This window comes from Streptomyces sp. NPDC059679, assembly GCF_042734105.1.
Taxonomy (GTDB): Bacteria; Actinomycetota; Actinomycetes; order Streptomycetales; family Streptomycetaceae; genus Streptomyces.
Genome location: NZ_JBHWES010000023.1, coordinates 1 through 113,239, shown reverse-complemented (window position 1 = coordinate 113,239; position 113,239 = coordinate 1). Strand labels below are relative to the sequence as shown.

The window sequence follows — 113,239 nt, the reverse complement described above, 5'->3', positions numbered from 1 at the left end:
ACCGACTTCCCGACCGCCGAGCTGGTGAAGACCGCGGCGAACTCCTTCCTGGCCACCAAGATCTCGTTCATCAACGCCATGGCCGAGGTCTGCGAGGCGTCGGACGGCGATGTGGTCAAGCTGGCCGAGGCCATCGGCCATGACGAGCGGATCGGAAAGAAGTTCCTGCGGGCGGGGATCGGCTTCGGCGGCGGCTGTCTGCCCAAGGACATCCGGGCCTTCATGGCGCGCGCCGGCGAGCTCGGCGCCGACCAGGCGCTGACCTTTCTGCGCGAGGTCGACTCGATCAACATGCGGCGGCGCGGCCACATGGTCGAGCTGGCCCGCGAGGCCGTCGGCGGCAGCTTCCTCGGCAAGCGCGTCGCGGTGCTGGGGGCGACCTTCAAGCCGGACTCGGACGACGTACGGGACTCCCCCGCGCTCAATGTCGCGGGCCAGATCCACCTCCAGGGCGCCCAGGTCACGGTCTTCGACCCCAAGGGCATGGACAACGCGCGCGCCCTCTTCCCGACCCTCGCCTACGCGCCCAGCGCGCTGGAGGCCGCGCAGGGCGCGCACGCGGTGCTGCATCTGACCGAGTGGGCCGAGTTCCGCGAGCTGGACCCGGCGGCGCTGGGCGGTGCGGTCGCGGAGCGCCGGGTCCTGGACGGGCGCAACGCGCTCGACCCGGAGCGGTGGCGCGAGGCCGGTTGGACCTACCGGGCGCTGGGCCGCCCCACCGTATAGCCGTCCCCGCCGCGTCAGGCGCCCGCCGCGTCCAGCTCCTCGATCGTCGCGAGGGAAGGCGCCCGGTGGGTGCCGAGGTCGCGCGCCACAGCCTCCGCGTCGCGCACCACCCTTACCGCGTTCCGCCAGGTCAGCTTGGCCAGGTCGGCCTCGGACCAGCGGCGCTCCAGCAGTTCGGCGATCAGGTTCGGATAGCCCGCGACATCGGCGAGGTCCACGGGGACGAAGGGCGTGCCGTCGTAGTCGCCGCCGATGCCGAGGTGGTCGATGCCCGCCACCTCCCGCATATGGTCGAGGTGGTCGGCGACGGTGGCGGCCGTGGCCACCGGGCGGGGGTTGGCCTCCTCGTACGCCTGGTGGACCTTGATCGCCTCGGGAGTGGTGGCCAGCGGGTCCAGGCCGTGGGCGCGCAGGTTCTCCTCCGCCGCCCGCGTCCACGCCACGGCCTGCGGCAGGACGAACTTCGGGACGAACGTGACCATCGCCACACCGCCGTTGGCGGGCAGCTGGGCCAGCACGTCGTCGGGGATGTTGCGCGGGTGGTCGCATACGGCGCGCGCCGAGGAGTGCGAGAAGACGACGGGGGCGTCGGACACCCGCAGCGCGTCCCGCATGGTGTCCGCCGCGACATGCGAGAGGTCGACGAGCATGCCGAGCCGGTTCATCTCCCGGACGACCTCCTCGCCGAAGCGGGTGAGGCCGCCCGCGCGCGGCTCGTCGGTCGCCGAGTCCGCCCAGGGGGTGTTGTCGTTGTGCGTGAGCGTCATATAGCGCACGCCGAGTTCGTACAGTGCGCGCAGGGTGGCGAGCGAGCAGTTGATGCTGTGGCCGCCCTCGGCGCCCATGAGGGAGGCGATCCGGCCCTCGGCCCGCGCCGCCTCCATGTCGTCGGCGGTGCGGGCGAGCCGCAGATCGGAGCCGTAGCGGTCGGCCAGCTGCCGCACCACGTCGATCTGTTCGAGGGTGGCGCTGACGGCGGCGTCGCCGCTCAGGCGCGAGGGGACGTAGACGGACCAGAACTGCGCGCCCACGCCGCCCGCCCGCAGCCGCGGGATGTCGGTGTGGAGGTGGGCGCGCTGGTCGAGGGCGATATCGCGCTGGTTCAGGTCGTAGCGGACCTGCTCGCGCAGGGCCCACGGGAGGTCGTTGTGGCCGTCGACGACGGGGTGGGCGGCCAGCAGGGCACGGGCTTGCGCGAGTCGGTCGGTCATTGCCCCATCCTCTTACGAGGCCCGCGCCAAGTCACGGGGCCACGGGCAGCCGCGCCCCGCATGCCCCTCCCGTTACTCCCCGAAGTCCGTTTACGTCCCGAAGTCCGCTACTTCCCGAAGCCGAACGACCCCGCGCTCTCCACCTTGGCCCGCAGCCGCTTGCCCTTCTGCGTGGCCTGCTCGTTCAGCTCCTCCTGGAAGTCGCGCATCCGGGCGAGCAGTTCGGGGTCGTGGGCGGCCAGCATGCGGGCGGCCAGCAGCCCGGCGTTACGGGCGCCGCCGACGGAGACGGTGGCCACGGGCACGCCCGCGGGCATCTGGACGATCGAGAGCAGCGAGTCCATCCCGTCCAGGTACTTGAGCGGAACCGGCACGCCGATCACCGGCAGCGGGGTGACGGAGGCCAGCATGCCCGGGAGGTGGGCGGCGCCGCCGGCGCCCGCGATGATCGCCTTGAGGCCGCGGGGCGCCGCGTTCTCGCCGTACGCGACCATCTCGCGCGGCATCCGGTGGGCGGAGACGACATCCACCTCGTACGGGATCTCGAACTCGTCGAGGGCCTTCGCCGCCTCCTCCATCACGGGCCAGTCGGAGTCGGAGCCCATGACGATGCCGACGACGGGGGCGCTGGGGCTGCTCATTCGGTGATGGTCCCTCGGAGGTAGTCGGCGGCATGGCGGCCGCGCTCACGCACGTCGGCCAGGTCGTCGCCGTAGGTGTTGACGTGGCCGACCTTGCGGCCGGGCTTCACGTCCTTGCCGTACATATGGATCTTCAGGGCCGGGTCACGGGCCATGCAGTGCAGATAGGCGGTGTACATATCGGGGAAGTCGCCGCCGAGCACATTGGTCATCACGGTCCAGGTGGCGCGCGGGCGCGGGTCGCCGAGCGGCAGGTCGAGCACGGCGCGCACATGGTTGGCGAACTGGGAGGTGACGGCACCGTCCTGGGTCCAGTGGCCGGAATTGTGCGGTCGCATCGCCAGCTCGTTGACCAGCAGCCGCCCGTCCCGGGTCTCGAAGAGCTCGACCGCGAGATGGCCGACGACCCCGAGCTCCGCCGCGATCTTGAGCGCCATCTCCTGGGCCTGGCCGGACAGCTCCTCGCTGAGCCCGGGGGCCGGGGCGATGACCGTGTCGCAGACCCCGTTCACCTGGATCGACTCGACGACCGGGTAGGCGACGGCCTGGCCGTGCGGGGACCGTACGACATTGGCGGCGAGCTCGCGGGCGAAGTCGACCTTCTCCTCGGCGAGCACCGGCACCCCGGCGCGGAAGGGCTCGGCCGCCTCCTCGGCGTCGCCGACGACCCACACCCCCTTGCCGTCGTAGCCGCCGCGGACCGTCTTCAGAACGACCGGAAAACCTGTGTTTTCTCCCGCCGCCCCGCCCAGCCCTTCCGCGGCGAACCGCTCCACGTCCGCGGGGTCCGCCACGATGCGGTGGCGGGGGCAGGGCACCCCGGCCGCACGCAGCCGCTCCCGCATCACGCCCTTGTCCTGGGCGTGCAGCAGCGCCTCGACGCCGGGGCGGATGACGACGCCGTCCGCCTCCAGGGCGCGCAGATGCTCGGCCGGGACATGTTCGTGATCGAAGGTGACCACATCACAGCCTTGTGCGAAAGCACGAAGGGTCTCCAGGTCGCGGTAGTCGCCCACCACGACGTCGCTGACCACCTGGGCCGCCGAGTCCTGGCGGGTGTCACTGAGCAGTTTGAATCTGATGCCGAGCGGGATACCCGCTTCGTGGGTCATACGGGCGAGCTGGCCGCCGCCGACCATGCCGACTACCGGGAATGTCACGCCCCCAAGGGTAGCTTCCCGGCCAGACGGGCCCCGGGGCACGTATCCGGGGCCCGTCTCGGTGGATCCAGGGCCCACCCCGGCGGATCCAGGGGCCCGCCTCGGCGGATCTATTGGATCTTCCTCCACGACGTTATGATTTCCGTGCATTCGACATGGACCTGCCGAGCACGGTTGACGTGGACCTGCCGCGCGTCCTACGGGGGGAAGCCGAATGACGACGGGCAGGCTGAGAGAGAAGTTCACCGACAACCAGGACGGGCTGAACAAGCTGCACAAGCGCGTCCAGGCGATCCGGGTGGACCCCGATTCATTCGACGATCAGATGAGGGTCCGCACCGACCTGGCCGGCGCGATCGCCGAGGCGCGGGAGTTCTCCGCGCCGCACGGCAGCCCGGACCACATCGACGGCGTCGCGGCGGGCTACGGAAAAGCGGCCGCGATCGTGGACAGGGCCCAGGGCGATCTGCGGAAGGTCGCCAAGGACGGGCTGCCCGCCGTGTGGGTGGGCACCGCCGGGGCGAAAGCGAGCGAGGTCATCAACGCCGCCTCGTACTCCGCCGATCAGATGGCCCAGAAGCTCCAGGAGGCCGTACCCGTACTGAAGGCCCTCTCCATGGGCATCGGCAAGGCCCAGGCGAGGCACGACTACGGGCTCACCGCGCTCGACGTCGCGGCGTCGATCCTGAACAACGGCGACTTCATCATGCCGCCCGACGAGCTGCGCGAGGCCAGGACCGCCATCCTCGACGGCGTCTCCTTCATGAGCGAGGCCGCCGGCCAGGCCAAGTCGGCCGGCATCGCTGCCCAGAAGGCGCTCACCAAGCTGGCGTCCGAGGCCCGGGCCCGGAAGGTCACCGCCGACGGGCTCACCGACGCCGACCAACTCGTTCTCGCCGACGCCGCCGCCCCCGGCGGCCCCGCCGAACTCAACGAGATCCTCACCGCCAACGAGCTCAAGCGGTCCTCCGAGTTCATGGACAAGATGAACGCGCACGACAGGGCGGAGTTCAACCGGCTGCTGTCCTCCGCCAAGTCCCCGCAGGAGCGGGCGTATCTGATGAAGGCCCTGGCCGCGGGACACGATCTGAGGGAGGTCGACCGCTTCGCCCAGCAGATCCACGGCCGGCCCCCGCAGTGGCTGAGCGACCGCCTCACCCCGGTCGTCATCCAGAGCACCGAATCCGGCACCAACTATGTGAACTACCAGGGCGCCAAGTGGGACCAGGGTCCGGACGGAACATGTGTCGCCTCGTCGACCGTCAACGCCCGGGCGATGGTCGACCCCCTGTACGCCCTCCAGCTCACGACCGGCGGCCGCCCCGACGACCCCGCGTACGACAACCCCATCGCGTTCGCCGACCGCCTCAAGCAGGAGCAGAACCGCGTCCACGCGGAGGGCGGCGGCGATCCCCTTCCCGACGGCGGGATGAACCCCTACGGCCAGCAGCACGTCAACGACGTCGAGGTGGGCGGCCACACCGGCGCCAACTACGCCGAACGGAAGCTGGACAACAACGCGGAGCGCCAAGCGTCGCTGGCCGAGATCGAGCGGCACATCGACAACGGCGTGCCCGTCCCGGTCGACGTCGAGGGCGCCGGCGCCACCCGCGCCCACGCGATGATGATCATCGGGCACGAGGGTGACAGACTCCAGGTCTACAACCCGAACGGCACCACCACCTGGATCACCGAGGACGACTTCGTCCACAACAGGATGGGCTACACGAACAACGGCTACTACCCGACCGCCTACTCCGTCTACCTGCCGAAGTGATCATGAGCACCATCACCCGTCGCACCTCCGCCCTGCTCCTGACCGGCCTCGCGCTGGGCGCCGCGGGCTGCCAGTCCGACGACGGCTCCCCCGCCAAGTCCACGGGCCCCCCGTCATCCTCGACCTCGGCCCCGCCCTCGTCCTCCCCCTCCCCGTCCTCCGACCCGATGCCCACCGGCCTCGGCACGGTCCACCAGGACCGGGCCGACTCCAAGGACCTGGACCGCACCGAGGGCCCGATCACCGTCAAACGCGGCGAGCGGTTCTCGATCGCCATGCGGCAGAACATCTCCGCGCGCGCCGACTGGAGCGTGGCCAAGCCCGGCCCGTCGGCGGCGGTGCTGCGCAAGATCGGCGAGAGCTCGTACCAGACCGCCCGGGAGAAGGAACTCATCGGCGGGGGCCACACCAAGTACTTCACCTTCGAGGCGCTGAAGGCCGGAGAGACCCGGATCGTCCTCGCCAACTCCTTCGGCACGGACAAGTCCGCCGGAGGCTACTCCCCCGACCTTCCCCGCACCGTCACCTACCGGGTGACCGTGCGCTGATCCGGCGTTTCGGGACGACGCCCATGGCCCGCCAGTCCGGCCCGCCCGTCCCGGTCTCAGTCACGATGGTTAGGATTCGGCCGTATTTGACGCGGACGCGGGCCCACCGCGTCCACTTCCTCGGGGGAGTCATTCATGGGACAGGACAAGGACCTCGGCATCCAGCACGGCGGCGCGCTCAGCCAAGGGGAGCGCCTGGGGCTCGCCGCCGACGACATCAAGGCGGCCAAGGGGCTGCTGGAGAAGGGCGACGAGGGCGGCGGGTTCCCCGGATTCGGCGGACTCCTCGAACTGCCCTCCTCCCTGATGCACTTCGGTGAGTACGGGGCCGCGCCCGCCTTCAACGATTTCTCCGACGCCTGGATCGCCGAGTGCAAGACCCTTGAGGGCGCGGTGCGCGAGCTGCAGAAGAAGATCGGGGTCAGTTCGAAGGCGTATCGCGGAACCGACCACGCCAGAGAGAGCGACTTCAGCGCTATCCACCGCTACTCGCAGAACTCCTGAGGGGCAAGGCGCACATGGCCGGGCACGACAAGACGCAGCAGAAGCCACAGGATCAGACCAAGCGGCAGAAGCTGGACGCGCTGCACAAGCACGTACAGTCCCTGAAGGTCGAGGACGAGGGCTTCGCGGCGATCGGGTTCTGCTCGGAGCTGTCCGACGCGATCGGCAAGGCACGGGACACTCCGAAGCCCGCCGGCGACTCGGACCACATCGACGGCGTCGCGGCCAGCTACACAAAGGCCGCGGAGCTCTTGGAGTCCGCGCAGGGCGACCTGGGCAAGGTGGCGAAGGCCGGACTGCCCGCGGTGTGGGTGGGCACGGCCGGGGAGAAGGCGAGCGAGGTCGTGGGCGCCGCCTCGCGGACCACCGACGAGACGGCCGAAAAGCTCCGGGAGGCCGTACCGGTGCTGAAGCAGCTCGCCATCGACATCGGGGCGGCGCAGGCGACGGACGAATACGCGCGCGTCGCGCTGGACTACGGGAAGTCGCTGTGCGGCATGTTCAGCGATCGCGAACAGCTCCGGGAAGCCAAGAAGGCCACCCTCGACGGCATCACGTTCCTGATCGAGGCGGACGACCGGGCCAAGGAGGGCGGGAAGAAGGCGGCGGACAAGCTCAACAAGCTGGCCGCACAGGCCCGGACCCGGAGGGTCACCGCGGACGGCCTCACCGACGCGGACCGGCTGGTCATCGCCGACGCGGCCGATCCGGGCGGCCCCGCGAACCTCAACGAGATCCTCAGCTCCAACGAACTCAAGCGCTCCGCGCAGTTCAGGGACAAGATGAGCGCGCAGGACCAGGCCGAGTTCGACCGGCTGATCTCCCGCGCCAAGTCCCCGCAGGAGAGCGCGTATCTGATGAAGGCCCTGGCCGCCGGGTACGACATCAAGACGCTGCGGTCCTTCGGCGAGGACATCCACGGCCGGGACACGACCTGGCTGCGCGAACACCTCGCGCCGTTCCACACCAGCGGGGACACCAGGGTCGGCCTCGAGTTGGCGTCCGAGTTCGACGTCCCCGGCGCCAAGGGGGCGCAGTGGACGCAGGGGGACAACGGGACCTGCGTGTCCTCGTCCACCGTCGCCGCCCGCGCCCTGGTCGACCCCGTCTACACGCTGCGGCTGACGACCGGCGGACACCCCGGCGACCCGGCGTACGACAGCCCCGCCGCGTTCAAGAAGCGGCTGCTCAACGAGCAGATCCGGGTCCACGAGGAGGGCGACGGCCGTCCCCTCCCGGACGGCGGCATGGACCTGACCGGCAAGGACGAGGTCATCAACGACGAGATCGCACCGCACACCGGCTCCGCCTATGAACAGCGCGAAGTACGCACCCCGGACTCCCGGCGCGAGGCCCTGCCGCTGATCGAGGAGGCGGTGGACGAGGGCAAACCCGTCCCGATCGGCGTTGAGGGGTTCGACACCGTCGACGGAGAGCGGGTCCGGGTGGGGCACGCGATGATGATCGTGGGCCACGAGGGCGACAAACTGGAGGTCTACAACCCCTGGGGGTTCACCACCTGGGTCAGCGAGGACGACTTCATCAACAACCACATGGACAAGGCCTCGGACAAGCGCCTGCCGGGGGCCTACCAATACAACCTGCCGAAGTGACCAGCACCACCCTGAGCGAGACCTCATGACACACCAGAACATGACCGACGAGGAGCTGCTCGCCCTCGACGTCGCCCTCATGATCCGCTACGGGATGATGTTCGGCGGCGCACACCGCGCCGCGCTCTTCGGGGACGGGGCGATCGCCGCGGCGCTCGGGGCCGAGCGGCTGGAGGTGCAGCCGCGGTCGGTGGCGTACCTCGCGGAGGTGGTACGGCGCGGCGGCACCCGGATGGCCTCGGAGCTGCCGGAACCGCTGCCCGGGACCGAGGCGGGCGCGCTGGCGCGCGACTGGCTGGGGACGGCCGCACCCATGGTGAAGGGCGTGGCGGAGGACGAGATCGTGGCGCGGTGGCTGGAGGCGGTGGCCGCGGTGCTGGAGCTGCGGCTGCGCGCCCGTGGCGGTCTGTGACAGTGCACCGCCTGTGACGGTGCGCGGCCTGTGACAGTTCGGTGATAAAAGGCCGGTTCTGCAACACCGACGGGCGGGCGCTCCGGCCGCTGGTTAGCATGGGTCGGTGTTGTTGATGCCGATCGGACGGGGCTGAGTAGTTGCCATGAGTGAACAGCGCACGATCGGCAGGCTGCGCGCACGAGTGGATCAACTCGCCCATGAGATCCTCAAGTTCGGCGCCGTCGGCGGTGCCGGTGTCCTGGTCAACCTGGGCGTTTTCAACCTGATCAGCCATTTCACCGAGCTGCCCACGGTGCGGGCCAGTATCGCGGCGACCATCGTCGCCATCGCCTTCAACTACGTGGGGTTCCGATATTTCACCTACCGGGACCGCGACAAGCAGGGGCGTACGAAGGAGCTCACCCTCTTTCTGCTGTTCAGCGCGGTCGGCCTGATCATCGAGAACGGCGTGCTCTACACGGCGACGTACGGTTTCGGCTGGGACAGCCAGCTGCAGAACAACGTGTTCAAGTTCGTCGGCATCGGCATCGCCACGCTCTTCCGGTTCTGGTCCTACCGCACCTGGGTGTTCCGTGCGCTGCCCGCCCGCGAGGCGGTGGAGACCGCCGAGTCCTTCCTGTCCGAGGCGCACGACCAGACGACGGCCCGGAAGTAGCCCCGGCCCGGAAGCAGCCCCGTCCGAAAAGCTCAGGCGGTGTCGGACCCGGCTCCCGGGTCGGTCTCGCGGCCCCGACCGGCCTCGCGACCCGGGTCGCCCTCCCGGCTCAGGAAGAGCGCGAAGACCGGCGGATGCTGCTGCAGCAGCTCCAGACGGCCACCGTCCGCCTCCGCCAGATCGCGGGCGACGGCGAGCCCGAGACCGGTGGAGTTGCGCCCGCTGACCGTGCGCTCGAAGACCCGCGCGCCCAGGTCGGGCGGCACCCCGGGCCCCTCGTCGGACACCTCGACCACCGCCTGGTTGCCGGTGACGCGGGTGCGCAGCGCGACCGTGCCGTCACCGTGCATCAGCGAGTTCTCGATCAACGTGGCGAGCACCTGGGCGACGGCCCCCGGGGTGCCGACCGCCCGCAGTCCCTTCTTCCCCGACCGCACGATGGCGCGGCCCTCGCTGCGCGAGGCCGGGCGCCACTCCTCGATCTGCTGCTTGACCACCTCGTCCAGGTCGAAGGCCACGGCGGAGCCGGTCCGCGGGTCCCGCGAGTTGGTCAGCAGCCGCTGGACCACATCGGTCAGCCGCTCCACCTGCGCCAGCGCGATCGTGGCCTCTTCCTTGACCGTCTCCGGGTCGTCGGTGAGCGTGATCTCCTCCAGCCGCATGGACAGCGCGGTCAGCGGCGTACGGAGCTGATGGGAGGCGTCGGCCGCCAGCCGGCGCTCCGCGGTGAGCATCCGGGCGATCCGCTCCGCGCTCGAGTCGAGCACATCGGCGACCCGGTCCAGCTCCGGCACCCCGTAGCGCCGGTGGCGGGGGCGCGGATCCCCTGAGCCCAGCCGCTCGGCGGTCTCGGCGAGGTCGGTGAGCGGGGCGGAGAGCCGGTGTGCCTGCCGTACGGCGAGGAAGACGGCCGCGAGCACGGCGAGCAGCGCCACCGCCAGGATGATCAGCATGGTGCGGCCGATCTCCCGGCTGACCGTCGAGCGCGACGCCTCGACCCGTACCGTCTCGCCCTGCTCGCCCCGCTCCTGCGAGGAGATCACGCTGCCGTTCGGGCGCTTGCCGATCTCCAGAACATCCCGGTTCGGGATCTTGATCACGGCGTAGCGACCGGGCTCGATCTGCTCGCGCAGCACCGCGGGGGTCACCCCCTCGCCGCCCAGCAGCCTGCTGTCGACGATGCTGACCAGGCGCACCGCGTCCGAGTCGACGCTCTCCTGGGCGCTGTCCTCGATGGTCCGGGTCTCCACGATGACCAGTGAGAGGCCGAAGACGGCGATGACGACGAGCACCACGGCGAGCGTGGAATTGATCAAGCGACGGCGCATGGTCCTACCGTGTCACGCTGAGATGTCTCTCGACTTCTCTCAGCTTCTCTCAGCTTTTCTCGAACCGGAACCCGACCCCGCGCACGGTGGCGATGTACCGGGGGTTGGCCGCATCGTCGCCGAGCTTCTTGCGGAGCCAGGAGATGTGCATATCGAGCGTCTTGGTCGACGACCACCATGTGGTGTCCCACACCTCGCGCATCAGCTGGTCACGGGTGACGACCCGCCCCGCGTCCCGGACCAGGACCCGCAGCAGATCGAATTCCTTGGCGGTCAGCTGAAGCTCCTCGTCGCCCATCCAGGCGCGGTGCGACTCGACGTCGATACGCACCCCGTGGGTGGCCGGCTGCTGCGCCTGGGTCTCGACGGCGCCGCGCCGCAGCAGGGCCCGCACCCGGGCCAGCAGCTCGGCGAGGCGGAACGGCTTGGTGACGTAGTCGTCGGCGCCGGCGTCCAGGCCGACCACCGTGTCCACCTCGTCCGCCCGCGCGGTGAGCACCAGCACGGGGAAGCCATGGCCCTCCGTACGCAGCCGGCGGCAGACCTCCAGGCCGTCCATGCCCGGCAGGCCCAGGTCGAGGACGAGCAGATCGACGCCCCCCTGCAGACCGGCGTCGAGCGCGGTCGGTCCGTCTTCCCGCACCTCCACCTCGTACCCCTCGCGGCGCAGGGCGCGGGCGAGCGGCTCCGAGATGGATGCGTCATCCTCGGCGAGCAGTACTCGGGTCATGGGGTGATGGTAGTCCGACCAGGTTCGCGCACGGGGCGCGCACAGGACTACGGACGGAGCGCAAAAGGTTGCACACGCCATGCGTGAGCTATCTCTCAATCCGGTCATTGCCGAGCATGGCGTGTCGTATGGTGACAACGAGTCCGTAGCAACTTTCCGGGACCTTTGGCCGCAAATCAGCGCCGAAGGTCCTCGTCGTGTAACCCCCCGCAAGGAATCACCATGGCGTCCAGCCTGACGAAGGACGCGGCCGGACAGGAGAACCCTGTGAACGGCGGCAAGACCTTCTTCGGCCACCCCCGCGGCCTGGCCACCCTCTTCATGACCGAGATGTGGGAGCGCTTCAGCTTCTACGGCATGCGCGCCCTGCTCGTGCTGTATCTGATCGCCGGGGGCCCGGACGCCAAGCACGGCAGTCAGGGCGGCGGCCTCGGGCTGTCCGAGGGCAACGCGGTGGCCATCTACTCGGTGTACCTGGCCATGGTCTATCTGCTCGCCATGCCGGGCGGCTGGTTCGGCGACCGCGTCTGGGGCCCGCGCAAGACGGTCGCCATCGCGGCCGGCATCATCATGGCCGGCCACCTGGCGCTCGCCGTACCCGGCCAGGCGACGTTCTTCGCCGGTCTGGCGCTGGTCGCCCTGGGCTCGGGCCTGCTGAAGGCCAATATCTCCACGATGGTCGGCCACCTCTACGACGGCCCCTCCGACCCGCGCCGGGACGGCGGCTTCACGATCTTCTACATGGGCATCAACCTCGGTGCCTTCGCCGCGCCCCTGGTCATCGGCACCATCGGCCAGAGCTACAGCTGGCACCTGGGCTTCGCGCTCGCCGCGCTCGGCATGGCGCTTGGCCTGGCCCAGTTTCTGATCGGCACCCGCCACCTGAGCCCGCGCAGCAGCGTGGTGCCGACCCCGCTGGCGGTCGCGGAGCGCACCGCCTGGCTGCGCAAGGGCCTGATCTGGCTGGTCGTCGCCGCGGTCTTCTACTCCGTGGTGGTGGCCACCGGCCACTGGACGCTCAACTGGGCGCTGGTGCCGATCACCATCCTCGGCCTGATCATCCCGACCGGTGTGCTGGTCCGCATCAAGCGCGACAAGGAGCTCACCCCGGTCGAGCAGACCAAGGTCAGCGGCTACATCTGGTTCTTCGTCGCCGCGGCCGTCTTCTGGATGATCTACGACCAGGGCGGCTCGACGATGTCCGCCTTCGGCGAGACCAAGACCGCCGACACCATCTTCGGCCTGCACTTCCCGTCCTCCTGGTTCCAGTCCGTGAACCCGCTGATGGTGATGGCGCTGGCGCCGGTCTTCGCCTGGGCCTGGCTGGCCCTGGCCCGGCGCAGCCGGGAGCCGGGCACGATGGCGAAGTTCTCCCTGGCCCTGATGCTGATCGGCGCGTCGTTCTTCGTCTTCGTGGTCCCGATGGGGATGGCCTCGGACGGTACGACGGTCAGCCCGATGTGGCTGGTGTCGATCTATCTGATCCAGACCATGGGCGAGCTGTGCCTGTCGCCGGTGGGGCTCTCGGTGACCACCAAGATGGCGCCCGCGAAGTACGCGAGCCAGATGATGGGCGTGTGGTTCCTGGCCGTCACCGCGGGTGACTGCACCACGGGTCTGCTGTCCATCGCGGGGGTCGATCTGAGCGGTGTGGGGATCATCGCGCTGGAGGCGGCCGTGGCCGCGGTGGCCGGTGTCGCGATCTATCTCCAGCGCAAGAAGGTCGTACGGCTGATGGCCGACGTCCACTGAGGCGTATACGCACATGAGGGGCCCGGCGCGGTGATCGCGCCGGGCCCCTCGCGTACGCGCCGTGTGTACGCGCCTCGCTTACGCGCCGTACGTCAGCGTGTGCCGCGCAGTTTGCGCCAGGGGGTCAGGGTGAAGACGGCGGCGCCGAGCAGGATGGCCGTACCGGCCACCAGCCCGAGGGCCTTGAGGCCGCCGTGGTCACTGGCGCCGGTCTCGGCCAGCCCGCCGCTGGTGGAGGCGCCACTGGACGTGGTGCCGCCACCGCTGGAACCGCTGCCGCTGGAACCGTTGCCGCCGCTGCTGTTGCCGCCCGAGGTGCCGTTGGACTGGGCCGTGGTGTCCAGCTCAAGCGAGACCTGGGTGTCCTTGGCGGGGGTGCAGGTGGTCGTCGTACCGAGCGCCTTGACCGTGAGCACCCCGGGGGTGAGCGTCGACTTGCCACTCGCGCCGGGCTTGTAGGTGCCGGTGAGGTCGGGGATCTCGATCGGGTCGCCGGACTTGATCGGCCCCTTGTTGGTCGGGCCCGTCACCGCGACCGTGCCCTTGTCCGCCCCGCCGACCTTGACGTCCATCGACGGTTTGACCGAGTCCGCGGGGATGTCGGCCGGGCTGTCCATGACGGACTTGCCGAACTTGACGGTCAGATCGAAGCTCCCGCCGTTCTTGACGGCGTTGATCTGGACCGGGGAGGTGGCGTTCTTGTCGCCGATGGGGGTCTTGCAGGCGTACGCGACCTGGACCTCCTTGCCGGTGTACGAGTCGCCGCCGCCACCGCCGCCGGTGGTGTTCCCTCCGGTCGTGTTACCGCCCGTGGTGTTGCCCCCGGTGGTGTTCCCGCCCGTCGTGTTACCGCCGGTGGTGTTGCCACCCGTGGTGTTACCGCCGGTCGTCGAGCCGCCCGTCGTGGTGCCGCCGCTGCCCGTCACCTTGATGGTGGCCGCGGCCTTGACCGCCTCCTTCGCCGAACACTTGGTGTCCGTGGACAGCGGCTTGCTGACGTTGATGTTGTACGCACCCGGGGTCAGCGTCACCTCCCCCGCCTGTGTCAGCTTGAGCTTGCCCTTCATATCGGACAGCTTCATCGGGCTGTCCTTGGGGATCGCGGGGTTCTCCCGCGGCCCCTCCATGGCCAGTTCGCCCGTCTGCGCTCCACCCACCGTGATGGTGCCGGTCGGCTTGACGGTGTTCTCCTCGAGGTCGAGGATCGGCGGGTTCTTGGAGGCGGCCTGCACGGTCTTCCAGACCACTTCGACCTCGTCGCCGACCTTCGCCGTCGCCGGGGCCTGTACGTCCACCGTGGTGGTGCCCTCCACCGGAGGCAGGCCGGAGATCGGCGGCGGCAGACACTCGGTCGCGTACGAGACCTCGGCCGCCCGTGCGGTGCCCGCGCCCATCAGCACGCCCGCACCGCCGAGCAGCAGCGCGGCCGCTGCCGCGCCCACTCTTCGTTGCGTACTCACGTCGATCCTTTCGGGGTCGGTCGGTTCTCCTGGGACGGTGCGGAAAGGTGTTGCGTCTGTGTGCCCTGTACGCTCTGCGCGCTCTGCGTCAGCGTCTGTGTCTGCGGCAGCGCGCCGTCCGGCAGGGTGTCCGGGGTGAACCAGGGCAGCGCGCCGCCGCCGTCCTCGCCGCCGCCGCGCGCCGCGACCACCGCCGTACGTGGCCGCACCTTGTCCACGACGGCCATGCCGATGCGGAAGACCGCCGCCGGGACCACCACGCACAGCAGAATCCAGAAGAGGGTGACGCCCCACGGCCGCCCCACCGTCCACGGCTGTTCGACCAGCACCTTCTTGCCGTACCTGAGCGACACCTGATAGTCGCCGTGCGCGCCGGCGGACAGTTCGACGGGGAGCTTGACCTGCGCCTTCTTCCCGGCCGCTATGGTCCCCCGCCACTGCTGCTCCTCCCAGGAGGGGGCGAACACGCCGTGGGAGGTGCCGACTTGGAAGACCGGGTCGCGGGTCGGGGTGGAGCCGAGGTTGGCGATGGTGACCACCAGGCTGCGCTGCGGGGGCGCGCCGAACCAGGTGAGCAGCCCGCTCGACCCGTCGAGCCGCGCCGACAGCGCCCGCAGCCGCTCGCCCCCGGTCCCCTCCTGTTTGGGCAGCGGCGCGACCGGATGTCCGGCGACCCGGAACGGCACATCGTCGTAGGCGGCTTCGCCGGTGACGGTCGCCACATGGATGACACACGGGCAGGGCTTGGGCGGCTCGGTGACCGGGAGCTTCTTGTGGAACGCCCCCTTCGCGTCGGTGGTGACCGCTCTGCCGTCGGAGTTGGCGCAGGAGTTGGTGCCGCCGATCATGTTCTGTCCGCAGATGAGCATCATGAGCAGGGCGCGGGGCCGCCATCCCTGGCCGCTCACGGTGACCGTGCCGCCCGCGCCCGCCTCTTCCTTGGACACCGTCGCGGTCGGGCCGTCGGCCGCGGCGGCCTCCGGGACCTGCGGCGGTGCGCCCAGCGCGAGCACGACGAGCGTGAACACGGCCAACAGCGCGGCGAACGGACGGCGTGGTTTCGCCACTGATGTGGATGTGGGTGCCGAGCGCGGGGTCGGCTGGCTGTCCGTACGGCCTGTCACTTCGTTGCTCCTGACCCCGTGCCTGCTGGTTCCCGTGCCTCCCGCGCCGGTTCCGCGGGCGCGTCGCCGTCCCCGTCTCCCGCGCGGTGGCGGCCGCGCCGCCACCGCAGCAGCCAGGCGCCGCCGCCCGCGACCGCGCCCAGCGCCAGGGCCGCCGCCCCGGCCAGAACGCCCCAGGGCGCGGCGGTGTAACCGGCGGAGCCGGCCGCGTGGGCGCCGCCCGCCGCGGTGACGGTGAGGGTGACGTCCACCGAGTCGAGGGCGGGCGCGTCCGGCCACTTCTCGGTGAGCCGCATCCGGCGGCCCGGCGCCAGTTCGACGGGCAGGGTGCGGGCGTCCCGGCGCAGCACCTCGCCGAAGAGCCCGTCGGCGCGTACCGCCAGCCGGGGCGTCAGCACGGTGTTGCCGCGGTTGACGAGCGCGTAGTGAATGGCGGCCCCGCCACCGGCCTTGACCACCTTCACGTCCTCGACGGAGATCGCCGCCAGCGCCCACCCGCTGACCCGCAGATGCACCGGTACCCGGACCTCCCGGCCGCCGCCGGTCACGACGATGGCGCCGGGGTGGTCGCCGGGCGGCGTCTCGGACGGGACGGTGAGGGTGAAGGGGACGTCGGCACGGGTGCGGGCCGGGACCGTGACCCGCTTGGCTGCGAGCGAGATCCACGCGCCGCTGCTCCGGGCCCCCGATGGAGCGCCAGGGGCGGTGTCCGCAGGCCGGAGCTGGACGGTACGGGGCCGCTTGCCGCGGTTGACGATCGAGAGCCGGTCCTGGAGCGCGCTGCCCGGCCCGCCCTCCAGATAGAAGTACGTCCGGTCGCCCGCGCCCGGCCCGGCCGTACCACCGGCCGCGGGCCTCGCGGACCAGTCAGGACCGGCGGCCGTGGCGGGCGCGGTGAGCAGCGCGGCGGCGATGGCGGGCACGGCGGCGACCGGCAAAGCCGCGCGGACGAATACGCGGATACGAGACGGCATCGGCGGCTCCTTGGGTGCTGGTGCTCGTGCTCGTGCGTGGCCGCGGGGCGGCGAAGGACCGGCCCGCCGCCCGAGGCGGACCGAGCGTCCTTCGCTTCCGGGCGCCCGTGCGCTGGTGTGATGCGCCCGTGCGTCCGTACGTACGTATGCGTCCGACGGCCCCGCGGCCCGCCGGCCTAGGCGCGGTGCGGGCGCCTGCGGCGGGTCAGCCAGAGCGTTCCGGCCGCACCGGCGAGGACCACGGTGGCGCCGAGCGTGCCGAGGGCGACCGCGGAGTCGGCCGGTCCGGTCTGCGGGAGGCTGCCGCCTGAGGAGGTCTGCGCGCCGCTGGTGCCGGATCCGCTCGTACCGCTCCCGCCCGTACTGTCGGAGCCGCCCGTACTGTCCGAGCCGCCCGAACCGCCGCTGCCGCCGGAGCCGCCCGCGCCCGTGACGTCCAGGGTCAGCGAGGGCCCCGGGTTGTTGCCCGGGGTGCAGGTCGTGGTGGTGCCCAGCGCCTTGATGGTGAGGGTCGAGGCGGTGAAGGTGACCTTGCCGGTCTTCTTCGGGGTGTACGTGCCCGTCAGATCGGTGATCTTGATGGGAGTGTTGGCGGGGATGGCCTCGGCGTTGGGGGGCCCGGAGACCTGGAGCGTGCCGGTCTCCGCGCCGCCGAGCTTGATGAGCGCGCTCGGATGCATCGCGCCCTTGCCCAGTTCGACGGGGCTGGAGGAGACGCCCTTCTGGAAGGACATGGTGAGCTTGTACGCGCTGCCGCTCTTCACGGATTTGATGTCGATGGGCGACACGGCGCTCTTGTCACCGATCGGCGTCTTGCATTTGTAGTCGACGTCCACGGTGGTGGCCTGCGCGGCCGGGGCGGTGAGGAGTACCGCCGAACCGGCCATGGCGGCGGCGAGCGCGAGGGCTGCGCCACGGCCGACCGCGTGGCGTTCTGTGTGGGACACCTCGAGATCCCCTCTCGTCAAGTGCCGCAGCCGAATGTTACTGACGACACATCAGATCGGGCGCTGACAGTACGCCGGGGACCTTGTCGAGGGAAGACAAAGTGCGCGCCGGTTCGGCGCGAAGCGGGTGAAGATACGGAAACCGGGTCTCTCCGCGGGCCCGTGTCCGCCGGATTGTCAGGTGTGGACGAGGGGTGAACGAGGGATGGCGCCCTCAAACGTCAGGAGGGAGCGGCCAGTTCGGCCCAGACCGTCTTGCCGGTGCCGTCGGTGTTCCGTACGACCCCCCAGTCGAGGCACAGCCGCTGCACGATAAACATGCCGTGGCCCCCGGGGCGGCCCGCGCGGTGCGGGGTGCGGGGGGCGGGGGTGCCCGAGCCGAGGTCCACCACTTCGAGCCGGAGCACCTTCGCCGAGCAGCTGACGCGCAGCTCTTCGGGCCCGTCGGCGTGCAGGCAGGCGTTGGTCACGAGCTCGGAGACGACGAGCAGGACATCCTCGGCGGCGGCCCGCTGATCGGCCGTCACGGCCGGCAGCCAGCCCCAGTCACGCAGCGCCTCGCGGGTGAAGTCGCGGGCGCGCGGCACGGCGCCGCTGGCCCCGATCAGGTGGAGCCTGCGGAGCTGACGGATATGCCCGACGGGTGGGGTCACCGCTGGGGTGGCCGAAGCGGCGGGGCCGTCCGGCTCCGGGCCACGGTCGCCCGGCGGGTACGGCCGGGTGGTGCTCATCAGCGGCTTCACCTCACCGATTCACCGATTCAGGGACAAGGAATACCTGATCTTTTCAACAGTTTCAGCCTGTCTCCTGCCCGGCGAAAGCGTGAGAACACCCACTTCCCCCGAACGTCTCGTGTGACGAGGACTACGCACCGCTGACGCGCCGAAGAGGCACCCGGAAAACACCGGGAGCAGAAGGGCCGGCGCTACTCGACGAGCGCCGTATCCAGAGAGTCATGGACCGTGAAGACAGCCTCCGCGCCTGTGATCTCGAACACGCGCGCCACGACCGGCTGCATCGCGACCAGATGGACCGCGCCGCCCTCGGCCTCGGCTTTCAGACGGGCGCCGAGGAGGACGTTGAGCCCGGTGGAATCGCAGAACTCCAGCCTGGAACAGTCCACGACCAGCCGCGCATGCCCCTCCTCCACGCAGGCCTCAAGCGGTTCGCGCAACGCCTCGGCGGTGTGGTGATCCAGCTCACCCGCCGGTGTCACGACCGCGCTCGCCCCATGGTGCCGAACCTCGACCCGCAGTCGGCCCTTGCTTGCGCTGCCGACCATCTGGCGGTCCATGTGAGCACCTCTTCTGGCGTCTCGTTGCTTTCGATTGCGCGCATCGAACATTACGCCTTCTCCACGCCCTCCGGTAGCTGAACATTCCACATAACTCGCCAAATATGGACAACATGGACTTGCCACTTGCGGGTGGTTGCGGGTAGGCGTAGAGAGACACATCCATCACGGCCGGCTTGGAGGCGCCGCAAACCGCAGCAGCACGTAATGGCATCGGCAGCCATATGCCGAGAATGAGGGAGGAGACTTATGTCACCCCGGCTCGACGAATCGCGCCCCGATTCCTCTGTGAACACATCGGCCACTCAGGACACTCGGACCAACGCATCGTCGACAATGACGTCGCCGTCACAGCAGTTCACATCCGGTCCGGATGGCCCCACGGCCACCGGCCATTCATTCGAGGACCTGCCCGAACTGGCGGACCTACCGGAGATTCCGCCGTACGAGACGGTGGGCCCGGTGGACGCGCGGGCGCTGTCCAAGACGCTCTTCGAGCGGCTCGAAATCCTCGAAGAAGGCACACACGAGTACGCGTATGTGCGCAACACCCTGGTCGAGCTCAACTTGGCCCTGGTCAAGTTCGCCGCCTCCCGCTTTCGCTCCCGCAGCGAGCCCATGGAGGACATCGTCCAGGTCGGGACCATCGGCCTGATCAAGGCCATCGACCGCTTCCAGCTCAGCCGGGGCGTCGAATTCCCCACCTTCGCCATGCCGACCATCGTCGGCGAGATCAAGCGCTTCTTCCGGGACACCAGTTGGTCGGTGCGGGTGCCGAGGCGGCTCCAGGAGCTCCGGCTCGACCTGGCCAAGGCCGGTGACGAACTGGCCCAGCGGCTGGACCGCGCCCCGACCGCCACCGAGTTGGCCGAGCGGCTGGGCCTCACCACCGCCGAGGTCATCGAGGGCATGGCCGCGAGCAACGCGTACACCGCGAGCTCGCTGGACGCCCAGCCGGAGGAGGACGACACCGAGGGCGCGCTGGCGGACCGCATCGGCTATGAGGACCACGGACTTGAGGGCATCGAATATGTCGAATCCCTCAAACCCCTCATCGCGGATCTCGCGCCGCGCGATCGGAAGATTCTCGCGCTGCGTTTTGTGGCGAATATGACGCAATCGGAGATCGGTGATGAGCTGGGCATTTCCCAGATGCATGTCTCCCGGCTGCTGTCGCGCACCCTCGTCCGGCTCCGCAGAGGGCTGATGGTCGAGGAATAAGCGCTCTCCGCAGACGGATAAGGGCCCGCCCCCGCTTGGGACGGGCCCTTATCCGTGCCCATTCAGGACCGCGCCCGTTCAGCTCCGCGCCCGTTCAGGGCTTTGCGTACAGCTGCGTGCGGACCTTCTCCGCCGCCTTCGCCGCCGCGGCGAGCGCAGCGTCGCGGTCCTTCCAGTCACCGGACGTCACGATCACACCGCCCAGGCGGACATAGACCTGGTACGACGGGCCTTTGTCGGCCACGTTCTCCTGCTCGGCGTCGGCGTCCTTCGACTGCGACGTCTCGACGAAGGCGTCGTCGCCCAGCTCCACGTCCTCCGCGGTGTAGCGGTAGGTGTGCGGCGGGCCCGCCTCGGCGTCGACCGCCGTCCGGGGGCAGCTTTTGTAGAGCGCGCGCCGGAGGTCGAGGTAGCGGTCGGCGCGCTCCCGTGTCATCGAGAGCAGCACTTCGGGCCTGATGCCGCCGCCGCCCGCGGCCGCCTTCCTGTCGTCGGGGATCAGATGCCGTACGACGCTCGGCGCGCGGAAGGCCCACAGCTCCGCGATATCGCCCGTGACCGCCGCCGGGCAGTCCGCCCACAGGCCGCCGCCGTCTGGCACCCGGGCCACCTGGTTGAAGGTGCCCCGCGCGCTCCACACCTCCCGCCCTCCGCCGGGGAGTTCGTCGCCGTCCAGCAGCGCCTTCGCCAGCTGAGTCTCGGTGAACAGACGGTTCGGGTCGGCGGATGCGTCGACCCCGGGGACGCGTGGGGCGCTCGTGGCGGGCTTTGCCTCCGCGCCCGGCCGGCCCCTGCCACTCTCGCTGGCCTCGCCGGCGGTGCCGCCCCGCTCGTCCTCGGTGCCGGAGCCGCAGCCCGCGGCCGGCAGCCCGGCCGCGACCAGCGCGGCGCACGCCGCGACTCCCCGCCGTATCCGCATCACTTCTGCCCCCCGCTCATTCCGCCGTGCCGGTCCCGGCTCCGGTCGCTGTTCCTGTTCCGGTCCCCGTCCCGGTCCCGGTCCCGGTCCCGCTGGAGACCAGCTTCGCGACGTCCGGGATCGCGTCCAGCGCCGCCCGTGTCCGCGCCCGCAATTCGTCGCGCCCGGGGGCGCCCGGCGTCGACACCCACTCTTTGAGCGCGCAGCGCCACGCCGCCAGCATCAGTTCCAGCAGCAGCCGCGTCCGCAGCTCGTCGGTCGAGGAGTCGGGCCGGCGGTCCGTGACCGAGCGCACGAGGGTGTCGGTGACCTCCGCGCAGTGTCCGAGGCTGTGCGCGGTCAGCACCGGGTAGCGGTCGGCGAGGGCGCGGCTGGTGCGGAAGCGGCGCTCCCAGCCGTCCGCCATGTCCGATACGGCGGCGAAGAGCGTGTCCTGGAGCACCGTCAGCAGCGGGCCGTTCAGCGGATGCGCCTCGATACGCGCGGAGTACGCGGCCCACAGCTCCTTCTCAGGCGCGAGCGCGACGTCCTCTTTGGAGGCGAACGTACGGAAGAACGTCCGCTTGGACACCTCCACCGCGCCCACCAGCTCGTCGAGCGTGACCTCGCAGAACCCCTTGTCCGAGAAGAGCTCCAGGGCGGTCTCGACCAGGGCCTCGCGGGTGCGCAGCTTCTTGCGCTCGCGCAGCGGCAGTTCGTTCACCACGCCCGGCAGCCTACCTCCCGGCGCACCGATGGAGCTTTTGCCACTTGTAGGCTTATGCCACTGAGTGGCACTATGGCGATTCCTTGATCACCACCCGTGAACAGCGGAGGCGACGTTGCGCGCACTGACGATCGACCATGCGGCCCCCGGCCATCTGTCCCTGGCAGAGGTCCCGGACCCCGAACCCGCGCCCCACCAGGCGCTGGTGCGGGTCGAGGCGTTCTCGCTCAACTATGGCGAGGTCTTCCACGTCGTGCCCGGCGGCGCCGACGGGGACGTGCCCGGCTGGGACGCGGCGGGCGTGGTGGTCCGGGCGGCGGCGGACGGCTCGGGGCCGGCCGTCGGCACGCCCGTGGTCTCCATCGGCGCCGACGGAGCCTGGGCCCAGCTGCGCGCGGTGGACACCGCCATGCTCGCCGCCGTCCCGCCCGGCAGCGACCTCGGCGCGGTCAGCACCCTTCCGGTGGCCGCGGGCTCCGCGCTGCGCGGGCTGCGCCGCCTCGGGCCGATCCTGGGCCGGCGGGTGCTGGTGACGGGCGCGGGCGGCGGGGTCGGGCGCTTCGCCGTACAGCTCGCGGCCCGGGGCGGCGCGCACGTCGTCGCGGCCACGTCGGACCCGTCGAAGGAGGACGAGCTGCGGGCGCTGGGGGCGCACGAGGTCCTGGTGGGTGCCGGAGCGTCGGCGCCGGTGAAGCCGTCCGAGCCGGTGCACGGCGTGATCGAGCTGCTCGGCGGCGCGGCGCTGGTCGCCGCGTACGAGGCACTGGCCCCGCACGGCACGTTGATCGCCATGGGACACAGCGGCGGCGACGGCGAGAGCTTCGAGTTCGGGGCCTTCTTCGGCAACACAGGGCACAACCGGTCCATCACCACGTACTTCCTGCTGGACGACGCGGACGGGCTGGCCGCGGACCTGTCGTGGCTGGCCGGGCTCCTGGCGCGCGGCGAGCTCGACCCGCAGATCGCCTGGCGCGGCGACTGGTCGCGGGCCGCCGAGGCGGCCGAGGCGCTGCTCGGCCGCCGGGTGCGCGGAAAGGCGGTCCTGGAGGTGCCGGCGTAGCCCGGGTCGGACCGGGTCGGACCTGGGCGGCCGTACCCGGGGGCCCTGATCCGACCAGGGCGCACGCCAGACCAGGGCGCCGGTCAGGCTGCCGGTCAGACCAGGATGCCGGTCAGACCAGCGTGCCGCCGTGCCAGACCGCCGCGGCGAGGGGGACGCCGGGGCGGTAGGCGAGGTGGACGTGCGAGGGGGCGTCCAGCAGGGTCAGATCGGCGCGGGCGCCGGGGGCGACCCGGCCGACGTCGGTACGGCGCAGGGCCCGCGCCCCGCCCGCCGTGGCCGCCCAGACGGCCTCGTCCGGGGTCATCCCCATCTCGCGGACGGCCAGCGCCACGCAGAAGGGCATGGAGCTGGTGAAGGACGAGCCCGGGTTGCAGTCGGGCGAGAGCGCCACGGTCACGCCCGCGTCCAGCAGGCGCCGCGCGTCGGGGTACCGCGAGCGGGTGGAGAACTCCGCGCCCGGCAGCAGGGTGGCGACCGTGTCGCCCTGGACCAGGGCGTCGACGTCGGCGTCGGAGAGATGCGTGCAGTGGTCGGCGGAGGCGGCGCCGAGCTCGACGGCCAGCTGGACGCCGGGGCCCTGGGTCAGCTGGTTGGCGTGCACCCGCGGGGTCAGACCGCGCTGCGCTCCGGCGGTGAGGATCGTACGGGCCTGGTCGCCGTCGAAGGCGCCCTGCTCGCAGAAGACGTCGATCCAACGGGCGTGCGGGGCGCACAGGTCCAGCATCGGGCCGGTGACCAGGTCCACATACGCGGCGGGGTCGTCGGCGAACTCGGGCGCCACGACATGCGCGCCCAGGTAGGTGACCTCGTCGGTGAACGCGGAGGCGACTTCCAGCGAGCGGGCCTCGTCCTGGGAGGTGAGGCCGTAGCCGGACTTGATCTCCAGCGTCGTGGTGCCCTGGCGGCGCGCCTCGCGGACGTAGCGCGCCGCGTTCTCCTCCAGGTCCTGGTCGGAGGCGGCGCGGGTGGCGGCGACGGTGGTGCGGATGCCGCCCGCGCTGTAGGGGCGGCCGGACATCCGGGCGTTGAACTCCGCCGTCCGATCGCCCGCGAAGACCAGGTGGGAATGGGAGTCGACGAAGCCGGGGAGGAGCGCCCGGCCGCCCGCGTCGACCTGATTGTCAGTGGCGGGTGCTTTGCTTGACTCACCGACCCAGACGATGCGGTCGCCGTCGATGACGACGGCCGCGTTCTGGAGCAGACCGAGGGGGCCTTCGCCGAGGGAGGGGTCGTTGGTGACGAGGGTGGAGATGTCGATGATGGCTGTCGCGGTCGTCATCGCGGGGGCGTTCTCCTTGATAGGGCCTTGCGTGGGGCGGTCGCGCTCTGGGCCGTGCGCAAGGCCGTTCGGACCGTGCGGACCGTACGTGGGGCTCCGGCTCAGTCCCGCAGGGCTGCGATGGACTCGGCCAGGGCCTCGGGGACGCGCGGGACGAGCTGATGAGCCCCGTCCCGTACGACATGGCGCCCGCCGACGACGGTGTGCCGGACATCCGCGTTGGTCGCCGCGAATACGGCCGTCTCGGCCCCGAGGCCGGGCGGGGGTCCCGCGGTGCGGACGGAATCCAGCGCGATCGTGGTGAGGTCGGCGAGCGCGCCGGGCTCGATCCGGCCCGCGTCGTCCCCCCAGCCGAGGGCGGCGTGGCCGTCGACCGTGGCGGCGCGCAGCAGCCGGGCCGCGCTCCAGTGACCCCGGGTGCGGGTGTGCAGCCGCTCGTCCATCTCCATGGCGCGCGCCTCTTCCAGGATGTCGATCACAGCGTGGCTGTCGCTGCCCAGCGAGAGCGGTGAGCCCGCCTGCTGGAGCTGGGCGGCCGGGCCGATGCCGTCGGCGAGATCGCGCTCGGTGGTCGGGCACATGCACACACCCGTGGCCGAGTGGCCCAGCAGCCGGATGTCGCCGGGGGTGAGGTGGGTGGCGTGCACGGCCGTGGTGCGCGGGCCCAGCACGCCGTGGTCGGCGAGCAGCCGGGTCGGGGTGAAGCCGTGTGCCTCGACACAGGCGTCGTTCTCGGCGGTCTGCTCGGAGAGGTGGACATGCAGCGGCGCCGCATGGTGGTCGGCCCAGCCGGAGACGGTCCCGATCTGGTCCACGGGCACCGCCCGCACCGAGTGGATGGCCGCGCCGATCCGGGTGTTGCCATCGCCCTTGAGCGCGGACACCCGCTCCGCCCAGACCTCCGCCGAGCCGTCGGAGAAGCGCAGCTGGTGGGTGTTGGGGTCGGCGCCGAAGCCCGAGGAGAGATAGCAGGTGTCGAGGAGGGTGATCCTGATCCCGGCGTCGGCGGCGGCCGCGATCAGGGCCTCCCCCATCGCGTTGGGGTTGTCGTAGCGGGTGCCGCCGGGCGCGTGGTGGAGGTAGTGGAACTCACCGACGCAGGTGATGCCCGCCATGGTCATCTCGGCGTAGACGGCGCGGGCGAGCTCGAAGTAACGCTCGGGGGTGAGCTTGTCCGCGACGCCGTACATCACCTCGCGCCAGGTCCAGAACGTGCCGCTGCCGGCCTGGACGACGCCGCGCAGGGCGCGGTGAAAGGCGTGGCTGTGCGCGTTGGCCAGGCCCGGGAGGGTCAGACCGCGCAGCCAGACGGCCCCGGCCGGCGGCACGGGCGTATTCGCCCGCACCGCCTTTATCCGGCCGTCGACCGCCGTCACGATGAGCACGTTCGGCTGCACGCTCTCGCCCAGCCAGGCATGCTCCGCCCAGTAGGTCTGCGCCGTCAGCGACACGCCAGGCCCTCCAGTACGTCGGCGAGTGCCGTCACCCCGGCGAGGCAGTCATCCTCGGCCGCCGTCTCGGCGGGTGAGTGCGAGACGCCTGTGGGGTTCCTTACAAACAGCATGGCGGTCGGCACGGACGCGGACAAAATGCCCGCGTCGTGTCCCGCGCCCGTGGGCAGCACCGGGGCGCCGCCGAGCAGCCGTACCAGCTCGTCACGGAGGCCATGGGCGAACTCCACCACCGGCGTGAACGACTCCCGCGTGACCTTGACGTCCACACCGTCCCGCTGCCCGCGCTCGACGGCCGCTCGCTCGATCTCGCCGACGACCGCCGCGAGCGTCTCCTCGTCGGGGGCGCGCGAGTCCAGCCAGCCCCGCACCAGCGAGGCGATGGCATTGACCCCGTTCGGCTCCACGCCGACCTTGCCGAAGGTCGCCAGCGCCCCGGCGAGCCGGGCCTTCTTGCGGGCGGCCAGGACCGTGTTCGCGTAGGTCAGCATCGGGTCGCGGCGGTCGTCCAGCCGGGTCGTCCCGGCGTGGTTGGCCTCGCCGTGGAAATCGAACCGCCAGCGGCCGTGCGGCCAGATCGCGGAGGCGACGCCAACCGGGTGCGTGCCCGCGGCGGAGCCGCTGTCAGACAGAGCCGCGAGGGCGCGGCCCTGCTCGACGTGCAGCTCCACGAACGCGCCGATGCGGGCCAGCCGCTCCGGGTCGGGGCCGATCGCCTCCGGGTCGTACCCGGCCCGCTCCATGGCCTGCGCCAGGCTCACCCCGTCGCCGTCGCGCAGCGCATGCGCCTGCTCGACGCCCAGCTGCCCGGCGGTCAGCCGCGAGCCGACGCAGGCCAGGCCGAAGCGGGCACCCTCTTCGTCGCCGAAGTTGACGATGGCGAGCGGCTTGGCGGGGCGCGCCCCGCGCGAGCGGAGCTCGTCCAGCGCGGCGAAGGACGAGACGACGCCGAGGGGGCCGTCGAAGGCGCCGCCGTCCGGTACGGAATCCAGGTGCGAGCCCGTTACGACGGCGTCCCCGGCGGCCGGGTCGCCGAGCCAGGCCCACTGGTTGCCGTTGCGGTCCTCCTCGTACGCGAGGCCGCGGGTTTCCGCCTGGGCGCGGAACCAGGTGCGGCAGTCGGCGTCGGCGGGGGTCCAGGCGTAGCGGCGGTAGCCGTTGGTCGACTGGTTGCGGCCGATGGGGAGGAGGTCGCGCCACATTTCGTGGAATGTGGCGCCGGGTGCGCTTGGCGCCGCCGCTGGTTCCGTTTCGTGCGCGGGTGCGGGCCGGTGGGTGGGGTGTGCCCACCCGTCCCGCCCAGCGGGACGATTGCCCATACTCATACCGTGTCGTCCTCGCGCATGGGGATGCGGACGCCTCGTTCCGCCGCCACCTCGTCCGCGCGGTCGTAGCCCGCGTCGACGTGGCGGATCACGCCCATGCCCGGGTCGTTCGTCAGCACACGGCGGATCTTCTCGCCCGCCAGCGGGGTGCCGTCCGCGACGGTGACCTGGCCGGCGTGGATGGAGCGGCCCATGCCGACGCCACCGCCGTGGTGGATGGAGACCCAGGACGCGCCCGAGGCGACGTTGACCATGGCGTTGAGCAGCGGCCAGTCCGCGATCGCGTCCGAGCCGTCGAGCATCGCCTCGGTCTCGCGGTACGGGGAGGCCACCGAGCCGCAGTCCAGGTGGTCGCGGCCGATCGCGAGCGGCGCGGCGAGCGTGCCGTCGGCCACCATCTCGTTGAAGCGCTCGCCCGCCTTGTCGCGCTCGCCGTAGCCGAGCCAGCAGATCCGGGCGGGCAGGCCCTGGAAGTGGACCCGCTCCCCCGCCAGCTTGATCCAGCGGGCCAGCGACTCGTTCTCCGGGAAGAGGTCGAGGATGGCCTTGTCGGTGGCCGCGATGTCCTTGGGGTCGCCGGACAGGGCCGCCCAGCGGAAGGGGCCCTTGCCCTCGGCGAAGAGCGGGCGGATATAGGCGGGTACGAAGCCGGGGAAGGCGAAGGCGCGGTCGTAGCCGGCCAGCTGGGCCTCGCCGCGGATCGAGTTGCCGTAGTCGAAGACCTCGGCGCCCGCGTCCATGAAGCCGACCATGGCCTCGACGTGCTTCGCCATGGCCTCGCGGGCCCGCTGGGTGAAGTCGGCGGGCTTCTCGGCGGCGTACGAGGCCATCTCGTCGAAGTCCACGCCCAGCGGCAGATACGACAGCGGGTCGTGGGCGCTGGTCTGGTCGGTGACGATGTCGATGGGGGCGTTCATCGCGAGCAGCTGGGGGACCAGCTCGGCCGCGTTGCCCAGGACGCCGATGGACAGCGGCCGCCTGGCGTCGCGCGCCTCGACCGCCAGCTGGAGGGCGTGGTCCAGGCTGTCGGCCCGTACGTCCAGGTAGCGGTGTTCGATACGGCGCTCGATGGCGCGCGGGTCGCAGTCGATGCAGATGGCGACGCCGTCGTTCATGGTGACCGCGAGCGGCTGGGCGCCGCCCATGCCGCCGAGCCCGGCGGTGAGGGTGATGGTCCCGGCCAGGGTGCCATTGAACTTCTTCGCGGCGACCGCGGCGAAGGTCTCGTACGTCCCCTGGAGGATGCCCTGGGTGCCGATGTAGATCCACGAGCCCGCGGTCATCTGGCCGTACATGGTCAGGCCCAGCGCCTCCAGGCGGCGGAACTCCTCCCAGTTGGCCCAGTCGCCGACCAGGTTGGAGTTGGCGATCAGCACGCGCGGCGCCCATTCGTGGGTCTGCATCACGCCGACCGGCCGGCCCGACTGGACCAGCATCGTCTCGTCCTGCTTGAGCGTGGTCAGCGTGCGGACCATGGCGTCGAACGAGCGCCAGTCGCGGGCCGCCTTGCCCGTGCCGCCGTAGACCACGAGCTTGTCCGGGTGCTCGGCGACCTCCGGGTCGAGGTTGTTCTGCAGCATCCGGAGGGCGGCCTCCTGCTGCCATCCCCGGGCGCTGAGCTCGGTGCCGCGCGGTGCGCGTACGGGTCGCGGTCCTGACATGGGCCGTGCCTCCCTGCCGTCGACTGGATCGAGATATTCACATCTTCACCTCCGTGAATAGAGCTAGTCAATACCGCCTCGCGGAGTGTTCCGGCTGACGGGCTTGCGGTTGACGTATACGTCAGGTCTTACCGTCTCGGCGTTCCGCTCCACCGCCACCGCCATTCCCACCACCTCCCACCACACCGAGGAGCGCTCCATGCCGCTGCCCGAGCCCACCCCTGCCGCCGTGCCCGCCACCCACCGTCAGGTGCTGCTGGCCGCCCGGCCCGAGGACACGCTCACCACCGACCACTTCGAGGTCACCACCGCCCCCGTGCCCGAGCCCGGCCCCGGACAGGTGCTCGTACGCAACCGGCTCATGAATGTCGCCGCCGTGATGCGCCCCCTGACCATCGCCGACTCCGACAGCTTCGCCCTGGCCCAGCTGCTGCAGCGGCCCGGCGACCCGATGCACGGCCCCGCCATCGGCGAAGTGGTCGCGGCCGGGCCCGGCACCGACCTCGCCCCCGGCGAACTGGTCCGGCACCGGCTGGGCTGGCGCGAGTACGCGGTCGTGGACGCCGCCGCGGCGGAGCGGCTGAGCCCGGGGGCGCTGCCCGACCCCGCCGCGTATCTGTCGCAGGGCTTCGCCGCCTGGCTGGGGGTGGTGCGCGGGGCGGAGGTGCGGGACGGGGACACCGTGTTCGTCAGCGGCGCGGCGGGCGGGGTCGGCACACTGGCCGGGCAGTTCGCCCGGCTGCACGGCGCCGCCCGGGTCATCGGCTCCACCGGCTCCCCGCGCAAGGCCGAATACCTGGTCAAGGAGCTCGGCTATGACGCGGCCGTGGTCCGGGGCGCCGGACCGATCGAGGACCAGCTGCGCGAGGCGGCCCCGGACGGCATCGACGCGCTCTTCGACAACGTCGGCGGCGAACAGCTGCTGGCCGCACTGGCCGTGGCCCGCCGGGGCGCCCGCTTCGCCCTCGTCGGCGCGCTGTCCGCACAGCTCACCGGCGACGCCATGGCCACCGTCCAGATCAGCACCTTCGACCTCATCGCACGGGGGATCACGCTGCGCGGCACCGCGGCCTTCGACCACATGGACGCGTATCCGCAGTACGAGCGCGAATTCGGCCGCGCGCTGAGCGAGGGCACGATGACCTACCCGCACACCCGGCTGCGGGGCGTCGAGCAGGCGCCGCGCGCGCTGTGCGAACTGGTCGAGGGCCGCCATGTCGGGGCGGTGCTGGTGGAGTTGTAGGCGGCTCGGCGCGACAATGGCGCCAGGCGGAAAGACGGAAAGGCACAGAGGGAACGGGGGACCCATGCGGATCGGGGACGCGGCCGCTGCCGCCGGGCTGACACCGCGGGCGCTGCGCTACTACGAGCAGCGCGGACTGCTCACCGCGCGCCGCACATCCTCCGGCCACCGCGACTACACGGCCGAGGACGTACGGCATCTGCGCGCCGTGCGCGAGCTGCTGACCGCGGGCCTGACCATCGAGGACGTACGGGCCCTCGTGGCGGCCATCGAAGCGCTCCCCGCGAACCGCCAAGACCGCCCCGCGCCAGGAGAGCCCCGGACCGACCGGTCCCGGGCCGACGGGGAGCCGGGCCTGTGCACCCTCCCCAACATGATCGTCCGGCGTCGGCTGGCGTATCTCGACGAGCGCATCGAGCGGCTGACCGAGCTGCGCGACGGGCTCGCGCAGCGGGTCGGCGGCCCGCTGCGCGACCTCGGCCGCGACCTGAACTCCACGCGCACCCAGGCGGCGGGCTAGTTCTGGACGGTGTCCGGCGCCACGCGGCGGAGCCGCATATCGGCAAGGGTCGGGAAGCCCCGACCGGCCCGAATCGGCCCATCAGGTAGACCGGTGCGATGCCCCCGGGACCTGCGGTGACGCGGCACGGGTCACCGGGGGCGGGTCTCCACGAGCACGTAGTGCGAACCGGTCGAGGGGCGCCATGTCGGGGCGGTGCCGGTGGAGCTGTGAACCCGGTCGTGACGGCGTGAGTAGGGTGTGGGGCGCAGCGAACACGGGGGGCGGGAAGCATTGCCACAGCCACTACAGGCGGACGACCCTGCGGTCATCGGTCCCTACCGGCTGACCGGCCGCCTCGGCGCGGGCGGGATGGGCCAGGTCTTCCTGGGCGAGTCCGGTTCCGGGCGGCGGGTCGCGGTCAAACTCGTACGGCCCGAGATCGCCGACGATCCCGGGTTCAGACAGCGCTTCCGGCGGGAGATAGAGCTGGCAATGAAGGCGGGCGGCTTCTGGACCGCGCCGGTGGTCGACGCCGACCCGGACGGCCCGACGCCCTGGGTCGCCAGCCAGTACGTGCCGGGCCCCTCGCTGGCGGAACACCTGGCGAGCCAGGGGCCGTTCGACGAGCCGTCACTGCGGCGGCTGGGCGCGGGACTCGCCGAGGCCCTGACCGCGTTCCACCGCATGGGGCTGGTGCACCGCGACCTGAAGCCCTCGAACGTGCTGCTGCTCGACGACGGCCCGCGCGTGATCGACTTCGGCATCTCCAAGGCGCTCGAGGGCGGCGGAGGCACGGCCCTCACGGCGACCGGAACCGTGATGGGCACGCCCGGCTTCATGTCGCCCGAGCAGGCGATCGGGCGGGAAGCCGGGCCGCCGACGGATGTCTTCTCCCTCGGCAGCGTGCTGAACTTCGCCGCCACCGGCCGCGGCCCGTTCGGCGAGGGCCCGACGCACGCGCTGCTGTTCCGCGTCGTCCACGAGCCGCCGGACCTGGGCGAACTGCCGCCGAGCCTGCGGACGCTGGTCGAGGCGTGCCTGGCGAAGTCACCCGAGTCCCGGCCGCGGGCGGCGGAGGTGGCGGCGGCGCTGACGGGCGGGGTACCGACGGTGCTCGACCCCGCCGCGGCCCGCACCCCCACGGCCCTCGACCCGCGGACGCCCACCCCGCCGCACGCCCAGCCGACCCACCCCGCACCGGCCGCACCGGGCGCACCGGGCGCACCGGCCGCACCGCCCGGCCTGCAGTCCCCATCCCACCAGCCGCCCGGCCGGCCCGACCAGCCTCGCCCCGGCACCGGTCCCGTACCGGCCACGGACGCGTTCGCCGTCGAGGACGGCGGCCGCGCCGCCTTCAGGCGCCGCATGCGCAGGCCGATGCTGCTGGCGGCGCTCGCCCTGGGGGTGGTGGTGGCCCTGGCCGGTTCCTCGGGCGGGCTGCCGATCGGGCTGGCCGTCGGCGGCGTCCTCGCGGCCGCCTGCCTGCTGACCGGCCTGTTCCACGCGCTGACGTACCTGCACCGCAGCGCCATTCGGGTGAGCCGCGACCGGCTGACGCTGCAACTGGGCCAGGCCGTCTGGGACGTCCCGTGGCAGGACCTGGCGTATGTGACCTACGCGCCCACCCGGACCGGCTGCACCCTCACCGTGCGGGCCCTTCTCAAGCCCCACGTACCGGGGCCCGTGCCCCCTCCGCTGCGGCCCTCCGGCTCGCGGGACCCGCGCGAGGTCGAGTACCACCTCATCTCGGAGAACAAAACCGTGCGCGACGCTCGCGCGCTCCGGCTGCACATCGCCCTGGAATCCTGCGCGGGCGGCGTGTACCGGCCGACACCCGGCACGTTCTGACGTCTCTCACCGCGGGACCGTGAGCCGGACGGGGTGGGCGGCCGGGCGGCGTGGTGGTTGGCTGAGGGCATGACGTCGAATCCGGTCGTGGCGGGGGCAGGGGCAGGGGCAGCGGCGCAGGCGGCCGTCCGGCGGGAGCGGGCGGTGCGGGCCGCCGTGGAGCAGGGGCTGATCGGGCCCGATCAGCCCGTCGTCGGGCTGCTGGACGTGGCCGGCATCCGGGCCGCCGCGGCCGAGCTGTGGGCCGCCTTCAACGAGGTCGTCGCGCCGGGCACACCCGTGCTGCACGCCTTCGCCGTCAAGGCCGCCTCGCTGGTCCCCGTACTGCGGCTGCTGGCCGACGAGGGGATCGGCTGTGAGGTGGCCAGCCCCGGCGAGCTGGCGCTGGCCCGGGCCGCGGGGGTCAGGCCCGAGCACATCGTGCTCGACGCGCCCGCCAAGACCACCGCCGAGCTGCGCGAGGCCATCGAACTCGGCATCGCGGTCAACGCCGACAACCCGCAAGAACTGGCGCGCCTCGACGCGCTCGTACGGCCACGGACGGGCCCCGGGCCCGCGCTGCCGCCCGGCCCGCTCGGGCTGCGGGTCAATCCGCAGGTGGGCGGCGGCAGCATCGGGGCGCTCAGCACCGCCACCGCGACCTCGAAGTTCGGGGTGGCGCTGCTGGACCCGGGGGCGCGCGAGTGGGTTGTGAACGCGTTCACCAAACGGCCGTGGCTGACCCGGCTGCACGCACACGTGGGCTCGCAGGGCTGCCCGCTGGAGCTGATGGCGGCGGGCGTACGGGCGGCGTACGAGCTGGCCGAGGAGATCAACCGGGCCGTCGGCCGACAGCAGATCGACACGCTCGACATCGGCGGCGGGCTGCCCGTCAACTTCGCCTCCGACGAGATCACCCCCGACTACCTCGACTACGCCCTGCTGCTGCGCGACACCGTCCCCGGGCTGTTCGACGGCCGGTACGGGCTGGTCACCGAGTTCGGGCGGTCGCTGATCGCCAAGTCCGGCACGGTGCTGGCGCGTGTGGAGTACGCCAAGTCGGCCGGCGGCCGGCCGATCGCCATCACCCACGCGGGCGCCCAACTGGCCACCCGCACCGTGTTCGCCCCGGAGTCATGGCCACTGCGGGTGATGGCCTACGACGGGGAGGGCGTGCCCAAGCCGACCGGACCGGACGGCCCGGTCGGCCAGGACGTCGCCGGGCCGTGCTGCTTCGCGGGCGACCTGGTCGCCGTGAACCGGCCGCTGCCCGAGCTCAAGCCGGACGACCTGGTCGCGCTGCTCGACACGGGCGCGTACTACGTCTCCAACCACTTCGCCTACAACAGCCTGCCCCGCCCCGGGATCTACGGCTTCTCGGTCGCCGACGGCGGCAAGAACGGCCGTGTGCGCTTCGCCCCCGTACGCTCGCCGCAGTCCCTCGACGAGATCGTCGCCGAGAGCGGCGGCGAGCACATGGGCGCGCTGTCGGGCCTGTGACCCACGCGCGTGCGGGACGCCCGGGGCGCGGGCGGCGCGGCGAGCGCGACGCCCGGCCCATCGTGGCCCGGCCCCCGTGTCCCGTACGGCGCGAGCGCGTCAGCGCGGCGCGGAAGGCGGGCGGGACGCCCGGTCCATCGCGCCCCGGTCCCCGTGGCCCGTACGTCGCGTCAGCGCGGCCGTCAGCAGCGCCGCGCGCATCGGGCTGAATCGCAAGGCGCCGACGGACGCGGAAAGCCAGCGGCACCCGCCCCTCCGACACCCCACAGCAGGGCGGCCGTCAACGGCGCTGCGCACCGTGGGGCCTACCCCTCGGGCACGGGCGGCGCGGAACGCGCCTCACCAAGCCGTGGCGGCGCCCCGCCCGTAGTGCCGCGCACCGGACGGGCGGCAGTGGCCACCGGCGCGGCATCGGCGCCACACGCGCACCGCCGACGCGACGCGTAAAGCGCGGCCGCGTCACGCGACCGCGCCACCGCGTCAGCGCGTCACCGCGGCATACGCCGCCTCAGCGCGCCGCCCCGGCCGTCGCGCGGCCCCGCCGGGCGCCGCCCGGCCCCGCGTCGCCGGCCACCATCCCCGTCGTCTGGTAGGCGCCAATGCCCTTGCCCGCCGGCTTGCCGCGGGCCACCCACTCCGTGCGCACCCACAGCAGCACGTCGTTGGCCTGCTCCCAGCGGCCCAGCCACAGCGCCTTGGCCCACAGACCGGCGCCGACCCCGGCCAGCAGCATCCCGGCGGCCGCGGGTACGGCGAACGACGACCCCACCGCGGCCAGGAACGCCAGCAGCAGCCACCAGCGCAGTGCCCGCCGCCGGGCCCGTACGGTCACCGCGCGGTCCTGGAGGAACACCGACTTGCCCGCCCGGGAGGCGGCGCGCGCCAGTTCCAGATAGCGTCCCCGGCGCACCAGGAAGGCCACGGCCGCCGCGATCAGGAACAGCGCCGCTCCGGCCAGCACTCCGATCCGGCGGCCGGTCAGCCCCGGCACCAACACCCCGACGCCTGCGGCCAGTACGCCCGGCCACCACAGCCACCCCGCCGGCGCCCGTACGACCACGGCCACCCGGGCCAGCGCATATGCCCCGCGCCCCACGACAGACCTCCTCCTGGTCAACGAATTCGGCTCATGCTCAAGCCGTACATACATCCGTTCGGGGACGGACTCTAGTCACCAGGTGTGAGAATTCCGTGAGACGCGCCTACTCCACGCCTACTCCACGAACAGCCCCCGCTCCGCGGCTTTCGCGTCGAACTCCTCCAGCCGCGCCTGTGCCTCCGGCAGCGCGTCGCACATCGCCTCCAGCAGCACCCGCCCCAGCAGCATCGGCGCGCAGGCCGTGTCGAAGGCGAGGCCGGTGCCGACCGCCGCGGGGAGCAGCAGATCGCTGTGGCGGGCGACCGGGGCGAAGGCGCTGTCGGCGACGGTCACCACGGTCAGCCCGGCGGACCGGGCGTACTCCAGGCCCTCGACGACCTCGCGCGGATGGCGCGGCAGGGCGAAGCACAGCAGGGCGGTCGCGCCCGCGCGTACGGCGGCGTCGACGCGGTCGGTGAGCATGGTGCCGCCCTCGTCCAGCAGGCGTACGTCCGGGTGGACCTTGCGCGCGAAGTACGCGAAGCCGCCCGCCTGGGCGGAGGCCGCGCGCAGCCCGAGGACCGGCAGCGGCCGGGACTCGGCGAGCAGCCGCCCGGCCCGGGCGACCGGGGCCGGGTCAGCGAGGAGGGACGCCAGATGGCGCAGGTTGTCGATCTCCGACTGCACCGCCTGCTGGTACTCGTTGTACGCGTCCTCGCCCGCAACCCGCTCGGCGACGGCGGCGGGGGCGACCTCCCGCAGATGTCTGCGCAGTGCCGGGTAGCCGTCGAAGCCGAGGGCGACCGCGAAGCGGGTCACCGACGGCTGGCTGACGCCGGCCAGTTCGGCGAGTTCGACGCTCGACAGGAACGGCGCGTCGGCCGCCCGCCGCACCATGCAGTGGGCGATGCGCCGCTGGGTGGGCGTCAGGCGGTGGCCCTCGAAGAGCTGCTGCAGCCGCGCGGCGCCACTGCCCGCCCCGGCCGCCCCAGCCGCCCCGGCCGCCCCAGCCGCCTCGTCCGCGCCGACCGCCCCGATCGCGTCGCCCGCCCCGGCCGCACCGGCCGCACCGATCAGCCGGGCCTCCGCCGACGCCCCCGTATCCGTACTCATCGTTCTCTCCTGCCCCTCTCGGCCCTCCCGGGCCGACTCCCCGATGCTCAACTTTCCGCGCTCATGTCGCTCATGTCCGCCAGCCCGTCCAACAGGCCCGCGGCCACCGCCACATCCTGCGTCAGCGGACGGTCCTCCATCCTCGGATCGAGCGCCTTCTCGGCCAATGCGTAGGCCGCACCGACCGGCAGCTCGGGGTCCGGTTCCAGCCCGCGCTGGCGCAGCGCCCGTACGGCCGCGACCAGTTCGCAGCCCAGCACCTGCCGGTAGTTGTCGACCACGCGAAGAGTCTGCCGGGCGGCGAGCGAGGCGAAGCTGGCCTGTTCCTCGACGCCGCGCGAGAGCACGGCGTGACCGAGGGAGGCCGGGTGGGAGACGGCCCGCATCTCGCCGAGGGCCGCCCCCGCCGCGTACTCCAGGATCATCACCCCCGAACTGGCGGGCGCTATATCACCGAGGAAGGGGCGCAGCCGAGTGAATTCCGGTTCGGAGAGCGCGGCGAGCCGGGCGGTGGACAGCCGGGCGGTCTGCAGGGCGGCGAGCCGGAAGTGGTCGAGGGCGAGGGCGGTGTGCGCGGCGTAGAAGTTGCCGTGGTGGTAGGCGGCCTCGTCGTCGGGGCAGATCAGCGGGTTCTCGGCGGCGGCGTTGAACTCGACGGTCAGCACCCGCTCCAGCGCGTCGGCCGCGTCCGCCGCCGGGCCGTGGATCTGTGGCAGACAGCGGAAGCCGTACGGGTCCTGGATCCGGCCGAGCGGCGGCGTCGGGCGGGCCGGGGCGCCGAGCAGGGCCCGCATCCGGGCGGCCGCCTCGACGGAGCCGGGGTGCGGGCGGGCCTCGTGCACGGGCTGGGCGTAGGCCTCCAGTGAGCCGCCGACCGCGATCAGCGAGAGCGCGGCGACGGTGAGCGAGGCGGCCAGCAGCCGGCGCAGCTCGGCCAGGGCGAGCGCCGACTGGCCGAGGGTGAGGGCGTTGCTGCTGATCAGGGCCAGGGCGTCGTTGCTGTCGAGCTCGATGGGCGCGGGGGCGCCGCCGCCCGGTGCGGCGTCGGTGAGGTCCCAGGGGTGTTCGCCGACGAGCGCGAGGCCGGTCTGGGCGAGTGCGGCGAGGTCGCCGGTGCCGACCGCGCCGTGTTCGTTGACGACCGGGTGGGCGCCGCGCGCCAGGGCCTCGACGAGGGCGGTGACGACGGCGGGGCGCAGCCCGGCGCCGCCCGCGAGCAGTTGGTTGGCGCGTACGACGAGCATGGCGCGGACCTCGCGGGCGGGCAGCGGCGCGCCGATGGCCCCGGCGTGGCTGCGCAGCAGGCGCAGGCCGTGGTCCTGATCGGCGGCCCCGACGTCCTCGGTGCGGTTGGCGCCGACGCCGGTGCTGCGGCCGTAGACGCGCCCGCCGGCGGCCAGCCGGCTCGCGGTCTCCCAGGCGCGCTCGGCGCTGGCGAGGGCGGCCGGATCGGGGGCCGCGGGGCGGCGCGTTCGGTCGGCGAGCCGTACGACATCGGCCACGCGCAGGGTCCGCCCGTCCAGCACGATGCGCGGCGCGGCGTCACCCGCCGTGCCCGCCGAGTCCAGAATCTGAGACAACATCCAGGGGAGCCCCTTCCATCCGCACCCTTATCGGACGGAGACATGCATTCCGTCCCGCATTGTGAGCAGAAGTAACCGTTGATTAACGCCAAACTCTTGACTTCTATTCACTCGCCTATGACTGTGCATGACTATATGCAGACAGGGCAAGGGGAAGCGGATGATCAGCTTCAAGCACGTCAGCAAGCACTATCCGAACGGCACCACTGCCGTCGACAATCTCGATCTCGAACTCCCCGAGGGCGACATCACCGTCCTCGTGGGCTCCTCCGGCTGCGGTAAGACCACCACCCTCCGGATGGTCAACCGGATGGTCGATCCGAGCAGCGGCACGATCAGCGTCGGTGGCCGCGACATACGCAAGGCCGACGCCGCCGAACTGCGGCGCGGCATCGGCTACGTCATCCAGCAGGCCGGGCTGTTCCCGCACCGCACGGTGCTGGACAACATCGCCACGGTCCCGCTGCTGCTCGGCTGGGGCCGCCGCAAGGCGCGGGCGCGCGCCGCCGAGCTGCTGGAGCTGGTGGGCCTGACCGCCGATGCCGGCAAGCGGTACCCGCATCAGCTCTCCGGAGGACAGCAGCAGCGCGTGGGCGTCGCCCGCGCGCTGGCCGCCGACCCGCCGGTGCTGCTGATGGACGAGCCGTTCGGCGCGGTCGACCCGGTCGTACGGACGCAGCTCCAGAACGAGCTGCTGCGGCTGCAGAGCGAGCTGCGCAAGACCGTGGTCTTCGTCACCCACGACATCGACGAGGCGGTACGGCTCGGCGACCGGATCGCGATCTTCCGCACCGGCGGCCACCTCGTGCAGTGCGCACCGCCCGCCGAGCTGCTGGCGGACCCCGCCGACGACTTCGTCGCGGGCTTCCTCGGCGCCGAGCGCGGCCTCAAGCTGCTCTCGCTGTCCACGCTCGCCGACGTACCGCAGCGCCCCGCGCCGACCGCCGAGGCGGGCTCAACGGGGGACGGCGGGCGCTGGCTGCTGGTGACCTCCGAGCGCGGCGAGCCGCTGGGCTGGCGGGACACCGAGGGCCCGCAGGGCGACCGGGCCCCGCTGCTGCCGGTGCGTGCACTGCGCGACGGCGACTCCTTGCTGTCCGCCCTCGACGAGTCGATAGCCTCCCCGACCGGGCTGGTCGCCCGGGTGGACGCGGACGGCGTTCTGACCGGTGTGACCGACCGCGAGCTGATCCATGAGCACGCGGGGCGGCGCCACGCCGTGGCCGCGCGGGCCGCCACGACGCAGGACTCCGGCTCTCAGGATTCCGAAGACCCCCAGGACCCCGACGCCCAGGACGCCGCCGCGAGCGTGACGGCATGACCATCGACTGGGACTGGTTTCCCGACCACCGCGACGACCTCGTCCGGCTCACCGTCGACCATCTGTCCACCGCCATCCCCTCCGTACTCTTCGGGCTGCTGATCGCGCTGCCGCTGGCCGTGGTCGCGCACCGGGTACGGCCGCTGCGGGGGCTGCTGCTGGGGCTGTCCAACATCCTGTTCACCATCCCGTCCATCGCGATCTTCGTGCTGCTGCTCCCGGTCACCGGCCTCACCCGCACCACCGCGATCACCGGCCTGACCATCTACACGCTGGTCGTGCTGCTCCGGAACACCGTCGAGGGCCTGGACAGCGTCCCCACCAAGGTCCGCGAGGCGTCCAAGGCCATGGGCACCCGCCCGCTGCGCACCCTGCTCACCGTCGAGCTGCCGCTCGCCTTCCCGGTGATCATGGCGGGCGTCCGGGTCGCCACCGTCATGGCGATCTCGCTGGTCAGCGTGGCCAGCTACATCGGATACGGCGGCCTCGGCCAGCTCTTCACCGACGGCTTCCAGCGCAACTACCCCACCCCGGTCGTCGCCGGAGTCGCCCTGTCCCTGCTGCTCGCGCTGGTCGCCGACGCCGTACTGGTGACCGTCCAGTGGCTGTGCACCCCGTGGCTGAGGAGGCGTGCCTGACATGATCGAGCTGCTGAAGAACCTCGTCCACTGGCTCACGAGCGGATCCCAGTGGTCCGGGCCCGAGGGCATCGCCACCCGCCTGCTGGAGCACACCCAGTACTCGCTCCTGGCCACCCTCGTCGCCACCCTCATCGCCCTCCCCGTCGGCCTGCTCATCGGCCACACCGGCCGCGGCGCCTTCCTCGCCATCAACCTCGCCGGCTTCGGGCGCGCGCTGCCGACAGTCGGCCTCGTCACGCTGGTCTTCCTGGCCAGCGGGCTGAGCATGTGGCCGGTGTACATCTCGCTGGTCGCCCTCGCGGTGCCGGTCATCGTCACCAACACCTATGCGGGCATGGCCGCCGTCGACCCCGAGGTCAAGGACGCCGCGCGCGGCCAGGGCATGCGGGCCCACCAGGTCCTGTTCCAGATCGAGCTCCCCCTCGCGCTCCCCCTGATCATGACCGGGCTGCGGCTGGCCGCCGTGCAGGTGGTGGCGACCGCCACCATCGCCGCGTACGTCAGCTTCGGCGGGCTCGGCCGGTACGTCTTCGACGGGCTCGCCCAGCGCGATCTGGTGCAGGTGCTGGGCGGGGCGGTGCTGGTCGCCGTACTGGCCATCGCCCTGGACCTGGCGCTGGCCGGAGTGCAGCGCCTGCTGTTCCGCAACCGCCCCGCGCCCTCGCACGCCCACTCGCACTGAGGAGTAGTCCCGCATGACCCCCATGAACCCCCGGGTCTCCCAGGGCCCCCGGACCTCCCAGGACCCCCGGACCTCCCGGACTCCCCGCCCCACCCGCAGGGCCCTGCTCGGCGGCCTCCTCGGCGCCGCCGCCCTCCCCACCCTCGCCGCCTGCGGCGGCGTCACCTCGCTCGACGGAGGCTCCGGCGGTGGCGGCTCCGGCGGCGGCAGCAGCTCGGGCGGCCTGGTCGTCGGCACCGCCAACTTCACCGAGAACCAGATCCTCGGCTACCTCTACGCCGAGGCGCTGCGCGGCGCCGGCGTCAAGGCGAGCGTCCGCCCCAACCTCGGCTCCCGCGAGATCGTCATCCCCGCCCTCCAGCAGGGCGATATCGACCTGCTCCCCGAATATCAGGGCAACCTGCTGCTGCACTTCGACGACACCGCGAAGCAGACGGAGGCCGGCGATCTGCAGAACGCCCTGGCCGTCGCCCTCCCCGCCGCCCTGGAAGCCCTCCCCTACGCCGCCGCCGAGGACAAGGACGTCTTCGCCGTCACCAAGGAGACGGCCGACAAGCACGGGCTGCGCAGCCTCGCCGACCTCCACAAGCTCGACGGCAAGCTGGTCTTCGGCGGCCCGGCGGAGGACAAGAAGCGGGTCGTCGGCCTGGTCGGCCTGAAGGACGTGTACGGCACCACCTTCAAGGAGTTCAAGTCGCTGGACGCCTCCGGCCCGCTGGTCAAGGGCGCCCTGAAGAAGGGCGACGTCGACGTCGCCAACCTCTTCAGCACCGACCCCGACATCCAGGCCAACGGCTGGATCATGCTCGCCGACCCCAAGCAGCTCATCCCCGCCCAGCACATCGTCCCCGTCATCCGCAGCGCCAAGGCCGACGCCAAGGTCCGCAGGGCCCTGGCCCGTCTGGGCGGCGCGCTCACCACGCAGGAGCTGGCCAAGCTGAACAAGCTGGTCGACGTGGAGAAGAAGGACCCGGACGACGTGGCGGCGGACTGGGCGAAGCGGAACGGCCTCACCAAGGGATAGCGCCGCGCCGGAGGGCAACGCGGCCCGGGCGGGGCCGCGCTGCCCATCCCTATTCCTCAAGCGGGGATCACGCGGGGATCAGGCCGGGATCAGGCCGGGGGCAGCAGCTTCTTCTGGGGCTTCCCCATGGCGTTGCGCGGCAGCGCCTCCAGGAAGCGGACCTTGCGGGGGCGCTTGTGGACGGAGAGCTGCCCGGCCACGAAGTCGATGAGCTCCGCCTCGCTCACCCCGTCGGCGACCACGTACGCCACGATCTGCTGGCCCAGGTCCTCGTGCGGGGCGCCGACGACCGCCGCCTCGCGCACCGCCGGGTGGTCGAGCAGCGCGTTCTCGACCTCGCCCGCGCCGATCCGGTAGCCGCCGGACTTGATCAGATCGGTGGAGGCCCGGCCGACGATGCGGTGGAAGCCGTCCGGCTCGATGGCGGCGATGTCGCCGGTGCGGAACCAGCCGTCCTCGGTGTACGAACCCGCGGTCGCCTCGGGGCGGTTGAGGTACCCGTCGAACAGGGTCGGACCGGTGAGCTGCAACTCGCCGATCTCCGCGCCCTCCTCGGCGGCCACGCGGGTACGGATGCCCGACAGCGGGGTGCCGACGTAGCCGGGGCGGCGCTCGCCGTCCGCGCGGGTGCTGATGGTGATCAGCGTCTCGGTCATGCCGTAGCGCTCGACGGGCAGGTGCCCGGTCAGCTGCTCCAGATCGCGGAAGACGGGCGCGGGCAGCGGGGCGCTGCCGGACACCAACAGGCGGGCGCCGGACAGGGCGCGGGCCGCGTCGGGGTCCTGGACGACCCGGTGCCAGACCGTCGGCACGCCGAAGTACAGGCTGCCGCCCGCCGCCGCGTACGCCGCGGGGGTCGGCCGGCCGGTGTGCACCAGACGGCTGCCCACCCGCAGAGCGCCCAGCACGCCGAGCACCAGCCCGTGCACATGGAACAGCGGCAGGCCGTGGACCAGCGTGTCCTCCGCCGTCCAGGCCCAGGCCCCGGCCAGCGCGTCCAGGTCGGCGGCGACCGCGCCCCGGGAGATCAGGGCGCCCTTGGGCGCGCCGGTGGTGCCGGAGGTGTAGAGGACGAACGCCGTCGACTCCGGGTCCGGCTCCGGCCCGCTCCACGCCGCGCGCTCGGCCAGGTCCACCGGGACGGTCTCGACGGGGGCGGCGGGCCCGGTGTCCTCCTCCGTCGGCGAACCCGTCGGTGAACCCGTCAGCAGCAGCGCGGCCTTGGAGTCCCGGAGGATGTGGTCCCGTTCCGCGGGCCCGGAATCCGGCGGTACGGGCACCACGGGCACCCCGGCGAGCAGCGCGCCCACCACGGCCGTCACCGTCTCCGCCGTCGGGCTCGCCCGTACGGCGACGACCGGCGCCCCGGCGATCCGGGCCGCGACCGCGCCCGCGGCGCCGAGCAGTTCCTCGCGGGAGCAGGCACGGCCGCCCACGGTGAGCGCGTCGGGGCGGTCGCCTCCCGATTCGCCTCCCGGCTCGGCGAGGGACGTAAGCAGAGGTGCGGACACGGACTGGCTCCTTCCACAGCGGGCCGGGAGGTACGGGTACCTGTCCCCCCACGCGTTTCGGGGGGCTAGCCCCACCGACAACACGTCCCTGAGACCGTACCGTCGGAGCATGGACAGCCGGGACGCCGATCTCAAGCGCGAACTCGACGCGACCCTCCAGACCCGCAAGGAGCTGGGGGCCGAGTACGAGACGGAGCTGGTCGACTCCTTCATGGAGAAGGTCGAGCAGCGGTTCAACGACACCGCGGACCGCCATGTGCGGCGGCAGCTGGCCGAGCAGCAGATGGCCGCCGCCCGCGGCACCCGCCCCCATGGGCCGGGCCGGCCCGGCCAGGGGCCCGGTGTCGGGATCGGGTTCGGCGAGCGCTTCGCCTTCGTCGCGACCTCGCTCGTACTGGCCATCCCGCTCTCCGCGATCGCCGCGGTCAACACGGGACTGTCCGGGCTGGTGGTGACCTGGGCCGGCATCGTCGCGGTCAACGCGGTGCACGCGTCCGGAGGCTTCGCCTGGCTGCGCCGCCTGCGCCGCGAGAAGTCGCACAGCGAGTGGGACGAGTAGGCGAGTAGACGACGGGATAAAAATATGTCGCGGGAACCGCCGCACCCCGGTGTGAGCACCGAGGGCGGGACGACGGCGGTCCCCGCGAGGGACGCGGGCCGGGCCAGGGCCTGGCTGCCACGTCCGGGGCGACCATGGAGGTCCGGGAGCCGCTCCGGAGGTCCTTGTCGCCGCTTTCGGGTGTCGGTGTCGTCCTTTCCGACACCCACTAATCTGCCGGAGCTGTGTTAAGCCCGTGCTGCGAGCGCGTGACACCCACGTACCACTTACCGGAAGGGCGTACGACCTTTTCCACAGCGGGAGTTGCGCCCCGAAGCGGCGGCTAGCGCTGCCCCTTCGCCAGGTACGCCAGCAGGTCCTGCCGGCTCACCACCCCGGTCGGCTTCCCCTCCACCAGCACGATGGCAGCGTCCGCCCCGCCCAGCACCGCCATCAGGTCCTCGACCGGCTCGCCCGAGCCGACGTGCGGCAGCGGCGCGCTCATGTGCTTCTCCAGCGGGTCGGTCAGCGCGGCGCGCTGCGCGAACAGCGCGTCCAGCAGCTCGCGTTCCACCACGGAGCCGATGACCTCGGCGGCCATCACATCCGGGTGCCCCGCGCCCGGCTTGACGATGGGCATCTGCGAGACGCCGTACTCCCGCAGCACCTCGATCGCCTGACCGACCGTCTCGTCCGGGTGCATATGGACCAGCGAGGGCAGCCCGCCCTCCTTGCCCTGGAGGACATCGCCGACGCGCACCGCCGGGCCCTCCTCCTCCAGGAAGCCGTAGTCCGCCATCCACTCGTCGTTGAAAATCTTGGAAAGGTAGCCGCGGCCGCTGTCGGGGAGCAGCACGACCACCACATCGTCGGGGCCGAGCTCCTCGGCCACCCGCAGCGCCGCGACCACGGCCATCCCGCACGAGCCGCCGACCAGCAGCCCCTCCTCGCGGGCGAGCCGCCGGGTCATCTGGAAGGCGTCCTTGTCGGAGACCGCGACGATCCGGTTGGCGACGGTCCGGTCGTAGGCCGTCGGCCAGAAGTCCTCGCCGACGCCCTCGATCAGATACGGACGGCCGCTGCCGCCGGAGTACACCGAGCCCTCGGGGTCGGCGCCGACGACCTGGACCCGGTCGTCGCTGACCTCCTTGAGGTAGCGGCCGGTGCCGCTGATCGTGCCGCCGGTGCCGACGCCCGCGACGAAGTGGGTGATCTTCCCCTCCGTCTGCTCCCACAGCTCGGGGCCGGTCGTCTCGTAGTGCGAGCGCGGGTTGTCGGGGTTGCTGTACTGGTCGGGCTTCCAGGCGCCCGGGGTCTCGCGCACCAGGCGGTCCGAGACGTTGTAGTACGAGTCGGGGTGCTCGGGGTCCACGGCCGTCGGGCAGACCACGACCTCGGCACCGTACGCCCGCAGCACATTGATCTTGTCGGTGGACACCTTGTCGGGGCAGACGAAGATGCACTTGTAGCCCTTGCGCTGGGCGACCATGGCCAGGCCGACGCCGGTGTTGCCGGAGGTCGGCTCGACGATCGTGCCGCCCGGCCGCAGCGCGCCGGAGCGCTCGGCGGCCTCGATCATCCGTACGGCGATGCGGTCCTTCACCGAGCCGCCCGGGTTGAAGTACTCGACCTTGGCCAGAACGGTCGCCCGGATGCCCTCGGTGACGCTGTTGAGCTTTACCAGCGGGGTGTTGCCGACCAGCTCAATCATCGAATCGTAGTACTGCACACCTGCTCCAGGTCCGATATCAGCGGGATCTCCGCGGTCAGGGCGGCCGCTGTCGCGGGCCCGTGCTGCCCAGCTTATTGCGCACCGTGACCGCTTGACCGGCGCATCGCGCCCGGGCGCGAACGCGGCAACAAGCCGGGCGGCAAGTGGTTAGCAAGTCGTACAAAAAAGGGTACAAAGGAGCAAGGCGCGTGGACGGAGGTGGGCCGGAGCCATGTCTATGTCGAGAGCCAGGGTCGCGCGGCGGATCGCCGCCGCGGCGGCATACGGAGGCGGCGGCATCGGGCTGCTGGGCGGCGTGGCCGCCGTTCTGCTGCTCACCGAGGTCTCCCACGCGAAGCGGGTGGTCGGCGGGTCCGAGGACCCGCCCCCGCGCGCCGATGGCCGATACGGTTTCGACTTCGTCCTGCGCACCGGCCGGCCGCCGCTGCGGCTGGCCTTCCTCGGCGATTCCACCGCCGCCGGGCAGGGCGTGCACCGGCCCAGCCAGACCCCGGGCGCGCTGCTCGCCTCCGGGCTCGCGGCGGTCGCCGAGCGCCCCGTCGACCTGCACAATGTGGCCCAGCCCGGCGCCCAGTCCAATGACCTGGAGCGCCAGGTCACGCTGGTGCTCCAGGATCCGGCGGCCCGCCCCGACATCTGCGTGATCATGATCGGCGCCAATGACGTCACCCACCGCATGCCGCCCGCCCAGTCCGTACGGCTGCTGTCGGAGGCGGTGCGCAGGCTGCGCGACGGCGGCTGTGAGGTGGTGGTGGGCACCTGCCCTGATCTCGGCACCATCGAGCCCGTCTACCAGCCGCTCCGCTGGGTCGCCCGCCGCCTGAGCCGCCAGCTGGCCGCCGCGCAGACCATCGGGGTGGTCGAGCAGGGCGGCCGTACGGTCTCGCTGGGCGATCTGCTCGGGCCCGAATTCGCGGCCAACCCGCGGGAGCTGTTCGGTCCTGACAACTACCACCCCTCGGCGGAGGGGTACGCCACGGCCGCGATGGCCGTGCTGCCGACGCTGTGCGGGGCGCTCGGCCTGTGGCCCGAGGAGCCCGAGGAAACCCGCGACGTGGGCATCCTGCCGGTGGCCAAGGCCGCGGCCGCGGCGGCGGCCGAGGGCGGCACGGAGGTCACCGCGGCCCGCGGCCCCTGGGCCCGGCTGCTGCGCCGCGACGGCCGCACCTCGGGGGAGCGGGCGCCCGGGGCCCCGAGCGCAGCCGAGGCCCCGTCCTCCACCGGCCCGCCCCCGGCGGCGCGGTAGGACGCACGGGGCGCTGAGCATACGCTTGGAAAAAAGAGGCCCGCATCACAGCCCCGATGCCGTGACCCTCGTGATACGTGCGGGTAACTTCCCTCAGAGTCCCGCCAGCCCTCGCGCCCCCTGGAGCCGTGATGCCCGAAGCCGTGATCGTCTCTGCAGCCCGCTCCCCCATCGGCCGGGCCTTCAAGGGCTCCCTCAAGGACCTGCGGCCGGACGACCTGACCGCCGAGATCGTCCAGGCGGCGCTCGCCAAGGTCCCCGAACTCGACCCGCGCGACATCGACGACCTCATGCTCGGCTGCGGTCTGCCGGGCGGCGAGCAGGGGCACAACCTGGGCCGGATCGTGGCCGTGCAGATGGGCATGGACCACCTCCCCGGCTGCACCATCACCCGCTACTGCTCCTCCTCCCTCCAGACCTCCCGGATGGCACTGCACGCGATCAAGGCGGGCGAGGGCGACGTCTTCATCTCGGCGGGCGTCGAGATGGTCTCCCGCTCGGTGAAGGGCACCTCGGACGGGCTGCCGGACACTCACAACCCGCTCTTCGCGGACGCCGAGGCCCGCACCGCCGCGCGCGCCGAACAGGAGGGCACGGACTGGCACGACCCGCGCGAGACTGTGTCTGATAGCGGCTCCGCCGCGGGCCTGGTCCCAGACGTGTACATCGCGATGGGCCAGACCGCCGAGAACCTGGCCCGGCTCAAGGGGATCACCCGCGAGGAGATGGACGAGTTCGGCGTACGGTCGCAGAACCTCGCCGAGGAGGCCATCAAGAACGGCTTCTGGGAGCGCGAGATCACCCCTGTGACCACCCCGGACGGCACCGTCGTCAGCAAGGACGACGGACCGCGCGCGGGCACCACGCTGGAGGGTGTACGCGGCCTCAAGCCGGTCTTCCGCCCCGACGGTCTTGTCACCGCGGGCAACTGCTGCCCGCTCAACGACGGTGCCGCGGCGCTGGTGATCATGTCGGACACCAAGGCGCGCGAGCTGGGTGTGACTCCGCTGGCGCGGATCGTGTCCACCGGTGTCTCGGGGCTCTCGCCGGAGATCATGGGCTACGGGCCGGTGGAGGCGTCCAAGCAGGCGCTCGCCCGCGCCGGGATGTCGATCGGCGACATCGACCTGGTCGAGATCAACGAGGCGTTCGCCGCGCAGGTCATCCCGTCCTACCGGGACCTGGGCATCGACCTGGACCGGCTCAATGTGAACGGCGGCGCGATCGCCGTGGGCCACCCCTTCGGGATGACGGGCGCCCGGATCACCGGCACCCTGATCAATTCGCTTCAGTTCCACGACAAGCAGTTCGGTCTTGAGACCATGTGCGTGGGCGGCGGCCAGGGCATGGCCATGGTGCTGGAGCGGCTGAGCTGAGCTGAGCGGAGGGTAGGGGGCGCCCGAGGAACGAGGGCGGCACCTGCCCGCAGCGGAAGCAAAGCGAAGCGCGACCACGAGCACGAGCGGCTGAGCTGAGCTTGAATTGAGCTGAGCGGAGCGGCTGCGTCCAGCAGATGAGTCGTGACCGAATCTCCCCCAGGATGTGACCAACGTCCTGGGGGAGTGGTGTAAGCCCAGCTCAGCGGCGGTATCCCGGGCGTCATCCGCACCTGCCGAGCCCGATTTCCGTCCACTTGGTGATGTTATGCACTGACACGGGTCGGCACCGCAGGCCAAGCTGAGGTAGGAATTCGGGGGATCTACCGGAACCGGGAGTGAAGTCAGTGAGCCCCATGACTCTTGCCGCCCTCCTGGCCGCGGCCACCGCCACGGCCGTGGGCACCTCCGCCCTGCTCACCGCCCGCGGCGTACGGCGACAGATCGCCGAGCTGCGCGCCGAGCTCGCGGCGAACACTCCCACCGCCGGCCGGGACGGCGGGCCGGACCGGGCGGGCGAGCCGGACGCCGTCGTGGTCCCCGCGCCCCGCGCCGCCTCCCCCGCCGCCGAGATACGCGCCGCCGTCGCCGACGCGCTCGCCGAGGAGCGGGAGCGCGAGCTGGCCGAGGCGCGGGCGTTCTGGGCCGCGCAGGAGGCCCGGGACACCACGGCGGCCACCGACGCGCATCCGCTGCTCGGCAGGCTGGCAGGGCTCGGCGAGGAGCCCCAGACGGACCTCATCCCGTACGTACCCCGGCAGGCCGACCCGGGCGGTGTGGAGCCGCTGCTGGACTTGGACGCGCTCGGCCCCGACACCCTGGACCCCGCCGGAGAGCCGGACCGGCAGCCCGAGGCCGTGACGGAGGTCGGTACGGAGGTCGGTACGGAGACCGAGGTGGACCTGGACCTCGACCTGGGCACGGAGCGCCTGGGTACGGAGCGGCTGGGCACGGAGCCCGCAGCCGAGGCCGTGGAGTCGGCCGAGCTGGCGGCCGCGCGCCGGCGCCATCCCTCGCACCCCGACTTCTCGCCGCACCCCGGCGTCGCCGACCACGACCGGACCGTCGCCCGGCTCACCGCGCTGGCCGACGCCCATATCCCGCTCGCCGACGTACGCCCCGGCCCGCTGGGCACCCTCGATGTGTACGTCTTCGCCGACGGCACCACGGTCTGCATGACCCCCGGCCACCGCGAGACGGCGGAGCGGCTGGCCGACGCGCTGCTCGAAGGCCCCACCCCGGTACTGCTGGGCAGCTCCGGCGTGCTCGGCGCCTACGCGCTGACCTTCGGCTGCGGGGACGAGCAGGTGTACGTCCTCGCCGACCGCGTCATCGCCTCGCTGTAGCCGCACCGGCCCGGCCCCCGAGGCCGCCCTCAGGCCCCGAACCCGACCCCGGGGCCCCGACGGGTCCAACGATCCCCGCGATGGCCCACAAACCCCTCACAAAGCCCTCACAGGCGGCTTCAGACCCGTTCTCGGGCCCCCAGAGAGCCACCGAGAGACGCCAAGAACCGCCGAGAGAGCGCGGCAGCGACCGCTCAGAGGCCGCAGCGCCCGGCCGTGTCCTCCACCAGCGCCACCGCGGAGGCCAGCGCCTCCCCGCCACCCCCGGCGCCGCCTCGTCCGCCGCCCTCCGGCGCGCGTTCCAGCGCATGCGCCAAATCATGACCGGCCACCGCCACCTGGTCCGCTACCGCGAACACCCCCGCGTCCGGCATGATCCTCGAGCCGCTCCCGGGCTCCTCGATCCGCTGGGCCCGCACCGACAATTCCCTTGCCAGCGCCAGACCTTCGGCCGCCACGCCCCGGCCCAGACGGGACTGCGGAAGGGCGCGCAGGCGGTCCGCGAGCCGGTCGACGGCGGTCAGCAGAGGGGTCACATCATTCACATCGCGAGCCTATGCGCCACCCACGGACTGTTGCCAACGGCCGAACAGTCAGGCACGGTGAGCTGAAGGACCGCACCCGGGCCACGAAGAACGGCCTGGAAAACGGACGCGTCGGAGGCGCCGATGTCCCAATCCTTCTCCGAAGAGACCCACCGGAACCTGCTCTCCCGAATCCCCCAATGCACCGGCCGTGAAGTCGCCGACTGGTTGCGCACCGTAGACGAAGGACCTGCCCTCTTCCGCTTCGAGGAAAAGGTCAGCTGGCTGCGCGGTGAACACCAGCTCGCGTACGGCCACGCCAAGGCGATCATTCATGAGCACGATCTGAGGCGGGCCGCGCGCAAGCTGCTCTGACCTCCCCCATCCCCTCCCCCGACACAACGGAACATGGCGAAGGGCCCGCGGGGCGACTTGCCCCGCGGGCCCTTCGTGATCACCTGGAGAACCTGGAAGACCAGGCCCCGAAGATCTAGTCCCGGAAGATGGAGATCAGCCGCAGCAGCTCCAGGTAGATCCACACCAGCGACAGCGTCAGACCGAACGCGGCCAGCCAGGACTCCTCGCGCGGAGCGCCGTAGCGGACGCCGTCCTCGACCTGCTTGAAGTCCAGCGCCAGGAACGCGGCGCCGAGCAGCACGCCGATGATGCCGAACAGGATGCCCATGCCACCGCTGCGGAAGCCGAGGCCGTCACCGCCGCCGAAGGCCGCGAACAGCAGGTTGACCGACATCAGCAACAGGAAGCCGATGGCAGCGCCCAGCACAAAGCGCTGGAATCGCGCGTTCACCCGGATGAGCCGGGTCTTGTACGCGGCGAGCACGCCGACGAAGACGGCCATCGTGCCGAGCACGGCCTGCATCGGGATGCCGGACCAGCGCTCGTTGTACACCTGGCTGATGACGCCAAGGAAAACGCCCTCGAAGAGGGCGTAGCTCATGATCAGCGCGGGCGATGCCTTGCGCTTGAACGACTGGACGAGGCCGAGCACCATCGCCACGAGCGCGGCACCGAAGCCGACGGCGACGGGCAGCTCCATGATCCAGGCGGCCGCGGCGGCGAGGATGACGGTGCCCAGCGTCATGCCGGTGCGCATGACGACGTCGTCCATCGTCATACGGCCGGTCTGCAGCGGGCCCGCCGGCGGCGCGCCGTACATCTGCTGCAGCTGCTCGGGCGTCAGATTCTGCTGGTTACCGGCCGCGTAAGGGTTGGTCGGTGCTTGCGTCTGCGCGTACGGGTTGCCCTGGACTGCGGCGGGGCCCCCGGCCTGCGGTGCCGCGCCGAAGCCCGCGTAGCCGCCGTCGCGGCTGAACCCCCGTCGCGAGAAGACCGGGTTGCTGCTCCTCATCTCACTCCTCCATGGCCGCCCTGCGCGACCTTGACTACAGAGTAATAGGTAAGCAAAGAAAGCACCCTAGTGCCCAGGGAGGATATTTCCACGCACGCGCGAACGGCGCGAGGCCCATGCGGGCCCGCGCAACAGACCTCGGGCGACCCGGCCCCGGCCGTCTGCCACGGGGAGCAGACGAGCCAGGGCTCACAGCCCAGGGGCTCAGGGTCGGCGAAACACCTCGGTAGGCCGAAACGGTCGCTCCGGGGCGGGCGGCAGGGCGCCGAAGCGAGGGAGGGGAACGCGCTCCGCCGCATCGTGCGGGCCGGTCTCCTGCACTGCTGCGGCGTGGTCGTCGGCTACACCGCTCGGGGTCCACTGGTGGCCGTCCCACTCCAGCATCCCGCGAGGGGCGTCCGGGCCGACGTGCCGGGCGCGCTCGGGGCTGTCGCTGAGGGGGACGGCCTTGCGGTCGCCGGGCGTGGGCCGGTGGGCGTCCCGGCGTGCGGCCCACTCCTCCAACGGCTCGTCATCCACGGGCTTTCCCCTCCCTGAATAGTCTGGCGCTGCCAGTCTGCCCGGGCTCGTGCCGTCGACGGAACCCCGGCCGGTCAGAGGGTGACGGTCCAGCCGCCGCGGGCCAGTGTGGTCGCGCCGTCCGGCGTGATGGTCACCCGGGCCCCGTACACGGGCAGTTCGCCGTGTTCGAGCCACCGCCACCGGATGGCTTCCAGCAGGTCATACAGGCGGCGGGGGCCACCTGGTGGACGGTCGCGGTGCGGCTGATGGGTTTGGTGTGGGCGCGGGCCCAAGAGCCGTCGGGGTGCAGCATCCATGCCATCCGGCCGCCGTCGTCCTCGGTGCCGGTGCGGTGTTCGATGCCGGGAGCAGTGAGGGACAGCATCGACCACACCTCCCACGCCTGCATGACGTCGAGCACCGGGAACGGAGAATCGGTGACTTCGTCGCCGTCCCTGTCGCGGACCTGCTCGAACAGCTCGTTGAGCTGGGGCGGGTAGTCGTCGCTCGTGCGGGTCGCCATGAACGCGGCCCGGTCCCACTCGATCCGGCCGGCGGCCCCGCCGTCCTCGCTCTTGTCGGCGGTCAGGATCAGCCCAGTTCCCGCGAGGGTGGTGACCAGGCGCCCGCCCGGCCGGAGCACCCGCAGCCACGACGCGGGAACGCGGGGCACGGACACCATGGACACGATCCGGTCGTACTCGCCGGGAAGAGGCCCGGCGGCGTCCCGAGTGAGCACCTTCGGGTGGTGGCCCATGACGTCGAGCCGTTCCGCGGCGGCCTCGGTCAGGTACGAGTCGACGTCCACGGTGGTCACGTAGTCGTCCCCAAGCCGCGCGCACGCCAGGGCCGCGCTGTAGCCGGAGCCCGTGGCGACGTCCAACAGCTCCCGGCACTCGCTCAGCCGCCCGTGCGCGAGCATATTGACCACCAGACTCGGCAGGGTGCTGGACGAGGTGGGCCGCCCGGTCACCGCCTCGCCATCGGTGGCGTGGTCGGCGTGCACCGGGCCGACCCTGGTCACAAGGGTCTGGTCCGCGTATGCGGCGCGCGCCCACGCCGCCGCATCTGCGGAGCTGTCGACGGGCGTCCAGCCCTCGGGCCCGACCGTGTACCAGCGGGGCACGCACAGGTGCCCGGGGCGTAGCCAGGACCGGCCCATACAACGGGGATGTGGGGTGCACCGCCTTGCGGGCGAGCTCGGCGGCGTGCTGCTTCCAGTCCATCAGGTGACTCCTTGCAGTTCGTCAGCGATCGCCGCGGCGATCGGCTGCCCGGTGGCGCCCTGTATCCAGTCCCATTGCCCGCACGGATTCACCTCAAGGAACTACCACGCCCCGGAGGGGCCAACGACGAAGTCTGCGGCCCCGTAGGTGAGATGGAGCCGACCCATCAGGCAGCGCATACCGACCTCCACGTCGGCGGGCACGCTGGTGGTGTAGGTGAGAGACCCGTAATCGGATCGCCAATCCTCGTGTGCGGCCTCGCTGCCGGCGTGGACCTCAGCGGCGAACATGCGCGAGCCGACGACCGTCAAGCGGACCTCGTGGCTCTTGTCGAGCCAGGCTTGGAACAGGTGGGCGGTGGTCTCAATGCCGCGCAGGTCGGCCAGATCCTCCGGGGTGAGACGGCGGGTGTAGACGGTCTTGAGCTGGCCGTCCTCGATCAGCACCGGGGACGACACGGGCTTGCAGATCAGCGGGCCGGGGATCGCAGCGGCGAACTCTCGCACCGCATCTGGCCGGTTCGTGATCAGCGTGGGCGGGATGCGCAGCCCGCAGGCACGGGCGGCGTCGAGCTGGACCGGCTTGTACTCGGCACGGGCCATGAACGTCGGATGGTTGACCCATCGGCAGTCCAGCGCGGACAGGACGCCTCCGAGCCCGGCGCGGGCTTGGGCCGCGGCGAACCGCTTCTCCGGACCGGTCATGCCGTCGGGGAACTGGAACGCCCCGGGGGCGCGGTAGTACACCGCGCCGACCCGGGACAACTCCACCGTTCGGTGAACGGTGGCCAGTTCACCCGCCCATCCGTGCCCCCGGTCGATCCGGCCCGTCAGCGACAGCTGCTGGGGGAAGTCCGCGGTGTCCATGCGGAACACCTCGACCCCTCGGTCGATCAGCTCGGTCACGACGCGATCAGTCGGCCAGTCGTCGTTGGCCGCGATCACCAGGACAGGCAGGGACATGGGCTAGTCCTTCGCGCCCTCGTCCAGCGGCGGCGGGTTCGTCGTCGAGCCGTCCGGCACGGTCGGGGTGTGGGTGTTGGCCATGCACGTCAACAGGCCCCCGTCGTACGACAGATTGACCTGACGGTCCCTGTCGTAGAAGGAGAGCGGGATGGTGACGGCTCCGGTCGAGTCCGGGGTGCGGGCGAACCGCAGGGCCCAGGGCCGCGTGTCCGGCCCGGACGGCGTCTCTGTGCTGAGCGGAAGCCTGTCGGCGGCGAGTGGGAACGCTTCCCGCGCCCGGTCCAGGGTGGTGGTCACGCAAGTCTCCTTCGGCCGGTTCCTTCGGAAAGACCCTGCCGGGGCTCAGCATTGCGTCAACGAGCTCGGCCCGGGCAGGGGGCATGGGGGGCGCGGCGGGCCATCTGTACCCGCCCGCTTCGAAAGTCGGCGGGGCGGGGGTGTGACGTCCGGCCCGACCCCGCCGGGGTCTACAGGGGATTGCCGACTGTTCGCCGACGAGCGTGCGGCCCGCCCTGGCTGATCGGCCGGGGCGGGGGCAGTTGTGTCCACCCGACTCCGCGAGGCGGTGCGGAGGCGGGCGGACGCCGGGGGGGTGGGCCGCTGGCGCAGGGTCGTCCGGGACGGGGGAAACCGGACCGCCAGCGGCCCACCGGTCTATGTGGTGTCTGCCTGCGGGGCCTTGTGGCAGCCGCAGTCACAGCGGACGGTGAAGATGAGCTCGCCGCGGGTCGCGGGCGGTACCGGCTTCAGCCGGACCTCGCCCGGCCCCTTGCAGAACGCGTGGATCTCGGCGGGCGTGGTGCCGGGCTCGTCGTTGTACATCCGGCAGTACGGGGACAGGCGCCGGGCGCCGGGCAGGGCGGTCACGATGCCCTCCCCATACGGGCCGACCGCAGCGCCAACGCCTGGGCAACGCCACCCGGGATGAGCACCGGGTCCGGCGGCAGGGCCGCGCACACCTCGCACGCGTACCGGATCCATCCCGGCCCGGACGGTGCGGGCAGACACTGCCGCCGCAGTGCCGGGCCCGTCTTCCGGCAGCAGTAACAGGCCGGAGCGTGCTCAGTCGGGGCGCTCATACCCGACCCCGCTGACGGGCACGGCGGAGGGCGGCAAGCTCGGTGAGCGGGTCCCGCTGCTTCGGGAAGCTCGGCGCGCAGCTGGGGCACGCGTATGCAGTGCGGCCGCCGCAGCTTGCGGAGTGCACATGCCCCACGATGACCGGCCTGCTGGTGGGCTTGTCGCAGCGAGCGCAGATCTGGGAGGTCACCGCGGAAACTCCTCGCGAGGGCCGAGCGCTTCGCGGGTCGCGGTCCGCAGCGCGGCGAGGAGGACCGCGGGGGCGGTGAGGTACCGGTCGTACCGGACCGGTACGCGCCAGCGCACCCCAGGCCCCTTCCGGCAGTCGACGGGGGGGCACCTCGATGTAGGCGGTCGCTCCCCAGACCTCGACGCCGGGCAGCCAGCTCATGTCCCATTCGGCGGCCGAGCCAGGCGTGATCAACCAGTACAGGACCTTGTCGAAGGGGTTCTCGATGACCGCGCCAGTGGCCTCGCCCAGCATGTCGAGGGCGCGTTCACCGACGCCGATGGAGAGAGGAACGCGCGCGGCATCCCACGATTTGCCCGCAGGCTGCAGCTGCGCGTTACGGCCGCTGGGCGGCGTCCACGGTTCGGCTCTGGTCGTCATGGTCGGCTCCATGTACAGGTGGTGTGCTGACCGTCACATGGTGGCCACATGCAAGCACCTGTGCGTTGCGCAACTGGCAACGCTCAGGTGCTTGACCAACTACAGAACGTACGCTGGACGCCGCACCACTCCGCAAATTCCCTCAGCCGCTCGTCCGCACGCTGCCGCGCCCGCAACAGCGTCGCCACTGTCTCGTGCACCGAGTGGTGATAGCGCGTCAACTGCGGCGACGCATCACGCGCAGCGCGCAGCGAATCCAGCGCAGGGCCCTGCCGCGCCGTCCACGCCTCGGCTCGGGCCCGATCGATCCGGTAATGCGCCGCCCGCGTCGGCGGATAGTCGTCCGGCAAGCTCACCTGAAGGGCGTGGTCAAGCGCCTCCGCGTGCTCGTCCCGATCACCAGCCGCCGCGATCTGGTGCAGACGAACATTCAGCGGGCCGAACGCCAAGGCATAGTCCTGCGTCTCCCCTACCTCGCCCGCCAGTTCGGCGGCCTCCCCTATCCAGTCGCCAGCTGCGGCATCGTCACCGTCGCGTGCGGAAAGCACAGCGGCTCGGAGCTGAAGCGTGCCCCGGACCGCTCGGGTAGCACGACCCCCGTCGTCGTCCAGGTCTCGCAACGCGTGCCGCACCAACGAGACGCCCCGCTGCAAACGGGAGTTGTCCGCCGCCATCTGCGCCCGCTCATATCGCTCGATCGCGACCTGCCGCGGGTCACCGGACTGCGGCGCGGCGACCGCCATGCGGGACAACGCCAGTCGGGCCAGATCCATGTAGCCGAGGCGGTACGCGACGATCGCTGCGGTGCGTGAGATTTCCGCCTGCAGATCATGAGCCCGCTCCCGCTGCCGACCTGGTGGTGAGTGCAGTTGGGTGGTGATCGCGACTTCGCTGATCAAGCCGGGCAGGCGTTCGGCGATCTGCAGGAACTCGGCCTTCACCCGGAGCTGCACGAGCTGTTCCCTCTCGGCCTCCAACGTGTCGAGCGAGCGAGGAGGCGGGGCATCGTCCGGCGGGATATCCCAATCGTCGAACGAGGTACTGATAGGAGTGAGCAGGGCGTCTAGTTGATCTCTCTGGAGGGCTTGGATGTTGGATGTACGGCTGGCCTCGCAAGACGGAGACGCCGACGCCGAGGGCGCGGGCGACGGACGCGATGATGGGTTCGCTGGGATATCGCCCGCCGTTCTCAACGCGGGAGAGCTGGCTCGTGGAGACGTGAGCGCGACGACCAAGTTCAGAGAGGGAGTGGTCGCGGATGAGGCGGAACTCCCGGATGCGTGCGCCAATACCTTCTGTAGACGTGTCGGTGTTGCCGGGCATAATGACTCCCGTTCTGTGCTGACACTCGGACCGGCACCCCCGGTCGGCTCCGTGGGTACGCGATCGGCCCCCGGCCACCCTTGGCGGGGGCCATTGCGTTGTCCGGGCATGATGAAAGCCCCCAGGCCGACGCAACCGCTACGGGGCAGGCGGCGGCCAGTCGTCCGGCCCGCCGCCCCGCCACTCGATCAGCGGTGACTCCCTCACGTCGATTCCCTCGACGTCGAGCCCGGCCCGGCGCAGGAGCTCCAGAAGGTCGGCCATCCCGTAGGCGGTACCGAGGACCAAGCCGTCCACGCGCACCCGCCGACCGCCCGAACGTGAGGGCGGCTGGACGACGACGCGCGGCACCCCGGCCATACCGCCAGCTTGCGTCAGCGCACGGGCGCGCGCATCCGAGAATCGTCCACTCGGCGGACGCGCGTGCGCGCCGGCCGAGTGGCCGTACCGGGGTGTTTACGCGAGAGCGCCGCGTGTTCCCACGGTGTTCCCACACCGCGAAAGCAACAGCGGCGCCTCCCCGCCGTGTTCGCTGGTCAACGCACGGTAGCGGAGAGGTGCCCGGAACCGGACTTGAACCGGTACGCCCGCGAGGGGCAGCGAGGTTTAAGCTCGCCGTGTCTGCATTCCACCATCCGGGCAGCGGCTCCCTGGGCCGTACGAGCGCGTACGGCCCTCCCCATAGGAGAGCAACCACGAGCCTATCCGGGGGCACGCCCCCGAACAGCGGATCGACGAACCGAGGTTGTCTTATTTTATTGGCAACTGAGGGTGCATCAGCATCGGGTCGGGGCAACCGCACACACCCGCGTCCATCGGACCTGCCCATATGCCGCACCACCCACATGGCAGGGATTGACGCAATCTCGACGCCCCCGGACGGGGGGTTGTGAGCAGTTGGCGTTGGATGGCGGTTGAGTGTGTTCTGGTGCGTTTGAGTGAGCCTTGAGGAAGGGGCGGGATCGCGTGCCGGGGCGGGGAACGGGAGTTCTCGCATCGAATGCGTGACCTTCACCGGTGGTGGTCGTTGGGTGTGGTAACGGATTTCTGCGGCACCGGGGTGGGGGTGACGGGGTGGGCGGGTTGCGGGAGATTGCGGCGCCGTTCGTGGTGCCCGGCCCCTCCGGGGTCGCCATCCGCACCCGCCTCAAGCACCTGACCACTGCGGACGAGACGGTGCTACGCCTGGTCGGTGACCTGCTCAGTTCGTTGGCCTCGCGTGATCTGAAGGCCCGGTGTGCGGTCGGGCTGGAGCACGACAGTGAGCGGTGGGCCGAGCGCAAGCGTGTCCTGACGCGGGAGTCGTCCTCCCGCTGGGCCGGGTCGATCACGAAGGCCACCCACGATCAGTGGGCACTGGCCCGGCGCGGCCAGCTCGCCCACATCCAGAACCTTCAAGCCGGGATCGACACCATCACCCACCGCCTGTCCCAGCCCGTGGGCGCCAAGGGCACCAGGCAGGCGCCGGGCGGCTACCGCAGTACGCGGGAGTGGCATGCCAAGAAGCGCCGCCTGGGCGTGCTCGAAGACCGGCTCCAGCAGGTGCGGGCCGACCGTGACGCCGGCCTCGTGCACGTGACGCGCGGCGGGAAACAACTGCTGAACACCCGCCGCCACCTCCAGCAAGCACAGCTCACCCAGGAGCGGTGGCGCGCACGGTGGCAGGCCGGGCGCCGGTTCCTAGCCGCGGACGGCGAGTCCGGCAAGCCGTTCGGCAACGAGACCATCCGCATCACCCCCGACGGCGAGATCTCGATCAAGCTGCCCACCCCTTTGGCGCATCTGGCGAACGCCCCGCACGGACGGTACGTCCTCACCGGCCGCGTGGCGTTCGCGCACCGGGGTGAGCAGTGGGCCGACCGCGTGGCAGCCAACCGGGCCGTCGCCTACCGCATCCACGAAGACGTGGACCGGGGCCGCTGGTATGTGACCGCCTCCTGGACCAACCCCCCGGTGAAGACCGTCCCCCTGGAAGCGGCCCGAGCGGGCGGTCTGATCGGGGTGGACACCAACGCCGACCACCTCGCCGCCTGGCGGCTGGACACACACGGCAACCCCGTGGGTGAACCACTCCGGCTCGACTACGACCTGTCCGGCACCGCCGCCCACCGCGACGCCCAGGTCCGCCACGCCCTGATCCGCCTGCTCCACTTCGCCAAGCGCCACCACCTCGCCATCGCGGTCGAGGACCTCGACTTCCAGACGGAGACCACCCGCGAGAAGCACGGCCGGAAGAAGCGGTTCCGCAACCTCATCTCCGGCATGCCCGTCAGCAAGCTACGGGCCCGGCTGCTGTCCATGGCGGCCGAACTCGGCATCCCTGTCATCGCCGTCGACCCCGCCTACACCAGCCGCTGGGGCGCCCAGCACTGGCAGAAGCCCCTCACCACCACAACCAGGAAGACCACCCGCCACGACGCTGCCGCCGTGGCGATCGCACGACGCGCCCTGGGGCACCCGATCCGACGTCGGACGGCACCGCCCCCGCACGACCAGAGTGATCGTGCGGGGCATCGGACCGTCCAGGCCAGACCGGTGGCACCAGGGCGTGAGGGACACCGCCCCCGCATCCCCGGACCACGGACACGATCCGTCGGCGCTGGACGCGGCGTGAAAGCGGCCGACCAGAACGTCCAACACCGTTCGGGACGTTCGGCTGAGCACGAGCCCTGGAAGCAGGACTCACTCCCGCTCAGTCTTTAAGAACGGTTTTCTCCTCCCCAAGGAGGACGCGGGGTCCGGGGCATACGTCCCGAGTCCCGTACGGAAACCGGAGCGCGGACTGATACCGGCCCCCTCTATGTCGAGGACCATGGGAGGAACGCCTTAAAGCCTTGAAGTCCCCGACCGCACGACAGGAGCCCCCACCGTGACCACGACCCCCTCCGGCGTCCAGGCCGCCGCCGCCCGCGCCACCGCCGCGGCGCGGGCCACGGACCTCACCAAGGTCTACGGGCAGGGCGAGACCCAGGTCGTCGCCCTCGACGGTGTCTCCGTCGAGTTCCAGCAGGCCGAGTTCACCGCCATCATGGGCCCGTCGGGTTCGGGCAAGTCGACTCTCATGCACTGCATGGCGGGCCTGGACACGGTCTCCGGCGGCTCGGCCCGGATCGGCGACGTCGAGCTGACCTCGCTCAAGGACAAGAAGCTCACCCAACTGCGGCGCGACAAGATCGGGTTCATCTTCCAGGCGTTCAACCTGCTGCCCACGCTCAACGCGCTGGAGAACATCACGCTCCCGATGGACATCGCCGGCCGTAAGCCCGACAAGGCGTGGCTGGACCAGGTGGTGCAGACCGTGGGCCTGGCCGAACGGCTCAAGCACCGTCCCGCCCAGCTCTCCGGCGGTCAGCAGCAGCGTGTCGCGGTGGCCCGCGCGCTGGCCGGCAAGCCCGAAATCATCTTCGCCGACGAGCCGACCGGAAACCTGGACTCGCGCGCCGGCGCCGAGGTCCTCGGCTTCCTGCGCAACTCGGTGCGCGAACTGGGCCAGACGGTGGTCATGGTCACCCATGACCCGGTCGCCGCCGCCTACGCCGATCGGGTGGTCTTCCTCGCCGACGGCCGGATCGTCGACGAGCTGCGCGACCCGACCGCCGAGGCGGTCCTGGACCGGATGAAGCGCTTCGACGCCAAGGGCCGTACCAGCTGAGCCGGGCGCGCCGGTCGGCCTGACCCGCACCTGTCGGCCTGACCGCGCCCGTACGCCTCCCGTACGCCTCCTGACGCCCCCAGCCGCCCCCTCACTTGGACTGACCATGCTCCGTACCGCCTTGCGCAACGTGCTCGCGCACAAGGCCCGGCTGATGATGACCGTGCTCGCCGTTCTGCTCGGCGTGGCCTTCGTCTCCGGCACCCTGGTCTTCACCGACACCATTTCCAGCGCCTACCAGAAGAGCTCCGAGAAGGGCTTCGCGGGCGTCGACGTCGCCATAAAGCCGCACAAGGCCGACGACGACGCCGGGAACCCCGGCGCCGCGCCCCGGCTGACCCAGCGCCTGCTGGACCAGGCCGGGCAGGTGCCCGGCGCCGCCTCGGCCACCGGCGCCGTCTCCGGCTACACCGCCGTCGCCGACAAGCAGGGCGACCTGCTGGGCAACGGCTTCGCCAACACCGGCGGCAACTACTACCCGGGCACCGGCGGCAAGGACCCCCGCTACACGCTGACCGACGGCCGCGCCCCCAAGTCCGCGGGCGAGGTCGCGCTCGACTCCAAGACCGCCGACCGCGGCCACTACAAGGTGGGCGACGCGGTCCGGCTGTCCGTGGACGGCCCGGTGCGCAAGGAGAAGGTCGTCGGCGTCTTCACCACCGACGACGGCAATGTCGCCGCGGGCGGCAGCCTGGTGCTGTTCGACACCCCCACCGCCCAGCGCCTGTTCGCCAAGCCGGGTGAGTTCGACGAGATCGACCTGAGGGCCGCCGCGGGCACCTCGCAGGCCACGCTGAAGTCGGGCGTCGACAAGATCCTGCCGAAGCTGGCCGAGGCCACCACCGGTCAGAAGCTCGCCGACGACCAGGCCGCCATGATCAAGACGCAGATGAGCGGTATGCAGACCGGCATGCTGGTCTTCGCCGGGATCTCGCTCTTCGTCGGCGTCTTCATCATCGCCAACACCTTCACCATGCTGGTCGCCCAGCGCACCCGCGAACTGGCCCTGATGCGCGCCGTCGGCGCCTCCCGCCGCCAGGTGACGCGCTCGGTGCTGATCGAGGCCACCGCCGTCGGCGCGGTCGCGGCCGTCACCGGTCTTGCGGCCGGCATCGGCATCGGCGCCGGGCTGCGCTCGCTGCTGAACTCCACCGGGGCCACCGTCCCCGACGGCCCGCTGGTCGTCTCCCCGACCGCCATCGCGGTCTCGCTGGTGGTCGGCGTCGTGGTCACGGTGCTCGCCGCCTGGCTGCCGGGCCGCCGCGCCGCGAAGATCCCGCCGGTCGCCGCGATGAACAGCGTGCACGCCGCGCCGACCACCCGCGGCCTGGTGGTACGGAACACCATCGGCGCCGTCCTCGCCGGGGCCGGCGCGGCGGGCGTACTGGCCGGAAGCGGTATGGGCAGCGACGGCAAGCTCCCCATGGGTCTTGGCGCGGCCGTCCTGGTGGTCGGGGTGTTCGTACTCACCCCGCTGCTGTCCCGGCCGCTCATCGCGGCCGCCGCGCCCCTGCTGCGCGCCTTCGGGATCTCCGGCAAGCTCGCCCGGCAGAACGCGGTGCGCAATCCGCGCCGTACCGCCGCCACGGCCTCCGCGCTGATGGTGGGGCTGACGCTGATCACGGGCATGACCGTGATCGCGGGCAGCGTGCAGAAGGGCATCGACAACCTGGCCACCGGCGCCCTCAAGTCGGACTACGTGGTCAGCCTGGGCGGCTTCGACGGCGTCCGCCCGCTGTCGCCCGATGTGGAGCGGACCCTGGGCAAGCTCGACCAGGTGACCGCCCTCAGCCCGCTGCGCAACTCCGCGTCCCGGATCGACGGCGACACCGAGTACCTGACCGGCGTCAACGGCAAGACCATCCAGAAGCTGGTCGGCGTCGACTTCAAGGAGGGCTCCTTCGCCGGGCTCGGCGGCGACAAGGTCGTGGTGGACCACAAGACCGCCGACCGCAACGGCTGGAAGCGCGGCTCGGCCTTCACGGTCACCTACGAGGACGGCCGCAAGGGCCGGCTCAGCGTCGCGGGCGTCTACGAGGGCAACCAGATGATCCGCGGCATCATGCTGGACAACACCACCCTCACCCCGCATATGCGCACCGTGACCGATTTTCAGGTGATGCTGAAGACCAAGGACGGGGCCTCCGACGCCACCAAGAACGCCATCGAGAAGGCGCTCGGCGACAACCCCGCGATCCAGGTCCAGGACAAGCAGGACATCTCCAACGGCATCGCGCAGTTCTTCACCCTGATGCTGAACATGCTCTACGGGCTGCTGGCCATGGCCGTCATCGTCGCCGTGCTGGGCGTCATCAACACCCTCGCGATGTCGGTCTTCGAACGGTCCCAGGAGATCGGTATGTTGCGGGCCATCGGTCTGGACCGGCGCGGCATCAAGCGCATGGTGCGGCTGGAGTCGCTGGTGATCTCGCTCTTCGGCGGGGTGCTCGGCATCGGCCTCGGCGTCTTCTTCGGCTGGGCGGCCGGTGAGCTGATCTCGAACGGGCTGCCCACCTACGAACTGGTCCTGCCGTGGGGGCGGATGACCGTCTTCCTGGTGCTGGCCGCGTTCGTCGGCATCCTGGCCGCGCTGTGGCCGGCCCGGCGGGCGGCGAAGCTCAACATGCTGGCGGCCATCAAGGCGGAGTAGCCACTCGCTCCACCCCTGAGCGCCGGACGGGCCCAGCCCGTCCGGCGCTTGTGCTTCTCAGGCCGCTTCAGCCCCGCCAGTCGCGGGCGCGCAGCGGCATACCGGACGCGCCGCCGTCCGGCGTACGGACCGCCAGGACCTGGTTCACCCCGATCCGGTTGCGCTCGAAGGACAGCGCCGAGGCCGCCATGTACAGCCGCCACACCCGGGCCCGGCCCGGCGAGGTGAGCCGTACGGCCTGCTTCCAGTGGGCCTCCAGATTGGCGACCCAGCGGCGCAGCGTGAGGGCGTAGTGCTCGCGGATCGCCTCCACGTCGCGCACCTCGAAGCCCGCCTCCTCCAGCTGGGTGACGGTCCGCCCGACCGGGGCGAGTTCGCCGTCGGGGAAGACGTAGCGGTCGATGAACTCGTCGACGTGGTACGCCTCCTCGTCCGGTTCGGGGCGCCGCGCGATCTGGTGGTTCAGCAGCCGCCCGCCGGGCTTCAGCAGGGCGTGGAGGTCGGCCGCGTACTCGGCGTAGCGCGCGGAGCCGACGTGCTCGGCCATGCCGATCGAGGAGATCGCGTCGTACGGTCCGTCCGTGACCTCGCGGTAGTCCTGGACCCGGATCTCGACCTGGTCGGTGAGCCCGGCGTCGGCGACGCGCTTACGGGCGTACGCCGCCTGCTCCTGCGAGAGCGTGATGCCGACGGCCTGCACGCCGTACTCGCGCGCCGCGTGCAGCACCATCGAGCCCCAGCCGCAGCCCACGTCCAGCAGCCGCTGGCCGGGCCGGAGCGCCAGCTTGCGGCAGACCAGGTCGAGCTTGGCGCGCTGGGCGTCCTCGAGTGTGGCGCCTTCGGCCTCGGTGCCCTCCCAGTAGGCGCACGAGTAGACCATGGAGGGGCCGAGCACCAGCTCGTAGAAGTCGTTGCCGACGTCGTAGTGGTGGCTGATGGCCTCCTTGTCGCGGCGCAGCGTGTGCAGCGGTCCGCGCCAGGCGCGGCGCGCCTCCTCGCGGGGCGGGGGCGGCGGCAGCCCGGGCCCGGCGAGGCCGACCAGGGCACGGGCGGCGGAGCGCAGCGCGGGGTCGCGCAGCGCCTTGAGGGCGGCGGCGGCCTTCGACTGCCGCTGAGCTGTGGGGTCGCGCTCCCACACCAGTCCGGCCATCAGGTCCAGGGCCTCGTACAGATCGCCTTCGACGTCGAGGTCGCCGGCCACCCAGGCGCGGGCGAGGCCCAGCTCGCCCGGTTTCCACAGCAGCCTGCGCAGCGCCCTGCGGCGCCTTACGACCAGGACGGGGGTGTGCGGGGGGCCCGCCTCGCTGTGGTCCCAGGCGCGGATCCGGATCGGGAGCGGGGTTCCCAGCCCCTCCTCGGCCAGTGCGGCGAGCCGCTGGGCGGCGTCGGGCATATCAGACACCTCCGTGATGGTGAGTCAGGAAGATTCACTCACCACGTAAACACCATGAGGCCCGCCGTACAGTCCCGCCGACACGTCTGGAATCGGCAAAACCATCCGCCGGCACAACGCCGAAGGGCGTCCGCACCACGGATGGCGGACGCCCTTCGGCGTTCAGAGGTGTCGCGGTTGTCGCGGTGCTAGGAGGCCTTGGCCTTCTCGGCCTGCTTGGCGGCGGCGGCCGCGGAGACCGGCGCGGCGGCCTCGTAGAACTCCTCGCGGGGGTTCTCCATGGCGCCGAGGGAGACGACCTCGCGCTTGAGGAACATGCCCAGCGTCCAGTCGGCGAAGACCCGGATCTTGCGGTTGAAGGTCGGCATGGCCATGCCGTGGTAGCCACGGTGCATGTACCAGGCGAGCCGGCCCTTGAGCTTGATCTTGGTCTTGCCGAAGACGATCATCGCGACGCCCTTGTGCAGACCGAGCCCCGCGACCGCGCCCTTGTTGGCGTGCTTGTACTCGCGCTGCGGGAAGCCCCGCATACCCGAGATCACGTTGTCGCCGAGCACCTTGGCCTGGCGCAGCGCGTGCTGGGCGTTCGGCGGGCACCAGGCGCCCTCGCCGACGGCGAGGTCCGGCACCTGGGCGTTGTCGCCCGCGGCCCAGATGTACTCGGTGCCCTGCACCTGCAGCGTCGGCGCGGTGTCCACATGGCCGCGGGGGCCGAGCGGCAGGCCGAAGCGGGCGAGCGCCGGGTTGGGCTTGACGCCGGCGGTCCACACGATCGTGTTGGAGTCGACCTCGAGGCCGTTCTTGAGCACGACGTGGCCGTCGATGCAGGAGTCCATCGAGGTGCTGAGGTAGACCTCGACACCGCGCTTCTGCAGGTGCTCCAGGCCCCACTGGCCGAGCTTCGGGCCGACCTCGGGGAGGATCTTGTCGGCGGCGTCGACGAGGATGAAGCGCATGTCCTCGCGCTTCACGTTCGGGTAGTACTTCGCGGCGTCGCGCGCCATGTCCTCGACCTCGCCGATGGTCTCCGCACCCGCGAAGCCACCGCCGACGAAGACGAAGGTCAGCGCCTTGCGGCGGATGTCCTCATCGGTCGTGGAGTCGGCCTTGTCGAGCTGCTCGAGGACGTGGTTGCGCAGGCCGATGGCCTCCTCGATGCCCTTCATGCCGATGCCGTTCTCGGCGAGGCCGGGGATCGGGAAGGTGCGGGAGACCGCGCCGAGAGCGACGACCAGGTAGTCGAAGGGCAGCTCGTACGCCTCGCCGACGAGCGGCTGGATGTTGGCTACCTTGCGGTCCTGGTCGATGGTCGTCACCCGGCCGGTGAGGACCTCCGCCTTGGGGAGCACGCGCCGCAGCGGGACCACGACGTGGCGCGGGGAGATGCTGCCGGCCGCAGCTTCTGGGAGGAAGGGCTGGTACGTCATGTACGAGCGGGGGTCGACGACCGTGACGGTCGCCTCGCCGTACCGCATCTTCTTCAGGATGCGGCGTGCCGCGTACAGGCCTACGTACCCACCGCCTACAACGAGGATCCTGGGACGCTCCGTGGTGCTCATGTTTCGAGTATCCAGCACCCTCAAGGGGGTGCCTCGTGAGCCCCTTCACAAGCATGGTGGGAGGGTCTGCTACACTCCGCGGCCCCCGTGACACACGCCATATCCGCACAGGGGAACCACCAGCCTCGGCGGCGCGTTGACAACCCCGTTGATCTGCACTTGTGAGGCAACGCGAGAGTAGACCACCGGGGTCCGGGACGGGTCTGTCATATGACCGAAACAGGTGTCGTCGGGGCCGCCGGACGGGCCCGGCCCCCGAAACCGCCGCCGAACCGGCCCCCGGGCTCACACCAGGCGGTCACCAGGGGCCTTTTTCATGTGAAGCTTTTCACGAACTTTTTCGCGCGCGGGTCTCCACCGGCCCCTCACAGGGGGTCCACACCCCCTCCGGCCCCCGTCAGGCGAGGCTCCAGGCGATCCCGTCGAGGATGTCGTGCTCGCTCACCACGACCTCCCGGGCCCCGCTCCGCTCCATGATCGTCAGCAGTACGAGCGCACCCGAGGCGATCACGTCCACCCGGCCCTCGTGCATCACGGGGATCGCCGCCCGCTCGGCGTGGGTGGAGCCGATCAGCTTGTCCGTGATCTCGCGGACCTGGTCCAGGGAGACGCGCGCGTGGTGGATGGCGGCGGGGTCGTACTCCCGCAGCTCCAGCGCGATACCGGCGACGGTGGTGACCGAGCCCGCCAGCCCGACCAGACTACCCGCCTCCCGGATCGGCACCGTCTCCTCGACGAGATCGAGCGCTCGCTCGATGTCCGCCCGTATGGCCGCGATCTGATGGACCGTCGGCGGATCGGTGATCCGTCCGTCCACGACCAGATGGCGCTCGGTCATCCGCACACAGCCGATGTCCACGCTGCGCGCGGCCCGCACATGGCCGTCGCCGACCACGAACTCGGTCGAGCCGCCGCCGATGTCCACCACCAGATACGGCCGGGCGAACCCCTCGCGGTCCGTCAGCTCCTTGGTGGCGCCCGTGAAGGAGAACTCCGCCTCCTGGTCGCCGCTGATCACCTCGGGCTCCACGCCCAGGATCTCCACGACCCCGCGTACGAACTCCTCGCGGTTCTCGGCGTCGCGCGAGGCGGAGGTGGCGACGAAGCGGACCCGCTCCACGCCGAGCCCGCCGATGACCTCCGCGTACTCACGGCAGGCCGCGAAGGTGCGCTCCAGCGCCTCGGGGGCCAGCCGCCCAGTGCGGTCCACGCCCTGGCCGAGCCGGACGATCCGCATCCGGCGGTCGAGCTCGGTGATCCGGCCGGTGGCCGGGTCGGCGTCGGCCACCAGCAGCCGGATCGAGTTGGTGCCGCAGTCCACGGCCGCGACGCGGGTCATGATCTCTCCCCCGCGTCGTCCGTCACAGCGCCGCACGGGGCCACGCACGGCCCCTTCGCCCACCACTTGGGCAGCATGGCGATGGCCTCGTCCCCGAGCGGGTTGACCCCCGGGCCCGCGGCGAGCGAGTGGGCGACCAGGACATGCAGACACTTGACCCGGTCCGGCATACCGCCCGCGCTCGGAAAGCCCTCCAGCACCTCGATCGCGTCGCGGCGCGCGACGTAGTCCTCATGGGCCGCCCGGTAGGCGTCGGCCAGTTCGGGGTCGGTGGCCAGCCGGGCCGTCATCTCCTTCATCACGCCCTCGGCCTCCAGCGTGCCGATCGCGGAGGCGGCGCGCGGACAGGTCAGGTAGTAGAGCGTCGGGAAGGGCGAGCCGTCCTCGAGCCGCGGCGCGGTCTCTACGACGTCCGGATTGCCGCAGGGGCAGCGGTGCGCGACGGCGCGCAGCCCGCGCGGAAGGCGGTTCAGCTGCTCCTTGACGGCGGCGATGTCCGCGTCGGTGGGCGCGGTGGGCTCCGTCTGCGGAGGGGGCGTGTGCATGGGTCGGAAGTTCTCTTCGATCGGTTCGGGGCCGGTCGCCTCCGGCGGCCGGTTCTTCGGTCAGCGCTTCACGCGGCCCGCGGTATCGGCCTTGTCGGCGGCGTCTGCCGCATCAGCGCTGTCAGCCTGGTCAGCGTTGTCTACGGTTCGCCACATGTTGCTGTACCACGGGCGGTCGGCCGCGCCCTGGTCGGCGGAGCGCTCGGTCCGGCCGCTGCCGTCGACCACGCTGTAGCCCGTCTCCCCCGGCTGCGTGAAGTGCAGCCGCTCACGGGCCTGCTGCTGGATGTACGCGGGGTCCTGGAGCCTGGCCTTCTGCTCGCGCAGCCGCTTGACGTCCTCGCGCTCCTTCTGGGCCTGGCGCCGCTGGTCGGAGATGTCCGAGCGCTGCGAGATGTACTGCCGCATCGGGTACGCGAGGGCCACCACGAGCGAGCAGACGACCAGGGCGAGCAGCGCGGCCCGGCCGGTGAGCCGGCTGCGGCGGCGTCGGATGCGGGCGCGGTAGACCCGGGCGGCGGCGTGCTCGCCGAGCGCCCTGAGCCTGGTCGCGGTGGAGAACCGATCCCGATCCGCCGGCACGTCGCCTCCCCGGTCGTGACTTCGCTACGTACGCCGTCCCCGGCCACGGTACGGGACCGTGGCCGGGGACGTGCGTCAGGCTCGGCGGAGCTCAGCCCTTGAGGACCGCGCCCTTGAACCGCGGGAAGGCGGAGCGGCCCGCGTACACCGCCGCGTCGTCGAGGATCTCCTCGATGCGCAGCAGCTGGTTGTACTTGGCCACGCGCTCGGAGCGGGCGGGGGCACCGGTCTTGATCTGGCCGCAGTTGGTGGCGACGGCCAGGTCCGCGATGGTGACGTCCTCGGTCTCGCCGGAGCGGTGCGACATCATGCACTTGAAACCGTTGCGCTGGGCGAGCTCGACGGCGTCCAGGGTCTCGGTCAGCGAGCCGATCTGGTTGACCTTGACCAGCAGCGCGTTCGCGGTGTTGCTCTCGATGCCGCGGGCCAGCCGCTCCGGGTTGGTGACGAACAGGTCGTCGCCGACCAGCTGGACCTTGTCACCGAGCTGGTCGGTGATCGTCTTCCAGCCGTCCCAGTCCTCCTCGTTCAGCGGGTCCTCGATGGAGACCAGCGGGTACGCGTCGACCAGCTCGGCGTAGTACGCGGTCATCTCGGCGGCGCTGCGGGTCTGGCCCTCGAAGGTGTAGGCGCCGTCCTTGTAGAACTCGGAGGCGGCCACGTCGAGCGCCAGCGCGATGTCCTGGCCCGGCTGGTAACCGGCCTTCTTGATCGCCTCGACGATCAGGTCCAGGGCGTCGCGGTTGGAGTTCAGGTTCGGGGCGAAGCCGCCCTCGTCGCCGAGGCCGGTGGACAGGCCCCGCTCCTTCAGCACGGACTTCAGGGTGTGGTAGACCTCGGTGCCCCAGCGCAGCGCCTCGGAGAAGGACTCGGCGCCGATCGGCGCGATCATGAACTCCTGGATGTCCACGTTGGAGTCGGCGTGCGAGCCGCCGTTGAGGATGTTCATCATCGGGACCGGCAGCAGGTGGGCGTTGGGGCCGCCCAGGTACCGGAAGAGCGGGAGGTCGGAGGCCTCGGAGGCGGCGTGCGCGACCGCGAGCGAGACACCGAGGATCGCGTTGGCGCCGAGCGAGGACTTGTCCGGGGTGGCGTCCAGGTCGAACATCGCCTGGTCGATCAGGCGCTGCTCGGTGGCGTCGTAGCCGACGAGCTCCGGACCGATCTGCTCGATGACGGCCAGGACGGCCTTCTCGACGCCCTTGCCGCCGTAACGGCTCTTGTCGCCGTCGCGGAGCTCAAGGGCCTCGAAGGCACCGGTCGAGGCACCGGAAGGCACGGCGGCACGGCCGGTGCTGCCGTCGTCGAGGCCGACCTCGACCTCGACCGTGGGGTTGCCTCGCGAGTCGAGGATCTCGCGAGCTACGACGACGTCGATGGACGACACGAGGATCTCCTTCATATGGGTCTGTCTCTGCGGCACGAGCCTAACGGGCCCGGAGGGCCCACCCGACGAAGCCCCGGCGGGGCGCGCCTCGCGTGGGGGGCGGCGCACCCGGCCGGGGCCGATTTCGCGGGGTGCCGGGATGGGGGGAAGCCCGGCAGCCGGGGTGGGGGGAGGCCCGGCGGGATGGGTCAGGAGAGGTGGAGTTGCTGGCCCGGGAAGATGAGGTTGGCGTCCTCGACGATGTCCTTGTTCAGCTCGAAGAGCTTCTTCCAGCCGCCGTCGACGTGGTGCGCATCGGCGATCTTGGAGAGGGTGTCGCCGGACTTGACCTTGTACTCGCCGTCGCCCTTCTTGATCGCGTGGCGGGCGTGCCCGCGCCCGGCGTGCTCGCTCTCCTCGCGGGGCTGCGCCTTCGGCTTGGCGGGCTGCGCGGGCTTGGCCGTCTCGGCCGGCTGGGCGGGCTTGGCGGCCGGCTTCGAGGGCTGGGTGGTGGAGGTGGAAGGCGTCGGGGTGCCGGTGGTGGTCAGGCCCGTGCCGCACACCGGCCAGGCGCCCTTGCCCTGTCCGGCCAGGACCTTCTCGGCTATCTGGATCTGCTGGTCCTTGGTGGCCAGGTCGGCGCGGGCCGCGAAGGAGGTGCCGCCGTACGCGGCCCAGGTGGAGTTGGTGAACTGGAGGCCGCCGTAGAAGCCGTTGCCGGTGTTGATCGACCAGTTGCCGCCGGACTCGCACTGCGCGACCGCGTCCCACTGGGCGGTGGTCGCGGCCGAGGCGGAGGTGGCCCCCAGGAGCGGTGCGGCGACGGCCGCACCAGCGACGCCGGCGAGCGCGGCGATGCGGGTGACCTTGGAGGGACGGCGGTGCTTACCCTTGTCGTTACGCATGTTCGTTCCTCACCGACGCCTACGAGGTGAGCTGTCGGGTTCGGACTGTGAGTTGCCCGGCCGGATGCGGCTGACCGCACCCTGGCTTCACCCCGAGCCGAACGGGCCCGTCTCCGGGCCGCCACGGCGCCTACCTTGGTTCCCCCGCTCCTGCCTTCGGCGCAAACGCGTCGGTTTCCCCCCGACCGCCGGCAGGACTCGGCGTGACGATCGACGGTGCCCGCGGTGGCGAGCGGAAAGACGTTAAACACACCTTCCGATGAGGTTCAAACCCCGACATCCCAGCGAATGAGGCCGTATCCGCACCCAGCCATCCCACATCTACGCAGGTGAGGCCGGGTGCGGAAAGATCGGACAGCAGGCGCACGCCGGGCGATGTGACGAGATGTATGTCTCACCGTCGCCAGATCGGGCAATTCACCCCGAACTACCGCTACCTGGCGCTGAGATCGAGACGCTGACCAGGGTGAACAAGGTCCACGTCGATTCCGATGAGGGATTCATCGGCCCCGTAGAGCTCGGACACCCCTCCGTCCACCTTCTGGCCGTCCTGGTCGTCCGTGACGTCTGACGCATCGTCACCGCCGCGCACGCTGTAGTCCTCGCGACCGAGGGGCTGAAGGGGGATCTCGGTGCGCTCCGCGTCGTCGCGCGAGGCGTGGCGGCCCGAGGACCGGGTGTCGTCGCCCGCCGCACCCGCGGAGCCCTGCTCGCGGGCGTCGGGCGCGCCGCGGTGGCGGCCGGTGGGGGAGGCGGCGGAGTCCTCGCCCTTCGCGTCGCGGTCGGAGCGCTCGTCGCCCTTACCGGACGCGGAGCCGTCCTCGTCGCGGGACGTTTCGCCGGAATCGCCGGACTTCCCACCCTTTTCACCGGACTTGTCGTCGGGGGTGGCAGAGGGATCCGACTTACCGGCCTTGTCGGATGTGCCGGAATCTTCCGAACCACCGGAACCATCAGAGCCGTCCGACTGATCGCCCCGGCTGGAGTTATCGGACGATTCACCCGTATCGGAGCCGCCGATCCCCGTCGGCTCCTTCGCCTCTTTGGACTCGGGCGTGCCCTTGCCGTCGGGGTTCACGTCCAGTAGGTCGCCGAGGCCGCCGAGCCCGGCGTCCAGCGCACAGCTCGGCCAGGCGTCCGGGCCGCGGTCGGCGAGGATCGCCTGGGCGATGGCTATCTGCTGGGAGCGGCTGGCGAGGTCGGGGCGCGGGGCGTACTGCTGGCCGCCGTACTTCCTCCACATGTCCAAGGTGATCTGCAGACCGCCATAGAAGCCATTGCCTCCGTTGGCGCTCCACATCCCGCCGCTCTCGCATTCGGCGACGCGGTCCCAGGTCTGGGTGGCGTCCGCGGCCTGGGCGCCGACGGCGCCGAAGAGCGGCATGGCGATGCTCGCACCCGTCACCCCCGCTGCGACCACGATTGCCGGAGCCTGACGGGGGCGGCGGTGTCGACCGTTCCCGGAGCGCATGCGTTCTGCCTCTCGTGTGGCGGCTGAGTCGTCGGTTGAACATAGCGACGCCATCCGATCATCACAAGCAGATGTATCCCAGGTCACGCAGTGATCACGCCGTTGACGTTATGTCACATATGCCGGGCGCCAAGGGCGTTTACCAGGTGATCGGGCCCCAGGTCACCGGCAGTTCGCGCAGCCCGCGCATGATCAGACCGCCGCGTCGGCGGATCTCTTCCGGCTCCACCGCGAGCCGCAGATCGGGCAGACGCCGCAGCAGGGTGCCGATGGCGGTCCGGGCCTCCAGCCGGGCCAGTGGCGCGCCCAGGCAGTAATGGATGCCATGGCCGTATCCGAGGTGCTGGTTGTCGGCGCGGGAGAGATCGAGCACATCGGGTGAGTCGAAGCGCTCGGGGTCGCGGTCGGCGGCGGCGAGCACCACCAGCACCGGTTCACCCGCGGCGATCCGCTGCCCGCCGATCACCACGGGTTCGGTGGCGAACCGCCAGGTCGCGATCTCCACCGGCCCGTCAAAGCGGAGCAGTTCCTCGACACCGGTCGTCAGCAGCCCCTCGTCCCCTTCCTGGGCGGCCCGCCGCAGCCGGTCGCACTGGACGGGGTCGCGCAGCAGCGCATAGGTGCCATTGCCGATCAAATTCACGGTCGTCTCAAAACCCGCAAACAGAAGCACAAAGCACATGGCCGCGGCCTCGTTCTCGGTCAGCTGCTCACCGTGGTCGCTGGCCCGGATCAGCCCGGAGATCAGGTCGTCTGCCTTCCCCTCTCTATCCTCGCGCAGCGACTCCCGCTTGCGGTGGATGAGATCGGCGAGATAGGCGCGGATCCGCTTCACCGCCCGGGCCACTCCGCCACGCGGCCCGCCGCCGTGCCGGATCATCATCCCGGCCCAGTCCCGGAAGTCGTCCTGGTCCTCGCGGGGGACGCCCAGCAGATCGCAGATGGCGTAGATGGGCAGCGGGAAGGCGAACTCATGGATCAGATCCGCCTCTCCTCTTATCCGGAACCCGTCGATGAGGCCGTCGGTCAACTCCTGCACCCGCGGAGCGAAGGCCGCCACCCGGCGGGGGGTGAACGCCTTGGACACCAGCCGCCGCAGCCGGGTGTGGTCGGGTGGGTCGATATTGAGCAGATGCGTCATGAGATCCGCACTGCGCTCGCCCGGAATGCCCACCTTGCCCTTGGCGTGCGCGGCCTCGCTGTGATGAATCGGATTCTTCGACAGCCGGGGATCGGCGAGCGTGGCCCGAGCATCGGCGTAGCGGGTCACCAACCACGCATCGACTCCGCTGGGCAGAGTGGTCCGATGGACGGGTGCGTGTTCCCGTAGCCAGGCGTACGCGGGATACGGATCGGTGGCGAACTCCCAGCTGAAAAGGGCCGGGGAGCAGGCGGGGTGGTGCCGGTCTGACATCCCCCGACGATACGGCAAAGCCCCGGAATCCCTGATTCCATAGAAAAAGGGCATAAACACTGGGCGCTTATCCGATGCGTGTGCGAATGCCCGATCGGCCGCTCCGCACAGCGTGATTGGCCGATATCAGACCGCCACCGCACCCCCGACGGCACCCTCGGCTCGCCCGGCCACGCGATGTCCTGCCGCGCCCCGACCGCCCCCGTGAACACGTGGCGAAGGGCAGATGGCTGAATCGGCGTCAGGTACGCGAATGGGCCGGAGGCACATGCACATCGGCCCCTGACCCTGGTGATACGATCACCGCGCTTGCCAGGCGAGCCATGGGCGCGTAGACACGCGGCGATCCGGCAAAAAGCCGAAAAGGGTCATCACTCTGAGGAGCATTATGCCGCCAGTCGGGCATGTGGAGCCGATCCGGCAGACCGACGCCCCCGCACTGGCGCCGTGGAGACGAGCGCGCTGTCCTCAGGCCGAGCGAGCGCCGTCCGGGCACTGACTCGCCGCCCCGCCCCACGAATTCGGAACGCACCGTGCGAAACCCTTTCAGTCCCTGGCGGTCTAGTCGCTTAAAGAGAGTCTCATGACGCAATACATACAGGATCCAGCGCTCTGGGCTCTGATCGTTGGTACCCCTCTCGCCGCAACCGCCATATTTCGCGGGAGAAAGGCGCGTACACAGCTCGTCAACGAGAAGACCGAGCTCCAGAATCGCTATACCGAGCTTGAGAGCAATTATTCGGCCTCGGTACAGGAAGCCCATACCCGCGCGGAAGAGGCCACCAAGAGCGCGCTGAAGTCCGCGATGCGCACGCTCCAGGGTCTCGCCAACGAACAGCAGTTGGCGATCTCCAAGACTCAGGAGAGGTACGGCGAGCACCACATGCTCCAGGACCTCCTCGAGATCGACCACATGAACTCGCAGTTCGGCCGGCGTGCCCAGTCCATCGCGGTGCTCTGCGACGGCTGGCTCGGCCGTCAGCGCACCGTCGCCTCGGTGTACGACGTGGTCCGCAGCGCCAAGGGCCGTATCCGTCACTACACCCGCGTCGAGATCCGCTCCCAGTCCAACTTCGCGGTGGTCAGCCGCGCCGTCGAACCGGTCGCGCTGGCGCTGGCCGAACTGCTGGACAACGCGACCAGCTACTCGGCGCCCGACTCCCCGATCGACATCACCATCCGCACCGTGCCCAAGGGCGTCTGCATCATCATCGACGACGCCGGTGTCGGTATGAACGAGGAAGAGAAGAACAGGGCCGATGAGCTCCTGTCTTCCAAGCGCGCGTCGGGCGTCACGGGCCTGGGAAACCCCCCGCAGTTCGGTTTCGCGGTCATCGGTGTGCTCGCCGCCCGATATGGCTTCACTGTCTCCGTGGATTCGGCCTCTCCCTACGGTGGTGTGCGAGCGGTGGTACTTCTGCCCGAGGACCTTCTGACCAACATGCCCGAGCCGGAGGAGCCGCCGGCGGCCGCTCAGCACGCCGCCCGCGGCCGCGACGAGGAGACTCCCGCCGACCCCTCCACCCCCGGGGGACTGCCCAAACGCCGGCGCAAGGGCTCGATCTCCATCGTGCCCAAAGCGGACTTCACGCCCGCCCAGGCCCGGTCGAGCGAGGAAACCGCCTCGATCATGGGCGCCTTCCAGCGCGGCACTCAGTCCGGCCGCTCCGCAAACCCGAGCAGGGAAGGGCACGATCTTTCGTGAACAACGATCTGTCATGGATGCTTGACAGCGCCCTGGAGGTACCAGGCGCCCGCCATGCGCTCCTGGTCTCCGCCGACGGTCTGCTGATGGCCCGCTCCAAAGACGTCCAGAAGGACGAGGCCGACTCGATCGCCGCGGCGATGAGCGGCATCCAGTCGTTGAGCCGCACGATGTCCAGCTTCTGTGGCGATCCCCGGATGAGCTGGCGTCAGACGCTGGTGGAGTTCGACGGTGGCTGGGTCTTTCTGATCTCCGCCGGAGAAGGCGCCTATCTGGCCGTCTCGTCCGCCCCCGATGTCGACATGGCGGACATCACCTTCCGGATGCAGCAGCTCGTCGGCCAGCTCGGCAAGGCCCTCAGCACTCCGCCTCGAGAGAACACAAGTATTCAGGCATGATTACACCGGGTGAGCAAGAACCAGAGGCCGCGCCCTTAGTGCGACCGTACGTCATCACCAACGGTCGCGGTTTGCCGGAGAACGACCAGTTCAATCTGATCACGCTGATCACCGCCTCCGAAAAACGGCCGCCGAGCCATTACGACCCGGAGAAGCTCCGCCTGTTGGACCTGTGCGGCGGCGGCTATCTCTCGGTCGCCGAAATCGCGGGACACCTGGGACTTCCCATCGGCATCGTGAAGGTTCTGCTGTCCGATCTCTCCTCGGACGGCTACCTCGTCACGCGCGCCCCGGCACCCCCCGCCCAACTCGTCGACGTATCGGTCCTTCAGGAGGTGCTCGATGGTCTCCAGGCCCGCTTCGGATGAGGACGTCTATCTGCGCAACAATGTGCAGATAGCTGCCAAGATCCTGGTGGTGGGGCATTTCGCGGTGGGCAAGACGACCTTCATCGGCACCATGTCGGAGATTCCCCCGCTGCGTACCGAGGAAACCATGACGCAGGCGGCGGCTCATGTCGACGATCTGCGCGGTGTCACGGGCAAGACCACGACCACCGTAGCCATGGACTTCGGTCGGCTCACCCTCAGCGACCGGCTTGTCCTGTATCTGTTCGGCACCCCCGGACAGCAGCGCTTTGTGCAGGTCTGGGAGGACATGACCCGCGGCGCCCTCGGCGCGCTGGTACTGGTCGACCCCGAGCGCCTCAAGGAGTCCTTCGACGTCATCGACCTGGTCGAGCAGTACGGACTCCCCTACGCGATATCCGTGAACCACTTCGACGGCACGCCGGTCCGCTCCGACGATGAGCTGCGTGAGGCTCTCGATCTGCTTCCGGAGACCCCCGTCGTCACCTGTGACGCGCGCGATGAGAAGTCATCGGCCAACGCGCTGATCACGCTGGTGCGTTATCTGCAGGATCGTGCCCGCTAGGAGCAAGCATGAACAACCAATCGGCCTTCACCGAACCCCCACCCGGCTGCCCCGCCCACAACAGTGGTCGCCGGGTGCCCATGTACGGACCGGAGTTCGCGGCCGATCCCCAGGCGTTCTACAACCATATGCGCCACTACGGCCCGACCGCGCCGGTCGAGCTGGCCCCCGGCGTGGACGCCACCCTCGTCACGGACTACTCGGCGGCTCTCCAGCTGCTGCAGAACCCGGACACCTTCCGCAAGGACTCACGCCGCTGGCGCGATCTGAACGAGGGCAAGGTGGCACCGAACAACCCGGTGCTGCCCATGCTGGCCTACCGGCCGAACGCCCTGTTCACCGATGGCGCGGAACACATGCGGCTGCGCCAGGCGGTGACGGACAGCCTCGCCGGCGTGGACGCCCACTGGCTCAGCCGCCAGGTCGAGCGCGTCTCGTCGTACCTGATCAGCCAGTTCAGCGCCCTGGGCGAGGCCGATCTGCTGAGCGACTACGCCAAGATGCTGCCGCTGCTGGTGTTCAACGAGCTCTTCGGCTGCTCGCCGTCCATCGGTGACCGGCTGGTCTCCGGCACCTCCGGCATCTTCGACGCCAGCATGGACGCCGAGAAGGCGAACCAGGAGCTGACCCAGGCGCTGATCGAGCTGGTCGCCCTCAAGCGGCGGCAGCCGGGCGACGACGTCACCTCGCGGCTGATGGCCCACCCGGCCAAGCTGACCGACGAGGAGATGATCCATCAGCTGGTCATGCTGATCAGCGCCGGTACCGAACCGCAGCGGAACCTGATAGCCAACGGTCTGTTTCTGCTGCTGTGCGACGAGAAGCACGCCGGCGGTTCACAGGCCGGCGGGCTCCTGGTCGAGGACGTCATCGACGATGTGCTGTGGAACAGCCCGCCGATGGCCAATTACGCCCCGCACTACCCGGTGTGCGACGTCGAGCTCGGCGGCAACGTGCTCAGGGCGGGCGATCTCGTGCTGATCAGCTTCGCGGCCGCCAACACCGACCCCGCGCTGTCCTCGTCGCGACAGGTCCTCAGCAAGCGCGCGCACCTGGCCTGGAGCGCCGGGCCGCACGCCTGCCCGGCGAAGGACCTTGCCCAGCTCATCGCGGTATCGGCCATCGAGAACCTGCTCAACCAGCTGCCGGATGTCGAACTGTCCGTGCCGATGGAGAGCCTGCAGTGGCGGCCCGGCCCCTTCCACCGGGCCCTGACCTCGCTTCCGGCCCGCTTCGCCCCGGTCCGCGCCCAGCAGGCCTCGATGATGGCCCCCGCCGCGCAGCCGACCGGCCCCGCGGTCACCCCCGCGGCCGTACCGCAGACACGCACTCAGGGCAAGGCACAAAAGGGCAGCGTGTGGAGCTCTTTCCTTGCCTGGTGGAAGTCGTGATCTTGCCCACAAATCGAACCAGTTTCCGTATGAATGGATGTTCAATCGTGCGGGTAGGACGTATCGCGAATTGTCGCGGACTGATCAGTTCCGGTCAATTAAGCGACTTAGTGTGACCCCAACCGGGGTGCAGTCCAGAAGGAGTGGTTGTGGAACCTACCGCCGCCGGCACCATTATTGACCGACGCTCCATGGTTTCACTCATATCCCGCCTACGAGCTTCCCGGGGGCAGGCGAACCCTTACCCCATCTACGCCGAACTCAGGGCAATGGGCGACGTCGTGCCCGCTCCCTGGGGCGGCCACCTCTTGCTGTCCCACGAACTGTGCGACCAGGTCCTCCGAAGCAAAACGTGGGCCACCTTCGATGCCGAGTGGCGGGCGCGCCAGGGCGATGGAAATCGCTGGAGCGCGCCCGCCTCACAACAATTGAGCAAAACGCTCCAGGGGCTCAATCCGCCGTTCCACACCCAGCAGCGGCGCTCCCTCGGAAATGTATTCGACCGCTCCACACTGGCCGGTCTCCAGCCCTTTGTCAGGCAGACCGCCGAAGAACTCCTCGACCGGCTTTCCGACCGGCTGCACACGGCCGGCGAGGCCGATTTCGCCACCCTGGTCGGCGAAGAACTCCCGGTGGCCACGATCAGCCACTGGCTGAAGCTCCCCCAGGCCGACCACGCCCTGCTCAGGGAGCTCACCCACGGCCAGGCGTACGCCCAGGAACTCCTCCCCTCGGCAAGCCAGTTGGCTCAGGCCAATGCCGCCGCCGAGGGTCTACGCGAGTATTTCACCGCGGTGGTCGCCGAGCGCAGGCGCTCCCTCGGCGACGACGCCCTCTCGCACTGGATCCGTACCTGGGACCAGCTCGAACCGGACCGCGAGGTCGCTGACGAAACGCTTTACCACCTGGTGATGTTCATCGTCATCGCCTCGCTGGAGACCACCTCCACCCTGCTGTCGAACATGGTCTGGCTGCTCGACCAGAATCCGCTGCAGCGGTCCTGGCTGCTGGCCCACCCCGAGGCCACGCCGAACGCCGTCGAGGAGGCCCTGCGCTACGACCCGCCCATCCACCTGACCACCCGGGTCGCCACGGAGGACACCGAACTCGCCGGAACGCGAATACAGCGGGACGAAGTCGTACACGTCATGATCGCGGCGGCCAATCACGATCCGTCCCAATTCGCCGACCCCGATACCTTCGACATCGGGCGCACGGCCAGTCACCTCGGTTTCGGCGGCGGCATCCATTTCTGCATCGGAGCCGCACTCGCCCGGCTGGAAGCGACCGAACTGCTCCAGAGCCTCAACCGCCGTTTCCCGACGCTACGCGTCACCACACCACCACTCTGGGAACCACGCATGGCATTCCGCCGACTCACCGCACTCCATGTCGCCGAGCACTGAGCCGCGGGAAGAGGAAAGCGTCGTGTCGCTCAAGTCCCTGTACGTCACCCACGACGGCCCCGTAGTGCAGGTGCGGTTCAACACCCCCGAAAACGGAAACGCCATCACGGACCGCGTGCTCGACGATCTGCTCGCGGTGCTCGGCGCGGTACACGACCGCCCCGATATCCGGGTGGTCGTGCTCTCCGGGGGCGGCCCCAATTTCTGCGCGGGCGGCGACCGCCGGGAATGGGCCGAACAGCTCGCCACAGATCCCGCCGGCGACGGGCTGCGGACCACCGGCGGCAAGGCCCGCCGGGTGTGCGACGCCCTGGCCACCACGAGCGCCGTCACCATCGCCCGGCTGCACGGTCAGGCCATCGGAGCCGGGCTTGCCCTGGCGCTCTACTGCGATCTTCGCGTCGGGGCCGACGACTGCCGCTTCCGGCTGCCGGAGCTCGCGCTGGGCCTCCCGGCCGCCTGGGGAGGCATGCTGCCCCGTCTGCTCCAGGAGGCGGGGGCCGCCCGGATCCGCGAACTGATCCTGACCGGCGCCGGATTCGACGCCGCTCAGGCCGAGCGGATGTCGGTGCTCCACCGGGTCGTCCCGGAGGCCGAGTTGGACCAGGTGGTCGACGAATGGACCCGGCCCGTCGTCCGCCGCTCCGCCGCGGCGCTACGGGTCACCAAGGCGCTGCTGAACTCCTACGCCGCCGGCAACCGGCTCGCCGACGCCAGCCTGCTGGACGCCGAGCTCATGGCGTCGGTGATCGCCGCCGGACGGCCGGCGGACGCCTGAACCTGCTTGCGAGCCCCGCGGCAGTATCGGCAGCAGGGGCTCGCGACAGCAGCATTACCGCAGCAGTAGGAGCTCTACCGCGGTAGCAGGGGCTCCCAGCAGCAGGGGGCTGGCAGCGGCAGGCGCTCGCGGGCCCTACTCCCCGCCGCGCCGCGCGACTTCGGCCGCCCGGATCGCATCCCGGTACGTACGGGCCGCGGCGCGCAGCGCCGTCTCCGGCTCGATGCCCTGCTCGGCCGCCCGCACCGCCAGGGCGAGCAGTTCGTAGCCGACGTCCTCCCCCGCGGGCAACGGCACCTCAAGGCCCGCCGTACGGGCGCGGGAGGCCAGCTTGGCGGCCAGCGCGAGCGCGGGCTGCCCGAGCGGCACGCCGTCGGTGACCGAGTCGCGCCGCTTCTCGGCCGCCTTCGTCCGCAGCCAGTGCTCCCTGACGTCCTCGGCGGTCTCGGCCGCCTCCTCGCCGAAGATATGCGGATGGCGGCGGATCAGCTTGTCCACGATCCCGCCCGCCACCTCGTCGATCGAGAACGGCTCGTCCGGGTCCTCCTGCGCGATCCGGGCGTGGAAGACGACCTGCAGCAGCACATCGCCCAGTTCCTCGCGCAACGCCTCGCGGTCACCCTGCTCGATGGCCTCGACGAGCTCGTACGCCTCCTCGATGCCGTACTTCACCAGTTCCTCACTGGTGCGGGCGCCGCTCCACGGGCATTCGACCCGGATCCGGTCCATCACCTGGACCAGATCGAGCAGCCGGGCGCCCGGCAGGTCGTACGCGCCGGGCAGCAGCTCCAGGTCCGGCATCCGCTCCCGGCCGGACCCGGCGAGCCGGGCCAGCCCGTCGGTCAGCGCGGACTCCCCGTCCGCCGAGGTGAGCACGACGGCGGTGCGGCCCGGCGCGGTGGTGCAGTAGTCGACCAGCTCGCGCGCGCCGGGCGCCGCCTCCGCCACCTCGACGCCCGCATCCCGCAGATACGGCAGCTGCGGATGGGCCGAGTCCGCGCACAGCACCCGGTCCGCGCCGCGCAGCGCCTGCCACGCGGGCCATGACAGCAGCCCGGGCGCCACCCGGTGGCTGGTGGTGAGCAGGACGATACGGCCGGTGGGGGCGCTGCCCGGGGCTTCGGAGGCGGTCACCCTTGAAACGTAACCTACGCCTGCTGATTCACGTCCTCGGAGGTCCGCAGCCAGGACTCCTTGGTCAGCACCGCCGTGCCCCGGGTGTCGTCCCAGGTCCCGTAGCGCGGGTTGACCTCGATGGCCAGCTTCTTGGAGGTGGCGGCGAAGACCGCGTTGACCTTGGCGGTGCCGAGCTTGTGCACCAGGCCGTTGCGCAGCAGCTCCATGCGCAGCGCGTCGTCGATCCGGTCCGGGGCGATGCCCTGTTCCAGATAGAAGTCGCGCAGCGCCGCGGCGCCGCCCGACTGCGGCCCGGCGGTCGGGTCGCACTTCGTCGTCTGCCCCGTCTGGAGGCCGCGCAGCACCTCGGCGCCGCCCGCCGACTCGACGGCCTTGCGGCACTGCTGCACATCGCGGCGGGTCACCCGCACCCCGTTGTCCTGGCCGGCCCGCTCGATCACCCGGAACTGGATCATGCGGATCAGGGTGTTCTGGCTCAGCTGACCGCTGTTGGCCACCAGCTGCTCGGACTTGGCGGAGCCACGCTGCGCGTCCCGGACGTCGTTGACCCGCGCCTGGAGCTGCGAGACGGTGATCCGGCTGCCGTCCACGACGGCGGCTGCCCCGGGGTGCGCGTCATTGCCACAGGCCGTGAGCAGCGGGGCGGCGAGCAGCATGGCGGACGCGGCGGGGACGGCGAGGGTGGCGCGGCCGCGCGGCGAAGCCGCTTTCGTGCGGCGGTATGGGGGACGCCCCCCAAAGGGATGCAGCATCAAGTCTCCCGGCATAGATCGACCTGGCTTGATCGATGGTATGGAGTCGGCGCGGCCTAGGCCACTGCTTCGACAACGATTCGCCACGGCTCCGGCCACCTCCCCGCCGCCTGGCTAGCCCCGGACCTGCCCGAGCCAGTGCAGTGTGCGGCGGATCTCCTCCGGAAAGGGGTGGTGCGGGCCGTGCAGCCGCTCGGCGTCGAACAGGAGGCGGGCGAGCATGTCATGAGCGGCCGGACGGTCGCCGAGGGACAGCAGCAAGTGCCCGGTCCTGCGGCGGATTTCCAGCGGCGTGGCCGGGTCGGTGGCCGCGTACTGCTCGAAGTACGGGAGCAGGGTGCGGTATTCGACCAGCGCCTGGGCCGCCTCGCCGAGCTGTTCGAGGCACTGGGCCGCCTCGTAGCGGAACTGGAGGGAGTTGCGCAGCGCCTCGGGGCCCGACTCGGCGGCGTACTCGTCGGCGAGCCGGCGCAGCTCGGGCAGGGCTCGGCGGTACTGCCCGTCGTCCATGAGCGTCACCGCGTACTGCTTGCGCAGCGACCGTACGACCGGGGAGAGCTCGCCGTGTTCCGCGGCGGCCGACGGGAGGATCGCGCCGAGGATGTCCACGGCCTGGGTGATCCACCCCTGGTCCAGCAGGCGCTTGACCTCGTCGACCGCCGCCGCCACATCCGACCGGGCGGGGGCGGCGGGCGGCGCCGACGGAACGGCGGCGGACGGCGGGGCGGGGCGGTCCGGCGGGGCGGGGCGGTCCGGCCAGGGGGCGTGCGGGCGCAGGAAGGGGCGGGTGGGGTCCATGGGGCCGGTGGCGGCGGCGCCGGGCGCCGCGGCGGCGTACGGCAGCAGCGGAACCAGCGCCTGGTAGACCTCCTGGGCGTCGGCCGGCCGGTGCTGGGGGTCCTTGGCGAGCAGCCGCAGCACCAGCGCCTCCAGCGCCTCGGGCACCTCGGGCCGCGCCTGGCGGACCGGGACCGGCGGCTCGTAGAGATGGCGGTGCAGCACGCCGAGCGCGGTGGAGCCGGCGAAGGGCACATTGCCGATGAGGAGTTCATGCATCAGCACGCCCAGCGCGTACAGGTCGGTGTACGGGCCGACGGCGCCGCCCATGGCCTGTTCGGGGGCCATATAGGCGGGGCTGCCGATGGGCGAGCCGGTGTGGGTGAGGCGGGTGGTGTCGGTGTCGAGGACGGCGGCGACGCCGAGGTCGAGGACGGTCACCGAGCCATCGGGGCGGATCATCACGTTCCGCGGCTTGAGGTCGCGGTGCACGATCGGCACCGCGTGGACGGCGGAGAGCACCGCGCACAGCTGCGCCGCCACGCACACCGCCCACTGCCAGGGGTAGGGGTCGTGTTCGGCGAGGTGGTCGGCGAGGTCGGCGCCCTCGACGTACTGCATGATCAGGTACAGGTCGTCGCCGTCGCTGCCCGCGTCGTGGACGGTGACCAGACCGCGGTGGTCGACCTGCGCGGTGACCCGGCACTCGCGTACGAAACGGCGGCGCAGATCGTCGACGCCGTCGCCGCCGTCGCTGGGTATCGCCATCCGGTCGGGGCGCAGCAGCTTGACCGCGACCCGGCGGTCGAGCCGCCGGTCGTACGCGGTCCACACCTGGCCCATGCCGCCCTGGCCGAGGAGCGTGGCCAGCTCATAGCGGTCGGCGACGACGCGTCCGTTCAACGGCCCTGCTCTCTGCGGAGGTAGTCGCTGAGCTCATCCAGCTCGGCGCGTACGCGCTGGATGCGCTGCGGTTGGGGTTGGGGCTGCGGTTGGGGCTGAGCCTGGGGTTGGGGCTGCGGCTGGACGGGCTGGTGCGGCGGCAGGGGCTGCTGCGGCTGGAGCTGCTGCTGCGGTACGGCTTGGTGCTGGTGGGGCGGGACCGGATAGCCGTACGGCACGGGCCCGGTCGGATACCCCGGCGGGACGTACGGCCCCACCCGCGGCGCGACGACGGGCGCCGGGCGGTGGTGCTTGATGTCGACGATCAGGTAGTGCGTCGCCACGGCGCAGGACAGCAGGAACATCCCCGCCAGGGTCGTGTACGCCAGCGCGTCGGGCTCGTCGGGGCCGGTTCCGAACTCCACGAACGCGAGCACCACCACCACACACGTGCCCCAGAACAGCAGCCAGTCCAGCGCGCGGCGGCGCAGGATGGCCACGCGCATCATCGTCACCCACGACAGCAGGCCGAAGGTCAGCAACGACAGGCCGACGAAGACCACCCGCAGAATGGCCACCGTCGCGGTGGCGGCGGGACGGGGCGGCGGCGCGGGGGCGGGGCCGTGCATGGCTGCTCCTGGAGGACCTGGTGCCGAGGGGTGCTCGCGCGCGTGCGTGCGCGCTTGAGCGTATACATCGACGTGGCAGGCGGAACCCGGGTTGTACGGATCCGTCGTCTCTTTGCTCACATCTTTGATCACACAATCGCGATCAATGGGGCTGGACCGTACCGTCGGCCAGCCCGTCGTACAGCCCCCGTACCAACTGGTCCCCCAGCCGCCCCGCGAGCCTCAGCGCCTCCTCGAAGGAGGCGAGGGTGCGGTAGTGCTCGCCGTAGCGCCGCTGGTCGCCGAGCGGGAGCCGGGGCAGCCGCAGTCGGCGTACGTCGAGCCGGGTGGCGGTGGAGGCGTAGCTGCTGGCCTGCCGCTGGTTGGCGCCGCCGCGCAGATACCCGGCGAGGAACCACGGGTCGAGCGCCTGCGGGTCGGGCCGCAGCAGACACAGATTGCGGGCGAGCAGGGCCCCGGCCGCGGCCTCGTCCACCACGCGGGCGACCGTGCCGCCGCCGACGAGCGGCACCACCACATCGCCCGGCTCGGTCAGCACCGGCTCCTCGGCGGCCATCTCGGGCCGCTCACCGGCTGCGGGAGCGGGGAGGGCGCCGGTGGGGCCGGTCCCGGCGAGCACGTCGGTCTCGGTGAGCACCGGGGGCGCCTCCGGCCCCGGGCCCGTCGGCTGCCGCCCCGGCCCCGGCACCGTCGCCGCGCCGCCGGTACGCAGCACCAGGGCGCCCGCACGGGCCAGTTCACCGACGGTGGTCATGGGCCAGCGCGAGCCCTGCGGCTGCTCTTCCAGGGCGTCCGGACCGGCGGGCGCGACGGGGGTCAGCTCGACCGTACGGGCCAGGGTGGCGGTGAGCCGGTCGCGTACGGCGGCCAGTTCCTCGGCGCCACCGCCCGCGGCGGGCGACGGCAGATGGCGGGCGGGGGCGAGGTCGACGTCGTCATCGAGGAGTTCGATGACGGGCAGCACCTGGCACACGCCCGCCCGCTCGGGAGCCCCGTCGCCCCCGTCACCGCCGCCGTCGTCGAAGGCGCGCCAGGCGTCGAGGACGGTGTCGCGCACGGTCTGCCAGGGCAGCTTGTCCCGGCCCGGGGAGACCGCGCCCGCCGGGTATCCGGGGACCGCCGCCGGGCCGTCGGCCGGGCCCGCCGCCGAAGCCACGGCCGCCGCGGCGTCGACCAGCAGCAGCCGCGGCGCGGTGGGCTGCCCGGCCCCGGGGCGGCGCAGCACCCAAAGGTGCAGCGGGATCCCGTACGGCGGGGCGGCCCCGGCGGGCAGCGCCACCACGGCCCGCAGCGCGCCGCGCCGCAGCAGATCGGCGCGGATACGGCGGCCGGAGCGGCGGGAGGCCACGGCCGGGGGCATGAGCAGTACGGCGGTGCCGCCGTCGCGGAGGTGTGCGAGGGCGTGCTGGACCCAGGCGAGCTCGGATTCGGTGCGGGCCGGGAAGCCGTACTCCCAGCGAGGGTCGTAGGCGAGCTCGTCGTGGCCCCAGTTGCGCTCGTTGAACGGCGGGTGGGAGACGACCGCGTCGGCGGCGAGCTGGGGCAGGGCGTCCGCGCGCAGGCTGTCGCCGCCGTGCACCCGCACCTGTGTGCCCTGGCCCTCGTGGGTCAGGGCCAGCCGCAGCGCGGTGAGCGCGGCGAGGTCGCGGTCCAGCTCCTGGGCGTACAGCGTGGCCACGCTGTGGGTGCGCAGCACGGCCCACAGCAGCCCGCCGGTGCCCGAGGCGGGGTCGAGAACGGTGGGGGCAGGACTCATCGGACCCGTCGGCTCGCCCGCCGGCCCCGCCAGGGCGGCCATCAGCTCGGCGAGTTCGGGCGGGGTGACGGTGTACTGCCGTGGGTTGGCGTCCAGATGGCGCCCGATCAGGAACTCGTACGTCTCGCGCGGGCCGGCCTCGGCGGCCAGCTCGACGGCCTGGCGCAGCAGCGGTACGAAGGGCCGCAGCCCGGCCGGGTCCGCGACGGGCACCGGGTGGTCCTCGCCGAGCCGGGCGGTCAGCACCGGGGCGAGCGCGGGCGGCAGCAGTTCGGCCAGCTGCGGGTCGGTGGCGTCGCTCAGCCGGCGCCACTGGGCGGGCCGGTCCCGTACGAGGAGGAGTACGGCGCCGACGGGGCCGAGCGCGGCGGCGGCCCCGTCCGGATGCCCGGCCAGCGCCTGCCAGACGCGCTCGCGCAGCGGCACCTCGGCGAGCTTGCCCTGGTCGCGCAGCCATTGCTCGACATCGCCGAGGGCGAAGGTCGGGCTGGTCTCGGTGCCGCCGACCGGCTTGGGGAAATCCGCGTGGCGGCGCCGCCAGTTGCTGACGGCGGCGCGGCCGACCCCGGCCAGCCGGGCGATCCCGGCGGCGGTCACCTCTGCTGCGTTGTCGGGCACCTGGCTGACTCCGTCCCGTGGTGCGGCTGTCACATCGAGCATACCGATAGCGATCTTCAAAGAGACCCGTTCACATTGTGAATCCTACCCCGCAATCGACCCTTGTTGACTCGGTTCACAGACTCTGCTGTGATTGACCCATCGGTTCACGGAGGCCGGTCCGGCCCCGGGATGAACTCAGAAGGGGAGGGCTGTCGCATGTCGCAGCAGCAGAAGCAGAACTGGTTTGCCCGGCACAAGGTCCTGACGGGGGCGGGGGCGCTCGTGGTGGTGATCGCCATCGGCGGCGCCCTGGCGGGAGGCGGAGGAGACGACGACAAGGACAAGAGCAAGGACACCGTGGCCCAGGGGGCCACGTCCGGCGGGGGCTCGAAGTCCGGTGACAAGGGCGGCGACAAGGGTGGCGACAAGGGTGGCGACAGGCCCAAGGCCGAGCCCGCCATCGGCGGCGACGGCACCTTCCAGGTCGGCTCCGACGTCAAGCCCGGCACCTACATGTCCACGGACAACACCGACGGCATGTGCTACTGGGAGCGGGCCAAGGACTCCAGCGGCGAGACCGATTCGCTCATCGCCAACGACAACGTCATGGGCAACGCCTATGTGACGATCAAGGCGAGCGACAAGATCTTCAAGTCGAACGGCTGCCATGGCTGGACGGCCGTCCCCGCCAAGGCCTCCGGCACCCCCAAGTCCGGGGTGGACGGGAACGGGGGCATGTACCGGATCGGGGCCGACATCGCCCCCGGTACGTACAAGTCGACCGGCAACGCCAACGACGCGACCTGCTACTGGGAACGCAGCAAGGACGCCCTGCACGGCATCGACTCGATCATCGCCAACGAAAACGTCTCCGGAAACGGCGTGGTGACCATCGCTGCCGGCGACGGATACTTCAAAACCAACGGCTGCAAGAACTGGAAGAAGACGAGCTAATGCGCTCCACCACGACCCTGGCGGCGCTGTGCGCCGTGACCGCACTCGCCCTGACCGCCTGCGGCAGCGACGACGACAAGGGCGGCACCGCCGGAAAGTCCGGGCAGTCGGCCTCGGCGAGCTCGAAGGCCACACCCTCCAGCAAGGCGTCCAAGGCATCCGGCTCCGAGTTGGAGAAGCTGACCGGTCCGCAGATCGCCAACAAGGCCATGAAGGCGATGAAGTCGGCGACGTCCCTGACCACGGCCCTGGACGGCACTGTCGACGGCGGCCCCATGAAGTACCGCATGTCCTCGGCCAACAACGGCGAGTGCGTGGGCAACATGTCCTTCGGCACCGAAGGCAAGGTCGAGTTGGTCAAAACCGGCGACCTGATCTACATGAAGTTCGACCGCGCTTTCTGGAAGGCACAGGGCGGCGAGGACGGCGCGGCGGCGGCCGACTCGATAGGCGACCGCTGGACCAAGTCCAAGGCATCCGGCTCCGACTTCAAGGACTTCGCCAGCGCCTGCGACTCCGACACGATGCTGTCCGGCTTCGAGGCCGGCCCCAACCTCGCCCGCAAGGGCGAGACCACCACGGTCGACGGCAAGCCCGCCATCACCCTCACCGAGACCGACGGCGACGAGACGTACACCACCTACGTCGCCACCGAGGGCAAGCCGTACATCCTCAAGATGGTCATCAAGGGCGGCAAGGAGCCCGGCACGGTGACGTTCGGCGACTTCGACAAGCCGGTCGACGCCAAGGCCCCGACCGGGGACATCGTGGACCTCGACGCCCTCTGACCGAAGGCCGGTCCAAGGCCGGCCTCCAGCCAGGATTGCCCGCGCGCCGACCCGGCGCGCGGGCGGCTTCCTATGGCGACCGTCATACCGCCGTCACCCGCCGCACTGCCGCCGCATCATCTGCTGGTCCGCGGCGGTCACCGCCATCTCGTACTTGAGCGCGACCTGCGCGAAGCGGGCCGCGTACGCGCATCTGATCGATGTGCTCGGCGGCAGCCAGGACGCGGGCCCTGAGTCGCCCTTGGCGGAGTTGGCGCGGCCCTCGACCGGGATCAGATTGAGCACGTCGTTCGCGAGCTGTTCGCGCTTGCTCTTCGACCAGCGGGAGGAGCCCATCTGCCAGCTGTACGACAGCGGCACCACATGGTCTATCTGGACCTCGGTGGCCTTCTGCTTGCGCCACTCGATGGTCTTGCCCGTGTACGGATCGTGGAGGGTCATGGAGACCACCACACAGTCGGAGCCGGACCGGAAACGCAGCCGCTGACCGTCACGCCGCAAAAGATCATTGCGGGTGTCGCAGCCGTTGCGCGCGAGCGGCACCCCGTCGGCCGTGTCCATCCAGGCGTAGCCGAACTTGTCCCGCGCATAGCCGGTCCTCGGTCCCCGCCCCTTGGTGAGCAGCTGGTCAATGAGCCTCTGGGCCGCGGCCTTGTCCGCGGCGCTCGTCACGGGCGCCAGGCCCGGCTTCGTACCGTCCGGGTTCTTCAGCGGACTGACCGCCCGGCCGTCGCTCTGTTGCCCGCCGCTGCTACTGCTCTGCTTTCCGCCGTCCCGCCCGTCGCCGTCCTTCTCGGCCCCGGCCGTGCACCCGGCGACGGCCAGCAGCGCCACAAGGCCCGGAATCAGAACCTGCCCAAACCGTCTCTGCAACCGTCCCGCCTCCGTCGCGTATCTTTTCGCACAGACCGCCCACACGATAAGGACCCTGGATGGACACGGCTGCCGCACTCCCGCCCGGCACCACCGCCGAGGGGGCGACCGCCGCCGCCTTGGACCGCGCCCAGCCGGACGACGCCCCGGCAGGCGGGCCGCGGCACTCCCGCCGGGACCCGTACTGGCTGGCCGCGGCCTTCTTCGTGGCCTTCGCAGCCATCTCGATCACCCGCTATCGGCGGATGGCCACCATGTCCTGGGACCTGGGCATCTTCGAGCAGGCGATACGCTCCTACGCCCATCTCCAGACCCCCGTCGCCGACCTCAAGGGCCCCGGCTTCAATATCCTCGGCGACCACTTCAGCCCGGTCACCGCGCTGATCGCCCCGTTCTACCGGGTCTTCCCCACCCCCGTCACCCTGCTCGTCGTCCAGGCCGCCCTCTTCGCCGTCTCCACCATCCCCGTCACCCGCGTCGCGGCCCAGCTGCTGGGGCGGGGCCGCGGGCTGGCGATCGGCGTCGCGTACGGGCTGTCCTGGGGCGTTCAGCGGGCCGTCGACTTCGACTTCCACGAGATCGCCTTCGCCATGCCGCTGCTGGCCTTCTCGCTGGAGGCGGTGGTGCGCAGGCGCTGGTACGCGGCGATGCTGTGGGCCGTCCCGCTCGTCTTCGTCAAGGAGGACATGGGGGCCACGGTGGCCGCGATCGGCGCCGTGATCCTGGTCCGCACCTGGCGGGAGCGCCCGCCGCGGATCGTCCCGCTCGCGCTCGGCCTCATCGGCTTCGGCGTACTGGCCTCCGCCCTCGCGCTCGGCGTGATCATCCCGAGCTTCAACGGTTCCGGCTCGTACGACTACTGGAACAAGGTCGGCAGCGGCGGCGAACAGACCGGGACCATCCCCTTCGAGACCGCGCTGCGCACCCTGCTGTGGGTGCTGCTGCCCACCAGCGGCCTGCTCGCGCTGCGCTCCCCGCTGCTGCTGGCCGCCGTGCCCACCCTCGGCTGGCGCTTCGTCTCCCACGACGACCACTACTGGGGCACGGACTGGCACTACAGCGCGGTGCTGATGCCGATCGTCGCGCTCGCCCTCGTCGACGCCATCGACCGCGCCCGCGACAGCCACCGCCCCTGGCTCGCCTCGTACGCCCGGCAGCTGCCCGGCATGGTGGCCGGCGCGGCGCTGGCGCTGACCGCCTCACTGCCCCTGGAAAACCTCACCAATCCGGACTTCTTCGACAAGCCGAAGGAAGTGACCGAGGTCGAACGGCTGCTGGAGCGGATCCCGGACGGGGCGTCGGTCGAGGCGAACGTGGGGCCGATCAGCCGGCTCACCAGCCGCTGCCGGGTGCTGTGGGTCGGCAATACACAGAATGTCGTGCCGGACTACATAGCCCTGCAAGAGCCGGAGCGCACGGCCGAAGACCTCATCGCGTACGCGAAACAGCTGCACCCGGAGCACCAGTACGCGTATCTCGGCTCCAGCGGCGGCTACTTCGTGCTCAAGCGGGCCGATACGGCCTGACAGCCACTGCGTTCACGCGCTCATCGGCTTCGGGGCGATCACGGCGAACGGCGCCCCCTGCGAGTCCTGGACCACGGCCATCCGGCCCGCCACCATGTCGAAGGGCTCCTTGCGCACCGTCCCGCCCGCCTCGGCCACCTTCGCCGCGGTCGCGTCGGTGTCCGCGACCGCGAAGTAGACCAGCCAGTGCGAGGCCGCCTCGGGCGGGGCCCCTGCCGCGCCCACCGGCTGCATCCCGCCCACCGGGCGGCCGGTCACGGACAGCGAGAAGTAGTTCTCGGCGCCCTCCATCGGGGCGGTCTCAAGCCCCAGCGCCGCCGCGTAGAAGGCGGCCGCCGCCTCGATGTCGGTGGTGTTGAGCTCGTTCCAGATCAGCGCGCCCGGCTCGTTGGCGATGCCCGCGCCGGGGAACTCCCGCGCCTCCCAGACCCCGAAGACGGCCCCGGTCGGATCGGCGGCCACCAGCATCCGCCCCAGGTCCATCACCTCGACGGCCGGGGTGAACGTGGTGCCCCCGTTGCGGGTGATCGCCTGCAGCGTGGCATCAGCGTCGGCGGAGGCGAAATACGTGGTCCACACGGGCGGCGGCGCGGGCTGGTCCCCCATCGCCTCGGCCGACATGATGCCGGCCACGGGTTTGCCCTTGAGGGTGCACAGCGCGTATCCGCCGGTCTCGGGCGGGCCGGGGCTGCCCTCCCAGCCGAGGACCTTGGCATAGAAGTCGAGGGCGGCCACCTGGTCGGGGGCCACCACATCGATCCAGCAGGGGGTGCCGGGCTGGTAGGGCTCGGTGACTTCGGGCATCGGCGCCTCCGGATCGGGCCCCGGCCGTCGCGGCGGCCGGACGAAATCCCCTCGGCCCATTCTCCCGGGGTGCGGCGGCGGCGCCACTCGACGCCGCACCACACCCCTCTCACCGCATCGATACCGGCCGGGCACCGTCTTGAGAGAAGACCGTCACAGACGCACGGCAGGATGCCCACCATGATCGACTCCCAGGGGCGGCAGCCCTACCCGCACCCGTACGCACATCCGCCGCATCCACAGCCCCAGCCACACCTGCCCCAGCCGCCCGCCGTCCCCGAGGCCATCGGCGATTTCCGGCGGTGGTTCTCGGCGACTGTGGACGGCCTGGTCGCACTCTTCGGCGGCATGGCCATCGCCGTGCGGCTGATTCCCGCCCTCGGTGGGCCGGAGCCGTTCTGGGGCACCATCCTGGCCGGGGTGTTCGGGCTGTCCTTCCTCCACCATGTGCTGGGGCCCTGGATCTTCCGGACGACGATCGGCAAGTTCCTGTTCTTCGCCCGGGTGGTGCGCGACGCGGACGGCGGACGGCCGCGTCTCTGGCAGGCAGTCCGGCGCTGGGCCTACGGGCTGACCTGGCTTCCGATGCAGCCGCTGCTGAGCCTGTTCGGAGACGACGGCGACCCGTACGAGGACGCCTGCGGGCTGCGTTACGTACGCGCCAAGGACCTGCGGCGCTGACGGTCCCACCGGCCCGGAGGTCCGCTCAGGCGGCCCGCTCGGTGATCTTCACCTTGCCCTTCTCGATCGTGGCCAGGCGCGGGGCGCGGCGGGCGAGGGCGCTGTCGTGGGTGACCATCACAAACGTCAGGCCGTGCTCCTCCCACAGCCCCTCGAGCAGGGTCATGATCTCGTCGCGCATCGACTCGTCCAGATTGCCGGTCGGTTCATCGGCGAGCAGCACCTTGGGACGCTTGACCAGCGCGCGGGCGATCGCCACGCGCTGCTGCTGGCCCCCGGACATCTCACCGGGCAGATGGCCCAACCGCTCACCGAGCCCGACCGAATCCAGCGCCTCGGCGGCGCGGGTACGCCGCTCGGCGGCCTTGACGCCCAGCGGGACCAGGGCGGTCTCCACGTTCTCCTGCGCGGTGAGCGTGGGGATCAGATTGAAGCTCTGGAAGACGAAGCCGATGTTCTCGGATCTGACCTTAGTGAGCCTGGCCTCGCTGAGCGAGGCCAGATCGACGCCGTCGAGCTCGACCGAGCCGGAGGTGGGGCGGTCCAAGCCGCCGAGCATCTGCAGCAGGGTGGACTTGCCGCCGCCGGTGGGGCCCTGGATCACCAGACGGCCGCCGTCCTCGATGGTCAGATCCACACCGGCGAGGGCGTCGACGGTGTCCTTGCCGCGCCGGTAGCGCTTGGTGACGCCGCTGAGCTGGTACATGAGGTGACTCCATACGTTGTTGGACGGTCCGGGAGGGCCGGATGTGGCTGATAACGGGCTACTCGACGCGGCGCAGCGCGTCCGCCGGGCGCAGCCGCGAGGCGCGCCAGCCGCCGAAGCCGCCCGCCACGAGCCCGCCCGCGACGGCGAGGCCGACCGCGAGCGCGATGGTGGCCGTGGAGACCGGGGCGGTGAGCGCCACATCCAGGGTCTTGGCCGGGGCCTGGCGCAGCCCGCCGCCCATGCCGCCGCCCATACCGCCCCCGGGTCCGCCGCCGCCCGGACCGCCGCCCAGGCCCATGCCGCCGCCGGAGGAGCCCAGTTCGGCGGTGAGGCTGGGGCTGATCGCGGTCACCGCGTACGCGCCGGCGAGGCCGAGCCCGATCCCGAGCGCGCCGCCGAGCAGGCCGTTGACCAGGGCCTCGCCCACGACCTGGCGGGTGACCCGGCCGCTCTTCCAGCCCAGCGCCTTGAGCGTGCCGAACTCCCGCACCCGGCGGCTGACCGCCGAGGAGGTGAGCAGCCCGGCGACCAGGAAGGCGGCGGCCAGGACGGCGATGGACAGCCACTTGCCGACGTTGGAGGCGAGGTCGGAGGCGGTGGACAGGGAGCCGGAGACGGTCTTGGCGAGGTCGGCGGAGGTGGTGACCGTGGTGCCCGAGACGTGTCTCTGGATGGCCGACTTGACGCTGTCGATCCGCTGCGAGTCCGCCGCCTTGACGTAGACGGTGGTGACCTTGTCCTTGGAGTCGGAGAGGGTCTGCGCCCGCTTGAGCGGGATGTAGACATTGGCGGCGGCCGAGCCACTGTCGGCGGTCGCGACCCCGATGACCTCGAACTTGGTGCCGGAGATGGTGATGTCGTCGCCCACCGCCAGCTTCTTCTCCTTGGCGTACGAGCTGTCGACGACCGCGACCTTGGCGTCGCTCTGCGCGCTGGTGAAGGTCTTGCCCTTGCTGAGCTTGGAGGAGGTCAGCGGGCCGAGGCCGGGATGGGCGACGTCGACCCCGTAGACGGAGAAGGAGTTGACGTCGAACTGGGCGCCGCCGCCCTCGACCTGCCCCTGCGGTCCGCCGCCGCCCTCGCCGCCGGGGCCGCCCTGCCGGTTGCTGCCGCCGGAGTTCTGGTTCTGCTTGAACTCACCCCGTTTGAACTGCCCGCTGACCTTCAGGACCTGCAGATTCAGCCCGCCGACCGCATCGGCGACCCCGCTCTGCTTCCCGATCTTGGTCACGGTCGCGGCGGACAGGGTCTGGAAGCCCTGCACCATCACCCGGTCGCTGCTCTGCTCCTTGTCGTCGTCGCTGTCGCGGGCGTCGAACTCGAAGCGCGGGCGCGAGTTCTGGTCGCTGCCCGAGGACGCCTGGCGGGCCTTGGTGACGGTCATATCGGTGCCAAGACCGTACAGCGACTCCAACACCTTGTCCTGCGCGCGCTCCATGCCGGAGGACACCGAGGTGACGACGATCACGAGCGCGATGCCCAGTGCCAGACCCGAGGCGACGACGAGCGCCGCCTTTCTGCGGCGGCGCAGCTCGCGCCGGAGATAGGTGAAGAACATGCGCGCGACGGTAGGGGCGTCATGTGATGAGCGGATAAGGGCGGGATGAGAGCACGCTTAAGAAAGCCGACGGGCGGCGGCCGGCCTGAGAAGGCCGACCGCCGCCCGGGGCGGGAATGCTAAGGGTGCGTCAGGCGCCGGTGGCGCTGCCCGCGACCCACTCGCTCCACTTCATGTTCCACCCGTTCAGGCCGTTGTCCGGCGCGACGGTCTTGTCGTTCGAGTTCTTCACGATGACGACGTCACCGATCTGCGACTCGTTGTAGAACCAGGTCCCGTCGGTGTTCGGGTCGTTCGCGCCCTTGGTGTCCGACAGGCCCACACAGCCGTGGCTGGTGTTGACCGCGCCGAAGATGGACTTGGCGCCCCAGTAGTTGCCGTGGATGAAGGTGCCCGAGGTGGTCAGGCGCATGGCGTGCGGCACGTCCTTGATGTCGTACTCGCCCTTGCCGTCGTTGTCCGTGAAGCCGACCGTCGCCCCGTTCATCCGGGTCTCCTTGAACTTCTCGGAGATCACCATCTGACCGTTGTACGTCGTGTTCTCCGGGCTGCCGGCCGAGATCTTGATGGTCTTGAACAGCTTGCCGTCGCGCACGACCTTCATGGTCTTGGCCTCGGCGTCGACCGTGGAGACCTGGGAGCGGCCGATCTTGAAGGTGACGGTCTTCTCCTGGACGCCCTTCACCCCGGGCGCGCCCTCGACGCCGTCGAGGTCCAGCTTCAGGGTGACCGTCGAGTTGGCCTTCCAGTACTCCTGCGGCCGGAAGTCCAGCCGCTGGCTGCCGAACCAGTGGCCGACGACCTGCTGACCGCTGCTGGAGGTGACCTTGATGCCCGACTGGACGGCCTTCTTGTCGCTGATCACCTTGTCGAAGTTGATCGACACGGGCATCCCGACGCCGACCGTCGAACCGCTCTCCGGCGTGAAGTTGCCGATGAAGCTGTTCGTCGGCGAGACGGTGGTGAAGGAGGAGTTCTCGGTGGCCTTGCGGCCCTTGGAGTCCTCGGCGATCGCGGTGATCTTGTACTGGGTGGACCGCTCCAGCTGTCCGCTCGGCTTCCAGGACTTCCCGTCGGACGATATGGAGCCGGGGACCTTGGTGCCGGTCGCGGCCGAGGTCATGGTCACGTCCTTGAGCGTGCCGCCGGCGACGGTGACCTTCGCGTCGCTGTTGATGCCCGCGTTGGTCGCTCCGGCCTTGGGCGTGATCTTGATGTGGGCTTCCGACGCGTCCTTGGCCGCCGCCTCGTCCACCTGCGACTGCGACTTGTCGCCACCGGCGTTGTTCTTGTTGCCGTCGCTGCCGCCGTCGTCGCCCCCACCACACGCCGCGAGGGTCAGTACTCCGCCGAGCACGGCGGCCGCGGCCACCAGCCCCCTACGGCGCTTGCCGTCCGTCATCACACGCTTCTCCATTGATCTGGACCCCAGAAACCCCGGACCTATCTGACAAGAACGCCTGTACCTTTTGGCCGGTTCCACGCACAGTAAAACTGTGCGGAAGGCCACTTAGCAAAGACGCCGGTCAAGCCCGTGGCCCGACCGGGGTACCCGGCACCCGTGCGGCGCAGTCGTCCCGTCCCCTCTTATCCTCCAGGACGCCGAAGCGCGGCGCTCCGTTCCACTTCGGCGCGTCGGGATAGTGGATCCCCCAAGACCCCCGAGGCAAAAATCAAGCAAAGTCGCACAAAGCATGACGTCTCAGGACTGCTCATACGACGGAGGGTATGCCTCCGGGCCGTCTCGCTTCCGCGCGACCCGCAGTTGTCACTACGATCGGACGCACGGGGCCAATTCACCACAGCCTCAAGGAGGATGCCGTTGTCCGCACGCCGACCGCTGCTGACCGCCGCCGCCGCGGGCTCGCTGCTGTGCGCCCTGTGGTTCGTCCCGTCCGCGAACGCCACCGTCGAGCGGGACAGCCAGGCTCCCGCCGGGCAGACGAGCACCCAGCCCGCCGCCTCCGGCGAGAACCTGGCCGACACCGGCAGCGTGGACGTCACCCCCTACCTGGTCGGCGGCACCGCCTTCCTGGGACTCGGGGTCGCCATGGTGACCGCCTCCGTCCGCCGCACGCGGCCAGAGGCGTACTAGGGGTGCACCAGCGCCAGCGCTTACGCCTGCTGGGCCCTGCTCAGGCCAGCGGGCCGGTCACCTGCTCCACCGTCTCCGCCAGCTGTCCCGACCGTACGAACGCGTCCGCGGCCGCCAGGTCCGGCGCCAGATAGCGGTCCTCCCCCGGGCCCTCGACGCCCGCCCGGCGCACCGCCGCCAGCACCGCCCGGCTCGCGGGGGCCGGCGCAAGGCCCTCCCGCAGCTCGATCCCGCGGGTGGCCGCGACCAGCTCGACCGCGAGCACCCGGGTCAGGTTGTCCACCGCCGTCCGCAGCTTGCGCGCCGCCGACCAGCCCATCGAGACATGGTCCTCCTGCATCGCCGAGGACGGGATGGAGTCGACGGAGGCGGGCACCGCCAGCCGCTTGAGCTCGCTCACCAGCGCCGCCTGGGTGTACTGCGCGATCATCAGCCCGGAGTCCACGCCCGCGTCCCCCGCCAGGAACGGCGGCAGGCCGTGGGAGCGGTTCTTGTCCAGCAGCCGGTCGGTGCGGCGCTCGGCGATCGAGGCGAGGTCGGCCACGGCGACCGCGAGGAAGTCCAGCACATAGGCGACGGGCGCCCCGTGGAAGTTGCCGTTGGACTCCACCCGGCCGTCCGGCAGCACCACCGGGTTGTCCACGGCGGAGGCCAGCTCTCGGTCGGCGACCAGCCGGGCGTGCGCGAGCGTGTCCCGGCCCGCGCCCGCGACCTGGGGCGCGCAGCGGACCGAGTACGCGTCCTGGACCCGCGGTGCGTCGTCCTGGTGGTGTCCGGTGAGGCCCGATCCGGCCAGCACCCGCAGCATGTTGTCCGCGCTCGCCGCCTGCCCGGGGTGCGGCCGGATGGCGTGCAGCTCGGGCGCCAGCACCCGGTCGGTGCCCAGCAGCGCCTCCAGCGACAGCGCGGCCGTCACATCGGCGACGGTGAACAGCCGGCCCAGGTCCTCGCAGGCCATGATCAGCATGCCCAGCATTCCATCGGTGCCGTTGAGCAGCGCGAGCCCTTCCTTCTCGCGCAGCTCGACCGGCTCTATACCGTGCTCGGCCAGCAGCTCACCGGCCGGGCGCAGCACCCCGTCGGGCCCCTCGGCCTCGCCCTCGCCCATCAGCGTCAGCGCGCAGTGCGACAGCGGCGCGAGGTCGCCGGAGCAGCCCAGCGAGCCGTACTCGTGCACCACGGGCGTGATCCCCGCGTTGAGGACGGCGGCCATGGTCCGTACGACGAGCGGGCGCACGCCGGTGCGGCCCGAGGCCAGCGTCTTCAGCCGCAGGAACATCAGCGCGCGCACCACCTCGCGCTCGACCCGCGGCCCCATACCGGCGGCGTGCGAGCGCACGATGTTGCGCTGGAGCTGAACGCGCAGCTCAGGGCTGATATGGCGGACGGCGAGGGCGCCGAAGCCGGTGGAGACGCCGTAGACGGGTTCGGGCTTGGCGGCGAGATCGTCGATGACCTGGCGCGAGGCGGCGACGGCGGCCAGGGCCTCCTCGGACAGCTCGATCCGCGCGCCGTCGCGCGCGACGGCGATCACATCGGCGGCGGTCGTCCCGGAGGTGCCCAGCACCACAGAATGCATATCCATATTCAGGCACCATAGATAGTGAATCCCTGTCTGTCACCCGCCCCCTGAACCGGCCCCTTGAACCGCCCCCCTGAACCGGTCCCGGGCTCCGGCCACGGTCACGTCTCAGAGGCGGCCCCTGAAGCGACGGCGTTCGGGGCCTTGGGCCGCGCGGTCCGAGGCGGCGCTGTCGGCCAGCCGCACCACCGGGTCCTCCGGGCCGCCCTCCCGCCCCGCGACCACCGGCTTCACCGAGCGGGCGGCCTTCGCCCGGTACTGGGCGGCGTCCGCCAGCCGGAACAGCCGGCGGGCGGTGTGCACGGGGCCGATCGGATCGCCAGTCGAGGCGACCCCGCAGGCGACCCCCTCGCCCAGCTCCAGCTCGGCGGCCCGGCGGCACAGCTCATCGGCCACCCGCACCACCTCGTCCGCCGAGGGACCGACCTCCACCAGACAGAACTCATCGCCACCCAGCCGGGCCGCCAGGGCCCCCGGGAGCATGGCGCCGCACAGCGAGAGCACCGAGCCGAACCGTTCCAGCAGCCGGTCGCCCACCGCATGGCCCAGTGTGTCGTTGACCTGCTTGAGCCCGTTGAGGTCGCACATCACCAGGCTCACCACCACCCCGTCCCGACGGTGCTCCTCCAGCGCCTCGTCCAGCCGTATGTCCACCGCACGGCGGTTGCCGAGCCCGGTCAGCGGGTCGGTGAAGGCCAGCCTGCGGGCCTCCTCCAGCCGCTCGGTCTGCGCGATCCCGGCGGCGGTCACCGCGGCCAGGACCGTCGCGAAGTCCGCGTCGGCCCGGCCGAACACCGGCTCCCCGGCCCGCCGCGCCACATACAGCTCGCCCCACGCCCGCCCGTGCAGCACGATCGGCGCGACCACGCAGCTGCCCCGCCCGCGCCGCCGCAGCGCCGCCACCCGGCCGGGGCTGACGCCGCGCAGCACCCCCCGAAGACCGCCGGCCGCATCCGTACCCGTACCCCTGTCCGGGCCCGGCCCCCAGCCGTCCCCGTCCGGCCCGGCGGCCACCTCCACCCAGGCGTGCGGCTCCCCGCCCCGCGCCCACTCCTCATGCAGGAACTCGGTGATCTCGGGGAACTCATGCACCGGATAGAACTCGTGCTCGGGGAACTCCTCCTCCCCCGCGGCCAGCTCCCCGCTGTTGACCAGCACCCGCAGCCGCCCCAGCTCCCGCTCCCACACCGAGACCGCCGCGAAGCTCCCGCCCAGCGCGCGGCGCGCGGCCTCCGCCGCGGACCGCACCGCCTCCCGCGGGATGTGCGCGGCCGCCATCGACTGCGCCAGTCCCACCACGGCCATCAGCCGCGCATCACCCTCGCCCGTCACCACGCCTCGCATTCCCCTGCCGCGCACACCGCACAGTCCAGCGTAGGAATGTTCGGCGAATTCCGCCTTGTCCCGCCCCGGGTTATTCGCCGGGCCAGTTCGGTGTGCGCTTTTCGTTGAAGGCCGCGACGCCCTCCGCCCGGTCCCCGGAGAAGGCCACCGACCGCCACGCCGCGTCCTCGATCTCGAGCCCTGCCCGCAGATCCAGTCCGTAACCGACCCGCAGCGCCCGCTTGGCCGCCCGCAGCCCGACCGGCGAGTTCGCGGCGATCCGCCCGGCCAGCTCCAGCGCCTCGGTTCGGTCCTCCCCGTCCGCCACCAGCCGGTCGACCAGGCCCAGCTCGCGGGCCTCGGCGGCGGCCACCTGCCGCGCCGTGAAGATCAGCTCGGCGGCGCGGGCGGCCCCCACCCGGCGGGGCAGCAGCTGGGTACCGCCCCCGCCCGGGATCACCCCGACCGAGACCTCGGGCAGCCCGACCACCGCCGTGCCGTCCGCGACGATCAGATCGCAGGACAGGGCCAGCTCGAAGCCGCCGCCCAGCGCATAGCCGTGCACGGCGGCCACCGTCGGCATCGGCAGCTCCAGCACCCCGGTGTAGGCGGCGCGGGCCAGCGGGCGCTGCCGCCCCAGCTCGGCGTCGCTCAGGGAGTTCCGCTCCTTGAGGTCCGCGCCGACGCAGAACGCCCGCTCGTGCGTGGAGGACAGCACCACGGCCCGTACGGACCCGTCCCCGGCCAGCGCGGCGCACGCCTGGGCGATGCTCCGCGCCATCCCCGTGGAGACGGCGTTCATGGCCTTCGGCCGGTCCAGCACCAGTTCGGCCACGAAGCCTTCCCGCCGGACCGCGACCCACTCGCCGTAGCGCTGCTCATCCACACGACCCTCCCGGTTAACGACCGTGAACACGTCGGGACGGATCATCGCAGCCCGCGCCGCCCCCGGCCAGTGGGCACCGGGGGCGACGAGACATCGACCGGACCGACGGACGCCGTACGGGCCGGCCGGAGGCCAGGCGGCGCCGGTCACTTGCGCGAGCGCCGCCACCTGGCCAGGAAGCCCATCAGCCCGGTCGGCTTCGGCTTGGCCGCCTCCGCGTCCGCCGGTGCGCCGCCGGGCTCCGCCACGGCCGGCAGGCCCGACGGGGCGGGCGGAACGTCCGGGGCCGCCGGAACCTGCGGGGCCGGTGCCGCCGGCTCGGGCCTGGCGTCCCACTCCGCGCCCTTGGGCGGCTCCCCGACGGAGGCGAACCGCACCGGGAGCGCGGTCAGCCCGCGTTGGTACAGCCCCGGGCGCCACTCCAGCTTCTCCGCGGCGACGGCCAGCTCGATGTCCGGGAGCCGGTCCAGCAGCTTCTCAATGGCCGCGGTCGCGACCAGCCGCGCCTGGCTGCGGCCGGAGCAGGTGTGCTGCCCGGCACTGAAGGCCAGGTGGGCCCGGTTTCCCTGCTTGTGCTGGGAGGACTCGAGAGCGTCCTGGTTGCCCCCGGCGAAGCTGATCACCACGGGCTCGCCCGCGCGCAGCCGCGTCCCGCTGATCGTGACGTCCCGCAGCGGCCAGTGCACCGCCAGGTTGGCCAGCGGCGGTTCGGTCCACAACACCTCGTCCAGGGCATCCTCGACGAGCATGCCCCCGCCCGCCAGGTCCCCCGCGAAGCGCTCGTCGGTCAGCAGCACCCGCAGGGCGTTGCTGACAAGACTGGCCACCGGCTCGACGAACATGCCCATCAGCAGCAGCAGCTGCTCGACCAGCTCCTCGACGTCCAGCCGCGCCGGATGGGCGATCAGCCAGGAGGTGACGTCCGGCCCCGGCTCTCCCCGCTTGAGCTCGATCAGGTCCTTCAGCGTCGCGTCGATGTCCTGGGCCGCGGCCATCGGGTCGCGACCGTCCAGCAGCCGCGCCATGCCCGCGAACAGCCGGTCCGCGATGTCCTTCGGGCAGCCGAACAGCTCGCCGACGGCCAGCATCGTGACCAGCTGGCAGTACTCGGGGATCAGGTCCGCCTCGCCCGCCGCGGCGAACTGGTCGATCAGCGAGTCGGCTATGCGCTCCACATAGCCGCGCAGCGCCCCCAGATCGATCCGGCCCATGCTGTCGTCGATGGCGCTGCGCAGCCGCTGGTGCGCCTCCCCGTCCACCCAGCCGGCCTGGGCCCGGGGCCTGAGCAACTGCGCGGCGTGAGTGGCCTCGGGAACCCGGCCCTCGTTCATCGCCCGCCAGTTCCGCGGATCCTTGGAGAACATCTCGGGCCGCCGCATGATCTCCAGAGCCGTGTCGTACCCGACGCACAGCACGGCCGTGACGCCCGGGTCCAGCTCCACGGGCGCGAGCGGGCCGTGGGTCTCGCGCAGCCGCTTGTAGACGGCGTACGGGTCCCGGAAGAACTCGGGCGTGTAGAGCGGCTCGGCTCCGGTGCCGCCGGCATGCGCCGGGCAGCCCGGCGGGGGAACGGCAGTCGGCTGGGCGACCGATTCGTAAGGCTGGCTCACAGTGCTCCTGGCTTCTGTCTTCGGTACAGGCCGACAGCGCGAGGGCATCGGGCTCAGGGCCCGCCGGGATCGCCAAGATCCACTCCCATCGCGCGCAGGTAGGCTAGCGCGAGACGGAGGGGATGCACCCCGGCCTTCGGCGAACAGGCACAGGAACTGCGCACAGGAGTACGCAGATCCTCAGTACTCGGAACCACGAGCGGCGTCCGACCGTCCCGGCAGCCGACTCAGCCTCGCCAAGGTCAGCACCGCCAGCTCAGACCCGCAGGATCAGCACCACGGCTCACCCCCGCCGGGTCAGCAGCCAGGGCTCCACGACCCCCAGCCCACGCACCGGCCGCTGCCAGGTGGGCTGGAGCGCGAAGCGGTACGAGGGCGGCTCCTCGCCCTCCTTCTCCGCGGCGGCCGCCTCCTCGGCGGCCTGGGCCTCCGACACCGGGGCCGCCCGCAGCCGCCCCAGCTCCTCCGCGAACGCGCCGTCCACCAGGACCGCGTTCTTGGGGGCTATGGAGGTCAGCCGGCTGGCCAGGTTCACCGTCGTCCCGAAGACGTCGCCCATCCGGGTCGTGACGGTCCCGAAGGCCATCCCGACCCGCAGTTCGGGCATCGTCTCGTCGTGGGTCAGCGTCTCGATCAGCCGCAGCCCGATCTCGGCGGCGATGCTCGCGTCGTCCGCCGCGTACAGCACCTCGTCGCCCAGTGTCTTGATCAGCCGCCCGCCGTGCGCGGCCACCAGGTCGGCGGCCGTGGTCTCGAACGCCTCGACCAGCTCGCCGAGCTCTTCCTCCTCCAGCCGCCGGGTCAGCCGGGTGAAGCTCACCAGGTCCGCGAAGCCCACCGCCAGCCGCCGGTCGACCATCTCCGCGTCGTCCGCCGCCTGCACCACGCGGCCGGTCGCTGCTGCCAGCTGCCGCCGGTAGACGTAGACCAGGAACTCCTCCAGCTCCGGCAGCAACAGCTCCACCAGCGGATAGGCGATCTCGGTGCGCGTCATCCCGGTCTCGTGCGGCTCGGTGAGCCCTTCCAGGAAGGAGTCGATCTGCCAGTCGGCCAGCCGGGCCGTGGTCTGTCCCGTCGACCGCGCCACCTGGATGGCCATCGGCTCGCTCAGCAGCCCGGCCTCCACCAGACCGGCCAGCCGTCGCAGCGCCAGCACGTCCGCCTCGGTGAGCGCCTTGGCCTGGCCGATGTCGGCGAAGCCCATGGCCCGCCAGAAGCGGGTGGCCAGCTCCACGGACACCCCTGCGCTGCGGGCCGCCTGGAAGGGGGTGTACTGCCGCTCAGCCCCGAGGATCAGCTGCTCGAGCCTTAGCGAGAGGGGGTCGAGCTCGATCTCGTCGGCACCGGCCGCGGTGTCCTCGTCGGCCGGGATGTCCTCGTCGGCCGCGACGTCCTCATCCACGACCGCCCGCTCACCGGAAGCCGCCCGCTCGGAAGCCGCCCGCTCGCCGGCCGCGGTCTCCCCGCCGGCCATCGCCTCACCGACCGTCGCCTCGTCGCCGACCGCGTCCCGGGCCCCGGCCTCCGGAGCCGCGCCGGAATCCATGTCGTCGGCGGTCACCGGCGGCCCCCTGTCCGATCCCTGCGCACTGCCCTTCCGTTCCCTCTTCCGGTTCGGTTCCGGCCCACGGCCGCCCCGAACTGGGCGGACCGCCACAACGATACGTCAGGTGTGCCCTAGCTCACTCTCCCCTGCGAAGCTGGGAAAACTCTTTGCTCAGGGGCGCAAAAATTCTCGCGATCTCTGCTCTCCGGCCACCCGAGGGGCTATGACGCGGGGCGCAGATGCACGATGTCCCCGGCGGAGACCGGCTCCTGTACGCCGCCCTCCGTGGCGAGCACCAACCGCCCGTCGCCGTCGATCGCGACGGCCTCGCCGACGCGCTCCCCGCCGCCGGGCAGTTCGGCGCGCACCCTACGGCCCAGGGTGGCGCACCCGGCCGCGTACGTCTCCTGCAGCCCGCACGGCCCGGGGTCGCCCTCGAACCGGCGCCACTCCCCGTACCACTCCTCGATCGACCGCAGCACCGCGCGCAGCAGCGGGTCCCGGTCGGTGGAGACGGCGCCGGCGAGCGCCAGCGACCCGGCCGTGGGCACGGGCAGCTCGTCGGCGTGCAGCGAGATGTTCAGGCCGACGCCGATGACCACCGCGTCGCCGGTCCGCTCGGCCAGGATCCCGCCGAACTTCCGCTCCTCCCCGCCGACCGTCACCAGCAGGTCGTTGGGCCACTTCAGCGCGGTGTCCACGCCCGCCGTCCGGGAGAGCGCCCCGGCGGCGGCGACCCCGGCGAGCAGCGGCAGCCACCCCCACCGTTCGGTGGGCACCCCGGCGGCACCCGGCCGCAGCAGCACCGAGAAGAACAGCCCGGAGCGGGGCGGGGCGGTCCAGGCGCGGTCCAGCCGGCCGCGCCCGGCGGTCTGCTCCTCGGCGATGAGCACCGCGCCCTCCGGGGCCCCGGCGGCCGCCCGGGTCACCAGGTCGGTGTTGGTCGAGCCGGTCGCCTGCACCACGTCGAGCTCGGTCCACAGCCTGCCGGGCCGCACCAGCGCGCGCCGCAGCGCGGTGGCGACCAGCGGGGGACGTTCCAGATCGGACCAGCGGCCGCCGGGGCCGCCCGGGGTTCCCGGGCTCCCCGGGGTGTCAGAAGGCGTCATAGGGGCCAGCCTAGGGTCAGGAGGTGTGGCCAACGACGCAGTGCCCACATGCAGTCCCGCCGATACGCTACGAGCCGGTAGCCCAGCCGGCGCAAGCCCCCTTTCCCGCCCGCCAACCCCCGTTTCAGGGCCTGATCCCATAAGCCCCCGAGGACGAGCAGGAGCCGCATCCCGATGTCCGAGCCTGAGATCTCCTCCGAGATTCCCGATCGTCACACCACCGCGGGCAAGCTCGCGGATCTCCAGCGCCGCATTGACGAGGCCACGCACGCGGGCTCGGCGCGAGCGGTGGAGAAGCAGCACGCCAAGGGCAAGCTGACCGCGCGCGAGCGGATCGGCCTGCTCCTCGACGAGGGCTCGTTCACCGAACTCGACGAGTTCGCGCGGCACCGCTCGACCAACTTCGGCATCGAGAAGAACCGCCCGTACGGCGACGGCGTGGTGACCGGCTACGGCACGGTGGACGGCCGTCCGGTCTGCGTCTACTCCCAGGACTTCACGATCTTCGGCGGCTCGCTCGGCGAGGTCTACGGCGAGAAGATCGTCAAGGTCATGGACTTCGCCCTGAAGACCGGCTGCCCGATCATCGGCATCAACGACGGCGGCGGCGCCCGGATCCAGGAGGGCGTGGTCGCTCTCGGCCTGTTCGCCGAGATCTTCCGGCGAAACGTTCACGCATCGGGCGTCATCCCGCAGATCAGCCTGATCGTCGGGCCGTGCGCGGGCGGGGCCGTCTACTCCCCCGCGATCACCGACTTCACGGTCATGGTCGACCAGACCTCGCACATGTTCATCACCGGACCGGACGTGATCAAGACGGTCACCGGCGAGGACGTGGGCTTCGAGGCCCTGGGCGGCGCCCGTACGCACAACACCACCTCGGGCGTGGCCCACTACATGGCCGGCGACGAGAAGGACGCCTTCGAGTACGTCAAGGCGCTGCTGTCCTACCTCCCGTCCAACAACCTCTCCGAGCCCCCGGCCTTCCCCGACGACGCCCACCTGGAGGTAAGCGACGAGGACCGGGAGCTGGACGAGCTGATCCCGGACTCGGCGAACCAGCCGTACGACATGCACAAGGCGATCGAGCACGTCCTGGACGACGGCGAGTTCCTGGAGACCCAGCCGCTCTTCGCGCCGAACATCATCACCGGCTTCGGCCGGGTCGAGGGGCACCCGGTGGGCATCGTGGCCAACCAGCCGATGCAGTTCGCGGGCTGCCTGGACATCGACGCCTCCGAGAAGGCCGCCCGCTTCGTGCGCACCTGCGACGCCTTCAACGTGCCCGTGCTGACCTTCGTGGACGTGCCCGGCTTCCTGCCCGGCACCGACCAGGAGTACAACGGCATCATCCGGCGCGGCGCCAAGCTGATCTTCGCCTACGCGGAGGCGACCGTCCCGCTGATCACGGTCATCACCCGCAAGGCCTTCGGCGGCGCGTACGACGTCATGGGCTCCAAGCACCTGGGCGCGGACCTCAACCTGGCCTGGCCGACCGCCCAGATCGCGGTCATGGGCGCCCAGGGCGCGGTCAACATCCTGCACCGGCGGACCATCGCGGCCGCCGACGACCCCGAGGCGACCCGCGCCGAGCTGATCGCCGACTACGAGGACACGCTCCTCAACCCGTACATCGCCGCCGAGCGCGGCTACGTCGACGCGGTGATCATGCCGTCCGACACCCGCCGCCACATCGTCAAGGGCCTGCGCTCGCTGCGCAACAAGCGCGAGAGCCTGCCCCCCAAGAAGCACGGCAACATCCCGCTGTAGGCAACATCCCCCATCCCTCCTCAGGAAGGGCTGTTTCCATGATCAAGATCGTACGGGGCAATCCCACCCCAGAGGAGCTGGCCGCCGCGCTCGCGGTGGTGCAAGCGCGCGCGGCGGCCGCCGCGGCCGCCGCGCAGGGCGAGGGCGCGCCACCGGAGTGGTCCGACCCGGCTCGTACCGTCCCCGCCCGCCGGGTGCCACACCCGGGGCCACGGGCGTGGCGTACGACGTACTGGCCGAGCTGAGTGCCGGTCGCGCCGAGTGCCGGTCGGGCCGAGTACCGACCGACCTGAGCCGACCCTTCCCAGGTCACCGCTTTCGCGGCGGCACCTTTTTCGCGGAAATTGTCCCTTCCGTCCGTGGCGCCTGAGTATGCGTACTCAGGCGCCACGGGCACGGACGGCGCAGGATCGAGTGCATGCTGTGGTCCGATCCGCCCGATGAGCCGCCCGAGGAGCTGCGGCGGGCCCAGGACATGCTCCGCCGCGCGGGCACGGTGCTCGCGGTGGCGACCCTGACGCTGATGGTGCTGCTGAGCCTGCGGCCGTGATCCGCGCCCGGAACCCGCACCCATGGCCTGCGGCCGAGGCTGTTCGAACTGAGTCCCGATTGGTTTCAACCCCTCCCAAACGGCCACCAATCCCACCCATCGTGACCAGGTGAGCGCGCCCCCACGGACCGTAAGGACTCCTGGCCGCGGCCGCGTAGCCATACAAAAGCCACCGACGGGAACAGCGGGTCACATTACCCCCGGTCCATACCTATGAGTCCTCATCAGGTCGTATCCGACGTAGGCACTATCGCGTACCGCAACCGAGCAATACGGTGGCAAACACCACGGGGGTCTCAGCAGAAGCCGGCTGTATCGACGTGCGGTTCCGCCGCGCGGGATTTGGCATGCGCATGATCCTCGTGGTCCATCGGCCCGAAGGGCCTCGACCGAGGAGTGTGCGATCGTGCGCAAATCTCTGATCATCACGCGAGCGGCCATCAGCGCCGCGGCCGCCATGGCGGCCGTCGCGCTGGTCACCTCGCCGGCCGGCGCGACCAGCGCGTCCACCCAATGGCGGATCCCCGGCGGCGATACGTGGGAAGTCAACGCCTGGCACTGCACGACCTACTGGGACGTGTGTGACTGGACCGCCTCCGCCAAGCTGCTGGGCAACGCCCCGCCCAACGCCATCTGGATCAACAACCGCACCGAACTGGAAGCCCACGGCGTCGGAGTGTCCATCGAGATCTCCAAGGAGCCCAAGGCGACGCTCGAGATGAAGAGCGACTCCCTGGGCCAGGTCACCTGGACCAACAACAACGCCTGGATCGCGGACAACAGCGGAACCATGGACCCCAGCTGGTCGACGGTCTACGTCTCGACCCGTAGCTGCGGCTCCGGCCAGGTCACGCCCGACATCTTCGTGTCGGAGAAGTGCGTGTACGCCGGGGCCTTCTGACCCACGGCCGGCCGACTGCCGGGCCGGCCGTCATCCGGCCCGGCAGCCCTTTCCCCGTACCCACATTCGAGAGTTGCGACGCCGCCATGAGCTTCCGCATGTCCTCACCGCCGCGCCGCGCGGCCGCGCTCGCCGCCGGCGCGCTGGCCGGCGCGCTGGCCGCCGCCCTGCTGACGGGCTGCCAGTCGGCCGCGTCCGACAGCAACGAGCGCCGACCGGTGACCGAAGAGCTGTCGATCCTGATCAGCGCTCAGAACCAGCTGTACTACCCGCCCTTCCTGCGCGACGAGCCCACCGGGCCACAGGACAACGCCTACGCCCAGCGCACCCGAGCGCTCCTGGGCACCCCGCCCCGGCTCGACCTGAACCACAAGACCGCCGGCTTCTTCCGCCAGGACGCGCTGGGCTCCTCCCCGCTGTGGGGGCGCGGCTGGCTGGCCCCGCTCGCCGCCTCGGGCGCCGACGGGCTGCTGAACGACCGCGACGCCGCCGACGTACGCCGGATGCGCACCGCCGACGGCTGGTACCGCGCCCCGCTGCCCCGGCGCGCCGCCCGCTCCCAGCCCACCGAACCCGCCGAACCGGCCGGGCAACTGGCCAAGAACGCCTACCGGGCCGCGTCCACCGCCACCGCGCTGGAGATCCTGCGCGCCCACGGCGGCATCACCGAGACCGACCGGCGGGCCACCCTGCCCTGGCTGCACAAGGCCGCGGCGCACCCGGGCACCCTGAGCGAGTCGGCGGACGTCGCCCGCGGCCTGCGCCTGCTCAACGCCCCCGTCCCGGCCCGGCTCGCCGCCGTCACCCCGCCGAAGACCGCCGAATTCACCTCCCTGGGCGGGAAGCAGCGGTACCAGGCGCTGCTGGACGCCTACCAGTACGCCCGGCTGCGGGAGTCGGCCGGCCAGAAGGCCGAGCTCGACCCCGAGGTGTGGGGCACCGTCCTCAGCCGTAACGCCGCCACCTTCAGCTACCCCGACCTCTACTACGCCACCTTCGTCGCCAAGGCCGCGGGCGCCCCGGCCGCCGCCCTCGACAAGGCGCGCGACCGGATCCGGGCGAACACCCTGCCCGGCGGCGCGGTCCGCGACCCCGGCGGCTACCTCGGCAGCCCCGAAGCCTCCTTCTACGCCCTGCTGCTGCGCGGGCTCGCCGGCGAGCCCACCCACGACGACCGCCTCGCCAAGGCCCTGGGCAAGGTGGCCACCGCCCCCCGCGCGGCGGGCGACCCCGCCACCCGGCTGACCACCGCCGCGGCCGCCGCCCTCGCGGGCGCGGGCGGACGCACCACCTCCGCCGCGTCCGCGCTGTGCCGCTCGGCCCAGGTGGTGCCCCGTACGGTCACCGCGCACAGCGCCGAGAAGTGGGCCCGCACCGCCCTCGCCTGCGACCGGGCCGGCGCCCCCGCCCAGGCCCCGCGGACCACGCCCTGGCCCCTGAACGACGCCGAACACGTCACCGCCGCCGCCACCCTCGCCACCGGCCTCGCCGACACCGGCCGGCCGCCGCGCCCCGCCCGCTGGATCACCGCGCGGCAACTGCGCCCGTGGGCGACCGACCCCAAGCGGCTGGACTCGGTCAGCGGCTACGCCACGGTGGTGCGCGCCTATCTGCTCGCGGGAGGGCAGGCCGACGCGCCCTTACGCGAGGCCGTCGCGCGCGGCATCGGCACCCGGCGCGGCTGCCCCCGGCTGCCGAACCTGTACCGGGCCGACGCGGAGGGCGGCTGCGACCTCAAGACGACCTGGCACGTATGGCAGCTGCAGAAACAGCTCAAGGAGCAGAACGGAACACGGGAGCCGAAGCAGAACGGAACGCGGAGCGGAACACGGAACGGAACGCACGGCGGAGAACAGGAGGCGGACGGGTGACCCCGGTGAACCCCCTCCCCCAGCCGCCCGAAGCGCGCGCCGTCCACAAGTCCTTCGCGCTGCGCGACCACCGCGTCGACGTACTGCGCGGCGCCGACCTGTGCCCGGCCCCCGGCCGGATCACCGCCCTGGTCGGCCACTCGGGCTCCGGCAAGACGACCCTGCTGCAGATCCTCGGCCTGCTGCTGCCTCCCGACTCCGGCTCCGTACGGATCGAGGAGCGGGACGCCTGGCAGCTGAACGACAACGAGCGCGCCGATCTGCGCCGTCGCCGCATCGGCTTCGTCTTCCAGACCGCCAATCTGCTGCCGCAGCACTCCGCCCTGCGCAATGTCGCCCTCCCCCGCCCCGGCGACGCACACCACGCCCGCCGCGCCGCGCGGGAGCTGCTGGACCGGGTCGGCCTGGCCGGGCGGGCCGACCACCGTCCCGGCGAGCTGTCCGCCGGGGAGCAGCAGCGCGTCGCCCTCGCCCGCGCGCTGGTCAACGGCGCGGGAACGGTGCTGGCCGACGAACCCACCGGCAATCTGGACGCCGACAACGAACGGCGGATGCTGCGGCTGTTCCGCGAGACCGCCGACGAGGGGCGGGCCGTACTGCTGGTGACCCACAGCCCCGCGGTCGCGGACATCGCCGACACCGTCCTGAGCGTGACCGACGGCCACGTGATCCCCGAGGCCCGCGATCCGTCGCCGGCCGACAGCCCGACGCCGGAGGCCCGGCCATGACCTTCTACCGCCTCGCCGCCGCCAATGTGCGCTCCATGTGGCGGCGTTTCGTCGGCCTGGTCGCCCTGCTGGCCATCGCCGTCGCCGTCTGCGTCACCGCCTTCGCGGTCTCCGGCCGCGCGCAGGAAGCCGCCGACCAGCGCGTCCAGGAAGGCACCGCCAACCGCAGCGTCACCGTCGAGCGCCTGACCGGCCGCCACGGCGCCAAGCCGCTGACCGGCACGGCGGTCCGCCGGCTCGCGGACATCCGGCACGTGGCCTCCGTACAGCCGCGCGCCCAGGTCTCCTTCGGCTACAAGGGCCCCGGCGCGCCGGGCGCCCTGCTGTACGCGACCACCGCCCGCCCCGCCCTGAAGCCGCCGGTCACCCGCTCCGTACGCGCCAGGCTCTTCCCGCTGCGCCCCGGGGAGATCGTGCTGCCCGAACACGCCCAGGGGAACGACCTCTCCCCGCTGCTCGGCAAGAAGATCACCGTCCAGACCACCCACGCCGAAAGCGCCGGCCAGGGCCGCGGGGCCGCCGCGCACATCCGCGTCGTCGGACTCTTCCAGCCCAGCTGGCAGCTGGACGGCCCGGACGCGGCCTACGCCGACGACGCCACCGTCGTGCGCTGGGCCGCCGCCAAGGCCGGTGTTCCGGCGGACCAGTACCTACGCACCGTCGGCTACGACCGGATCACCGTCGTGGCCGACTCCGCCGACCACGTCGGCAAGGTGCTCCACACCGTCCAGGCCAAGGGCTACTCCGCGGCCAGCCTGCAGCAGGAGATGACCGCGCTGCCCGGGGTCCTGAAGCTGATCCGCGCCACCGGCCGGATCCTCCTCGTCGTGCTCGGCCTGCTCGCCCTCATCGGCGCACTGGTGGTCACCGGCGCACTGGCCCGGCAGCGGGTACGCGAGATCGGCATCCTCAAGGCCGTCGGCTTCCGCACCCGGTCCGTACTGGCGATGCTGATCACCGAGATGGCCGTCGTCGGAGCGTGCGGCGCCGCGCTCGGCGCCGCCCTCGGCATGGCAGGCGCGGCCGCCACCGCCGCCGGCCTACGCGACCGCCCCGACCTCGGCCCCTACCTGACGGACCGAGTCCCCCTCCCCGGCGCCACCGCGCTCAGCGGAGTCCTGCTGCTCACCATCGCGGTCACCGTCCTGGGCGCCTGCCTCCCGGCCCGACGCGCGGCCCGCCTCCCCCCGGCGGACGCGGTCCGCGAGTGGTGAGCGGCAGCCCTCGGCTCCGGCGTGCCCCTCGGCCGCCCGGCGTGCCCCTCTGCCTCGCGCGCGAGTCGGGCGCAAGTCGATGCTGCGGGAAGGGGCGGGTGGGGGGGCAAGGGCCGCCGCCTACCCTGGGCGCATGACTGACACGCAGCGCACCCTCGTCCTCGCCTCCGCCTCCCCCGCCCGCCGGGCCCTGCTGCGCCAGGCCGGGCTGGCGTTCGAGGTGATCGTCAGCGGTGTGGACGAGGACGCGCTGAGCGCCGACACCCCTGCCGAGCTGGCGCGCATACTGGCCGAGGCCAAGGCGGGCGCCGTGGCCGCGCTTCCGGAGGCGGCCGGGGCACTGGTCGTCGGCTGCGACTCGGTGCTGGAGCTCGACGGGCAGGCGCTCGGCAAGCCCGCGGACGCCGAGGAGGCCACCGCCCGCTGGAAGTCCATGCGCGGCCGCTCCGGCGTGCTGCGGACCGGGCACTGCCTGATCGACACGGCGACCGGCCGCCGCACCTCCGACACCGCCTCCACCACGGTCCACTTCGGCGAGCCGACCGACGCCGAGATCGCGGCGTACGTCGCCACCGGCGAACCCCTGCACGTGGCGGGCGCGTTCACGCTCGACGGGCGCTCGGCGCCCTTCGTCGACGGGATCGAGGGAGACTCGGGCAACGTCATCGGGCTGTCCCTGCCGCTGCTGCGCCGGCTCCTGGCCGAGCTGGGCGTGAGCATCACCGACCTGTGGGCCGACGCCGGGCAGTGACCCCGGGCAGTGACCCCGGGCCGCATCCCCGGACGGGCAGAACGCCGGCGGCCCTCAGCCCCTCACGCCGGATCCGGATGCGGCGCGTCCCCGCCCGAGGCGCCCCGGGCCCCCGTGGTGCCCGGGGCGGCGGCGTCGGGCTCGGCCGCGCCCGCCGACTCGTCGTACGACAGGAGGCTCAGCACGATCAGGCCGAGCATCACCATCATCAGCGCGAAGGCCGTCCAGCCGACCAGGCCCACCACGAAGGCGCCCACCAGGGCGTGCACCACCGCGCAGGTGATGAGCAGAATGCGGGCCACGCGCCCGGGGGCGCGGTCCCGTACGCCGGCGCGCAGCAGCACCAGGGCGCACAGCAGCAGGTAGAGGCCGAAGAGCCCGCCCGCGACCCATGTGCCGATCGACATCGCGTCCGTGTCGAGGCCGGCCAGGGACATCTGCTGCCTGTCGACCACCAGGCCCAGGATCCAGTTGAGCAGCGCTATCCCGGCCGCCTCCACGATCAGCATCACGGCCGTCACCACGGCCACGGGTCTGCGCGCCACCCCGCCCACCTCTTCCGCTGCACCGGTTCGGGGCCGTCCCTCCGAGAGGTTCGACATCGAAGGTTCGACATCGCGAACGCTACTAACGGGTAAGCCCTCCGACAAGGGGGCGCGAACACACTTGTACGACCGGAACGCCGCGGCAAAGTTTCCGCCCTCCGTTCGTAGGGATTCCACAAAGAAACGCGCCGGACCGCCGCCCCGTCCACCGGTGAACCCGGCCACAACGCGAACCGCCCTGCGGCCCGAAAAACCGGGCGTACCGTGGAACGACGGGGGAGTCGGCTGCCTCTTCTCGGCAGGGTTCACGCTCCGTGTGGTCAACCTCACGCCCGAGTTCTTCTCGGCTTGGGGTGTCGCCAGTACCTAAACTCGGCTTGTTTCAAGGAGGGAGCCATCGTGCGCAAGGTGCTCATCGCCAATCGTGGCGAAATCGCGGTCCGCGTTGCCCGTGCCTGTCGGGATGCCGGGATCGCGAGTGTTGCGGTCTACGCCGATCC

104 protein-coding genes, 1 tRNA gene, 1 pseudogene and 1 riboswitch (1 of these 107 cut by a window edge) are annotated in these 113,239 nt (G+C 71.4%); of the genes and pseudogenes, 47 read left to right on the top strand and 59 right to left on the bottom strand.

Annotated elements, in window-relative coordinates:
- On the top strand, positions 1–726 hold the 3' portion of the coding sequence (locus ACFV2X_RS24475; protein WP_385619933.1) for a UDP-glucose dehydrogenase family protein. The gene continues 615 nt to the left of window position 1, outside the view; only the last 726 of its 1,341 coding nucleotides appear in the window; its start codon lies off the left edge, out of view; the stop codon is at positions 724–726.
- Between the two features lie 14 nt (positions 727–740).
- On the opposite strand, the gene ACFV2X_RS24470 is transcribed toward ACFV2X_RS24475, so the two are convergent.
- The 3 genes from ACFV2X_RS24470 to ACFV2X_RS24460 all read right to left on the bottom strand — a co-directional run bounded on the left by ACFV2X_RS24470 (position 741) and on the right by ACFV2X_RS24460 (position 3,717).
- Entirely contained in the window at positions 741–1,937 is a 1,197-nt protein-coding gene (locus ACFV2X_RS24470) for a dipeptidase (RefSeq protein WP_385619931.1), read from the bottom strand.
- Positions 1,938–2,044: 107 nt separating this feature from the next.
- On the bottom strand, positions 2,045–2,578 hold the full coding sequence (purE, locus tag ACFV2X_RS24465; RefSeq protein ID WP_014177103.1) for a 5-(carboxyamino)imidazole ribonucleotide mutase: 534 nt from the start codon (positions 2,576–2,578) through the stop codon (positions 2,045–2,047).
- Positions 2,575–3,717 (bottom strand): 5-(carboxyamino)imidazole ribonucleotide synthase, encoded by a 1,143-nt coding sequence (locus ACFV2X_RS24460; RefSeq protein WP_385620031.1) that lies wholly within the window; start codon positions 3,715–3,717, stop codon positions 2,575–2,577. Before ACFV2X_RS24460 ends, purE begins: the two co-directional genes overlap by 4 nt.
- 235 nt (positions 3,718–3,952) lie before the next feature.
- Here ACFV2X_RS24460 and ACFV2X_RS24455 point away from each other — a divergent pair, with 235 nt between their 5' ends.
- The 6 genes from ACFV2X_RS24455 to ACFV2X_RS24430 all read left to right on the top strand — a co-directional run bounded on the left by ACFV2X_RS24455 (position 3,953) and on the right by ACFV2X_RS24430 (position 9,250).
- A complete protein-coding gene (locus ACFV2X_RS24455) occupies positions 3,953–5,515 on the top strand; it encodes a peptidoglycan-binding protein (RefSeq protein ID WP_385619928.1) in 1,563 nt (520 codons plus the stop codon).
- 2 nt (positions 5,516–5,517) lie between these two features.
- On the top strand, positions 5,518–6,063 hold the full coding sequence (locus ACFV2X_RS24450) for a protease inhibitor I42 family protein (RefSeq protein WP_385619926.1): 546 nt from the start codon (positions 5,518–5,520) through the stop codon (positions 6,061–6,063).
- Between the two features lie 135 nt (positions 6,064–6,198).
- Entirely contained in the window at positions 6,199–6,567 is a 369-nt protein-coding gene (locus ACFV2X_RS24445; protein WP_385619923.1) for a hypothetical protein, read from the top strand.
- A gap of 14 nt (positions 6,568–6,581) precedes the next feature.
- Complete coding sequence (locus ACFV2X_RS24440) at positions 6,582–8,180, top strand: peptidoglycan-binding protein (protein ID WP_385619920.1); 1,599 nt, start codon at positions 6,582–6,584, stop codon at positions 8,178–8,180.
- Between the two features lie 25 nt (positions 8,181–8,205).
- A complete protein-coding gene (locus ACFV2X_RS24435) occupies positions 8,206–8,592 on the top strand; it encodes a hypothetical protein (protein WP_385619917.1) in 387 nt (128 codons plus the stop codon).
- A gap of 145 nt (positions 8,593–8,737) precedes the next feature.
- Positions 8,738–9,250 (top strand): GtrA family protein, encoded by a 513-nt coding sequence (locus ACFV2X_RS24430; protein WP_385619914.1) that lies wholly within the window; start codon positions 8,738–8,740, stop codon positions 9,248–9,250.
- A gap of 32 nt (positions 9,251–9,282) precedes the next feature.
- On the opposite strand, the gene ACFV2X_RS24425 is transcribed toward ACFV2X_RS24430, so the two are convergent.
- Both ACFV2X_RS24425 and ACFV2X_RS24420 read right to left on the bottom strand, forming a co-directional pair.
- Positions 9,283–10,578 carry an ATP-binding protein gene (locus ACFV2X_RS24425; RefSeq protein ID WP_385619912.1) on the bottom strand — a complete coding sequence of 432 codons (1,296 nt, stop codon included), beginning with the start codon at positions 10,576–10,578 and terminating at the stop codon, positions 9,283–9,285.
- 49 nt (positions 10,579–10,627) lie between these two features.
- Positions 10,628–11,308 carry a response regulator transcription factor gene (locus tag ACFV2X_RS24420; protein ID WP_014177112.1) on the bottom strand — a complete coding sequence of 227 codons (681 nt, stop codon included), beginning with the start codon at positions 11,306–11,308 and terminating at the stop codon, positions 10,628–10,630.
- A gap of 222 nt (positions 11,309–11,530) precedes the next feature.
- On the opposite strand from ACFV2X_RS24420, the gene ACFV2X_RS24415 reads away from it, so the two are divergent.
- A complete protein-coding gene (locus ACFV2X_RS24415) occupies positions 11,531–13,060 on the top strand; it encodes a peptide MFS transporter (protein ID WP_385619910.1) in 1,530 nt (509 codons plus the stop codon).
- Positions 13,061–13,152: 92 nt separating this feature from the next.
- On the opposite strand, the gene ACFV2X_RS24410 is transcribed toward ACFV2X_RS24415, so the two are convergent.
- From ACFV2X_RS24410 to ACFV2X_RS24385, 6 genes are all read right to left on the bottom strand, one after another.
- On the bottom strand, positions 13,153–14,454 hold the full coding sequence (locus tag ACFV2X_RS24410) for a hypothetical protein (RefSeq protein WP_385620029.1): 1,302 nt from the start codon (positions 14,452–14,454) through the stop codon (positions 13,153–13,155).
- 62 nt (positions 14,455–14,516) lie between these two features.
- Positions 14,517–15,587, bottom strand: coding sequence for a hypothetical protein (locus ACFV2X_RS24405; protein WP_385619907.1), 1,071 nt, complete (start codon positions 15,585–15,587; stop codon positions 14,517–14,519).
- Between the two features lie 53 nt (positions 15,588–15,640).
- Complete coding sequence (locus ACFV2X_RS24400; RefSeq protein ID WP_385619904.1) at positions 15,641–16,618, bottom strand: hypothetical protein; 978 nt, start codon at positions 16,616–16,618, stop codon at positions 15,641–15,643.
- Between the two features lie 176 nt (positions 16,619–16,794).
- Positions 16,795–17,505, bottom strand: coding sequence for an LPXTG cell wall anchor domain-containing protein (locus ACFV2X_RS24395; protein ID WP_385620027.1), 711 nt, complete (start codon positions 17,503–17,505; stop codon positions 16,795–16,797).
- A gap of 281 nt (positions 17,506–17,786) precedes the next feature.
- A complete protein-coding gene (locus tag ACFV2X_RS24390) occupies positions 17,787–18,296 on the bottom strand; it encodes an ATP-binding protein (protein WP_385619902.1) in 510 nt (169 codons plus the stop codon).
- Between the two features lie 194 nt (positions 18,297–18,490).
- A complete protein-coding gene (locus ACFV2X_RS24385) occupies positions 18,491–18,859 on the bottom strand; it encodes an STAS domain-containing protein (protein WP_385619900.1) in 369 nt (122 codons plus the stop codon).
- A gap of 336 nt (positions 18,860–19,195) precedes the next feature.
- Here ACFV2X_RS24385 and ACFV2X_RS24380 point away from each other — a divergent pair, with 336 nt between their 5' ends.
- Positions 19,196–20,080, top strand: coding sequence for an RNA polymerase sigma factor SigF (locus tag ACFV2X_RS24380; protein ID WP_385619898.1), 885 nt, complete (start codon positions 19,196–19,198; stop codon positions 20,078–20,080).
- Between the two features lie 94 nt (positions 20,081–20,174).
- Here the strand turns inward: ACFV2X_RS24380 and ACFV2X_RS24375 are convergent, their stop codons facing one another.
- Together ACFV2X_RS24375 and ACFV2X_RS24370 are read right to left on the bottom strand one after the other, a co-directional pair.
- Positions 20,175–20,999 carry a hypothetical protein gene (locus ACFV2X_RS24375; protein ID WP_385619895.1) on the bottom strand — a complete coding sequence of 275 codons (825 nt, stop codon included), beginning with the start codon at positions 20,997–20,999 and terminating at the stop codon, positions 20,175–20,177.
- A gap of 16 nt (positions 21,000–21,015) precedes the next feature.
- The gene (locus ACFV2X_RS24370; RefSeq protein WP_385619892.1) at positions 21,016–21,705 is read right to left on the bottom strand and encodes a TetR/AcrR family transcriptional regulator; all 690 of its coding nucleotides are present in this window, start codon (positions 21,703–21,705) and stop codon (positions 21,016–21,018) included.
- A gap of 115 nt (positions 21,706–21,820) precedes the next feature.
- Here ACFV2X_RS24370 and ACFV2X_RS24365 point away from each other — a divergent pair, with 115 nt between their 5' ends.
- Positions 21,821–22,765 carry a zinc-binding dehydrogenase gene (locus ACFV2X_RS24365; RefSeq protein ID WP_385619889.1) on the top strand — a complete coding sequence of 315 codons (945 nt, stop codon included), beginning with the start codon at positions 21,821–21,823 and terminating at the stop codon, positions 22,763–22,765.
- A 112-nt stretch (positions 22,766–22,877) separates the two neighbouring features.
- Here the strand turns inward: ACFV2X_RS24365 and hutI are convergent, their stop codons facing one another.
- The 4 genes from hutI to hutU form a co-directional block, all read right to left on the bottom strand.
- A complete protein-coding gene (gene hutI / locus ACFV2X_RS24360) occupies positions 22,878–24,047 on the bottom strand; it encodes an imidazolonepropionase (RefSeq protein ID WP_385619887.1) in 1,170 nt (389 codons plus the stop codon).
- Between the two features lie 101 nt (positions 24,048–24,148).
- Complete coding sequence (locus ACFV2X_RS24355; protein WP_385620025.1) at positions 24,149–25,492, bottom strand: formimidoylglutamate deiminase; 1,344 nt, start codon at positions 25,490–25,492, stop codon at positions 24,149–24,151.
- Positions 25,489–26,700, bottom strand: a complete 1,212-nt coding sequence (locus ACFV2X_RS24350) for an allantoate amidohydrolase (RefSeq protein ID WP_385619885.1) — start codon at positions 26,698–26,700, stop codon at positions 25,489–25,491. Before ACFV2X_RS24350 ends, ACFV2X_RS24355 begins: the two co-directional genes overlap by 4 nt.
- A 119-nt stretch (positions 26,701–26,819) precedes the next feature.
- The gene (gene hutU / locus ACFV2X_RS24345) at positions 26,820–28,484 is read right to left on the bottom strand and encodes a urocanate hydratase (RefSeq protein WP_385619883.1); all 1,665 of its coding nucleotides are present in this window, start codon (positions 28,482–28,484) and stop codon (positions 26,820–26,822) included.
- Positions 28,485–28,683: 199 nt separating this feature from the next.
- Here hutU and ACFV2X_RS24340 point away from each other — a divergent pair, with 199 nt between their 5' ends.
- From ACFV2X_RS24340 to ACFV2X_RS24325, 4 genes are all read left to right on the top strand, one after another.
- A complete protein-coding gene (locus ACFV2X_RS24340) occupies positions 28,684–29,727 on the top strand; it encodes an MDR family NADP-dependent oxidoreductase (protein WP_385620023.1) in 1,044 nt (347 codons plus the stop codon).
- Positions 29,728–29,791: 64 nt separating this feature from the next.
- Positions 29,792–30,247, top strand: coding sequence for a MerR family transcriptional regulator (locus ACFV2X_RS24335; protein ID WP_385619882.1), 456 nt, complete (start codon positions 29,792–29,794; stop codon positions 30,245–30,247).
- Positions 30,248–30,520: 273 nt separating this feature from the next.
- A complete protein-coding gene (locus ACFV2X_RS24330; RefSeq protein ID WP_385619880.1) occupies positions 30,521–32,077 on the top strand; it encodes a serine/threonine-protein kinase in 1,557 nt (518 codons plus the stop codon).
- A gap of 69 nt (positions 32,078–32,146) precedes the next feature.
- Positions 32,147–33,556: a diaminopimelate decarboxylase gene (locus ACFV2X_RS24325; protein ID WP_385619878.1), complete on the top strand. Its 1,410-nt coding sequence runs from the start codon at positions 32,147–32,149 to the stop codon at positions 33,554–33,556.
- Positions 33,557–34,064: 508 nt separating this feature from the next.
- On the opposite strand, the gene ACFV2X_RS24320 is transcribed toward ACFV2X_RS24325, so the two are convergent.
- The 3 genes from ACFV2X_RS24320 to ACFV2X_RS24310 all read right to left on the bottom strand — a co-directional run bounded on the left by ACFV2X_RS24320 (position 34,065) and on the right by ACFV2X_RS24310 (position 37,330).
- Positions 34,065–34,652 (bottom strand): hypothetical protein, encoded by a 588-nt coding sequence (locus ACFV2X_RS24320; protein ID WP_385619876.1) that lies wholly within the window; start codon positions 34,650–34,652, stop codon positions 34,065–34,067.
- Between the two features lie 117 nt (positions 34,653–34,769).
- Positions 34,770–35,747, bottom strand: coding sequence for a MurR/RpiR family transcriptional regulator (locus tag ACFV2X_RS24315; protein WP_385619873.1), 978 nt, complete (start codon positions 35,745–35,747; stop codon positions 34,770–34,772).
- 47 nt (positions 35,748–35,794) lie between these two features.
- A complete protein-coding gene (locus ACFV2X_RS24310; protein ID WP_385619871.1) occupies positions 35,795–37,330 on the bottom strand; it encodes an aromatic amino acid ammonia-lyase in 1,536 nt (511 codons plus the stop codon).
- Positions 37,331–37,490: 160 nt separating this feature from the next.
- Here ACFV2X_RS24310 and ACFV2X_RS24305 point away from each other — a divergent pair, with 160 nt between their 5' ends.
- From ACFV2X_RS24305 to ACFV2X_RS24290, 4 genes are read left to right on the top strand one after another with little or no spacing between them, the layout of a single operon-like run.
- A complete protein-coding gene (locus ACFV2X_RS24305; RefSeq protein WP_385619868.1) occupies positions 37,491–38,651 on the top strand; it encodes an ABC transporter ATP-binding protein in 1,161 nt (386 codons plus the stop codon).
- The gene (locus tag ACFV2X_RS24300) at positions 38,648–39,289 is read left to right on the top strand and encodes an ABC transporter permease (protein WP_385619865.1); all 642 of its coding nucleotides are present in this window, start codon (positions 38,648–38,650) and stop codon (positions 39,287–39,289) included. Before ACFV2X_RS24305 ends, ACFV2X_RS24300 begins: the two co-directional genes overlap by 4 nt.
- Position 39,290: 1 nt before the next feature.
- The gene (locus ACFV2X_RS24295) at positions 39,291–39,974 is read left to right on the top strand and encodes an ABC transporter permease (protein ID WP_385620021.1); all 684 of its coding nucleotides are present in this window, start codon (positions 39,291–39,293) and stop codon (positions 39,972–39,974) included.
- Positions 39,975–39,987: 13 nt separating this feature from the next.
- A complete protein-coding gene (locus ACFV2X_RS24290) occupies positions 39,988–40,998 on the top strand; it encodes an ABC transporter substrate-binding protein (protein WP_385619862.1) in 1,011 nt (336 codons plus the stop codon).
- An 89-nt stretch (positions 40,999–41,087) separates the two neighbouring features.
- Here the strand turns inward: ACFV2X_RS24290 and ACFV2X_RS24285 are convergent, their stop codons facing one another.
- Complete coding sequence (locus ACFV2X_RS24285) at positions 41,088–42,509, bottom strand: acyl-CoA synthetase (protein WP_385619859.1); 1,422 nt, start codon at positions 42,507–42,509, stop codon at positions 41,088–41,090.
- A 109-nt stretch (positions 42,510–42,618) separates the two neighbouring features.
- Here ACFV2X_RS24285 and ACFV2X_RS24280 point away from each other — a divergent pair, with 109 nt between their 5' ends.
- On the top strand, positions 42,619–43,068 hold the full coding sequence (locus tag ACFV2X_RS24280) for a hypothetical protein (RefSeq protein ID WP_385619857.1): 450 nt from the start codon (positions 42,619–42,621) through the stop codon (positions 43,066–43,068).
- 322 nt (positions 43,069–43,390) lie between these two features.
- On the opposite strand, the gene ACFV2X_RS24275 is transcribed toward ACFV2X_RS24280, so the two are convergent.
- A complete protein-coding gene (locus tag ACFV2X_RS24275; protein WP_089507101.1) occupies positions 43,391–44,776 on the bottom strand; it encodes a cystathionine beta-synthase in 1,386 nt (461 codons plus the stop codon).
- Between the two features lie 220 nt (positions 44,777–44,996).
- Here ACFV2X_RS24275 and ACFV2X_RS24270 point away from each other — a divergent pair, with 220 nt between their 5' ends.
- The 3 genes from ACFV2X_RS24270 (at position 44,997) to ACFV2X_RS24260 (ending at position 48,747) form a co-directional block, all read left to right on the top strand.
- A complete protein-coding gene (locus tag ACFV2X_RS24270; RefSeq protein WP_385620019.1) occupies positions 44,997–46,025 on the top strand; it encodes an SGNH/GDSL hydrolase family protein in 1,029 nt (342 codons plus the stop codon).
- 131 nt (positions 46,026–46,156) lie between these two features.
- The gene (locus ACFV2X_RS24265) at positions 46,157–47,401 is read left to right on the top strand and encodes an acetyl-CoA C-acetyltransferase (protein WP_385619854.1); all 1,245 of its coding nucleotides are present in this window, start codon (positions 46,157–46,159) and stop codon (positions 47,399–47,401) included.
- A 356-nt stretch (positions 47,402–47,757) separates the two neighbouring features.
- Positions 47,758–48,747 carry a hypothetical protein gene (locus tag ACFV2X_RS24260; RefSeq protein WP_385620017.1) on the top strand — a complete coding sequence of 330 codons (990 nt, stop codon included), beginning with the start codon at positions 47,758–47,760 and terminating at the stop codon, positions 48,745–48,747.
- A 194-nt stretch (positions 48,748–48,941) separates the two neighbouring features.
- On the opposite strand, the gene ACFV2X_RS24255 is transcribed toward ACFV2X_RS24260, so the two are convergent.
- Positions 48,942–49,292: a hypothetical protein gene (locus tag ACFV2X_RS24255; protein WP_385619851.1), complete on the bottom strand. Its 351-nt coding sequence runs from the start codon at positions 49,290–49,292 to the stop codon at positions 48,942–48,944.
- Positions 49,293–49,415: 123 nt separating this feature from the next.
- Between ACFV2X_RS24255 and ACFV2X_RS24250 the strand changes: the two genes are divergently transcribed.
- Positions 49,416–49,646 (top strand): DUF4287 domain-containing protein, encoded by a 231-nt coding sequence (locus tag ACFV2X_RS24250; protein ID WP_353594382.1) that lies wholly within the window; start codon positions 49,416–49,418, stop codon positions 49,644–49,646.
- A 115-nt stretch (positions 49,647–49,761) separates the two neighbouring features.
- On the opposite strand, the gene ACFV2X_RS24245 is transcribed toward ACFV2X_RS24250, so the two are convergent.
- The 10 genes and pseudogenes from ACFV2X_RS24245 to ACFV2X_RS24200 form a co-directional block, all read right to left on the bottom strand.
- Positions 49,762–50,640, bottom strand: a complete 879-nt coding sequence (locus tag ACFV2X_RS24245) for a Bax inhibitor-1/YccA family protein (RefSeq protein ID WP_385619849.1) — start codon at positions 50,638–50,640, stop codon at positions 49,762–49,764.
- A 204-nt stretch (positions 50,641–50,844) separates the two neighbouring features.
- On the bottom strand, positions 50,845–51,159 hold the full coding sequence (locus ACFV2X_RS24240) for a DUF6087 family protein (RefSeq protein WP_385619846.1): 315 nt from the start codon (positions 51,157–51,159) through the stop codon (positions 50,845–50,847).
- Positions 51,160–51,292: 133 nt separating this feature from the next.
- Entirely contained in the window at positions 51,293–52,303 is a 1,011-nt protein-coding gene (locus ACFV2X_RS24235; RefSeq protein WP_385619844.1) for a methyltransferase domain-containing protein, read from the bottom strand.
- Positions 52,304–52,468: 165 nt separating this feature from the next.
- Positions 52,469–53,329 carry an MvdC/MvdD family ATP grasp protein gene (locus ACFV2X_RS24230; protein WP_385619841.1) on the bottom strand — a complete coding sequence of 287 codons (861 nt, stop codon included), beginning with the start codon at positions 53,327–53,329 and terminating at the stop codon, positions 52,469–52,471.
- 3 nt (positions 53,330–53,332) lie between these two features.
- Positions 53,333–53,629, bottom strand: a complete 297-nt coding sequence (gene tgmA, locus ACFV2X_RS24225) for a putative ATP-grasp-modified RiPP (RefSeq protein ID WP_385619838.1) — start codon at positions 53,627–53,629, stop codon at positions 53,333–53,335.
- A gap of 357 nt (positions 53,630–53,986) precedes the next feature.
- Positions 53,987–54,199 (bottom strand): hypothetical protein, encoded by a 213-nt coding sequence (locus tag ACFV2X_RS24220; protein WP_385619836.1) that lies wholly within the window; start codon positions 54,197–54,199, stop codon positions 53,987–53,989.
- A gap of 906 nt (positions 54,200–55,105) precedes the next feature.
- Complete coding sequence (locus ACFV2X_RS24215) at positions 55,106–55,999, bottom strand: XRE family transcriptional regulator (RefSeq protein ID WP_385620034.1); 894 nt, start codon at positions 55,997–55,999, stop codon at positions 55,106–55,108.
- A 202-nt stretch (positions 56,000–56,201) separates the two neighbouring features.
- Positions 56,202–56,345 (bottom strand): annotated as a pseudogene (locus ACFV2X_RS24210) (helix-turn-helix domain-containing protein); the annotation flags it as partial.
- Between the two features lie 138 nt (positions 56,346–56,483).
- Positions 56,484–56,705, bottom strand: a complete 222-nt coding sequence (locus tag ACFV2X_RS24205; RefSeq protein WP_385619834.1) for a hypothetical protein — start codon at positions 56,703–56,705, stop codon at positions 56,484–56,486.
- Between the two features lie 198 nt (positions 56,706–56,903).
- A tRNA-Leu gene (locus ACFV2X_RS24200) sits at positions 56,904–56,986 on the bottom strand.
- A 433-nt stretch (positions 56,987–57,419) separates the two neighbouring features.
- Here ACFV2X_RS24200 and ACFV2X_RS24195 point away from each other — a divergent pair.
- The 3 genes from ACFV2X_RS24195 (at position 57,420) to ACFV2X_RS24185 (ending at position 62,647) form a co-directional block, all read left to right on the top strand.
- A complete protein-coding gene (locus tag ACFV2X_RS24195; RefSeq protein ID WP_385619831.1) occupies positions 57,420–59,048 on the top strand; it encodes an IS200/IS605 family accessory protein TnpB-related protein in 1,629 nt (542 codons plus the stop codon).
- A gap of 166 nt (positions 59,049–59,214) precedes the next feature.
- Complete coding sequence (locus tag ACFV2X_RS24190; RefSeq protein WP_385619829.1) at positions 59,215–59,997, top strand: ABC transporter ATP-binding protein; 783 nt, start codon at positions 59,215–59,217, stop codon at positions 59,995–59,997.
- A 106-nt stretch (positions 59,998–60,103) separates the two neighbouring features.
- The gene (locus ACFV2X_RS24185; RefSeq protein WP_385619826.1) at positions 60,104–62,647 is read left to right on the top strand and encodes an ABC transporter permease; all 2,544 of its coding nucleotides are present in this window, start codon (positions 60,104–60,106) and stop codon (positions 62,645–62,647) included.
- Positions 62,648–62,714: 67 nt separating this feature from the next.
- On the opposite strand, the gene ACFV2X_RS24180 is transcribed toward ACFV2X_RS24185, so the two are convergent.
- The 9 genes from ACFV2X_RS24180 to ACFV2X_RS24140 form a co-directional block, all read right to left on the bottom strand.
- Positions 62,715–64,040 (bottom strand): class I SAM-dependent methyltransferase, encoded by a 1,326-nt coding sequence (locus tag ACFV2X_RS24180; RefSeq protein WP_385620014.1) that lies wholly within the window; start codon positions 64,038–64,040, stop codon positions 62,715–62,717.
- Between the two features lie 188 nt (positions 64,041–64,228).
- Entirely contained in the window at positions 64,229–65,599 is a 1,371-nt protein-coding gene (locus tag ACFV2X_RS24175; RefSeq protein WP_385619824.1) for an NAD(P)/FAD-dependent oxidoreductase, read from the bottom strand.
- 397 nt (positions 65,600–65,996) lie between these two features.
- Positions 65,997–66,938 (bottom strand): exopolyphosphatase, encoded by a 942-nt coding sequence (locus ACFV2X_RS24170; RefSeq protein ID WP_385619822.1) that lies wholly within the window; start codon positions 66,936–66,938, stop codon positions 65,997–65,999.
- Complete coding sequence (locus ACFV2X_RS24165; protein ID WP_385619820.1) at positions 66,935–67,483, bottom strand: DUF501 domain-containing protein; 549 nt, start codon at positions 67,481–67,483, stop codon at positions 66,935–66,937. Before ACFV2X_RS24165 ends, ACFV2X_RS24170 begins: the two co-directional genes overlap by 4 nt.
- 60 nt (positions 67,484–67,543) lie before the next feature.
- On the bottom strand, positions 67,544–68,065 hold the full coding sequence (locus ACFV2X_RS24160) for a septum formation initiator family protein (protein ID WP_385619817.1): 522 nt from the start codon (positions 68,063–68,065) through the stop codon (positions 67,544–67,546).
- 91 nt (positions 68,066–68,156) lie between these two features.
- Positions 68,157–69,452, bottom strand: coding sequence for a phosphopyruvate hydratase (gene eno, locus ACFV2X_RS24155; RefSeq protein WP_089507182.1), 1,296 nt, complete (start codon positions 69,450–69,452; stop codon positions 68,157–68,159).
- 188 nt (positions 69,453–69,640) lie between these two features.
- Positions 69,641–70,336 carry a transglycosylase family protein gene (locus ACFV2X_RS24150; RefSeq protein WP_385619815.1) on the bottom strand — a complete coding sequence of 232 codons (696 nt, stop codon included), beginning with the start codon at positions 70,334–70,336 and terminating at the stop codon, positions 69,641–69,643.
- 1 nt (position 70,337) lies between these two features.
- Positions 70,338–70,508: riboswitch (cyclic di-AMP (ydaO/yuaA leader) on the bottom strand.
- Between the two features lie 261 nt (positions 70,509–70,769).
- Positions 70,770–71,756, bottom strand: coding sequence for a transglycosylase family protein (locus ACFV2X_RS24145; protein ID WP_385619813.1), 987 nt, complete (start codon positions 71,754–71,756; stop codon positions 70,770–70,772).
- A 190-nt stretch (positions 71,757–71,946) separates the two neighbouring features.
- Positions 71,947–73,221, bottom strand: a complete 1,275-nt coding sequence (locus ACFV2X_RS24140; protein ID WP_385619811.1) for a cytochrome P450 — start codon at positions 73,219–73,221, stop codon at positions 71,947–71,949.
- Positions 73,222–73,804: 583 nt separating this feature from the next.
- Here ACFV2X_RS24140 and ACFV2X_RS24135 point away from each other — a divergent pair.
- From ACFV2X_RS24135 to ACFV2X_RS24105, 7 genes are all read left to right on the top strand, one after another.
- Positions 73,805–74,926 (top strand): sensor histidine kinase, encoded by a 1,122-nt coding sequence (locus ACFV2X_RS24135; protein ID WP_385619809.1) that lies wholly within the window; start codon positions 73,805–73,807, stop codon positions 74,924–74,926.
- On the top strand, positions 74,923–75,324 hold the full coding sequence (locus ACFV2X_RS24130; RefSeq protein WP_014177157.1) for a roadblock/LC7 domain-containing protein: 402 nt from the start codon (positions 74,923–74,925) through the stop codon (positions 75,322–75,324). Before ACFV2X_RS24135 ends, ACFV2X_RS24130 begins: the two co-directional genes overlap by 4 nt.
- Positions 75,321–75,692 carry a DUF742 domain-containing protein gene (locus ACFV2X_RS24125; protein WP_385619806.1) on the top strand — a complete coding sequence of 124 codons (372 nt, stop codon included), beginning with the start codon at positions 75,321–75,323 and terminating at the stop codon, positions 75,690–75,692. Before ACFV2X_RS24130 ends, ACFV2X_RS24125 begins: the two co-directional genes overlap by 4 nt.
- Positions 75,667–76,257 (top strand): ATP/GTP-binding protein, encoded by a 591-nt coding sequence (locus tag ACFV2X_RS24120; RefSeq protein ID WP_385619804.1) that lies wholly within the window; start codon positions 75,667–75,669, stop codon positions 76,255–76,257. The genes ACFV2X_RS24125 and ACFV2X_RS24120 overlap by 26 nt, the downstream gene beginning before the upstream one ends.
- A gap of 8 nt (positions 76,258–76,265) precedes the next feature.
- On the top strand, positions 76,266–77,648 hold the full coding sequence (locus tag ACFV2X_RS24115; RefSeq protein WP_385619802.1) for a cytochrome P450: 1,383 nt from the start codon (positions 76,266–76,268) through the stop codon (positions 77,646–77,648).
- A 191-nt stretch (positions 77,649–77,839) separates the two neighbouring features.
- Entirely contained in the window at positions 77,840–79,054 is a 1,215-nt protein-coding gene (locus ACFV2X_RS24110; protein ID WP_385619800.1) for a cytochrome P450, read from the top strand.
- Positions 79,038–79,832, top strand: coding sequence for an enoyl-CoA hydratase/isomerase family protein (locus tag ACFV2X_RS24105; RefSeq protein WP_385619798.1), 795 nt, complete (start codon positions 79,038–79,040; stop codon positions 79,830–79,832). Before ACFV2X_RS24110 ends, ACFV2X_RS24105 begins: the two co-directional genes overlap by 17 nt.
- Positions 79,833–79,967: 135 nt before the next feature.
- Here ACFV2X_RS24105 and ACFV2X_RS24100 read toward each other — a convergent pair whose 3' ends face one another.
- The 5 genes from ACFV2X_RS24100 to ACFV2X_RS24080 all read right to left on the bottom strand — a co-directional run bounded on the left by ACFV2X_RS24100 (position 79,968) and on the right by ACFV2X_RS24080 (position 86,383).
- Positions 79,968–80,966, bottom strand: coding sequence for a nucleoside triphosphate pyrophosphohydrolase (locus ACFV2X_RS24100; protein ID WP_385619796.1), 999 nt, complete (start codon positions 80,964–80,966; stop codon positions 79,968–79,970).
- Positions 80,967–80,980: 14 nt separating this feature from the next.
- Positions 80,981–81,721, bottom strand: a complete 741-nt coding sequence (locus ACFV2X_RS24095) for a SurA N-terminal domain-containing protein (RefSeq protein WP_385619794.1) — start codon at positions 81,719–81,721, stop codon at positions 80,981–80,983.
- A 114-nt stretch (positions 81,722–81,835) separates the two neighbouring features.
- Positions 81,836–83,401, bottom strand: coding sequence for a protein kinase (locus tag ACFV2X_RS24090; protein WP_385619791.1), 1,566 nt, complete (start codon positions 83,399–83,401; stop codon positions 81,836–81,838).
- Positions 83,398–84,009, bottom strand: a complete 612-nt coding sequence (locus ACFV2X_RS24085) for a hypothetical protein (RefSeq protein ID WP_385619789.1) — start codon at positions 84,007–84,009, stop codon at positions 83,398–83,400. Before ACFV2X_RS24085 ends, ACFV2X_RS24090 begins: the two co-directional genes overlap by 4 nt.
- A gap of 142 nt (positions 84,010–84,151) precedes the next feature.
- Positions 84,152–86,383, bottom strand: a complete 2,232-nt coding sequence (locus ACFV2X_RS24080) for a class I SAM-dependent DNA methyltransferase (protein ID WP_385619786.1) — start codon at positions 86,381–86,383, stop codon at positions 84,152–84,154.
- Between the two features lie 198 nt (positions 86,384–86,581).
- Between ACFV2X_RS24080 and ACFV2X_RS24075 the strand changes: the two genes are divergently transcribed.
- Positions 86,582–87,319, top strand: a complete 738-nt coding sequence (locus tag ACFV2X_RS24075; protein ID WP_385619784.1) for a hypothetical protein — start codon at positions 86,582–86,584, stop codon at positions 87,317–87,319.
- The gene (locus ACFV2X_RS24070; protein WP_385619782.1) at positions 87,319–88,107 is read left to right on the top strand and encodes a hypothetical protein; all 789 of its coding nucleotides are present in this window, start codon (positions 87,319–87,321) and stop codon (positions 88,105–88,107) included. The genes ACFV2X_RS24075 and ACFV2X_RS24070 overlap by 1 nt, the downstream gene beginning before the upstream one ends.
- 93 nt (positions 88,108–88,200) lie before the next feature.
- Here the strand turns inward: ACFV2X_RS24070 and ACFV2X_RS24065 are convergent, their stop codons facing one another.
- On the bottom strand, positions 88,201–88,980 hold the full coding sequence (locus ACFV2X_RS24065) for an HNH endonuclease family protein (protein ID WP_385619780.1): 780 nt from the start codon (positions 88,978–88,980) through the stop codon (positions 88,201–88,203).
- Positions 88,981–89,039: 59 nt separating this feature from the next.
- Here ACFV2X_RS24065 and ACFV2X_RS24060 point away from each other — a divergent pair, with 59 nt between their 5' ends.
- On the top strand, positions 89,040–90,506 hold the full coding sequence (locus tag ACFV2X_RS24060) for a DUF2079 domain-containing protein (RefSeq protein WP_385619778.1): 1,467 nt from the start codon (positions 89,040–89,042) through the stop codon (positions 90,504–90,506).
- A gap of 12 nt (positions 90,507–90,518) precedes the next feature.
- Here the strand turns inward: ACFV2X_RS24060 and ACFV2X_RS24055 are convergent, their stop codons facing one another.
- Complete coding sequence (locus ACFV2X_RS24055) at positions 90,519–91,310, bottom strand: VOC family protein (RefSeq protein WP_385619775.1); 792 nt, start codon at positions 91,308–91,310, stop codon at positions 90,519–90,521.
- Positions 91,311–91,490: 180 nt separating this feature from the next.
- Between ACFV2X_RS24055 and ACFV2X_RS24050 the strand changes: the two genes are divergently transcribed.
- Positions 91,491–91,991, top strand: a complete 501-nt coding sequence (locus ACFV2X_RS24050) for an RDD family protein (protein ID WP_385619773.1) — start codon at positions 91,491–91,493, stop codon at positions 91,989–91,991.
- A 25-nt stretch (positions 91,992–92,016) separates the two neighbouring features.
- On the opposite strand, the gene ACFV2X_RS24045 is transcribed toward ACFV2X_RS24050, so the two are convergent.
- From ACFV2X_RS24045 to ACFV2X_RS24035, 3 genes are all read right to left on the bottom strand, one after another.
- A complete protein-coding gene (locus ACFV2X_RS24045) occupies positions 92,017–92,697 on the bottom strand; it encodes an ABC transporter ATP-binding protein (RefSeq protein ID WP_385619771.1) in 681 nt (226 codons plus the stop codon).
- A gap of 58 nt (positions 92,698–92,755) precedes the next feature.
- Positions 92,756–94,258, bottom strand: a complete 1,503-nt coding sequence (locus ACFV2X_RS24040; RefSeq protein WP_385619770.1) for an ABC transporter permease — start codon at positions 94,256–94,258, stop codon at positions 92,756–92,758.
- 130 nt (positions 94,259–94,388) lie between these two features.
- Positions 94,389–95,660, bottom strand: a complete 1,272-nt coding sequence (locus ACFV2X_RS24035; RefSeq protein WP_385619768.1) for an Ig-like domain-containing protein — start codon at positions 95,658–95,660, stop codon at positions 94,389–94,391.
- 414 nt (positions 95,661–96,074) lie between these two features.
- On the opposite strand from ACFV2X_RS24035, the gene ACFV2X_RS24030 reads away from it, so the two are divergent.
- Positions 96,075–96,353, top strand: a complete 279-nt coding sequence (locus tag ACFV2X_RS24030; RefSeq protein WP_385619766.1) for a hypothetical protein — start codon at positions 96,075–96,077, stop codon at positions 96,351–96,353.
- Between the two features lie 40 nt (positions 96,354–96,393).
- Here ACFV2X_RS24030 and hutH read toward each other — a convergent pair whose 3' ends face one another.
- The 6 genes from hutH to ACFV2X_RS24000 form a co-directional block, all read right to left on the bottom strand.
- Positions 96,394–97,938 carry a histidine ammonia-lyase gene (gene hutH / locus ACFV2X_RS24025; protein WP_358629214.1) on the bottom strand — a complete coding sequence of 515 codons (1,545 nt, stop codon included), beginning with the start codon at positions 97,936–97,938 and terminating at the stop codon, positions 96,394–96,396.
- A gap of 105 nt (positions 97,939–98,043) precedes the next feature.
- Positions 98,044–99,279, bottom strand: coding sequence for a diguanylate cyclase domain-containing protein (locus tag ACFV2X_RS24020; protein WP_385620012.1), 1,236 nt, complete (start codon positions 99,277–99,279; stop codon positions 98,044–98,046).
- Between the two features lie 70 nt (positions 99,280–99,349).
- A complete protein-coding gene (locus ACFV2X_RS24015) occupies positions 99,350–100,189 on the bottom strand; it encodes an enoyl-CoA hydratase/isomerase family protein (protein ID WP_385619763.1) in 840 nt (279 codons plus the stop codon).
- A 101-nt stretch (positions 100,190–100,290) separates the two neighbouring features.
- Positions 100,291–101,754 carry a cytochrome P450 gene (locus ACFV2X_RS24010; RefSeq protein ID WP_385619761.1) on the bottom strand — a complete coding sequence of 488 codons (1,464 nt, stop codon included), beginning with the start codon at positions 101,752–101,754 and terminating at the stop codon, positions 100,291–100,293.
- A 283-nt stretch (positions 101,755–102,037) separates the two neighbouring features.
- Entirely contained in the window at positions 102,038–103,315 is a 1,278-nt protein-coding gene (locus ACFV2X_RS24005) for an adenylate/guanylate cyclase domain-containing protein (protein WP_385619759.1), read from the bottom strand.
- Between the two features lie 206 nt (positions 103,316–103,521).
- On the bottom strand, positions 103,522–104,409 hold the full coding sequence (locus ACFV2X_RS24000) for a biotin--[acetyl-CoA-carboxylase] ligase (RefSeq protein WP_385619757.1): 888 nt from the start codon (positions 104,407–104,409) through the stop codon (positions 103,522–103,524).
- A 174-nt stretch (positions 104,410–104,583) separates the two neighbouring features.
- Between ACFV2X_RS24000 and ACFV2X_RS23995 the strand changes: the two genes are divergently transcribed.
- From ACFV2X_RS23995 to ACFV2X_RS23960, 8 genes are all read left to right on the top strand, one after another.
- Complete coding sequence (locus tag ACFV2X_RS23995) at positions 104,584–106,179, top strand: acyl-CoA carboxylase subunit beta (RefSeq protein WP_385619754.1); 1,596 nt, start codon at positions 104,584–104,586, stop codon at positions 106,177–106,179.
- 38 nt (positions 106,180–106,217) lie between these two features.
- Positions 106,218–106,424 carry an acyl-CoA carboxylase epsilon subunit gene (locus ACFV2X_RS23990; RefSeq protein WP_319695883.1) on the top strand — a complete coding sequence of 69 codons (207 nt, stop codon included), beginning with the start codon at positions 106,218–106,220 and terminating at the stop codon, positions 106,422–106,424.
- Between the two features lie 173 nt (positions 106,425–106,597).
- Entirely contained in the window at positions 106,598–106,729 is a 132-nt protein-coding gene (mmpB, locus tag ACFV2X_RS23985; RefSeq protein ID WP_014177193.1) for a morphogenic membrane protein MmpB, read from the top strand.
- A gap of 406 nt (positions 106,730–107,135) precedes the next feature.
- Complete coding sequence (locus ACFV2X_RS23980) at positions 107,136–107,630, top strand: hypothetical protein (protein ID WP_385619751.1); 495 nt, start codon at positions 107,136–107,138, stop codon at positions 107,628–107,630.
- Between the two features lie 98 nt (positions 107,631–107,728).
- A complete protein-coding gene (locus tag ACFV2X_RS23975; RefSeq protein WP_385619749.1) occupies positions 107,729–109,501 on the top strand; it encodes a hypothetical protein in 1,773 nt (590 codons plus the stop codon).
- Positions 109,498–110,229, top strand: a complete 732-nt coding sequence (locus ACFV2X_RS23970) for an ABC transporter ATP-binding protein (RefSeq protein WP_385619747.1) — start codon at positions 109,498–109,500, stop codon at positions 110,227–110,229. The genes ACFV2X_RS23975 and ACFV2X_RS23970 overlap by 4 nt, the downstream gene beginning before the upstream one ends.
- A complete protein-coding gene (locus ACFV2X_RS23965; protein ID WP_385619744.1) occupies positions 110,226–111,443 on the top strand; it encodes an FtsX-like permease family protein in 1,218 nt (405 codons plus the stop codon). Before ACFV2X_RS23970 ends, ACFV2X_RS23965 begins: the two co-directional genes overlap by 4 nt.
- Positions 111,444–111,576: 133 nt before the next feature.
- The gene (locus tag ACFV2X_RS23960; RefSeq protein WP_385619742.1) at positions 111,577–112,194 is read left to right on the top strand and encodes a Maf family protein; all 618 of its coding nucleotides are present in this window, start codon (positions 111,577–111,579) and stop codon (positions 112,192–112,194) included.
- A gap of 62 nt (positions 112,195–112,256) precedes the next feature.
- On the opposite strand, the gene ACFV2X_RS23955 is transcribed toward ACFV2X_RS23960, so the two are convergent.
- The gene (locus ACFV2X_RS23955) at positions 112,257–112,739 is read right to left on the bottom strand and encodes a hypothetical protein (protein ID WP_385619741.1); all 483 of its coding nucleotides are present in this window, start codon (positions 112,737–112,739) and stop codon (positions 112,257–112,259) included.
- Positions 112,740–113,138: 399 nt separating this feature from the next.
- Between ACFV2X_RS23955 and ACFV2X_RS23950 the strand changes: the two genes are divergently transcribed.
- A partial coding sequence (locus ACFV2X_RS23950; protein ID WP_158786612.1) for a biotin carboxylase N-terminal domain-containing protein occupies positions 113,139–113,239 on the top strand: 101 nt, incomplete at its 3' end.

Excerpts from the sequence above, each read along its gene's own strand:
- ACFV2X_RS24290 (WP_385619862.1), top strand. The coding sequence starts at position 39,988 with ATGACCCCCATGAACCCCCGGGTCTCCCAGGGCCCCCGGACCTCCCAG.
- ACFV2X_RS24060 (WP_385619778.1), top strand. The coding sequence starts at position 89,040 with ATGGACACGGCTGCCGCACTCCCGCCCGGCACCACCGCCGAGGGGGCG.
- ACFV2X_RS24445 (WP_385619923.1), top strand. The coding sequence starts at position 6,199 with ATGGGACAGGACAAGGACCTCGGCATCCAGCACGGCGGCGCGCTCAGC.
- ACFV2X_RS24460 (WP_385620031.1), bottom strand. The coding sequence starts at position 3,717 with ATGGTCGGCGGCGGCCAGCTCGCCCGTATGACCCACGAAGCGGGTATC.
- ACFV2X_RS23960 (WP_385619742.1), top strand. The coding sequence starts at position 111,577 with ATGACTGACACGCAGCGCACCCTCGTCCTCGCCTCCGCCTCCCCCGCC.
- ACFV2X_RS24415 (WP_385619910.1), top strand. The coding sequence starts at position 11,531 with ATGGCGTCCAGCCTGACGAAGGACGCGGCCGGACAGGAGAACCCTGTG.
- ACFV2X_RS23995 (WP_385619754.1), top strand. The coding sequence starts at position 104,584 with ATGTCCGAGCCTGAGATCTCCTCCGAGATTCCCGATCGTCACACCACC.
- ACFV2X_RS24260 (WP_385620017.1), top strand. The coding sequence starts at position 47,758 with ATGACTCTTGCCGCCCTCCTGGCCGCGGCCACCGCCACGGCCGTGGGC.
- ACFV2X_RS24035 (WP_385619768.1), bottom strand. The coding sequence starts at position 95,660 with ATGACGGACGGCAAGCGCCGTAGGGGGCTGGTGGCCGCGGCCGCCGTG.
- ACFV2X_RS24310 (WP_385619871.1), bottom strand. The coding sequence starts at position 37,330 with ATGTTGTCTCAGATTCTGGACTCGGCGGGCACGGCGGGTGACGCCGCG.
- ACFV2X_RS24305 (WP_385619868.1), top strand. The coding sequence starts at position 37,491 with ATGATCAGCTTCAAGCACGTCAGCAAGCACTATCCGAACGGCACCACT.
- ACFV2X_RS23975 (WP_385619749.1), top strand. The coding sequence starts at position 107,729 with ATGTCCTCACCGCCGCGCCGCGCGGCCGCGCTCGCCGCCGGCGCGCTG.
- ACFV2X_RS24250 (WP_353594382.1), top strand. The coding sequence starts at position 49,416 with ATGTCCCAATCCTTCTCCGAAGAGACCCACCGGAACCTGCTCTCCCGA.
- ACFV2X_RS24095 (WP_385619794.1), bottom strand. The coding sequence starts at position 81,721 with ATGCTGCATCCCTTTGGGGGGCGTCCCCCATACCGCCGCACGAAAGCG.
- ACFV2X_RS24420 (WP_014177112.1), bottom strand. The coding sequence starts at position 11,308 with ATGACCCGAGTACTGCTCGCCGAGGATGACGCATCCATCTCGGAGCCG.
- ACFV2X_RS24375 (WP_385619895.1), bottom strand. The coding sequence starts at position 20,999 with ATGCGGATACGGCGGGGAGTCGCGGCGTGCGCCGCGCTGGTCGCGGCC.
- ACFV2X_RS24450 (WP_385619926.1), top strand. The coding sequence starts at position 5,518 with ATGAGCACCATCACCCGTCGCACCTCCGCCCTGCTCCTGACCGGCCTC.
- ACFV2X_RS24020 (WP_385620012.1), bottom strand. The coding sequence starts at position 99,279 with ATGCGAGGCGTGGTGACGGGCGAGGGTGATGCGCGGCTGATGGCCGTG.
- ACFV2X_RS24245 (WP_385619849.1), bottom strand. The coding sequence starts at position 50,640 with ATGAGGAGCAGCAACCCGGTCTTCTCGCGACGGGGGTTCAGCCGCGAC.
- hutI (WP_385619887.1), bottom strand. The coding sequence starts at position 24,047 with ATGACGACCGCGACAGCCATCATCGACATCTCCACCCTCGTCACCAAC.
- ACFV2X_RS24105 (WP_385619798.1), top strand. The coding sequence starts at position 79,038 with ATGTCGCCGAGCACTGAGCCGCGGGAAGAGGAAAGCGTCGTGTCGCTC.
- ACFV2X_RS23965 (WP_385619744.1), top strand. The coding sequence starts at position 110,226 with ATGACCTTCTACCGCCTCGCCGCCGCCAATGTGCGCTCCATGTGGCGG.
- ACFV2X_RS24040 (WP_385619770.1), bottom strand. The coding sequence starts at position 94,258 with ATGTTCTTCACCTATCTCCGGCGCGAGCTGCGCCGCCGCAGAAAGGCG.
- ACFV2X_RS24110 (WP_385619800.1), top strand. The coding sequence starts at position 77,840 with ATGGTTTCACTCATATCCCGCCTACGAGCTTCCCGGGGGCAGGCGAAC.
- ACFV2X_RS24440 (WP_385619920.1), top strand. The coding sequence starts at position 6,582 with ATGGCCGGGCACGACAAGACGCAGCAGAAGCCACAGGATCAGACCAAG.
- ACFV2X_RS24315 (WP_385619873.1), bottom strand. The coding sequence starts at position 35,747 with ATGAGTACGGATACGGGGGCGTCGGCGGAGGCCCGGCTGATCGGTGCG.
- ACFV2X_RS24380 (WP_385619898.1), top strand. The coding sequence starts at position 19,196 with ATGACGTCGCCGTCACAGCAGTTCACATCCGGTCCGGATGGCCCCACG.
- ACFV2X_RS24170 (WP_385619822.1), bottom strand. The coding sequence starts at position 66,938 with ATGACCCGCGTCGCGGCCGTGGACTGCGGCACCAACTCGATCCGGCTG.
- ACFV2X_RS24300 (WP_385619865.1), top strand. The coding sequence starts at position 38,648 with ATGACCATCGACTGGGACTGGTTTCCCGACCACCGCGACGACCTCGTC.
- ACFV2X_RS24140 (WP_385619811.1), bottom strand. The coding sequence starts at position 73,221 with ATGTCAGACCGGCACCACCCCGCCTGCTCCCCGGCCCTTTTCAGCTGG.
- ACFV2X_RS24185 (WP_385619826.1), top strand. The coding sequence starts at position 60,104 with ATGCTCCGTACCGCCTTGCGCAACGTGCTCGCGCACAAGGCCCGGCTG.
- ACFV2X_RS24430 (WP_385619914.1), top strand. The coding sequence starts at position 8,738 with ATGAGTGAACAGCGCACGATCGGCAGGCTGCGCGCACGAGTGGATCAA.
- ACFV2X_RS24270 (WP_385620019.1), top strand. The coding sequence starts at position 44,997 with ATGTCGAGAGCCAGGGTCGCGCGGCGGATCGCCGCCGCGGCGGCATAC.
- ACFV2X_RS24340 (WP_385620023.1), top strand. The coding sequence starts at position 28,684 with ATGCCGCTGCCCGAGCCCACCCCTGCCGCCGTGCCCGCCACCCACCGT.
- ACFV2X_RS24435 (WP_385619917.1), top strand. The coding sequence starts at position 8,206 with ATGACACACCAGAACATGACCGACGAGGAGCTGCTCGCCCTCGACGTC.
- ACFV2X_RS24050 (WP_385619773.1), top strand. The coding sequence starts at position 91,491 with ATGATCGACTCCCAGGGGCGGCAGCCCTACCCGCACCCGTACGCACAT.
- ACFV2X_RS24165 (WP_385619820.1), bottom strand. The coding sequence starts at position 67,483 with ATGCACACGCCCCCTCCGCAGACGGAGCCCACCGCGCCCACCGACGCG.
- ACFV2X_RS23990 (WP_319695883.1), top strand. The coding sequence starts at position 106,218 with ATGATCAAGATCGTACGGGGCAATCCCACCCCAGAGGAGCTGGCCGCC.
- ACFV2X_RS24070 (WP_385619782.1), top strand. The coding sequence starts at position 87,319 with ATGCGCTCCACCACGACCCTGGCGGCGCTGTGCGCCGTGACCGCACTC.
- ACFV2X_RS24390 (WP_385619902.1), bottom strand. The coding sequence starts at position 18,296 with ATGAGCACCACCCGGCCGTACCCGCCGGGCGACCGTGGCCCGGAGCCG.
- ACFV2X_RS24045 (WP_385619771.1), bottom strand. The coding sequence starts at position 92,697 with ATGTACCAGCTCAGCGGCGTCACCAAGCGCTACCGGCGCGGCAAGGAC.
- ACFV2X_RS24425 (WP_385619912.1), bottom strand. The coding sequence starts at position 10,578 with ATGCGCCGTCGCTTGATCAATTCCACGCTCGCCGTGGTGCTCGTCGTC.
- ACFV2X_RS24135 (WP_385619809.1), top strand. The coding sequence starts at position 73,805 with ATGACGCAATACATACAGGATCCAGCGCTCTGGGCTCTGATCGTTGGT.
- ACFV2X_RS24385 (WP_385619900.1), bottom strand. The coding sequence starts at position 18,859 with ATGGACCGCCAGATGGTCGGCAGCGCAAGCAAGGGCCGACTGCGGGTC.
- ACFV2X_RS24055 (WP_385619775.1), bottom strand. The coding sequence starts at position 91,310 with ATGCCCGAAGTCACCGAGCCCTACCAGCCCGGCACCCCCTGCTGGATC.
- ACFV2X_RS24265 (WP_385619854.1), top strand. The coding sequence starts at position 46,157 with ATGCCCGAAGCCGTGATCGTCTCTGCAGCCCGCTCCCCCATCGGCCGG.
- ACFV2X_RS24180 (WP_385620014.1), bottom strand. The coding sequence starts at position 64,040 with ATGCCCGACGCCGCCCAGCGGCTCGCCGCACTGGCCGAGGAGGGGCTG.
- ACFV2X_RS24280 (WP_385619857.1), top strand. The coding sequence starts at position 42,619 with ATGGACAGCCGGGACGCCGATCTCAAGCGCGAACTCGACGCGACCCTC.
- ACFV2X_RS24470 (WP_385619931.1), bottom strand. The coding sequence starts at position 1,937 with ATGACCGACCGACTCGCGCAAGCCCGTGCCCTGCTGGCCGCCCACCCC.
- ACFV2X_RS24030 (WP_385619766.1), top strand. The coding sequence starts at position 96,075 with ATGCCGTTGTCCGCACGCCGACCGCTGCTGACCGCCGCCGCCGCGGGC.
- ACFV2X_RS24335 (WP_385619882.1), top strand. The coding sequence starts at position 29,792 with ATGCGGATCGGGGACGCGGCCGCTGCCGCCGGGCTGACACCGCGGGCG.
- ACFV2X_RS24015 (WP_385619763.1), bottom strand. The coding sequence starts at position 100,189 with ATGATCCGTCCCGACGTGTTCACGGTCGTTAACCGGGAGGGTCGTGTG.
- ACFV2X_RS24150 (WP_385619815.1), bottom strand. The coding sequence starts at position 70,336 with ATGCGTAACGACAAGGGTAAGCACCGCCGTCCCTCCAAGGTCACCCGC.
- ACFV2X_RS24125 (WP_385619806.1), top strand. The coding sequence starts at position 75,321 with ATGATTACACCGGGTGAGCAAGAACCAGAGGCCGCGCCCTTAGTGCGA.
- ACFV2X_RS24350 (WP_385619885.1), bottom strand. The coding sequence starts at position 26,700 with ATGTGGCGCGACCTCCTCCCCATCGGCCGCAACCAGTCGACCAACGGC.
- ACFV2X_RS24205 (WP_385619834.1), bottom strand. The coding sequence starts at position 56,705 with ATGGCCGGGGTGCCGCGCGTCGTCGTCCAGCCGCCCTCACGTTCGGGC.
- ACFV2X_RS24455 (WP_385619928.1), top strand. The coding sequence starts at position 3,953 with ATGACGACGGGCAGGCTGAGAGAGAAGTTCACCGACAACCAGGACGGG.
- purE (WP_014177103.1), bottom strand. The coding sequence starts at position 2,578 with ATGAGCAGCCCCAGCGCCCCCGTCGTCGGCATCGTCATGGGCTCCGAC.
- ACFV2X_RS24235 (WP_385619844.1), bottom strand. The coding sequence starts at position 52,303 with ATGGGCCGGTCCTGGCTACGCCCCGGGCACCTGTGCGTGCCCCGCTGG.
- ACFV2X_RS24085 (WP_385619789.1), bottom strand. The coding sequence starts at position 84,009 with ATGCACGGCCCCGCCCCCGCGCCGCCGCCCCGTCCCGCCGCCACCGCG.
- ACFV2X_RS24000 (WP_385619757.1), bottom strand. The coding sequence starts at position 104,409 with ATGACGCCTTCTGACACCCCGGGGAGCCCGGGAACCCCGGGCGGCCCC.
- hutH (WP_358629214.1), bottom strand. The coding sequence starts at position 97,938 with ATGGATATGCATTCTGTGGTGCTGGGCACCTCCGGGACGACCGCCGCC.
- ACFV2X_RS24120 (WP_385619804.1), top strand. The coding sequence starts at position 75,667 with ATGGTCTCCAGGCCCGCTTCGGATGAGGACGTCTATCTGCGCAACAAT.
- mmpB (WP_014177193.1), top strand. The coding sequence starts at position 106,598 with ATGCTGTGGTCCGATCCGCCCGATGAGCCGCCCGAGGAGCTGCGGCGG.
- ACFV2X_RS24075 (WP_385619784.1), top strand. The coding sequence starts at position 86,582 with ATGTCGCAGCAGCAGAAGCAGAACTGGTTTGCCCGGCACAAGGTCCTG.
- hutU (WP_385619883.1), bottom strand. The coding sequence starts at position 28,484 with ATGTCAGGACCGCGACCCGTACGCGCACCGCGCGGCACCGAGCTCAGC.
- ACFV2X_RS24175 (WP_385619824.1), bottom strand. The coding sequence starts at position 65,599 with ATGAGCACCACGGAGCGTCCCAGGATCCTCGTTGTAGGCGGTGGGTAC.
- ACFV2X_RS24230 (WP_385619841.1), bottom strand. The coding sequence starts at position 53,329 with ATGTCCCTGCCTGTCCTGGTGATCGCGGCCAACGACGACTGGCCGACT.
- ACFV2X_RS24400 (WP_385619904.1), bottom strand. The coding sequence starts at position 16,618 with ATGCCGTCTCGTATCCGCGTATTCGTCCGCGCGGCTTTGCCGGTCGCC.
- ACFV2X_RS24295 (WP_385620021.1), top strand. The coding sequence starts at position 39,291 with ATGATCGAGCTGCTGAAGAACCTCGTCCACTGGCTCACGAGCGGATCC.
- ACFV2X_RS24115 (WP_385619802.1), top strand. The coding sequence starts at position 76,266 with ATGAACAACCAATCGGCCTTCACCGAACCCCCACCCGGCTGCCCCGCC.
- ACFV2X_RS24410 (WP_385620029.1), bottom strand. The coding sequence starts at position 14,454 with ATGGGCGCGGGCACCGCACGGGCGGCCGAGGTCTCGTACGCGACCGAG.
- ACFV2X_RS24325 (WP_385619878.1), top strand. The coding sequence starts at position 32,147 with ATGACGTCGAATCCGGTCGTGGCGGGGGCAGGGGCAGGGGCAGCGGCG.
- ACFV2X_RS24395 (WP_385620027.1), bottom strand. The coding sequence starts at position 17,505 with ATGGCCGGTTCGGCGGTACTCCTCACCGCCCCGGCCGCGCAGGCCACC.